Genomic DNA, 114,717 nt, shown 5'->3' with positions numbered 1-114,717 from the left:
CCCGGCCGGCCCCGGCCGGAGCCCACTCCAGCCCGGGCCCGTACGGGTGGGGCGGGCACACCAGCAGGTGGTCCATCGGCGAGCCGGGCATCCAGGGACGGCCCAGGTCGAGCAGGGACCCCACGTCGAGCCGGTGCTCCTCGAAGGAGTGCAGGCGGCTCACCGTCGCCAGGGTCTCGGCGTGTCCCTCCTCCGCCACGGGCGACATGAGGAGGAACTCGGCGCCGCCCGCCTCCTCCGGCAGGGACGCGCCCGCCGTCACGTACACCCAGGCGGGGTCGGTGCCCCTGGGCGCCACCCGGTGGACGGTGAAGCCGGGGAGCCTGTCGCGGACGGGTCCGTACTCCCCGTCAAGGGCCTCCACGGGGTGCCCGCTCCAGAACTCCCGGACATGCTCCTCCAGCGCGCGCAGTCGCGCGTCCCTCCCGGTGGTCACCGCACCCGCCCCCTCGCCGTGTTCCGGACCCTCCGAAGCACGAGCATCCGAAAAGCCCGATCCGTGCACATACCAGGGGCACAGACTACGGTGCCGCGCCCTTGATGCGGCACGGGGCGCGGTTCCGCGGCGAGGACTAGAGGGTGACGGGGCCGTAGGAGTTGAGGGCGTCGACGATCTGGCGCTCCTCGTAGTCCAGGTGGGCTTCGACCTCTCCGGCCAGGCGCTCGACCTCGTCGCGGACGAGGACGGGGTCGCCGCCCTCCACGAGTTCCTGGATACGGTCCAGCGCCCGGCTGATCACCGAGTGCTCCCGGGTCAGGCGCTCCAGGACCGGCGCGAGGTCCGGATGGCTCCGTGCCAGGCCGGGCAGCAGACGCCCGTCCTCGGCGGTGTGGTGGCCGTGCAGGAACTCGCAGAAGGACAGGCACTTCTTGCGCAGCTGCTGCTCCAGGGTCGGCGCGGTGCCGGAGGGACTGTCCCCGGCGGCGGCGAGGTCGCCGCGCAGCGCGGCCAGCTCGCCGCGGAGCATGTCGTGGATCTTGACGAGCTGGTCTCCCAGCGCCTCGATGCGCTGGCCCTGGGGAGCGGGGGCGGTGGTGTCGTCGTTCATGGGCTCGCTCTCGGGGAGGAAAAACGCCAGTTACTGGCAAAATACTTTCATCGGCACTATGCCACCACTGGCATAGGAGGGCAACGGTTTTTCCCGCCCGGCGGAGGCGCCGTTATGCTGGTCCGATGACCGCCGCATCCCCGGAGGAGTCCGCCCTTCCCCTGCGCGAGCGCAAGAAGCTGCGCACCCGGCGCACCCTGGCCGACACGGCGCTGGCGATGTTCCTGGAGCGCGGGTTCGAGGCGACCACGCTGGAGGACCTGGTGAACGCGGTCGAGGTCTCGGTGCGGACCTTCTTCCGCTACTACTCCTCCAAGGAGGAGGTGGCCATGGCCGCGGAGAACGAGCTGTGGGAGGCCTACGCCGACGAGGTCACCCGGCTGCGGATCACCGGGCCCGTGCTGCCGCACCTGCGGGACTGCTACACGGACGCGGTCCGGGGCCTGCCCCGGGAGTGGATCGGCCGCTATCTGGCCACCCGGCACCTGGCGGCCCGCACCCCGGCCCTGCACGTGTACCACGCGGGCACCACCCAGGACCTGCAGACGCGGATCATCGAACTCCTGGAGGAGAAGCTCGGCGTGGACAGCCGCGAGGACGTGCGGCTGCGGCTGATCGCGGAGATGGCCCTGGCCTCGGTGCGCTACGGGACCAAGAACTGGCTGCGCACCGACCCGGGCCGCGCCGGAGGCGCCGAGGCGCTCGCCACCGAGGTCGGTCGGGCCTTCGACGCCCTGCCCGGCGCGGTCACCCTGTCACCGGACACGCTCGGGAACGCCGTCCGGCGCTGACGGCCGACCGCACCGGAGCCGGGTCGGAGCGGACGCGCGACGGCGGAGGCGACCCCGGATGGTGCGGCCGCACGGCCCCGCGGTTATCGTGCCGGTGTTCCCCCGGGCCACGGCGACGGCGCCGGCCCCGGCACGACATCCGACCAGGAGGCACCGCCATGTTCCGCAAAGTGCTCGTGGCCAACCGGGGCGAGATCGCCATCCGCGCTATGCGCGCCGGGTACGAACTGGGCGCCCGCACGGTCGCCGTCTTCCCGTACGAGGACCGCAACTCGCTGCACCGCCTCAAGGCCGACGAGGCCTACCAGATCGGCGAGCCCGGCCACCCGGTGCGCGCCTACCTGTCGGTGGACGAGATCGTCCGCGCCGCCCGCGAGTCCGGCGCCGACGCCGTCTACCCCGGCTACGGCTTCCTGTCGGAGAACCCCGAGCTGGCCCGCGCGTGCGACCGCGCCGGGATCACCTTCGTCGGGCCGCCCGCCGAGGTGCTGGAGCTGACCGGCAACAAGGCCAGCGCCGTGGCCGCCGCCCGCGAGGCGGGCGTACCGGTCCTGGAGTCCAGCGAGCCCTCCGACGACGTGACGGCCCTGCTGGCCGACGCCGAGCGGATCGGCTTCCCCCTCTTCGTCAAGGCGGTCGCGGGCGGCGGCGGCCGGGGCATGCGCCGCGTCGCGGGCCCGGAGCAGCTGCGCGAGTCGGTCGAGGCCGCCATGCGCGAGGCCGCCTCCGCCTTCGGCGACGCCACCGTGTTCCTGGAGCGGGCCGTGGTCGACCCCCGCCACATCGAGGTGCAGATCCTCGCCGACGGCGAGGGCGGCGTCGTCCACCTCTACGAGCGCGACTGCTCGGTGCAGCGGCGCCACCAGAAGGTCATCGAGCTGGCCCCCGCCCCCAACCTGGACCCGGACCTGCGCGAGCGCATCTGCCAGGACGCGGTGCGCTTCGCCCGCCGGATCGGCTACCGCAACGCGGGCACGGTGGAGTTCCTCGTCGGGGCCGACGGCGGCCACGTGTTCATCGAGATGAACCCGCGCATCCAGGTCGAGCACACGGTGACCGAGGAGGTCACCGACGTGGACCTGGTGCAGTCGCAGATGCGCATCGCCTCCGGCGAGACCCTGGAGGACCTCGGCATCTCCCAGGAGGGCGTGTACGTGCGCGGCGCCGCGCTGCAGTGCCGCATCACCACCGAGGACCCCGCCAACGGCTTCCGCCCCGACACCGGGATCATCAGCGCCTACCGCTCCCCCGGCGGCTCGGGCATCCGCCTGGACGGCGGCACGTCGGCGGCGGGCACCGAGATCAGCCCGCACTTCGACTCGCTGCTGGTCAAGCTCACCTGCCGCGGCCGCACCCTGGAGGCGGCGGTGAACCGGGCGCGCCGGGCCGTGGCCGAGTTCCGCATCCGCAGCATCGCCACCAACATCCCCTTCCTCCAGGCGGTCCTGGACGACCCCGACTTCCGCGCGGGCCGGGTCACCACCTCCTTCATCGAGCAGCGCCCCCACCTGGTGAACGCGCGCCCCTCCGCCGACCGGGGCACCCGGCTGCTGACCTACCTGGCCGACGTGACCGTGAACAAGCCGCACGGGGAGCGCCCCCAGCTGGTGGACCCGGCCACGAAGCTGCCTCCGCTGCCCGGGGCCGGGTCCCCGCCCCCGGGGTCGCGCCAGCGCCTGGCCGAGCTGGGCCCGGAGGGGTTCGCGCGGTGGCTGCGCGAGTCGCCCGGGCTCATGGTGACCGACACCACCTTCCGCGACGCCCACCAGTCGCTGCTGGCCACCCGGGTGCGCACCCGCGACCTGGTGGCCGCGGCCCCGGCCGTGGCGCACACCCTGCCCCAGCTGCTGTCCCTGGAGTGCTGGGGCGGCGCCACCTACGACGTGGCGCTGCGCTTCCTGGCCGAGGACCCCTGGGAGCGCCTGGCCGCCCTGCGGGAGGCCGCGCCCAACATCTGCCTCCAGATGCTGCTGCGCGGACGCAACACCGTGGGCTACACCCCCTACCCCACCGAGGTCACCGACGCGTTCGTGGCGGAGGCCGCGGCCACGGGGGTGGACATCTTCCGGATCTTCGACGCGCTCAACGACGTGGAGCAGATGCGCCCGGCGATCGAGGCCGTCCGCGCCACCGGGACCTCGGTGGCCGAGGTGGCGCTGTGCTACACCGGCGACCTGTCCGACCCGGGCGAGAAGCTGTACACCCTCGACTACTACCTGGTGCTGGCGGAGAGGATCGTGGCGGCGGGGGCGCACGTGCTCGCCGTCAAGGACATGGCCGGGCTGCTGCGCGCCCCGGCCGCGGCGCGCCTGGTCTCGGCGCTGCGCCGCGAGTTCGACCTGCCGGTGCACGTGCACACCCACGACACCCCGGGCGGCCAGCTGGCCACCTACCTGGCCGCCGCCAACGCCGGGGCGGACGCGGTGGACGGCGCGGTGGCCTCGATGGCCGGAACCACCTCCCAGCCCTCGCTGTCGGCGATCGTGGCCGCCTTCGACCACTCCGACCGGCCCACCGGGCTGGACCTGGACGCGGTCAACGCGCTGGAGCCGTACTGGGAGGCGGTGCGCCGGGTCTACGCCCCCTTCGAGGCGGGGCTGTCCTCCCCCACCGGCCGGGTGTACCACCACGAGATCCCCGGCGGGCAGCTGTCCAACCTGCGCACACAGGCGGTCGCGCTGGGCCTGGGCGAGCACTTCGAGGAGGTGGAGGCGATGTACGCCGCCGCCGACCGCATGCTCGGCCGCCTGGTGAAGGTCACCCCCTCCTCCAAGGTGGTCGGCGACCTGGCCCTGCACCTGGTCGGCGCGGGGGTGTCCCCGGCCGACTTCGAGGCCGACCCCGGGCGCTTCGACGTCCCCGACTCGGTGGTGGGCTTCCTGCGCGGCGAGCTGGGCGTGCCGCCCGGCGGGTGGCCCGAGCCCTTCCGGACCCGGGCCCTCCAGGGCAGGAGTGAGGCGCGCGGCGTCCAGGAACTGAGCGAGTCGGACCGCGCCGGGCTGGCCGAGGACCGCAGGGCCACCCTGAACCGGCTGCTCTTCCCCGGCCCGGCCCGCGAGTTCGAGGAGCACCGGGCCGCCTACGGTGACACCAGCGTGCTCTCCAGCGCCGACTTCTTCTACGGCCTGCGCTCGGGTGAGGAGTACGCGGTGGACCTGTCCCCGGGCGTGCGGCTGCTCATCCAGCTGGAGGCGGTGGGCGAGGCCGACGAGCGCGGGATCCGCACGGTGATGGCCACGCTCAACAACCAGCTGCGTCCGCTCCAGATCCGCGACCGCGCGCTGGCCGCCACCGTGCGCGCCGCCGAGAAGGCCGACCGGAGCGACCCCGGGCAGGTGGCCGCGCCCTTCGCCGGGGCGGTCACGCTGACCGTCGCCGAGGGCGACGAGGTGGAGGCCGGGGCGACGGTGGCCACCATCGAGGCGATGAAGATGGAGGCCTCGATCACCGCCCCCGTGGCCGGGCGGGTCACCCGGGTGGCCGTGGACCGGGTGCAGAAGGTGGAGGGCGGAGACCTGATCCTCTGCCTCGGCTGAGGCCCCCGCCCGGCCCGCGGGCGCCGTCCGCGGGCCGGGCGCGGCACATACCCTGGAAGGGTGAGGAACACGCTCGACGCCGACGACCCGGCGGCCCTGGCGGCCCGGATGCGCGAGGCCCTCGGAGAGGGGCCGGTGGTGGCGCTGACCGGGGCGGGCCTTTCCACCGACTCGGGGATCCCCGACTACCGCGGCCCCGACTCGCCGCCGCGCACACCGATGACCTACCAGCAGTTCGTCGGTGACGCCGCCTTCCGCCGCCACTACTGGGCGCGCAACCACGTGGGCTGGCGCCACGTGCACCGCACCCGGCCCAACGACGGCCACCGGGCGCTGGCCGCCCTGGAGGCGGGCGGCGCCCTGGCCGGGGTCATCACCCAGAACGTGGACACCCTGCACCACGCGGCGGGCAGCAGGCGGGTGATCGACCTGCACGGTCGCTACGACCGCGTCATCTGCCTGTCCTGCTCCACCGTGGTCTCCCGGCAGAGCCTGGCCGAGCGGCTGGACGCGCTCAACCCCGGCTTCGCCGACACCGTCCCGGACGTGGAGGTCGCCCCGGACGCCGACGCGGTGCTGGCCTCCACCGAGGGGTTCCGGGTGGCCGACTGCGCCGCGTGCGGCGGCATGCTCAAGCCCGACATCGTCTACTTCGGCGAGAACGTGCCCAAGCCGCGGGTGCTGGAGGGCTACGCCCTGGTGGACGGAGCCTCGGCCCTGCTCGTGGCGGGGTCCTCGCTGACCGTCTTCTCCGGGCGGCGCTACGTCAAGCGCGCCGTGGAGCAGGGCAAGCCCGTGGTGGTCCTCAACCGGGGGAGCACCCGGGCGGACGAGGTGGCCGCGCTCACCGTCCACGGGGGCTGCTCCCCGGTGCTGACCGCCCTGGCCGCGGCCTACGCCGCCGGTTGACCCCGGCTGGGCCGCGCTGTCGCAGGGGACCCGCAGGTCGCCGACCATGGGTTACGGTCCGTTCCGCCCGGTCCGTTACTGGTGGTCGGGCGGGGTGGACCAGACCCCGTGCGCGCCGTTCCGGGGCGGATGCGCACGGCGGCGGGCCGCGGCCACGGCGTCGTGGGCTGCTACCACCACCCCTCGGCGGGGGCCCGGCCCCCGGTGGTCCGGGGGCCCGGTCCCCGGCCGTTCGTCACGGGGCCCCGACGTGGTCCAGGAAGTCCAGCAGCGCGGCGTTGACCTCCTCGGGCCGCTCCTGCTGGGTCCAGTGGCCGCAGCCGGGCAGGGTGAGGCTGGCGTGCATCTTCGGCGCGATCAGGGGCAGCGCCTCTATGAGCTCGGGCACCCCGCGCATGGCGCGGACCATGTCCCGGTCCCCGGAGACGTAGAGCGCGGGCACCTCGATTCCCCGGCCCTGGAAGGGCGACATGAGCCCCTGGTTGCGCTCCATGTTGCGGTACCAGTTGAGCGGTCCGGTGTAGGCCCGCTCGCCGTGCAGGGCGTGCTCGCGTGCGAAGAGCGCCACGTCCTCCTCGGTCAGCCAGGCGGGCAGCTCCTCCGGGCCCGGCAGGCTCTCCATCAGCGTGCGGCCCTCGGGGACGTTCCACGGCCGCGGCTCGTCCACGTGCGGGTTGTCCCCCGAGAAGCCGACCAGGACGCGGCGCAGGAACTCGGCCGGGTCGGCGGCCATCTCGGAGTCGGCCACCCCGGGCCGCTGGAAGTAGACCTGGTAGTAGCCCTCGCCGTAGAGGTGGCGGCTGACCGAGGGCGGGGGCATCATGGCGGGCGGGAACGGCGGGACGCTCAGCCCCGCCACGCCGCGGACCAGGTCCGGGCGCATCAGGGCGGTGCTCCAGGCCACGGGCGCGCCCCAGTCGTGCCCGACCACGACCGCGCCGCGCTCCCCCAACGCGCCGATGAGGGCGACCACGTCGCCGACCAGGTGCGGCAGGGTGTAGGCCTCCACCTCCTCGGGTTGGTCGCTGCGCCCGTATCCGCGCTGGTCGGGGGCGACCACCCGGTACCCTGCCTCGGCCAGGGGCCCGAACTGGTGCCGCCAGGAGTACCAGCTCTCGGGGAAGCCGTGCAGAAGCAGCACGAGCGGCCCGCTTCCCTGTTCGGCGATGTGCAGCCGGACTCCGTTGACCTCGACGTCCCTGTGTTCCACGTCCATGGCGTGCTCACTCCTCGGTTTCGTCCGCGGTGCGGGACACGTTATCCGAGCGCCGTTCGGAACGCGGTTCCGCCCCGGGTGACGGGAGTCGGAAAGGCCCTTGAGGTGGAGCGCGCTCCAGTGCCTAGGGTTCGACGCATGAGCACACCGCAGCAGAGCATCGGATCGGGCTTCGGCGCGCGCTCCACCGCGCGCGAGGTCCTGACGGGCATCGACCTGACCGGCCGCCTGGCGGTCGTCACCGGCGGCTACTCGGGGATCGGCCTGGAGACCACCCGCGCCCTGGCCGAAGCGGGCGCACGGGTGGTGGTCCCCGCACGGCGCCCGGAGGCCGCCGCCTCGGCCCTGGAGGGGATCGGCGGGGTGGAGGTCGAGGCCCTGGAACTGTCCGACCAGGAGGACGTGCGCGCCTTCGCCGCCCGCTTCCTGAGGACGGGGCGCGCGATCGACCTCCTCATCAACAACGCCGGGGTGATGGGCTGTCCGCACGCCACGGCCGGCCCCGGCTGGGAGTACCAGTTCGCCACCAACCACCTGGGGCACTTCACCCTGGTCAACCGGCTCTGGCCCGCCCTGGCCGACGGCGGGGCCCGGGTGGTGTCGGTGTCCTCCTCCGGGCACCGGGCCTCGCCCATCCGGTGGGACGACCCCTGGTTCGAGCGGGGCTACGACCGCTGGCTGGCCTACGGGCAGTCCAAGACCGCCAACGCGCTGATGGCCGTGCACCTGGACCGGCTCGGCGCGCCCTTCGGCGTGCGGGCGTTCTCCCTGCACCCGGGGGCGATCCTGACCCCGCTGCAGCGGCACATGACCCGCGCGGAGATGGTCGACCGGGGCTGGGTGGACGAGGACGGCAACCTGGCCGACCCGGGGTTCAAGACGCCCGAGCAGGGCGCGGCCACCCAGGTGTGGGCGGCCACCTCGCCGCGGCTGGAGCGCATGGGCGGGGTGTACTGCGAGGACTGCGACATCGCCGTTCCCGCCGGTGCCGACCCCGACCGGGCGGGGGTGAGCGAGCACGCGGCCGACCCCGCCCAGGCCGAGCGCCTGTGGGCCTTCTCCGCCGAGCTGACCGGGGAGGACGCGCTGGCCTGAGGGAGCCCGCCGCGCCTCCGCCGGAGGCTCACCCCTCGCGGACGGCGGCGCGGCGGTCCAGGGCGGCGAGGACCTCCTCGCCCCAGCGCACGTTCTCCCGCTCGAAGGACAGGCCCCGCACGAGGGTGAGGTAGGGGCCGATCCGCTCGGCCCCGGCCAGGTACTCCTCCTCGGTGCGCCCGGCCAGCAGCCGCTCCCGCAGGCGCTCGAAGCGGGCCGCCTTGGCCCGCGCCCACGCGACCCGCTCGGCCACGGAGTCGCGGACCGCACCGGTGTCCCCCGCGTCGGCGGCCTGGAGCTGGACGAGGAGTTCGTCGCGGACCGCGGGAGGGCGGGGCGGGCGGGCGGTGAAGTCGCGCAGGGCTGCGTACCCGGCCTCCGTCAGGGTGAAGACCCGCTTGTTGGGACGCCTGCGCTGTTCGACGACGGTGGCCGCGACCAGCCCCTCGGCCTCCATGCGCTCCAGCTCCCGGTAGAGCTGCTGGGGGGTGGCCATCCAGAAGTTGGCCACGGAGGCGTCGAAGTTCCTCGCCAGGTCGTACCCGGAGGCCGGGCCGTCCAGCAGGGCGGCCATCACGGCGTTGCGCAGTGCCATACGCGCAGCATAGCCAGCAGTAGACAACACCGCACTTAGACAACTCGTTGCCCTCCTCTGGCCGCCGGGGCCGGGCGCTATTACCCTCCGGTACACCTAATCAACGAGTTGACTGTGGAGAGCGCGATGACCTCCCCCTTCCGCGCGGCCGTCGAGGCGGCGGCCACGACGCCTTCCACGCCCTGCTCGCCGAGGACGTGGTCTTCCACAGCCCCGTCGCCTTCCGGCCCTACCGGGGACGGCCGATCACGGCGGCGATCGTGCGCGGGGTCTCCCGCGTGTTCGAGGACCTCCGCTACGTGCGGGAGCTCTCCGCACCCGACGGCCACGCCCTCGTGTTCGAGGCCAGGGTCGGGGACCTGAGCATCCAGGGCTGCGACTTCCTACACACCGACGAGGAGGGGCGGATCGACGAACTCCTCGTCATGGTGCGCCCCCTGTCGGCCGCCCGGGCCCTGGCCGAGGCCATGGGCACCCGGTTCGAGCGGATCTCCCGCGAGGCCCGGGAGGAGTCCGGGCGGGGCGCCAGGGCCTGAGCTACGGGTAGACATTTTTCCCATAAAGGAATTTGGGTGAGGAATCCTGCCACTTCCCGGTTGTGGAAAACTCTTTTTCCCTGGACCTGAGCTAGAGGGCAAAACTACTGTGGAACCCCGCATCCCCTCATTGGTGAAGGAGAACGGCGATGACCGTGGCTCCCGAGATCCCGGACATCCTCTCCCCCCAATTCCTCAGAGACCCCTACCCCGCCTACCGGGCCATGCGCGAACGAGCCCCCGTGTTCTGGCACGAGGCCACCCGGAGCTACGTCGTCTCCCGGTACGAGGACGTGCGGCGGGCCTTCCGCGACGAGGCGTTCACCACGCGCAACTACGACTGGCAGCTGGAGCCCGTCCACGGGCGCACCATCCTGCAACTGGACGGACGCGAACACGCCGTCCGACGGGCCCTGGTCGCCCCGGCCTTCCGCGGCGCCGAACTGCGGGAGCGCTTCTGGCCGGTGATCGAGCGCAACAGCCGGGAACTGGTCGACGCCTTCCGCCACACGGGCGAGGTGGAGCTGGTCGGGCAGTTCGCCACCCGCTTCCCGATCAACGTCATCGTGGACATGCTGGGCCTGAACCGCTCCCACCACGACCGCTTCCACCGCTGGTACAGCTCGATCATCGCCTTCCTGGGCAACCTGTCCCAGGACCCCCGGGTGACGGAGGAGGGGCTGCGCACCCGCGAGGAGTTCGCCGCCTACATGCTGCCGGTCATCCGCGAGCGCCGCGAGAACCCCGGGGACGACCTGCTGTCCACCCTGTGCACCGCCGAGATCGACGGCACCCGGATGAGCGACGAGGACGTCAAGGCCTTCTGCAGCCTGCTGCTCGCCGCGGGCGGGGAGACCACCGACAAGGCCGTGGCGAGCATGTTCGCCAACCTGGTCACCCATCCCGAGCAGTTGGCCGGGGTGCGCGAGGACCGCGACCTCATCCCGCGCGCGTTCGCCGAGACCCTGCGCTACACCCCGCCCGTGCAGATGATCATGCGCCAGCCCGACCACGACGTGGAGCTGGGCGGCCGGACCATACCCGCCGGGTCCACGGTGACCTGCCTGATCGGTTCGGCCAACCGTGACGGTGACCGCTTCGGCGACCCCGACGTCTTCGACATCCACCGCCCCGAGCTGCGCGGCACCACCTCCTTCACCGCCGCGGCCGAGCACCTGGCCTTCGCGCTGGGGAGGCACTTCTGCGTGGGCGCCCTGCTGGCCGAGGCCGAGGTCCGGGTGGCCGTCAACCACCTGTTGGAAGCCATGCCCGACGTCCGTCTGGCCGAGGGGGCGGTCCTGGAGGAGACCGGCGTCTTCACCCGGGGACTGCGGGAGCTGCCGCTGCGCTTCACCCCGGTCCCCGGCTGAGGGAGACCGCGCCCGGGTCCCCTCACCTGCCCGGGGTGAACCGGACCGGCAGGTCGAACAACCCGCGCATCCACACCGAGGGCCGCCACCGGAGCCGGTCCGGCGGTACGGCCAGCCGCACGTCGGGCAGCCGGTCCAGCAGGCTCTCCACCGCCGTGCGGGCGATGATCCCGGCCGTCTCGGGCGCCGGGAAGGGGCACCCGTGCTCGCCGTGGCCGAAGGACATCTGTGCGCGGTTGCTGCCGTAGATGTCGAACACCCCGGCGTGCAGGCGGGGGTCGGCGTTGGCCGCCGACAGGCCCAGCACCAGCAGGTCGCCCCGGCGGATGTGGCGTCCGCCCAGTTCGCAGGCCTGCACCGCCCACCGGCCGATGAAGTTCTGGGTGGGGGTGTCCTTCCACAGGACCTCGTTGAGGGCCTCTCCGGAGCTGCTGCGTCCCCCCTGCAGGACCACGGAGAACTGGTCGTCCACCAGCATCAGCCGCAGGGTGTTGCCGATCCAGTTGCCGGTGGGGGCCTGCGCGGCGGCGAGGATCACCAGCAGGTCGATCACCACCTCGGCGTCGGTCAGGCCCGCCGGGTGCAGCAGCAGCCGCGAGGGCAGGTCGGCGCGCGGCGCGCGGCGGCGGTCGGCGACCAGGTCCTCCAGCCGCCCGTACACGCGCTGGTGGGCCCCGCCGGCGTCGGCGGTGACGTCGAGCGAGAGCAGGACGTCGGCCACCATGGCCGGGACCTCCCGCTCGGGCAGGCCGTAGAGGCGGGCGATGACCCCGGCGGGGATGCGGTGCGCGTACTGGCCGACGAGGTCGGCCTCCCCCTCGGCGGAGAAGGTGTCGATGAGCCCGTCAGCGACCTGCTGGCACAGGTCCCGGAAGTCGACGCGGTCGATGGCGTCCAGGGCGTCGCCGATCGCCCCGGCCCGGCGCTGGTGCTCGGCCCCCTCGGCGAACATGACCGAGGGCGTCCACATCACGTAGGGCATGAGCGGCCAGTCCTCGCCGATCTCGTCCCACTGGTTCCAGCGGCGGCAGTCACGTGCGAACCACTCGGGCCTGCTCGTGACGTGGTGCAGCTCCCGGTAGCCCAGCACGAACCAGGCGGGGACGTCCCCGTCCAGGAGGATGGGCGCGACCGGGCCGAAGCGCCGGCGCAGGTCCTCGTAGAGCCCGGCGGGGTCGCGGGCGATGTCGGGGCCGTAGAAGCGGACGGCCTCGGCGTGGTCGGACGAGGGGGACGGCGGTCCGCTGCTGGGCGGAGCGGCGTCCTCCGTCAGGCCCGGGGTGTCGTTCACTGCGTGTCCTCAGGAGTGGGTGCGGACGTGGCGGACCCCGGTACGGGGCCCGACACGTGCTGGACGAGGGCGACCAGAACGTCGCGGCTGGACTCGCGGCTGCGGGCGTCGCAGTCCACCAGGGGCACCCGGTCGGAGACGTCGAGCGCGCGGCGCACCTCGGCCAGCCCGGGTCCGGGCCCGAAGCGGTTCACCGCGACCACGAAGGGTGTGCGATGGTGTTCCAGCCGGTCGATGGCGTACCAGGAGTCCTGGACGCGGTCAGTGTCGACGAGGACGACGGCGCCGATGCTGCCCGTGAACAGCTGGTTCCACAGGAACCAGAACCGCCGCTGGCCGGGGGCGCCGAAGAGGTAGAGCACACGCCGCTCGTCGATGGTGATGCGGCCGAAGTCGAAGGCCGCGGTGGTGGTGCGCTTGTCCCGGACGGCGCTGAGGTCGTCGACCCCGACGCTGGCCTGGGTCATGATCTCCTCGGTGCTCAGCGGCCGCATCTCGCTGACCGAACCGACCATGGTGGTCTTGCCGACGCCGAAGCCGCCGACGATGACGATCTTGAGGGCGTTGTCGGCCGTGGCGGCGAGCGGGGCGCGCCGCGGCTCGCCGTCGCGTTCAGAGGCGTTGGAGGGCAAGGAGCACCTGCTTCAGGGTCTCGGGGTCGTGCCCTTCGGCCGGCCGGACCGCGGAGGCGGGGTGGCGGGCCGTCACCCGCCCCGTGTCCAGCAGGTCGAGCAGGAGGATCCGCACGACGCTGACGGGCAGTTCGAGTTCGGCGGAGACCTCCACCACGGCGGTCGGTCGCGTGCACATCAGCAGGATCGCGGCGTGCTCGGACTGCATACCGGGCGCCGGCTCGCACTCGGAGACGATCAGGGTGACCGCGTCGAGGGCGCGGGCGTCGTCGGCACGGCCTCCGGTCACGGTGTACAACCGGTCCGGGGACTCCCGCTGGAGAGGGCCGTGGTTCATCGCGTCGGTTCGGCGCCCGTCCCGGCCCGCTCCGCCCAGCCGCCCGCGCCGGGAAGCCCGATCCGGCGCGGGGCGGCGGTGAGGAAGCCGCCGATTCGCTCCACGAGTTCGTTCATGTTGTGGCCGACCACCCCCACGTCGGCGTCGTGGGTGGTGACCACCGCCAGGTGGGCGCCCTCGCCCGCGCCGATGATGAGCAGGACGCCGCCGCCGAACTCGACCATGGCCTGGCCCGCCCCGCCGCCGTCGCCGAACTCCGCGGAGGCGCTCAGGGACAGGCTCTGGATGCCCGCGGAGATCGCGGCGAGCTGGTCGGCGCGGTCCACGTGCAGTTCGTGGGTGTGGCACATCTTGAGTCCGTCCCTGGACAGCACGAGGACGTGGCGGACGCCCGGTGTCCTGTCGCGCAGGTTCTCCAGCAGCCAGTCGAGGCTAATGTCCATGGTCTCCATCGGGCTCCTCGTTCTTCCCTTCGGCTCGGTGGGCTGTTGGTCGTGTGGGGCGTGGCGGGGTCCGCGCTCACCCTGTCTCGGGCGCGGACCGGTCCGGGGCCACGCGGGCCTCCCGGAAGGCCGCGAACCTGGTGCCGGGGTCGCCGCCGGAGCCGGTCGCCCGCATCGGCCGCGGGTCGAGCTGGTCGGGCTCCTCGCGCAGCGCGGCGGCCAGGGTGTACCCGCGGCGCCGCCGGGGCAGGCCGGACGGTTCCCGCACGGGCAGGGCAGCGGCGGCGCGCGGGCCGTGTTCGGCGCGGCGGGAGGGGGCGAACCCGTGCGGCGCCGGCTGGGAGTCGGTGACCAGGTGCGGCGGGACGAGGACCACGACGCCGATGCCGCCGCGCGCCGAGGGGCGGAAGCTGACGCTGAGCCCGTACTTGGCGGCCAGGCGGCCCACCACCGCCAGGCCCATGCGGGTGCCGCGCAGCGTGGACAGGTCGCGGGGCTCGGTGACCAGGCTCTCGGCAAGCCTGCGCTCGCGCACGCGCATGCCCAGCCCGCTGTCCTCCACCGTGATGGTCAGCCCCGTGTCCTCCTCCTGGACGTAGACGTGCACCTCGGTGCCGTAGGCGGAGAAGTTGGCGGCGTTGTCCATGAGCTCGGCCAGGGCCTGCATGACGCCCTCGGCGGCGTAGCCGACGATGGCGGCGGTGCTGGTGTTGTGCAACCGCACCCGGCGGTAGGCGCTGATCCGGCCCATGGCTCCGCGCAGGATGCTCTCCATGACGATGGGGCGGGTCCAGCGGCGGCCCGAGCGGCCTCCGGCCAGGACGACGAAGCAGTCGGCGAGACGGCCGGTGCGCGAGACGCCGTGGTCGATGTCGAGCAGGTCGCCGAAGATGCCGGGGCTGTCGCCGTAGCAGTCCTGGAGTTCGCGGAGCTTGGCCAGCAGGCTGGTCAGGTGGGCCTGGATACGGGCGCCGGAGGCGGCCGCGGCCGCCATGGCCGAGGCCGAGCGACGGTTGGCGGCCAGCAGTTCCTCCAGGACGTGGTGGCGCAGGCCGTCGAGGGCGCCGTGGACGGCCGGGAGCTCCTCCTGGAGGGTCTCGGCGGCGCTGAGGCGGTCCTGGCGGATGCGGGCGACCATGAGGGGCAGGCCGCGGCGGTCCAGGTCGGCGACCTGTTCCTCCAGCGCGGTGCGCAGGCCGCGCTCGTGGGCGAGGCGGGCCCGGGCGTCCTCGAACCCGTCGGCGACCGCGGAGGCGAGCCGGTGCAGCGCGACGTGGCGGGGTCGGGGGTGCTCCGCGAGCACCTCGTGCGCGGAACGGCCCCGGTCCACACCGGCGGCGAGCGCGGGCAGGAGCTGGTCGACCAGGTGGGCGGCCTCGCGTTCGAGGGTCTCGGCGGTGGCGTCGACACGGGTTCCGTGCTCGCGGGCGGCGCGGGCCGCCGCGGCCCGGTGGGCGGCCACCGCGACGGCCGCGCACAGGCCCGTCCCGGCCGCGCCGAGGGCCAGGGCCACGAGCTGGCGGGCCTCGGCGGGTGCCGTGATCACCACCCACGAACATGCGGGGGCCACCAGCGCGGTCACGGTCAGGAGGGCGACCAGGGCCTGTTGTCCGGGCCGGAGGGGGGACCGTTTCCGTTCGGACACGTGGACTGACATGAGTGGGATCCTCGCGGGGCAATCGTGCGAAGGGAGCGGGGCCGTGCCCGGACCCGTCGCCCGGTCTCCGGGCAGGGGAGGCCCACCCGGATATCCCTCGGAGAATTCGCGGGTGGACGGAATTTACCGTAGACCAGATCCGAAAGGCACGTGGACGTTCTGGCCAGGAACCCCGTCGACCCGGCGGGAAAGCGGAGCGATTCGGCGTTTTCGATTCTGACATCCCATGCATTCCGCACTTTCTGCCATCCCCGCCCGTCAGACGACGACCAGGAGGGCGGCGGCCGGGAACGCGAGGAGCACCAGTGTGCCGATCGCGGACAGGCGCCGGGAGGCCGCGCCCGGGTCCGCCCCCCGCGCGCGCAGCTCCGGCCAGCGCAGGACCACGGCCGCCGCCGAGGCGGCCGTCAGGGCCAGGACCAGGTACCACACCAGCACCGGAACGAGCGCCCACGAGGTCAGCAGCAGGGCGAGCACCAGGAAGAAGAAGGTGTTGGCCGTGCGCGCCAGCGCGTCCCAGCGGTCCAGGAGGCGGTGGCGGCCGCCGTCGCGCCGGGCGCGTACGAGGACGCCGCAGGCGCTGAGCGCGCAGGCCCCGTTGAGGAACACCGCCACGGCGTAGGGCAGCAGGTCGAGCGGGTCCATCAGGGGGCCTCCCCGGTCAGCAGCTCCAGTGCCAGCGGCTCCAGTCCGGTGGTGGTGTTGCCGAAGGCGAGCACCGCCCGACCGGCCTCCCGGTCCAGGGCGACCATGGCGGCGAACCCCCCGCTGCCCCCGTTGTGCCAGGTGACCTCGGCGCCCCCGTGGTCCTCCACCACCCAGGCGAAGCCGATCCGGCCTCCGTGCCCGTCGTCCCAGCGCGGCTCCATCGCGGCCGTCCCGGGCGCGGTGCCCTCCAACAGGGCGCGGACGTAGCGTTCCATGTCGGCGGGGGTGGAGCGGACTCCGCCCGCGGGCGCGTAGGCGTGGGCCAGCCAGGGGTCCGCCCGCCGCCCCCGCTCGGTGTGGCCCACCGTGGCGTCCTCGGGCAGATCGGCCTCGGAGACGGGTAGGAGGCTCTCGTCCATGCCCAGGGGGTCGAGCACGCGCTCGCGCAGCAGAGTGCGGTAGTCGCTCCCGGCCGCCTCGGCCAGGGCCTGGCCCAGGACGGCCGTGCCCATGTTGGAGTAGCGGGACTCGCCGCGGCCGGACAGCCCGGCGGCGGCGACCTGGTCGGTCAGGGTATCGACGTCGTAGCGGTAGGGGTCCCCGCCCAGGGTGACGGCCAGGGCCAAGCGCGCCTGGTCCCGGGGGCGGCTCGGCAGGCGGGGCAGGCCGGAGCGGTGGCTGGCCAGCTCGGCCAGGGTCACGTCCGCGGCCGGGGCGTCCCCCAGCTCGACCAGGGCGCCGAGCCGGGTGTCCTCGGTGACCTCGCCCCGCTCGACGGCGTCGGCGAGCAGCAGCCCGGTCATCGTCTTGGCGACCGAGCCGATCTCGTAGTCGGTGTGGTCGTCGGCGCCGAAATGGGCGAAGCGGGTCCGGTCGCCGTCGATCTCGACGACGCTGACCCGGTCGTGGACGCCCCCGGCCAGCAGGGGGCGCGCCCGGTCGAGGAGGCCGGGGTCCCCGGCCTCCTCGGCGGACAGGTCCGGCACCACCGGCCGGAGGGCGACACCGGCGGCGAGCACCAGGGCGGCCGCCGCGCAGGCGGCGGCGATGACTCGGGTCGGGGGTCTCATGAACGTTCCTTCCTTCCGCCGTGCCCGTCGGCCTCAGACGGTCCCGCCCGCCGCCGTGAGGATGGTGAGCAGGGGGACGACGCGTTCGGGCGGGACGGCGTAGTGGCCGCGCCGGACGGTGGTGACCCATCCGGCGGCGGCGAGCTGGTTGACGTGGTGGTAGATCTGTCCCGTGGTGCCGAAGTCGGAGCGCTCGGCGAGCTCGGCGACGGTACTGGCGCCCTCCCAGACGGCGTGCAGCAGGCGCAGGCGCACGGGGTGGCCCAGGGCGTCCAACCCGGCGGCCAGGCGGGACCAGTCGGCTCCCGCCAGGCGCTCCACCGGCAGGCCCTGCTGCCACTCCAGGGCTCCGCCGCCGTCCTCGCCGCGCACCACTCCCGCGAAGACCACCGCGCCGCGCCCGGTGGCGTGCTCCCGCAGGGCGTTGAGGGCGAAGAACGCGTCCCGGGGCGCCTCCTCCGCTCCCCCCTCCCGCACGGGTTCCCCGGCCGCGCGCTCCTCCAGGGCGGCGACCCGTGCCTCCAGGTCCGCCAGCCGCCGCTCGGTCGTACGTTCCGCCATGCCCCCACCTTACTCACTATTCCGTAATTACGTAATCTCATACCCATGGGGTCGCGGACCGGCCGCCCCCGCACGGAGAGCTTTGCCGGATCCGTAGCCACGGGTGGTGTGGCGCTGACCCCGCCGGTCCGATGATGAGACAAGGTGCGCGGATCGCGTATCCGCCAGGGACAGCCGAACGGCCGTTCCTGCGTCCCGGACCCCCGGGAACGGCCGGGAAGGAGCGGACATGCGGACGCAGGCAGCGAACGGGTGGCAGTTCTTCACCGCGACCCTGTTGATCGTCACCGGAGCCGTCAACATCGTGCAGGGGCTGGTCGCCCTCTTCAGGCCCTCCTTCTACGAGACCACCGCCTCGGGCGTGCTCCTGCTGGACTTCACCTCCTGGGGCGTCCTGCTCGGCCTGTGGGGCGCGGTGCTCGTCGTGGCCGGTCTGGCCGTGCTCTCCCGCAGCGCCTGGGCCAGGGCCTTCGCCCTGGTCCTCGCCTCGCTCAACGCCATCGCCCAGCTGGGCTTCGTCACGGCGATGCCGCTGTGGTCGGCGGTGGCCATCGCCGTGGACGTCCTGGTGATCTACGGTCTGACCGCGGGCTGGCCCTCGCGGGAGGAGGCCGCGGACGAGCGCCGGCACGAGGCCGTCTACGACAGCGGGTACCGGGCCGCGCACGCCGCTGCCCGCCCCGCACCGTCGGACGAACCCGCCAGGGAGGAACAGCGGACCACCGGACAGGGTTCCTGAGCGCTGACCGCCCCGTCACGGCGACGGGGCGGTCGCCTGTGTGGGGTCAGTCCCGGTACAGCTCCTCGCCCTTGGGGTCGCCGGGGGTCCCGGAGGTGTGGACGACGGTGAACAGGTCCCCGGGGCCGCGCCCGCGCCAGCGCTCGGCGGCGGGGCCGCCGGGGGCGCCCCGGAGGATGGCGTAGTCGGTGTGGCCGCGCGCCGGTTCGGCCCCGTCCACGACCATGAGGGCGCCCAGGGGCGTGCCGGGGTCGCCGAGGAGGCCCTCCCAGGCGGCGGCCAGGTCCGGGTTCTCGACCACGGCGAGGCGGGCGCGGCTGTGCCGGGCGATGTGGGCGACCTGTTCGGGGGCGGAGGTGCCGTAGACGGTGGTGGGGACGGCGCCCGTGTGCACGAGGGCCAGGTCGCTGAGCCAGTGCTCGGGGCGGTTGGCCATCATGAGCAGGACGTGGTCGCCGGGTCGCACGCCGGGGGCCGCGTAGCCCTCGGCGAGTTCGGTGATCCGGTCGCGCACCAGCGACCAGGTCAGGGTGCTCCATTCACCGGTGCCGGGCTCGCGCCAGGCCAGGGCGGGGGCCTCGGGCCGGTCGGCGGCGTTGCGTTCGAGCAGGTGGGGCAGGGTCGCGTCGGCGGGCAGCATGTGGGCTCCTGGGTCCGTTGCCGTGTTCGGCGCGCGCCGCGCGGGGCCCGGCGCCCTCCCGGGTCAGCGCTCGCGCGGATGCAGGTTGCTGGTGACGGCCAGGCGGTTGTAGAGGTTCATCACCGAGGCCGCGGCGACGAGCGCGGCCAGGGCCTGGTCGTCGAAGTGCTCGGCGGCCTCGTCGTAGACCCGGTCGGAGACTCCGTGCTCGCCCAGGCGGGTGATCTCGTCGGTGAGGGCCAGGGCCGCCCGCTCGGCGTCGGTGAAGAGGGTCCCGGCCTCGTACCAGGCGGAGACGAGGAAGAGCCGCTGCTGGCTCTCCCCCTCGGCCAGGGCGGCCCGGGTGTGCAGGTCGACGCAGAAGGAGCAGCCGTTGAGCACCGAGGCGCGCAGTTTGACCAGCTCCAGCAGGCGGGGTTCCAGGTGTTCGGCGATGGATTTGTCGATCTCGCCCAGTTTCGCGTAGACCTCGGGAAGCTTCTTCGCCCAGTTCACGCGCTTTTTCGCCACGGGGAAAGCCCTTCTCGTCGCACGCCTGCGCCGCCGCCTGCGGCGGTCCCGATCCACGCTACCAACGCCCTGCCGCGCCGAACATGGGCGGGGAGGAAAACCTCGGTCGGAAAAGGCCGGTTACGGTCGCCTTGTTCGCTTATCGAAGCGCCTTTTCGTGCGCTACGAAGAAGGTGTTGTCGGCTGTGGGCGTGAGAGGTTCCTCAAGCCCACACGAGTGCACGTGAGTGAGCGCCGTGGCGCTGACCTCCGAAGGGCGATGTCCGGTGGAGGGAAGACCCTCGGGGAACCCGTCGGGCCGGCGGCCGGGAAAGTCCACCGAACCGCCTCCTGGACCCGCCCGATGGCCCGTGCCCCGGGGGTCGCGGTTCCCGCGGTGGATCCGGCCCGCGCCTCCACGTGGGGCGCCCGGCACCGGCGGCACCCCATGACCGGCCACAACAGGAAGGCGTCCCGGCGCGACGCGGCCAGCATCGCGCTCGGGCGACGCGCCCCGGGCTCAGCTCTCGTCCTTGATCCGGGCGAAGACGCCGGTCAGGCCGTCCAGGAAGGCCGCCAGCGCCAGTTCGAAGCTCGCGTCGTCGATCTCGGCGGCGTGCTCTGCCAGGCGGTGGGCCTGGGACAGGTTCGGGTAGCGGTCGCGGTAGACCCGCACGTCGTCGTCGAACCCGCGGGCGAAGGAGTTGGTCGCGGCCCCCACCACCAGGTACTTGGTGGAAGCGCCGATCATCGTGGCGTAGCGGGGCGGCCACCCGGCGCCCACCAGCCCGCCGTGCACGGCGTCGGCGCGGCGCAGCGCCTCCTCGCGGCGGCCCGGCCCGGAGGAGACCACGGGCAGCAGGTGGGGGTGTTCGGCCAGGGCGTCGCGGTAGGACCGGGCCCACACGGTGAGCCCCCGGCGCCAGTCGCCGCCCTCGAAGCCCGAGACGTCGATGCGCGAGGTGACCTCGTCGGCCACCTCGGTGAGCAGCTCCTCCTTGGTGCGGTAGTGGCTGTAGAGGGAGGCCGCCTGCACGTCGAGTTCCTGGGCGAGTTTGCGCATGGACAGCCCGTCCAGCCCGTCCCGGTCGATGAGCGCGAGCGCCGCGCTCCGGATGGCCGGTTTGCTCAGGATCGGCGTCTTGGGTCGGGCCACGGAAGGAACCCCTTCTCCACTGCGGCGGACGGACCGGTACCTCCGGCGTCCGGCCTGATCATCGCATGTCGGTGCGCCGTATGGGTCCCCTTGGCGGCTTTCGCGCCCCCGGCCGCCTCCGTACGCGACCGCGCGGGACGGAGCCCGGCGGGGTACCGCGCCGGGGCGTCCCGGCGCCCGTCACCACCGCTGCGGACCGCCCCTTGCACGCACGTCGGTGGAACCCGTACCCTTCCATAACCGAACACTGTTAGGTTACTGGGGAGACAAGGCCGTGATCGATTTCTCACTGAGCGAAGAACAGCGCGCCATCCGCGACTGGGTGCGGACCTTCGTCGAGCGGGAGCTGATGCCGCTGGAGAACGAGGTTCTGCGCCGTGAGCGCGAGGGGCACCCGCCCGGCCTCACCTCCAAGGAGCGCACCCGCCTGCGCGAACTGGCCCGCAAGTCCGACTTCTGGGGTGTGGAGACGCCCGTGGAGTACGGCGGCATGGGCCTGGACCCGGTCACCGCCGCGATCATCGAGATCGAACTGGGCCGGACCTTCCTGACCTTCAAGTTCGGCGGCGAGGCCGACAACATCCTCTACCACGCCAACGAGGAGCAGAAGAAGCGCTACCTGCTGCCCACCATCGCCGGTGAGCGCCGCTCCTGCTTCGCCATCACCGAGCCCGGCGCGGGCTCCGACGCCAAGGCCATCCGCACGCGGGCGGTCCGCGACGGCGACGAGTGGGTCATCAACGGCGAGAAGACCTTCATCACCGGCGGCAACGAGGCCGACTTCACCATGGTCTTCGCGGTCACCGACCCGGAGAAGGGCGCCAACGGGGGCGTGACCTGCTTCCTGGTCGACCGCGAGGCGGGCTGGACCTCCGAACCGATCGACACCATGGGCGAGCGCCGCCCCGCCGCCCTGGTCTTCCAGGACGTGCGCGTGCCCCACGAGAACATCCTCGGCGAGGAGGGCAAGGGCTTCGCGCTGGCGATGCAGTGGATCGGCAAGGGCCGCTACCTGCTGCCCGCCCGCGCGCTCGGCGGCTGCGAGCGGCTGCTGGACATGGCGATCGAGTACTCGCTCACCCGGGAGACCTTCGGCGCGCCCATCGCCGAGCGCCAGGCCATCCAGTGGATGATCGCCGACTCCCAGACGGAGATCGAGGCGCTGCGCCTGCTGGTGCTGCACGCCGCCTGGCAGGTCTCGGTGGGCCGGGACTCGCGGCACGCGCAGTCCATCGCCAAGCTGTTCGGCGGGGTGAAGGCCAACGAGATCGTCGACCGCGTCATGCAGATCCACGGCGGCATGGGCTACACCCGTGAGCTGCCCATCGAGCGCTTCTACCGCGACGTGCGGCTGCTGCGCATCTTCGAGGGCACCGACGAGATCCAGCGCCGCACGATCGCCCGCGACCTGCTCAAGGGCCACGTGAAGGTGGGCGCAACCCTGGGTTAGGGAACGGGAGGAGGGGCCCGTGCCGCACGTGGGAGCGCGGCACGGGCCCCGCGCGCTCCGGGGCGCGTGCGGCGGATACCCGCCCTAGCGCACGCCGACCAGGTCGCAGACGAAGATGAGCGTCTCGTTCGGCTTGATCGCGCCGGGGGCGCCGCGCTCGCCGTAGGCCAGGTGCGGCGGGATGACCAGCTTGCGGCGACCGCCCACGCGCATGCCCAGGATGCCCTGGTCCCAGCCCGGGATGACCTGCTGCGCGCCCAGGCGGAAGCTCAGCGGCTGGCCGCGGTTCCAGCTGGCGTCGAACTCCTCGCCGCTGGAGAAGGCCACGCCGACGTAGTGGACGTCGACGGCGCTGCCGTGCCCGGCCTGCGCGCCCTCGCCGATCTCGATGTCGGTGATCTCCAGGTCGGCGGGGGGCGGTCCCTCGATGAAGTCGATCTCCGGACGCTCAAGCGCCATGGTGGTACCCCTCGTGTCGTCTACGGGAACAGGGGCCCAGGCTATCGGCGCGGCGGAGCGAAACGCGCCCGCCTCACAGGTCCCCGACGGTGGCGGCGACGACGTGGCCCTGCCCCTCGACCTTGATCGGCCCGCTGTCGGCCTGCACGAACACCGACTCCCCGCGCCGCAGGGTCACCCCCTGGCCGACCTCGGCGACCAGTTCCACCTGACCGTGCAGGGCGAGCACGACCGCGGGCCCCTCCCCTGGCAGGTGCGCGGTGATGCGTCCCGGTCCGATCTCGTGCAGCGCGAACTCCGGCGCGGCCGGGCGGAACTCGCGGCGCCCGTCCAGGTGGTCGGGCCGGGCGTAGGGGATGGGCAGCACCGAGAAGTCGACCACGTCCAGGAGTTCGGGCGCGTCCACGTGCTTGCGGGTCAGCCCGGCGCGCAGCACGTTGTCGGAGCTGGCCATCACCTCCACGGCGGTGCCCTGGAGGTAGGCGTGCATGTTGCCCGCGGGCAGGAACAGGGCCTGGCCCGGCCACAGCGTGACCCGGTTGAGCAGCAGGGCCGCGACCGCCCCCGGGTCGTCCGGGTAGCGGGCGGCCAGGTCGGTGACGATGGCCCGGTGGGGGCAGGACGCCCCGGAGGCCGACCACTCGCGCACGAAGTCGCCGATCAGCCGCGGGCGCTCCCCGTCGGGGAGGGTGAGCAGGCGGGTCAGGGCCGCGCGCAGCGCGGCGCCGGTGTCCGGCAGGGCCAGGTCGGCGCGCAGCAGGGCCGCCAGCTCGCAGGTGAGCCCGCGCAGGTCGACGCTGGCGGCGGTGGGCTCCCGGAAACCGCACAGGGCCTCGAAGGGTTCCAGGGCCAACAGGAGTTCGGGTTTGTGGTGGGGGTCGCGGTAGTTGCGGTGGGGGGCGTCGACGGGGATGCCCGCGCGCTCCTCGGCCTCGAACCCGGCCCGGGCCCGGTCGGCGTCCGGGTGCACCTGCAGGGACAGGGGCGCCTCGGCGGCCAGCACCTTGAGCAGGAAGGGCAGCCGCGCGCCGAAGCGCTCGGCGGTGCGCCTGCCCAGCACACGGTGGGGGTTGTCGGATATCAGGGCCGGCAGGGGCCGGGCGCCGTCCTCGCACTGGGCCGTGCTCGGCGCCCCGTGGTGGGCTCCCAGCCACAGTTCGGCCTGGGGCGTGCCGTCGGGCTCGGCGCCCAGCAGCCTCGGGATGGCCGCGCGGGCCCCCCAGGCGTAAGGCCGTACCTGGTTGGTGAGCCTGTGCATCCGCCCCCCGCTTTCCCGTCTGCGTGATCTCACCCCGTGGACGCTCCGGCGAGGTGGCAACAGTCTCGCGAAGAGGTCCGTCGCGGTCGACCCGGCGCGCCCCACTCTTGGCGGTAGTGCACACTTCACCTCGCGGGGTGGGCTGGCACCCGACGAACACGGGGCCCTGCTGCGGCAACGAAGTTACCGGGAAGTAAACCATGATCCGGAAGGCGTGAACAGCACCGCGCGGTCACCTTCGCCGGGGACAGGGGACCACCTCCCTCGGGGAGCGGGAAACCGGATGCCGGACGGACCGCCGACCGACTAACGTGCGTCTGTCTCGTTTCTTCCCCGACCAGTGAGGCGGACACATGAGGCTGCGCCAGGGCGGACCGGCGGACGCGCCCGCGCTGCTGGAGACCTTCGACGCCACCGTGGCGTGGCTGGCCGCGCACGGGCGCTCCGGCCAGTGGGGCGACCGGCCCTGGTCCCGGGACCCGGCCCGGGTCGCCCTGGTCGAGGACCTGGCCGCCGAGGGGCTGTGGGTGGCCGAGTCCGGCGACGGCGCGGCCGGCTTCCTCAATCTGAGCGCCCGGGCTCCCGCCCACGTTCCGCCGGCGGCCGAACCCGAGCTCTACGTCCGCCTGCTGCTGGTCCCGCGCGGGCACGCCGGGCGGAACACGGGCGGCAGGATGCTCGCCTTCGCCCGCAGGCGGGCGCGCGAGCACGGTGCCGGGCTCGTGCGCGTGGACTGCTGGGTGGGCGGTGACGGGGCCCTCGTACGCTACTACGAGGGCCGGGGCTTTACCCCGGTCCAGCGCTTCACCGCGGGCGGCGGGGAGTACCAGCTCTTCGAGCTGCGGGTCTGAGGCCGCCGGATCAGCGCTCGCGGCGCACCCGGTCCGCCGCCTCGGTCAGGCGGTCGATCATCCGCCGGGTCAGATCCGGGTCGGGCTGGGCCAGTCCGGCGACCGCCGACATGTACAGTCCGTCGCCCGCGCGCAGGATGATCTCGGCCAGCACCGGGTCGGTGAGCTCGGCGTGCAGGAGCTCGCCCCAGCGGCTGAAGAGGTACCGGATCCGGTCGGCGGCCTCCTCGGGCATGTCCTCCTGGCCGCGCAGGCCCGCGATGACCGCCCAGTACAGCTCGCGCTCCTCGGGGCTGCCCGGCAGCGAGGTGCGCAGGAAGACGCGGACCACGCCCTCCTCCCCCTCCACGGCCTCGCGGAACTGCTCCTCGGCCAGCGAGGTCAGGCGTTCGATGAGACCGTTGAGCATGGCCGCCTTGGACGGGAAGTGGTACAGCAGACCCCCCTTGGACACCGAGGCGTCGCGCGCCACGGCCTCCAGGGTCACCCCGGAATAACCCTCGCTGACGAGAATGTCCTGAAGGGCGTCGAGGATGCGGTCTCGGGTGTTCGACGTGTTCACGATTGACACTGTACCGTCCGGACGGTTGAAGAGTCCCGGCGTGTCCCCCGGTCGACCGCGCTTCCCGATCCGCACCACCCATCACACGTAACGAGGAAAGATGAGTTCCGCCAAGGCCGGAAACGGCACCACCCTCGCGGGCCCCCGCGAGTGGGCCGCCCTGGCCGTCCTGGTCCTGCCCGTCATCCTGATCTCGGTCGACTCGACCGTGCTGGGCTTCGCCGTACCCGCGCTGAGCGAGCAGCTGCGGCCCACCTCGGGCCAGTTGCTGTGGATCGTCGACGTCTACGGCTTCGTCCTGGCCGGGCTGCTGGTCACCATGGGATCCCTCGGCGACCGCATCGGCCGGCGCCGCCTGCTCATGGTCGGCTCGGCCGCCTTCGGCGCGGCCTCGCTGCTGGCCGCGTTCGCGCCCACGGCCGAGGTCCTGGTCGCGGCCCGCGCCCTGCTGGGCCTGGCGGGGGCCTCGCTGATGCCCTCCACCCTGTCCCTGCTGCGCAACATCTTCCTGGACCCCCGCCAGCGGCTGCTCGCCATCGCCCTGTGGGGCTCGGGCTTCTCGGGCGGCGCCGCGCTGGGGCCCATCCTGGGCGGCTGGCTGCTGGAGCACTTCTTCTGGGGCTCGGTCTTCCTCATCAACCTGCCGGTGATGGCGCTGCTCCTGGTGCTGCTCCCCCTTCTCGTCCGTGAGTCGCGCAACCCCGAACCGGGGCGCCTGGACCCGCTCAGCGTGGTGCTGTCGATGGCGGCGATGCTGCCCGCCGTCTACGGGATCAAGAAGCTGGCCACCGAGGGGCCGAGCCCCGCGCCCCTCGCGGCCCTGGCCGCCGGCCTGGCCCTGGGCTACCTGTTCGTGCGCCGCCAGCGGCGGCTCGACCACCCGCTCATCGACGTGGGCATGTTCGGCCACCGGGTGTTCAGCGTGGCTGTGGCCACCAACCTGCTGATCGTGTTCTCGCTGGTCTCGTCGCTGTTCTTCCTCACCCAGTACCTCCAGCTGGTGCTGGACGTCTCACCCATGCGGGCAGGCCTCGTGCTGGTCCCGGGCCTGGTGCTGTCGGTGCTGGCGGGCCTGGTGGCGGTACGGCTGTCCCGCCGTCTGAGCCTGGCCTCGGTGGTCGGCGGCGCCCTGCTGGTGACCGCGGCGGGCTTCGCGGTGCTGGTGTCCGCGCCCCAGGAGGGCGCGGCCTCCGGCGTCGCGCTGGTCGCGGTGGGCTTCGCGCTGATCGCCGCCGGGGCCGGGTACGCCGAGACGCTGACCAACGGCGCGATCATGGCGGCGGCCCCGCCGCAGCGCGCCGGCGCGGCCTCGGCGATCTCCGAGACCGCCTACGAACTCGGAGCGGCACTGGGCGTGGCGGTCCTGGGCAGCGTCCTGGCCGCCTCCTACCGGGCGAACCTGACCGCCGTGGACGGGGTTCCCGACACCGCCGTGGCCGCCTCCCGCGAGACGCTGGGCGGTGCGGCCAACGCCGCCGCCGAACTCGGCGGCGCGCAGGGCGGCGCGCTCATGGAGGCCGCGCGGGCGGCGTTCACCGACGGCATGCACCTGACCAGCGCGATCGCCGCGGGCATCGTGCTCTACGCCGCGGTACAGGTCTGGGCGCTGCTGCGCGGCCGGGGCAACCCCGCCGTGGAACCCGCCGCTCAGGGAACGCGGACCAGCTCCACCTCGGAGCCGTCCCAGCCGGGGGGCACCACCGCGTAGGCGTCGGCCAGGGCGGCCCCGCGCAGGCTGCCCGGCCGGTCGTGGCCGACCGCCCGGGCGTGTGGGCCCTCCACCCTCACGGGCACCAGTCTGGTGTCGCGCGGATGGGCGGACACCTCCCCCTCCGGCACCGCCGGGGGCAGCCCCGACCCCGGGTCCGCCCGCCCGGTCATGGCCGCGAGCAGCGGCACCAGCAGGGTCACCGCGGCGACCAGGGCGGCGCCCGGATTGCCGGGCAGGCCCACGAACACGGTGCGGTCGGTGCGGGCCAGCAGCTGCGGGTGCCCCGGGCGGCAGGCGACCCCGTCCACCTCCACCGCGGCGCCGAGTTCGGCCAGAACGGGGCGCAGGTGGTCGGCCGGCCCCCGGGAGGAGGAGCCGCACACCGCGACCACGTCGGCGTCGGCCCCGGCCACCGCCTCGAACAGGGGGCGGCGCTCGTCGCCCATGTGCCGCAGCGCCTCCACCCGTCCGCCCGCGCGCTCGACGACGCCCGGCAGCATGGGGCCGATGGCGTCGCGCACGCTGCCGTCTCCGGGCAGGCCCGAGGTGGCCACCTCGTCCCCGGTGACGATCACCAGGACCCGGGGGCGCAGCACCGGCAGGCTCTCGTGGCCCAGGCTCGCGGCCAGGCCCAGCGCCGCGGGGCCCAGCACCGACCCGCGGGGGAGAACGGTCTCGCCCGGGGCGGTCTCCTCCCCCGCCCAGCGCACGTGGCGGCCCGCCTCGGCGGGCCCCTCCACGGTTCCGTCCCGGGTCAGCGCCAGCTCGTAGGGGAGGACGCACTCGGCGCCCTTGGGCACCCGCGCCCCGGTGGCGATCTCCACGGCCTCGCCCGGGCGCAGGCTCACCAGCGCCGGGGCGGCCCCCGCCAGCTGGGTGCCGACCAGGCGCCAGGGCCCCGGGCCCGCCACCGCGAAGCCGTCCATGGCCGAGGCGTCGAAGGCGGGCAGCCCCACCAGGGCCTGCACGTCGGCGCCCAGGACACCGCCCAGGGCCTGCGCCAGGGGCAGGTCGCGCACGGGGGGAACCCTCCGCGCGCCCAGGAGCCGGGCGGCCTCGCGCGCCCGCGGCCACGACTGGTGGCCCTCGCCCCGGCAGGTGTCACCGCTCCGGCTCATAGCGCCTTCCCTTCGTCGCGCCCGCGTCCCATTGTCCACCCGGGTTCCGCGACGCGGACGTCGAGCCCCCGTCCCTCCTCCGTCGATTTGCCGTCTGCGGACTTTCCGCTAGAGTTCTTACCAGCAGCACGGCGGGGCCCACGGGCCGCACGCCAGGCAGCAAGCGGACGTGGCTCAGCTGGTAGAGCATCACCTTGCCAAGGTGAGGGTCGCGGGTTCGAATCCCGTCGTCCGCTCGGAGGAGACGCGAGGCGCCCCCGGCGCCTCTCGTGTAACTCGGTGGAGTGGCCGAGAGGCGAGGCAGCGGCCTGCAAAGCCGTCTACACGGGTTCGAATCCCGTCTCCACCTCCCCACAGCGTCACGCGGGCGGTTAGCTCAGTTGGTTAGAGCGCTACCTTGACACGGTAGAGGTCACAGGTTCGAATCCTGTATCGCCCACCACATCACTTCCAGGCCAGGGCTTCGGCTCTGGCCTGAGGTGTTTTCCGGAGGCCCTCGGATCGGGGGAGACACGGAAGGCCGGCCCCGGAGCGGGTGCTGGAGCGGAACCTCCGACAGAGACGCCCGGCGACCCACCGCGGTGGTCGGCCCCCTTGCGGAGGCGTCGGCGCGGAAGGTGCGTGACTAGGCGGCGTTGGGCCCTCCGCCCCCGGGGAAGGCGCCCGTCCGGTGCTCGGTGCGGCTCTCCCCTGGGACGTGATCCGCTTGCCCTAGCCAGGCGTCAGCTCGGACCACCCCGGAGGCGTAGGAGCGCTCCACGGCGACTCGGCGCGCCCGCTCGTGGAAGTAGCGCGCGCGGGAGCTCTCACCGCGCGCGGACGCGAGGCGACCGAGGCGGAACAGCGTCTCGATGACGTCGACCCACAGGCCCAGCTCCTCGGCGGCCCGAAGATCCTCCTCCAGCAGGCCGGTGACGTCGAGGTGGTCAAGGCCGGTCTCAGCGGCCCTGGCCAGTGACGCGTGCGCCCGCAGCCGCCCCCACCGATCCCCGAGGCCGGTGAAGACCACCGCGCTGCGCCGGGCGTCGGCACGCGAGGCGAACACGTCACCGTCATCAAGGCGGTGCCCGGCACGTTCCGCCAGGGCGGCGGCCTCCACCCAGAGGTCGCCGACTTCCCGGGCGCCAGCCAGTGCCTCCTCAACGAGGGCGCGCCCGCCCTTCTGATCGCCGTTGTGGTAGAGGTTCGTCCCCGCGAACCAGAGCAGCCGGGATGACTCCTCCTCCGCGGTGGCGTCCTTGCGGTGCCAGCGGCCTTCGAAGGCCGCCAACCAGCCCTCGGCGGCGCACCGCGCGGACGTCGACCCACCGGGGAGCCGCAGCGCGGTTTCGAACGAGCGCTGTGCCTCAGCCACCCGGTTGCGCAGCCGCCAGTACCACGCCAGCGCGTTGACCAGGCGCAGCGCCGTGTCGGCCTCCTCCACGCGCACCGCCAACTCCAGCGCGTGGCGCAGGTTGACCGTCTCGGCGTCCAACCGTTCCAGGGCCTCGCGCTGCCGGGCGCCCCGCAGAAGCGGATCCGCGCGCTCGGCCTCCCGGACGTGGAAGGCCACGAACCTACGGCGCACGTCCTCCAGTTCACCGGCGTCCGCCAACCGTTCGACGCAGTACGCCGCGACTGACTCCAACAACCGGTACCGCGTCCCTTCACGCACCACGAGCGACCGGTCGACCAGGCGGGAGAGCACGTCAAGGACCTCGTGCCCTCCGGCGCAGACGGCCCGTGCCCCATCGATCGCGCACCCGTCCCTGTACACCGCCAATCGGCGCAGGATCCTGCGCTCTTCGTCGACCAGGAGGTTCCAGCTCCAGTCGATCATCGCCCGCAGCGTCTGTTGTCGGGCGGGCCGGCCACGGGCTGGACCGGTCGGCAGCGCGAAACGGTCCTCCAGACCGGCGGCGAGCTGCTCGGGGGTGAGCGCACGCAACCGGGCCGCGACGAGTTCGATGGCGAGGGGGATGCCGTCCAGGCGGCGGCAGACGGCGGCGACGGCAGGGGCGTTCTCCGCGGTCAGCGTGAATCCCGGGGACGCGGCCCGGGCCCGCTCGACGAAGAGTCGTACCGCGCCGGAGGAGGCGATCATCTCCTCCGGATCGCGGACACGCTCAGGGAGAGTGAGCGGCGCCAGCGGAAAGACGGTCTCCCCGGGGACGTTGAGCGCCTCCTGGGTGGTCACCACGACGCGTACCCCGTCGGCGGCCAGCAGAGCCACGGCCAGGTCGGCGACCTGCGCCACCACGTGCTCGCAGTTGTCCAGGACGACGAGCGTCCGCCGATCCTCCATGGCCCCGCGGAGCCACTCCACCAGGTCGAACGTGGAGTCCGCGGCCCCCTCGCACAGGCCCAGTGTCTCGATGACGCGCTCGGCGAGGTCGGCGGTCGTCGCCCCGCAGCCCATTCCGGCCAGTTCCACGATCCACGCGCCGTCGGGGAAGTCCTTGACCAGCGACCGGGTGACGGCGATCGCCAGGCGGGTCTTGCCCACACCGCCGGGACCGGTCAGGGTCACCAGGCGGTCTCCGTGGGGGGCGCAGAGCACCTCGCGCACGTACGCGCTCTCGGGCCCACGGCCGATGAGCGCCGTCGGCGGGCTGGGCAGGTTGCTCCGCGGACGGTCGGCGACTCGCGGAAGCACGGTTGACTCCGGTTCCTGGCGCAGGATCGAGGTGTACAACCCACTGACCGCCGGATCGGGGTCGACCCCCATCTGGTCCCGGAGCCGGGTGCTCAGATCGTGGAAGGTCCGCAGGGCCTCCCCCTGCCGTCCGGCCCGAAAGAGCGCCAGCATGTACAGGCCGTGCAGCCGCTCCCGCAGGGGGTGCTCCTCGGCCAACTCCCGTAGCCCGGCGACCGCCCGGGCCCCGTCGCCGATCTCGATGCGGGTCTCGGCCAGGCGCTCTGCCGCCTCGACCCTCAACTCCTCCAGGCGCAAAGCCTGGATGCGAGCGAACGCCGCGTCGGCGAAGTCCGCGAAGGCCGGCCCGCGCCACAGGCCCAGCGCTTCGGAAAGCAACCGCTCCCGGGCGCCGGGGGCGTCGGTCCGGTCTGCCTCCTCGACGTCCCGCTGGAATCTGTCCGCGTCGAGTTCACCATCCTCGACGCGGAGCCGGTAACCGGCCGGGGAGCGCAGGACACGGTCGGCCCCCAGGGCTTTCCGGAGCTGGGAGACCTTGGTCTGCAGGGTGTTCAGGGGTCGACCGGGCGGGCGTCCCTCCCACAGGTCCTCGATGAGCTGGTCGGCGGAGACGGACCGGCCGTGGTGCGCCAGCAGATTGGCCAGAACCGCCCGGACCTTCGTTTCGGTGATCGCGACCTGGCCGCCGCTGGAGTCCCACACGGCCAGCGGGCCGAGCACCCCAAAACGCATGCGCCCAGCATACAAGTCAGCCCCCCAGAGCCCCGTGCGCGCTACGTGCGCACGCCGTGCGCGTCGTTTCCGATGCTGGGTCCGTTCCGACGACGAAAGGAGCCGTGACATGACGCGCCCGAGCATTGGCAGGGCCGGCCCGGCCGAGTGGGCGGGCCTGGCCGTCCTCGCCCTGCCGACCGTTCTCCTGGGGCTGGACCTGACCGTTCTGCACCTGGCCTTGCCCTCGCTAGCTGTGGATCTGCGCCCCAGCGGTACCCAGGAACTGTGGATCGTGGACGCCTACGGCTTCCTGATCGCCGGATTCCTCATCACCATGGGAACGCTCGGGGACCGGATCGGCCGCCGCCGCCTCCTGATGATCGGTGGCGTCGCCTTCGTCGCCGCGTCGCTCGCGGCAGCCTACGCGCCCACGCCCGAGGTGCTCATCGCCGCCCGTGCCGCGCTGGGAGCGGCCGGTGCCACCCTCATGCCCTCCACGCTGGCTCTGATCAGCAACATGTTCCGCGACGCCCGCCAGCGCGCCTTGGCGATCGGCCTGTGGGCCACGTTCTTCGCCGGCGGCATGGCTGCCGGGCCGCTGGTCGGTGGCGTGCTCCTCCAGTACTTCTGGTGGGGTGCGGCCTTCTTGCTGGCCGTCCCGGTGATCGGCCTGATGCTCGTACTGGCCCCGGTCCTGCTGCCCGAGTACCGCGCTCCACGGAGCGGCCGGTTCGACCTGCTCAGCGTGTTCCTCTCACTACTGGCCGTCCTGCCGGTCGTCTACGCGGTCAAGGAGTTCGCCAAGCAGGAGCCCAGCGGGGGCGTACTCACCGCCGTCGTGGTCGGCGCGGTCTTCTCCGTCCTCTTCGTCCGCCGGCAGCTCAGCCTCAAGAGCCCGTTGCTCGACGTGACCCTCTTCGGGAACCGCGCCTTCAGCGTCGCCCTGGGAATGATGCTCGTCGGTCTGGTGGGCGTCGGCGGAACCATGTTCCTGACCACGCAGTACCTACAGCTGGTCGAGGGGCTCTCCCCCCTGGCCGCGGGCCTGTGGTACGGCCCGCCCGCGCTGATGATGATGCTCTCGGCGATCGTGGCGCCGCTCCTGGCCCGGTGGGTGCGCCCGGGATACGTGGTGGCGGGGGTGCTGGCGCTGTCCTCCGTGGGCTACGCGCTGATGGGTCTGGTGGGGCCGTCCGGCGGACTGTTCCCGGTGGTCGGGGCCTTCTCCCTGGTGTACCTGGGCCTTGGCGCGATCGCGGCGCTGGGCACTGACCTGGTGGTCGGCGCCGCGCCGCCTGAGAAGGCCGGTTCGGCCTCGGCCATGTCGGAGACGGTCCAGGAACTCGGCCTGGCAGCCGGCATCGCTTTGGTGGGAAGCCTGTCCGCCGCTGTCTACAGCAGCAGGATGAACGCGGAGGCCCTCGCGGGCCTCCCGGCGGATACGGCCCAGACCGTGGGGAACAGCCTGTCCGGAGCCGCCTCGGTCGCGGGGGAGATTCCCGAACCAGTGTTCGAGCGGGCCCAGGAGGCGTTCATCGCGGGCCTGAACACGGCGGGTTGGACGGGCGCCGTGGCCGTCCTCGCCCTGGCCGCGGCGACCGCGGTGATGCTCCGGCACATCGGTGCCGAGGACGTCGGCAGCCCTGACGGCGGTACCGGGGAGGACCAGTCCGGCCTCGGCTGCACCGCCGAGGGCGCGGGCCGCCCCGCCAACGACTCCGCACCATGAGGACCGGGGCCCTCCTCCCGGGCGGGGGGAGAGCGGTGGGAGCCGCCGCACTCCCCCGCCACCGCGCCCGAGAGGCCGAAGGCGGGCCGCTTCGCCCGGGGTGCCGCGTGACCGCAGGCCCCGGACCCGTCGCCCGCAACGGACGGACCCGGCCCGGCGGCGGAAGGCGCGGTCCTCCCCCCCGGAGCGCTCCGCCGACGGGTCACCGCGCGTCCCGGCGGACCACCATCTTCCTCCCCTTGATGGTGCTGCCGCGCAGGGCGGTGATCACCTCGTCGGCCGCGGACTCGGGTACCTCCACCAGCGAGAAGCGGTCGGCGATCTCGATCGCCCCGATATCGCGTCCGCTGAGGCCCGATTCGCCGGCGATCGCGCCGACCAGGTCCTGGGGCCGGATGCGGGCGCTGCGTCCGGCGCCGACGAAGAGACGCGTCATCCCGCCCGACGGGGTGCGGCCGCGCCCTCCCCCCCGCCGGGCGGCGTCGCCGCGGCCCCGCTGCTCCCGCCCCGGCCTGACGGCGACCTCCGGGATCTCCTCCTCGTCGGCCGCGGGCCCGCAGGCCTCATGCGCCAGTTTCACCGCGGCGAGCGCCACGTCCATGACGTCGAACTCGTCGGCGAGCTCCTCGACCACGACGCGGAAGCGCTCCAGTTCGTCCTCCAGGAGGCTTTCACGCAGTGCCGCGCGCGTCAGCTCCAGACGCCGGGCCCGCATGTCGGCGATGGTCGGCACCTTCTCGACCGGGATCCGGCTCCCGGTCGCCCGGCTGATGGTCTTGAGCATCCGGTGCTCGCGCGGTTCCAGCAGGGTGATGGCCACACCCTCACGGCCGGCCCGTCCGATCCGGCCGATCCGGTGCACGTAGGTGTCCGAGGCGGAGGGCACGTTGTAGTTGACCACGTGGGTGAGCTGCTCGACGTCGAGTCCGCGGGCGGCGACGTCGGTCGCGATGAGCAGGTCGGCCGTCCCGCTCCGCAGGCGTCCCATCACGCGGTCGCGCTGCTCCTGGCTCATACCGCCGTGCAGTGCCTCGGCGCGGTAGCCCCGGCCGTTCAGCGTCTCCGTGAGTACGTCGACCTCGTCGCGCGTCCGGCAGAAGACGATCGCGGCCGTCGGCGCCTCCGCGTCCAGTACACGCCCGAGCGCCGCCGGCTTGTGCGCCCGCGGGACCATGTAGGCGCTCTGCCGCACCAACGGTGTCTCACCCGGCGTGGCCGTCTCCCGCTTGACCTGGGTCCGGATCGGGTCACGCAGGTGGCGCCGGGCGATTCCGTTGATGCGCTGCGGCATCGTCGCGGAGAAGAGGACCGTCTGGCGCTCCGGCGGCGTCTCCTGGAGGATGGCCTCGATGTCCTCGGCGAAGCCCATGTCGAGCATCTCGTCCGCCTCGTCGAGGACGACCGTCTCCAACCCGTCCAGGGAGAGCGTGGCGCGGCTCAGGTGGTCGAGCGCACGCCCGGGTGTGGCGACCACCACGTCGGCTCCGCGTTCGAGGGCCCTGATCTGCCGTCCGATCGGCTGTCCGCCGTAGACCGGGAGGACACGCGCTCCCAGGACCCGGCCGTAGCGGTGGATCGCCTCCGAGACCTGGATGGCCAGCTCGCGTGTCGGTACGAGCACCAGCGCCGACGGTTCCGGCCCCCTCCCCTCCCGGGGCAGCCGCTGTAGCAGGGGAAGCGCGAACGCGGCGGTCTTGCCCGTGCCCGTCGCTGCCTGTCCGAGCAGGTCGTGCCCTTCCAGGAGGGGTGGGATGGCCTCCCGCTGGATCGGCGTGGGCTCCTCGTAGCCGAGGCCGGCGAGCGCGTCCAGGATCTCCGGCCTCAGCGGCAGATCGGAGAAACCCGTCGTGTCGTCGGTCGTGTTCTGGGTCATGGCAGAGCTCCTCGCGTCGGACGGTTCCCGGGGTCCACACTGGCAGGTCATCCCACCCGCGGGGACACCACCACTCCTGACTACCCGGCTCCTCACCCCCGCCCGCCGCCGCGGACGGGCGGCGCGCGTCGCGGTACCGCCCCTCGATCCGGGGCCGCCGGGGGAATACCTCGCGGCGGACGTTGTTGTAGCAGGGGATCGTGGTTTTCTGTGTATGTGTTTGACCTTAGTGTTTGACGCTCGCGGGAGTCGACGCGGGCGGCTGTCCAGCCAGGAATGGTGGGGCGCGCCGCAACTCGAGTGCGATCGCGGGCCCGTACCTCGGGTCCATCCCACCAACCTGCCAGGAGGCAGTCATGACTCAGGGAACCGTGAAGTGGTTCAACGGCGACAAGGGCTTCGGCTTCATCAGCCAGGATGAGGGCGGCCCCGACGTCTTCGTGCACTACAGCAACATCGAGGGCAGCGGTTTCCGCAACCTCGAGGAGAACCAGCGTGTGGAGTTCTCGGTCACGCAGGGCCCGAAGGGCCCGCAGGCCGAGGAGGTCCGCCCGCTGTAGCACCCCCGGAGTGCCGGGACGGAGCTGAGAGGCCCGTCCCCAACACCCGAGCCGCCCCCGCCGTCGAAGGCGGAGGGCGGCTTTTCGCGTGCCACGCGCGGCGGGGGCGGGTTCCCCGGACCCGGGTGGACACGGGCCGGCAGCCGCCCGTCTTCTCCTCAGTTCCCCGAACCCCGCCCCACGGGGGCGCTCCAGGTATGACACCTGTCATTCCCGGCGGGTGAGGATCGCGGAGGAAACCCGTGTTACCCGGCACTCCTGGGCGACCACGCTCCTCGTTAGCGTGAAGGTATGAACGCCCACGAAGACAGTCCCCCGCCGACACCGACCCCGCAGCCGGCCCACGGACCGTTCTCCGCGGATCCGCGTTCGGGCGCGGTGGGGACACCGCCCACGGGCGCAGCGCCCTCCCCGCGCCGCCGCGGCCCCAGGCCGGTCCCGCCGGGTGTGCCCTACCACCGCGTCCTCACCGACGAGAAGCGCCGGGTCTGGCGCGGCGTCGCCGCCCTGGCCCTCCTGGTGGGCGGGCTGCTCCTCTTCAGCACCGTCCTCACCCTTCTCGCGGTCCTCGCCGACACCCTGCTCGGCCGGACCGACCCGCTGTCGGACGGGTTCGAGCTCACACCCCTGGTCCACGCGGCGAACCTGTTCTCGCTCGCCCTGCTCATCCCGTGGAGCATGCTCGTCCAACGGTGGCTCTACGGGATCCGGGGCGCCTCACTGCACTCGGTCCGCTCGCTCCTGCGCCCCGAGGTGGTCGGTCGGACGCTCATGGTCATCGTCCCCGTCTGGGCGGTCTACCTGACCGTCTTCTCCGCCCTGTCCCCCCTCCCGGAGGCCCCCTGGCGGACCGCCGACCTGCTGTGGATGTTCGCCATCACCACCGTGCTGGCGCCCCTGCAGTCGGCCGGCGAGGAGTACGGGCTGCGCGGGCTCGCCTTCCGGGTCGCCGCGAGCTGGGGGCGCGGGCCGCGCACGGCCCTGGTCATCGGGGTCCTCGTCTCGAGCCTGCTGTTCACCGCGCTCCACCTCGCGCTCGACCCGTGGCTCAACCTCTACTACCTCACGTTCGGTGTCACCCTGGCCCTCATCACCTGGCGCACCGGCGGCCTGGAGACCGCGATCGTGATCCACGCGGCGAACAACACACTCGCGTTCCTCATCGCCCTCATCCTGCGCTCCGACCAGGTCACCTGGTTCGACCGGTCCACGGGCGTCGGATCAGCGCTCATGCTCGTCCCCTGCGCGCTCCTCGTCGCGGTCACGGCCGTGGTGTGGTGGCGCACGCGGGAGTCGGGGCCGGCCCTGACCCCCGCGGACCCGCGGTCCGCCCGGCCCCGGCAGCCGTAGCTGCCCGCGGCGGCGTCCTCCGGAGGGACGGGGGAGGTACAGCCCCGGGTGTCGTGCCCTGAGAGGCGGGGAACGCGGACGGCGCAGGCGATCGCGGCCGGGGAGCGGGTGTGGCGGTACGGCTCCGGCGGCGTCCCGGTCGGCGCGAGGGCGGCGTGCACGGTTCCCGGCCGGCCCGGGCCGACGGTCATCAGCGCATGCCCCGGCGGGCCTCCTCCGCGGCCGTCAGGTTGCGTTCGAGTTCGCCCAGCGCCTCCAGCACCTCTCCCCGCCGGCCCCCGTCCATCTCCGCGACCGTCATCCGCTCCAGCTCCGCCCAGATGCGCTCGACGGACTCCCGCAGCCCCATGCTCGCCGGGGTCGCCTCGACGATCGTCACCCGTCCGTCCGTGGGGCTGGGTGAACGGCGCACGAACCCGGCGCGCTCCAGGCGCCGCACGGAACGGGTGACGGTCGGCGCGTCGGCGTCGAGAACGGCGGCCAGGTCGGCCTGCCTCTGCGGCCCCTCGTCCCAGAGCCGCATCATCAGCAGCTCCTGCCCCGGGTACAGGCCCACCTCGCGCAGCAGCTGTCCGGCGAGGAGCTTGTGGAGACGCGCCACCCGGAAGACCACGTGGCTCACGGGCCCCACTCCGGCCACCCGGCCCGTTCCGGCCGAGCCGGAGTCGTTCGTCGTACTCACCGCTTCAGTCTAGGACCACCATCACACTTGCCCGGGCAACTTTTTCATCGTCGGAGCTTGCGACGACTGCGACGACAGGACATAGTGAGCTTAGTTGTCCGAGCAATCTTTCAAGGAGACACCCGTGCGAGCAGCCTTCACGCCCGGCCGGATCGGTCGGCAGGAGCTCAGGAACCGGATCGTCATGGCCCCGATGACCCGCAGCCGGGCCCACGGGCCGGACCTGGCTCCCGGCGAGATGACGGCGACCTACTACGCGCAGCGCGCCAGCGCCGGGCTGATCATCACCGAGGGCATCCAGCCCAGCGCCGTCGGGCAGGGCTACCCCGACACTCCGGGCCTGCACAGCGACGCCCAGGTCGCCGGATGGCGCCGGGTCACGGACGCGGTGCACGCCGAGGGCGGGGTGATCTACGCCCAGCTGATGCACACCGGCCGTATCGGCCACCCGAGCAACTACCGCACCCCCCAGCAGCCCGTCGGCCCGTCCGCGGTCCGGGCCAGGGGCCAGATCTTCACACACGAGGGCCCGCGGGACTTCGTCGTGCCGAGGGAGCTCAGCGCGCCGGAGATCGAGCAGACGGTCCGCGACTTCGCCGACGCGGCCCGCAACGCCGTCGCCGCGGGTTTCGACGGGGTCGAGCTCCACGGAGCGAACGGCTACCTCATCCACCAGTTCCTCTCCGGCAACGCCAACCGGCGGACGGACGGCTGGGGGGGTTCCCCCCGCAACAGGGCCCGCCTCGCCCTGGAGGTCACCGCGGCCGTCACCGAGGCGATCGGCGGTGACCGCACCGCCATGCGCCTCTCGCCGGCGAACCCGCTCAACGACATCGAGGAGGAGGACCTCACCGAGACCTACCACCACCTGGTCGAGGAGCTGAACGGCTTCGGACTCTCCTACCTGCACCTCCTGGAGACCGGGGCGCCCGAGCTCACACCGGAACTGCGCCGGGCGTGGAAGGGCGTGATGGTGCTCAACCCCGCCACCCCCGGCTCCCGGACCGGCCCCGAGCACCTCTCCCTGGTCGACGAGGGGGCCACGGACCTGCTCTCGTTCGGCCGGCTCTTCATCTCCAACCCCGACCTGCCCGAACGGCTGGCCACCGGCGCCGACCTGGTCGAACCCGACATGTCCCGGGCCTACGGCGGCGACGGGCGCGGGTACACCGACTACCCCGCGCTGGCCGGCGGCGCGGCCCCTTCCCGGACCGCGTCCGCGTAACCGGCGCGCGGACGGTGGCGGGGTCCGAGGCCTTCGTCGACGGCGTCGCCGACCCGGTTTCCGCGCGTGCCCGGCCACGCGCGCGGCTCCCCGCGCACCCCCACCACGGGCCCGCGCGCCCTGGGCACGGGGGGAGGGCCCGGGGCCGGGAGGCCGTCAGGCGCCGCCCAGGGCGATGCCCGGCAGGCGGGTGGCCACCCACTGGTCGTCGGAGTCCCGGCGCACCTCCAGGGGGCCGTGGTCCTCGCCCGGGTAGACCAGGGTGACCGTGGCGATGGGGGTGTCGCCCTCCAGATCGGACCCCATGGTGGCCTCGCCGACCTCGATGCCCTCCCCGCCCTGGAGGGAGTCGGCGTAGCCGGGGAAGGCGGTGGCACAGTCCTCCTCCCCCCGGGCCTCGGCGAGGACCTGCCGCGCGGCCTCGTCCATCAGCGCGCAGCCCGCCTCGCCGTCCGCGGCCTGGAGGGAGGCCACGAAACCCTCGGCCGCGCGCACCGCCTCGGCCTCCGGGGCCCCCTCCACCGCCGTGTCGGCTCCGGTCGCCTCCTCGGACGGCTCCCCCTCCCCGGAGCAGGCGGTGGCGGCCAGCAGCAGGGCCAGGGGCAGGCTGAACAGCGGGGAGTATCGCATGGAAGGTACCTCTCGGGGGGCGGAAGGGCGTCCTACCCGCACATTGTTACCGCACCGACCCGCCCGGTGACCAGCGGTGCGCGCGCGTCCCCGCCACGAGGCGGTCCGACCGGCCGGATCCGCCCGCACGGTAGGGCTTGTCCGCGCGTCCGGGCTCTGGTGGTATGGGAGCCCGGTCCGGCCCCGTTCGGACCTCCTGGCGCACAGAGCACGCGCGGGCGTGCCACGGGCGGCTCCGCCGCGCGTCCGCGCCGGAGGTGACATGACGTATCCACTGCGCGAGAGCCCCGGAACGGACCCGTTCGGGCGCATCCCCCCGGAACTGGGCGCACGGCTGCGCGCGCTGGTGCCGCCGCTGGTGGAGGAGGCCCTGGTCGACATCCGGCGCCGGGCCGAGGCCCGCTCCCGTCCGCTGGAACCCGCCGAGGCCGAGGAGCTGCGCCGGGTGGTCGGCGCGGGGGTGCACGCGTTCCTGGACCGGGTCGAGGGCGGCGGCCGCTCCCCCGACCACGTGGACGCGCTGGCCGCCGGGTTCCGGGAGTTCGGCGCGGACGAGGCCAGGAACGGCCGCACCCTGGAGTGCCTGCACACGGGGATGCGCACCGCGGCGGCCGCGGCCTGGCGGCGGCTGGCCGGGGCCGACACGCTCACCCGGGACCACATGGCGGTGCTGGGCGAGGCGATCTTCGCCTTCCAGGAGGAGGTCTCGACCGCCGCCGCCGAGGGGCACGCGCGGGTGCGGGGCGCGGGGGTGGAAGCTCTGCGCCGCCGCCGGACGAGGCTGCTGGAGGTGCTGCTGGCCGAGGCGGGCACGGAACAGGAGGCGCGGGCGGTGCCCTCCCTGGCACGGGCGGCCCGCTGGCGGGTGCCCGAGCGGGTGGCCGTGGCACTGCTGTACCGGGGGCCGTCGGCCGGGCGGGGAGCGGGGGCCGCGGGCGGAAGGCCCCTCGCGCTGCCGCCGGACGTGCTGGTGGGGCTGGACCGCGCGGAGCCGTGCGCCCTGGTGCCCGACCCCGAGGGGCCGGGACGGCTGCGGGCGCTGGAGCGCTCGCTGCGCGGTTCGGGCGCGGTGCTGGGGCCGAGCGTGGCCCTGGACCGGGCGCCGGTGTCCCTGGCCCGGGCCCGCGCCCTGGCGGAGCTGGTGCGCTCGGGTGCTGTGCCGGGCGGGGGCGTGGTCCGGTGGGAGGACCATCTGGCCGCGTTGCTGCTGTCGCGCGACAGGGAGCTGGTCACGGAGATGGCGCGGTCCCGTCTGGCCCCGATGGCGCACCTGCGCGCCCCGCAGTGGGAGCGGATGGCCGACACGCTGCTGGCCTGGCTGGAGTCGGGGCTCAACGCCAACGAGGCGGCGGAGCGGCTCCGCGTCCACCCGCAGACCGTGCGCTACCGGATGCGCCAGTTGGAGGAGCTGTTCGGCGCGCGGCTGCGCGACCCCGGTGAACGGTTCGAACTGGAACTGGTCCTGCGCGCGCGGCGCGTGGTGGGCCCTCTGGAGGAGGGCGGAGCGGAACGGGCACCGCGTCTTTGAAACCGGGCGCTCCCCGTCCGCCGGGCCCGCCCGGCGCGGGGCGGGCCCGGCGGACGGGCCGGAGCGATCACCGGGTCGAGGCGGTCACCCCTCGGGGGCCAGGGCCCGGACCACGGCGGCCGGGTCCCGGTCCGGCGGCCCGATCGGGGCGATCACCGGGGTGGTCACGCCGTTGGCCGTGTAGGCGCGGATGCGTTCGCGGCACTGCTCGGCGGGTCCGTGCACGATGAGGTCGTCCACCACCGCGTCCGGGATCGCGGCCAGGGCTCCCCTGCGGTCGCCCTCCTCCCACGCCTTCCACATCGGGGCCAGCTCCTCGCGGCCCAGCCATTCGTGGAAGGCCCGGTAGACGGGGACGTTGAGGTAGGCGCAGATGGCCCGGCGGCCGATGCCGCGGGCGGTCTCGGGGTCGGTGTCGGGGATGGCGAAGACGCGCGCGACGATCTCCTTGTCCTCACCGTACCGGCGCACGTACGGGGCCACCGTGCGCACGTCCCCGGCCGAGAGCCAGTTGATGACGGCGCCGTCGCCCTCGCGCCCGGCGAGCTTGAGCATGCCCGGGCGCAGTGCCGCGACCAGCAGCGGCGGCACCCGGTCGGGGACGGCTCCGAGCGTGAAGCCCCGCACGCTGAAGGTGTCGTAGTCAGCCTTGACCTTCTCCCCGGCCAGGGCGGCCCGCAGGAAGCGCAGGGTGTCGCGCACCTTCTTGAAGGGCTCCTCGAAGGGGATGGAGTTCCACCGCTCCACGATCACGTTGGAGGAGGTGCCGATGCCCAGGGCGAAGCGGCCCGGGGCGGCGGCGGCCATGGTGGCGGCGCTCATCGCCAGGGTCGCCGGACCGCGCGTGTAGGCGGGCACGATGGCGGTGCCCAGGCGCAGCCGGGGCGCCCACACGCTCGCCAGGGCGAGCGGGGTGAAGGCGTCGGTGGCGCTGGCCTCGGCCGACCAGGCGTCGGTGTACCCCAGGTCGGGCATCGCTTCGATGATCGCCCTCTGTTCGGGGAGCGGGACGCCCTCCAGCGGGATGGTGATGCCCCAGCGAGTGGTCATGGCGACTCCCTGTCGGTGTCGGGACCGAATCCGGTTCTTGTTTCGTGGTGGCAGCACCGTACCGCCCGGTCGGTCTGTTGTCCCAGAGCGGCTCCCCCTTGCTCCGCCCCTCCCGCTCTTTCGACGACACGGCGCCCACGCCACGACACGCCCGCACGCGGGGGCGTATGTTCGTAGGGCCCGCAGCCGGAGCAGCCGCTCCCCGCGGCACCCGGCTCCGACCGGGCGGCACGAGCGCACACAGACGAACGAAGGAGGCCCCTCCGTGGCCACGCCACCCTCCCCCTACGAGTTCCTGCCCCAGGTCGCGTCCTTCGCCGTGACGAGCGACGACGTGTCCGACGGGAAGCCCCTGCCACGGGCCCAGGTCAGCGGGATCATGGGCGCCGGAGGTGAGGACGTCTCGCCGCACCTGTCCTGGAGCGGTTTCCCCGAGGGGACGCGCAGCTTCGCCGTCACCTGCTTCGACCCGGACGCGCCCACCGCCAGCGGCTTCTGGCACTGGGCGGTGGCCAACATCCCCGCCGAGGTCACCGAGCTGGCGTCGGGCGCCGGGAGCGGTTCCGGGCTGCCGGAGCCGGCCGTGACCCTGCGCAACGACGCGGGCTCCCACGGCTACGTCGGCGCCGCGCCGCCCTCCGGGCACGGCCCGCACCGCTACTTCTTCGTGGTGCACGCGGTGGACGTGCCGAGCCTGGACCTGGACGCGTCGGCGTCCCCGGCCTTCCTCGGGTTCAACCTGTTCTCACACGCCATCGGCCGCGCGATGGTCACCCCCGTCTACGAGCAGCCGTAGCCGGACCCCGCCCCCGGCGCCCGACCTCTCCCGGGGCCGGCATCCCCTCGGGGGGCGGGGAGCCGCCTCCCGGGGGGCGGGAGGTACACGCGCGAACCGCCCTCCCGGTTCACCCGGCAACCGAATTCGGCCATTTCCGGGCCAACCGGCAGTACCGCGGTCTAGGCTCGGTAGGCATCCGGTCCGAGGACCAGGCCTGGGAGGGTTCGAACGGTGCCACAGCAGCCTGCGGGGAAACCAACCGTCGTGGTGACGACAGCCGGATCGGCGCCCACTCCGGGCACCATCCTCAACCTGCGTGAACAGGGGTTCCGCGTGGTGGCCACCGACGTGGACCCCACCGCCCCCGGCCTGTACCTGGCCGACCGCGGGCACCTGGTGCCGCCGGGGGACAGCGAGGCCTTCCTGCCCCGTATGCGGGCCCTGTGCGCCGAGGAGGGCGCCGCCGCCGTCATCCCCCTGGTGGACGAGGAACTGGTCCGCGTGGGCGAACTCGCCAAGGACGGGGTGGCGGTCCTGCTGCCCCGGCTGGACTTCGTCTCCACGTGCCTGGACAAGTACGTGCTCATGCGGGAGCTGGAGGACGCCGGGATCGGTGTCCCGCGCACCTGGCTGGCCTCGGAGTGGCCCAGCGACGCGGCGGACTCCGCCAGCGGGGGCCTCATCGTCAAACCGCGCAGCGGGCGGGGCAGTCGCGGTGTGGTGGTGATCGACTCGGTCCGCGACATGGCCCGCGTGGTGTCCGAGGGCGGCTACGCCGCCGACGAGCTGATCGTGCAGGAGCGGGTTCCCGGCCCCGAGTACACGGTCTCGGTCGTGGTGTGGCGCGACGGCGAGGTGCAGGCCGTGGTGCCCAAGGAGGTCATCCTCAAGCAGGGGGTCACCAAGTACGCGGTGACCCGGCGCCACCCGGAGGTGGACCGCGTGTGCCGGGCGGTGCAGACCGCCCTGCGCGCGGACGGGCCGTTCAACGTGCAGCTGTGCCTGGACGACCGGGGCCGGCCGCGGGTGTTCGAGATCAATCCGCGCTTCTCCTCCACCGCCTCGCTGACCGCCGCGGCCGGGGTCGACGAGATCACCGGCCTCCTGCGGCAGGCCGTCGCCGAGGGCCCCCGTCTGACCGACGACTGGCGCGAGGGCGTGGCGATGGTGCGCCGCTGGACCGACGACTTCCTCGACGAGGAGGAGTTCGCCGCGCACGGCATCTCCCCCGCGCCCGCGGGCGACCCGGAGCCGCCCCGGCGGCTGGCCTCGGGCGGCGAGGCCACCGTGGCGCCGGTGCGTGCCCGGTGAGCGGCCCGTCCGCCGGTACGCACCGTCTGTCCCAGGCCGTGGCCGCGGCCGTCGTCGAGGTCGGCGCCCTGCTCCGCCGGTGGCGCTCGGACCCCTCGGCCCTGAGCGGAGAGTGGGAGGGCAGCCAGTTCAAGGCACGGGCCGACGCCATGGCCCACCGGGCGCTGTCGGAGCGCCTGACCGCGATCGACGGGCGGATCCCCGTGGTCAGCGAGGAGGACCCGGCGTCCCTGAGCCGGGACAGGCCGCCCCGGTACTGGTTGATCGACCCCATCGACGGCACCGCCAGCTACGCGCACGGGTTTCCCGGATACGTCACCCAGGCGGCGCTGGTGGCCGGTGGCCGGCCGGAGGTCGCCGCGGTGTTCGCCCCCGAGCCCCAGACCCTGTACACGGCCGTACGCGGCCGGGGCGCCCGCCGCGACGGGGCCCCGCTGCCGCCCCTCGGGGACGCTCCCCCCGGCCGGGGCGTACTCACCGACAACACCCCCGAACCGCGGGGGATCGCCCTCCGGGTGCGGAACCGGTTCGGCTACCGCGAGTACCTGGAGAGCGGAAGCATCTCCCTGAAGCTGTGCCTGGTGGCCGACGGCTCGGCACACCTGTTCGTCAAGGACGTTCCGGTGCGCGACTGGGACGTGGCCGCGCCCGCCCTGGTCCTGGAGGAGGCGGGCGGGCTGGTCACCCGGCTGGACGGAACGCCGTTCGGCTACCACGGCCCCTACGAGCACACCGGGCTGGTCGGCGCCGCCGACCCGGACACCTGCCGGGCGGTCGCCCGCTGGCTGTCCGGCTGACCTCCGGAGGGCTCGCACGGTGGGCCGGGAAGGGCCCGTACGGCACACCCGGGAGGGGTCCGCGGGCCGCGCCGGGAGGGACCGCGCGACCCGGCGGGCCGACTTTCCCGCGTGTCCCTTTTGCACTCCGGGCACGGCGCGTATCGTGTGGTCACGACTCGCGCCTTTGGGGGTGGGAAGTGGGGGACGAACGTCTGCCGCCGCACCGGATGCGTGCCTCGGACGCAGAACGCGACCTGACCGTGGACCGCCTCACCACCGCGTTCGTCGAGGGCCGCCTGGACCACGGGGAGTACGACCGCCGGGTGGACCTGGCCCTGGGCGCCGTGTTCTGGGGCGAACTGCGCGCGCTGACCAGGGATCTGCCCTACCCCCCGCTCCCCCTGCGCGGAACCGGCGCGGAACCGGGGGATCCGCGCGCCGGGGTGCCCCGGCCCGGCCCCGAGCGCGTTCCCCGCTCCCCCTCCGCAGGACCGGGCTCCCCCTCCGAAGGACCGAGCTCCCGCCCGGACGGGCCCCGTGAGGTGTCCGTGCTCTCCGTGCCCTGGCGGGAGTGGGGTGAGGAGTGGCGCTGGTGGCTGGGCGTGGCGGTGATCCTCACCGGGGTGTGGGGTGTGGTCAGCCTGATGGACGGCGAACTCGTGCCCTACTGGCCGCTGGTACCCCTGGGGATCTGGGCCGCGGTCCTGCTCGCCTCGGCCATCTGGCCCAGCGATGGGGAACCGCCGTGACGGAACGGGGCCCACCGCCGGGGTCCGGGGCGGTGCCCTGTCGGGCTAGCCCGTCGCGGGTGCGCCACGAACCGGCCGCAGGGCCGCGCGCATCAGCCCACCGCGTGGAGCCAGCGCACCGGGGCCCCGTCACCCGCGTAGCGGAAGGGCTCCAGTTCCTCGTCCCAGGCACGCCCGGTGAGGCGGTCGATCTCGGCGGCCAGATCGGTGCCGTTGGCCGCGGCCTGCTCCACGGCCAGGCGCAGACGGCCCTCGGGCACCAGGACCTCGCCGGCGGCGCTGGTGAGCGCGGTGAACATGCCGAGGGACGGCGTGTAGCTGTAGCGCATACCGTCGCAGCCGGGCGACCCCTCCTCGGTCACCTCGAAGCGCAGGCGCTGCCACGCGTTCAGCGCCGAGGCCACCGCGCCCGCGGTGCCCGGCTTCCCCTGCCAGTTGAGCTCGGCGCGGTGGTTGCCAGGTGCCGCCGGTTGGGCGACCCAGTCGAGTTTCACGGGTACTCCAACAACGCCCGCGACCGCCCACTCGACGTGTGGGCACAGCGCCGCGGGCGCGGAGTGGACGTACAAGACGCCACGTGCGGACACCGAACCTCCTGATACGAACGAGTGCGCTTCCCCGACGCCCTCGTACCACGAGAAGGTTGCATACCCGCCTGAATGCTTTCGCCCCATTGTGCCCCAAGGGCACCCTGAGAACCAGCGCTCACACTGCTCTTTTCCAGCGTTCCCGCTGCGGCCAGAGGCCCCGGAGACTAGCGTGGACCCCGGCGAGCGGGAGTCCGATCATAGTGGGGGCGGGTGTGCCAGACCAGTCACACGAGGGCATCCATGGCGCTGGAACACCTCCTCAAACCGTACTTTCGACCTTTTCTGAGGAGGAAGCGCCCCCACCCTCGCCGGTTTCGGCCACATCCGGCCGCGACACGGGCAGCTCCGATTCTCCCGACGGCTCCGGGGAGGCATCCGCCGGTCCGCAGGAGGCGCCCCACGCCCCCGGGGAGGGACCCGACAAGCCGCAGGAGGCACCCGAGGACCCGTCGGAGGCGCCCGGGAACCCGCCGGAGGTGTCCGGACGGAACGGGCCGGCCCCGCTCCCTCCGGCCCCGGACGACTCCCCCGGCGACGCCGAACTCGTACGGCGGGCCTGCCTGGGAGAGCGCCGCGCCTGGGAGGCGATCGTGGACCGCCACCTGCCCGTGGTGAACGCCATCGCCCGCTCCTACCGCCTGTCCGCCCCGGACCGGGAGGACGCCGTGCAGACGGTGTGGCTGACCCTCAACCAGCACCTGCCCCGCCTGCGCTCCCCCGCGAGCCTCCGCGGCTGGCTGCGCCGGGTCACCCGCGACGTCTGCGCGCGCCAGCGCCGCCAGAGCGAGCGTCTGCGCCCCGTCGACCCCGGCCGCCTGGAGTCCTCGGGCCAGGTGCCCGGCCCCGAGTCGGAGTACCTGCACAAGGAGCGGCACGAGGAGCTGCACCGGGCGATCGGGCGGCTCGTCGACCCGGGCGAGCGCAGGGCGGCACTGCGCTACCTGGACGAGGAGGCCGGCACCGGCGAGGACCGGACGGACCCGGGGGAAGCCGCGAACTCGCGGCGCCGCATGATCCGCAGACTCCGCCGCATCCTGGAGGAACCCACGTGACGGACCGGAGCGACCGCCTTCCCCCCTGGGCACTGGACGGACGGTCCGCCGCCCTGGCCGCCTTCGACCGGGGCGACGACGGCGCCGCGGTGGCCGAGCTGGCCGCCGAGACGGCTCCGGGGGCCGAGGCGCACCGCTGTGCGGACGGGGAGGCGCACGGAACGGTGGTGAGCAGCCTGCGTTTCGAGCACGAGGGCGTGACCGTGTACCTCCAGGTCCAGGCCAGGGGACGGCTGCGCGCGGTGTCGGGCCTGGCCTGCGGGGAGTACGACCACGCGGTCCTGAACGTGCGCCGCCCGGGATCGGTCCGGAGCCTGCGGGTGGGTGAGGACGGGACGTTCTCCCTGTCCGACCTGCCCCCGGGACCCATCAGCCTCTCCCTGAGCGGGGTCGCTCCCACGACCGTGGTCACCGGCTGGTTCACCATCTGACCGCCTCCCCACCCGGCGCACCCCTCCGGCGGACACGTCACTGCCGTGACAGAACAGGACACTCCGAACCCGGATTGACGGCAGGCACGAACACACTCCTGGTCGTGCCGTTCAGCCGACTTGCCCCGGTTCGCCCCATCGATTGCCCGCGAATCGGCTCCGACCACTCCCCTCAGCCCCCGAAGCGCTGCTATTCCTGGGACCGGCACTCCCCCTCCGCGAAAGGCGCCCGCCCGTGTCCCTGCGCGCGCAGCCGGACTCCCCCGTCCCGGTCCGCCACCGCCCCCACCAGATCGGCCGCACCGCACCGGACCCGGGCAGATCCCTGCTCGCCCAGGTCACCCGGGGTGTGCTGCTGGCACAGGACGGCAGGTTCGAGCAGACCGTCACCCTGCTCACCGACGCCCGTCGGCGCCTGCGCGGCCATCCGCTGGCCGAGTCGGCTCCGGTGGTGCCGGGCCTCCTGCTCAACCTGGGGCTGGCGCGGACGCTGTGCGGACACTTCGAGCAGGCCGAGGAACACCTGTGGGAGGCGCGTTTCCTGGCCAGGGAGCGCGGTCTGCCGCTCATGGACCTGGTGGTCCAGCAGAACCTGGGCTGTCTGAGCCTGTACCGGGGGGACACCTCCGCGGCCATCGCCACCTTCCACGGACTGGCCGGGCGTCTGCCCCCGGACCGCCTGGGAGCCCTGCACACGGACCTGGCCGAGGCGCTGCTGGCCGAGGGGCTGCTGGAGGAGGCGGCACAGGCCTTGGCGGACGGCCCCTGGACAGAGGGCCTCCCCTCGTCGGTAAGCGCCCTGCTGGTCGAGGCCAAACTGTGGCTGCTGCGGGGCGGCCGGCGCCGTACCGTGGAACTCACCCGCCGCGTCCGCTCCATCGTCGGCGCGCACTCCCCCTGGTACCGGCTGGCCGCCCACCTGGAGGGCGTCGCCCTGTACGCGGAGCGCGACCGCGCACACCTCCCCGTCGCCCGGGCGCGCGAGGCCCTGGCCGTCCGCAGGCCGATCGCCACACCGCACACGCGCTGGCGGGCCGCAGCGCACCGGGCGCTGGACGCGCTCGACGCGCTGCGGGGCACCGTGCCCCCGCCGCCGGGCCCCTGGCTCGCGGAGGCGTGCGAGGACCCGCACGTGGTCCGGGCCGGGCTGGAGAGCGCCCTGCGCGCCGGGGACCCGGCGAAGGCCCTGGACTGGGCCGAGCTGTCCCGGTCCTGGGCGGTACCCCACGTGCCCGGCCCCCGGGTGCGCACGCCGTCGACGGTCCGCCTCGCGGAGCGCTACCGACGGGCCCTCAGTCCGAACGCCGTGGGCCAGGGCGCCCTTGCGCAGGAACCGACGGGTACCGCTCTCGCGCAGCGGCTGGAGTCCGCCCGCTGGCAGGCCCACCACGAGAGCCGGTCGGCGCGGCGGACCGGAACGCCCTCGGCCCCCGGCCCCGTGGCGGACGCGCTGCTGGAGCGCCTCGGCGGCCGGGCCTTCCTCCGGTACACGCACGCCGGGGGGCGGGCGGTGGCGCTCGTGGCCGTGGCCGGGCGGGTGCACTCCCGCGCGCTGGGACCGCTGCCCCGTGTGGCGCGGACCCTGGCGCGGTTCGTCCATTCCCTGCGGCTACCCGGGTGCGCGCCCGACGCCCACGCCCGCGAGGCGGCGCGGGAGGCCAGCCGCACCCTGGTCGGCCCCCTGACGCCCCTGGTCGGAGACCGGTCGCTGGTGGTGGCGGGCGACTCCTACCTGGGCGACCCGCCCTGGGGCATGCTCCCCGACCTGCGGGGGCGTCCGCTGCACCTGGTGCCCACGGCGCGGTTCTGGCTGGAGCGGGCCTCGCGTCCCGCGCCCGCCCTCCCCGGACGGGTGCTGCTGGTGGCGGCGCACCAACCGCCCGGAGCCCTGCGGGAGGTGACCGCCCTGGCCGGGCTGTACCCCCGGGCACGCGTGCTCACCGGGCGCCGGGCGGGGCATCGGGAAGTCCTGGCCGCCCTGGGGGAGGCCGACCTGGTCCATCTGGCCGGGCACGGGCACGTTCCCGACCGCTCACCCGCCCTCTCCTCGGTCGCGCTGCACGACGGCCCCGTGCTCGCCTGCGACCTGGCCGCGCCGCCCCGGGTACCGGAGACGGTGGTCCTGTCCACCTGCTGGAGCGGTCAGGGCTTCGCGGGAGGGACCGGGGATCCGCTCGGGTTCGTCGGTTCGCTCCTCGCGGCGGGAGGCCGCGCGGTGGTGGCCAGCCCCGTTCCCGTGCCCGACGACGGGACGGGAACGGCGATGCACCGCTTCCACCGCGCGCTCGCGGAGGGGGCGGCCCTGCCCGAGGCGGTGGCCGTTCACCTCGGGGGGCTCGGCTTCTGCTGCTTCGGCGGCTGAGGCGCTTCCGGCCGCCCGGCGCTACCAGCCGCGTTCGCGCCACTCCCCCAGGTGCGGGCGCTCGGCGCCCAGGGTGGTGTCGCGCCCGTGGCCGGGGTAGACCCAGGTGTCGTCGGCCATCGCCCCGAACACGCGCTCCTCCACGTCCGCCAACAGCATGCGGAAGTCCTCGTCGGACCAGGTACGGCCGACACCGCCCGGAAAGAGGCTGTCACCGGTGAACAGGTGGGTGTGGCCCTCGGGGTCGTCGTAGCGCAGGGCGATCGACCCGGGGGTGTGCCCGCGCAGGTGGATGACGGTGAGGAAGCTGTCTCCCACGGGGACGAGGGAGCCGTGCACGACCGGCTCGTCCACGGACACGGGGAGTTCGCCGCTGTCGTCGGGGTGGGCGACGGTGCGGGCGCCGGTCTGGCCGACGACCTCGGCCAGCGCCTGCCAGTGGTCCTGGTGGCGGTGGGTGGTGATCACCCGGGTCAGGCTGTTCTCGCCGATGAGGTCGAGGATGCGGTCGGGCTCGGCGGCCGCGTCGATGAGGACGGCCTCGCCGGTGGTACCGCAACGCAGCAGGTAGGCGTTGTTGTCCATCGGCCCGACGGCCAGCTTGGCGATCGTCAGGTGCGGTAGTCGTCGCAGGTCGGCGGGGCCGCCGACCCTGGTATCTCCGGAGTAGCTCACCCCACCATTGTGGCCCGTGGCCGGGAGCGGGCGCACCCGGATCACAGGGACCGCGCAGGCCTCCCGGGCCGGACGTCCGGTGACCCGGTCGTCCGGCCTCCTCCGGCACGGTCAGCCGCGCACCCGGCCGGACACGGCGCGGGCCGGCAGCGGCACCGCGGGGCACCGCCCAGGCGGACCCGGCGGGGCAGGGCTCAGCGGGCCCAGCGCGGCGGGCGCTTCTCGAAGAAGGCCGCGCGCCCCTCGGCCGCGTCCTCGCTGGCGAAGAACTCCGCGGACAGCTCGCCCATACGGGCGAAGGCCTCCGTACGGCGGTCGGGAGCGGCCAGGGCTCCGGAACCGAGTTCGCCGAGGAGCTCCTTGGTGCGCGACAGCGCGCGGGGGGCCGAGCCGCGCAGGCCCTGCAGGACCGCCTCCACGGCGTGGTCCATGTCGCGGTCGGGCACGGCCTGCGTGAGGAGACCGGCCTTGGCCGCGGCCGAGGCGTCGAACAGCTCGCCGGTGAGGAAGTAGCGGCTGAGCTGGCGCGAGTGCATCCGGGCCGACACCGGCACGGAGATGATGGCGGGGACCACGCCGATGCGCACCTCGGTGAAGGCGAACGTGGCGCTCTTGGGCGCCAGCGCGATGTCGGCGGCCGCCACCAGGCCGATGCCGCCGGCGCGGGCGGCCCCGTTGAGGACGGCGATCACCGGCTTGGGGGCGCCCATGATCTGCTCGAAGATCTCGGGGAGTTCGGGGGCGGGTTCCACGGGGGCGCCCTGGAGCGCGGCGCCCACCTCCTTGAGGTCGGCTCCGGCGCAGAACACCGGCCCGCTGCCGGTGAGCACGATGCCGCGCGCCCCGTCGTCGGCCACCGCTTCGGCGAGGGCCTTGGACAGTTCCGAGCGCAGCCGCGCGGACAGCGCGTTGCGGTTGTGTGGGGAGTCCAGGGTCACCGTGGCGATCGCGCGGTCGACGGTCAGGCGTACCAGGGGGGTGTCGGGCGTCGGGGACGGGTGCTGCGTCATCGCAGGCTGACCTTTCTCCGGATGCGTCCTCGCGTGCGCGGGGAGGGTGTGGAAACGCGCGCACGCTGGTCGCGGCGCGCGTACGCTTCGGGCTTGTGGCCGCTCGCGTCTGGCTTGTTGCGCTCTACGCGAGTCTCACCCTAGACGCACCGGTTGTTAAGGCACCACGTTTGTTCACACCCTGTTGGTTAAGTCCCGGTGACGGGCGCCGGCGCCCGTGTTACGCGGCCCGGCGGAACGCACCGGGCCCGCGCCACCGGCCCGCTCGCCCCCGAGCCGCCGGGGCCCGCTCAGGGGCGGGTGGTCGCCTCCGACAGGGCGTCGGCGAAGTGCATCATCGCCGCGACGGCCCCGGCGCCGTCCGCCGCCTCGCTCACCCGCAGGGTCAGCGGCTCCGCGGTGATCGCACCGGTGTACCCGTGGTCGAGCTCGCACGTCTCGTCCGCGCAGGAGGCCGGTTCGAGGTCGATGTGGGCGATGGCGCCCCAGTTCACGGAGAGGTTGACGCTCAGCACCAGCTCGCTGGGCATGCTGCCCGGCGTGTACTGGGCGGGGTTGGGAACCACCCGGGTCAGGGCCACCGACTGGATGTTGGCCAGCTGGATGCTGTCGGTCGTGGTGGAGGCGTGCGAGGTGCCGCCGGGCTCGGTGGGGGGATGCTCGTCGGTGTGGCACACCACGAGCCGGGTCGCGGTCAGCAGCATCACGGTGATGTGCCGACGCATCTCCATGGCCGGGTCGAAGGTCGCCTCGTGGTGCACGATGAACGCCTCGGCGCTCTCAGCACCCAGAGCCGCGGCGACGGCGTCGATCACCAGCGCAGGGTAGTACCCGCTGCGTTCGATCTCCGATCGCCAGTCCGTGGACACGGCACGTGTTTTCCTCATACCCCTATCCTGCCCCCTTCCCGTGACGGTTCGCGACCGGGAGGTGAAACGGGACGTCCATCCCATGGTCAGAACGTCACCCCGCGCAGCCTCCGCGGACCGGCGTCGGGCCGCACGTCGGGGGCCTCGCGCAGCCACATGCGGGCACCCAGCACGTGGGCGCCGGTGGCGTTGACCAGGACCGGGTCGAGGTCGATGTAGCCGATCTCGGGGAAGGCCTCCACCAGGCGCGACACCCGGATGAGGAGTTCCTCCAGCGCCTCGACGTTGGGCTGCTCGGCCAGCGAGGTGGCGCCCGCGGGCAGACCGAACAGCAGCGGGGCGGCGCGCACGGCGTGGATGAGGTCGGCGGCGTCCACGTCGGTGAGCGGCGCCAGGCGGAAGGACCGGTCGTCGAGCAGCTCGGCGGTCACGTCCGCCAGCCCGAAGGAGACCACCGAGCCGAAGGACTGGTTGTCACCGGCCCGGATGACCGTGGGCACTCCGGGGGCGACCATGCGCTGCACGACCAGCGTGGCCTCCTCCCCGAAGCGGTCGTGCAGGGAGGCGTAGGCGCTGCGCACGTCCTCGGGCGTGCGCAGGTCGGCGCGCACGAACGTTCCGCCCGCGCGCAGGCGCAGGTCGGGCGAGTCGGCCTTGACCACCGCCGGGTAGCCCAGTTCGCCGGCGGCCACCACGGCCTCCTCCTCGGAGGTGACCGGGATGTCGGGGTAGGCGGTGATGCCGTAGCAGGACAGCAGTTCGCGGGCGTCCTCCCCGGAGATCGCGGTCTCCTCGTCGTAGCGCCGCTCCCCGCCGAACCAGGCGATCTCCTCCGGCGTGGGCGCGGCGCTCTTGAGCGCCCGGGTGATGGTGGCGCGGGCGCGGGCCCGGTCGATGTCGGGGAGTTCGGGGTGGCGTCCGGGCTTGCGGTCGCGCCACTGGGCGTAGCGGGTGGCGTAGGCCAGGGCGCGCACCGCGTCCTCGGGCGAGGGGTAGGAGGGCACCGACCCGCGCAGCGTCTGGCCGCGCTCGCCCACGTGACGCAGTTCCTCGGGGACGCCCTGCCGGGCCAGATAGGTGGTGACGATGGGCTTGGCCGACCCCAGGGAGCGGGCCCGCAGCACCCGGGCGACGTCGTCGGAGATGGGGTGCAGCGCGGGGACGAACACGACCACGACCGAGTGCACGTCCTCGTCGGCCAGCGCGGCCTCCAGGGCGCGGTCGAAGTCCTCGGCGGTGGCCTGCGGCCCCAGGTTGACGGGGTCGTGCGGCTTGAGCCCCTGGCGCACGGCCGCGTCCTTGACCAGCAGCTCCAGGGAGTCGGAGTTGCCGATGACGCCCACGCGCGGTCCCTGGGGCAGCGGCTGGTAGGCGAAGACCTGCGCTGCGTCGAACATCTGCGTGATGTCGTCCACCCGCACCACCCCGGCCTGCTGGAACAGGGAGGTGACCGCGTAGTCGGGCAGGGAGAGCCCTCCCGCGGCGTGGCCGGTGGGGGTGGTGTGCGCCGATCCGCCGCTGCGCACCGCCACGACGGGCTTCTGCTTGGCCAGGCGGCGGGCCAGGCGGGTGAACTTGCGCGGGTTGCCCAGCGACTCCAGGTACTGCAGGACGACCTCGGTGGCCGGGTCCTCCTGCCAGTACTGCATGAGGTCGTTGCCGGACACGTCCGCGCGGTTGCCCGCCGAGACGAAGGTGGACAGGCCCATCCCGCGTTCGGCGACGCGCTGGAGGATGGCCCGGCCCAGGGCGCCGGACTGGGAGAAGAAGCCGATCGTGCCGGTGGGCGGCAGGTCCGGGGACAGGGTGGCGTTGAGCGAGACGGCGGGGTCGGTGTTGGCGATGCCCAGGCAGTTGGGGCCGACCACGCGCATCCCGGCTGCGCGCGCGGTGCGCACCAGCTCGTCCTGGCGGGCGCGGCCCTCGGGGCCGGTCTCGCCGAACCCGGAGCTGACCACGATGAGGCCGTGCACGCCCTTCTCCGCGCACTGCTCCACCACGTCGACCACCATGTCGGCGCGCACCGCCACGACGGCGAGGTCGACCTGGTCGGGGATGTCCAGGACCGAGGGGTAGGCGCGCACGCCCACGACCGCCTTGGCCTCGGGGTGGACCGGGTAGACGGGACCCTGGAACTCCCCGCCCAGGAGGTTGCGCAGGGCGGTCTGTCCGATGGTGTGCGCCGTACGGCTGGCGCCGATGACCGCGACCGAGTTCGGGAAGAGCAGGCGGGCGATGGAACGCGACTCCGCGCGCTGCTCGCGGGCCCGCATGACCTCGGTGGAGTCGTCGGTGGGCTGCAGGTCCAGGGTGAGGCGGATGACGCCCTCGTCGAAGGTCTGCTGCGCGGTGTACCCGGCCTCGCGGAAGACGTTGATCATCCGGCGGTTCTCGGGCAGCACGTCGGCGATGAAGCGGCGCACGCCCCGTTCGCGGGCGGCCGCGCCGATGTGCTCCAGCAGCACCGAGGCCAGGCCGCGGCCCTGGTGGGCGTCCTCCACCACGAAGGCGACCTCGGCCTCCTCCGGCGCCACCTTGTCGTAGCGCACCACCGCGACGAGGGAGTCGGAGATGGTGGCGACCAGCGCCACGCGGTCCTCGTAGTCGACGTTGGTAAAGCGTTTGACGTCGCGGTCGGAGAGCTTCGGATAGGGCGCGAAGAACCGGTAGTAGATCGTCTCCGGGGAGAGCCGGGCGTGGAACTCGCGGAGGAGGTCGGCGTCTTCGGGGGTGATGGGGCGCAGGTGCGCGGTGCCTCCGTCGGTCAGGACGACGTCGGCTTCCCAGTGGTTCGGGTAGGACTGCACGACTGCGAGACTAGACGACAAACGACCGAATCAGGAGAAATTCCGCGCGGGCGCGGCGAAATCCCCACCTCGGACGGCGCACGGCGTGTCACCTCCGTCGCCCCGGCCCGGAGCTGGCCGGTCACGGGGGACCGGGCGCGCCGGAGGGTTCGGTCCCGCCGCGGACCGCGGTCCCGGTTGGCACCGTGTCAGGTCGCGTGTTGGGTTCCGTGTGGCCTGGGCGCCGTCACTTCGTTACACGCCGCTGACGGTTCACCTGTTAACGTCATGCGAGCACGGAATCTCATAACCCTCGGCGGTGGCTGGCGAAATGACACGAGTGGTCGTGATCGGTGACCTGATGACCGACGCCGTCGCGCGCGCGTTCCACCCGTTGGCCCGCGGCAGCGACACTCCGGCGTCCGTGATCATGTACGGCGGTGGTTCCGGTGCGAACATCGCCTCGTGGCTGGCCGTGGAGGGCACCGACACCACGTTCGTGGGCCGTCGCGGCTCCGACATCACCGGGCGCACCCGCGAGATGGAGCTCATGGGCTACGGCCTGGACTCGCGCATGGTGATGGACCCCGAGCGCCCCACCGGCACCTGCGTGGTGATGATCACGCACAAGGGCGACCGGACGATGCTGAGCGATCCCGGGGCCAACGCCCGGCTCCAGCCAGAGGACCTGCCCCGCGACGTGTTCGGCCCGGACGGGCACCTGCACGTGTCCGGGTACACGCTCATCAACCCCGACTCCCGGCGCGCCGGGCGGGTCGCGCTGCGCATGGCCCGCGAGAGCGGTATGTCGATCTCCGTGGACGGCGGCTCGCACGCGCCGCTGGAGCGGGCGGGCGCGGAGAACTTCCTGGACTGGACGCAGGGCGCGCGGCTGCTGTTCGCCAACATGGACCAGGCCCGGGTGCTGACCGGCCGGGACGAACCCGAGGCCGCGGCCAAGGTGCTCACCGCCTGGTACCCGAACGTGGTGCTCAAGCTGGGCGAGCAGGGCGGCCTGTGGGCCTCCAAGACCCGCGAGGAGTGTGTGACCGCCCCCGCCGAGCCGGTGGAGCCCTCCCCGGGTTCGGTGGGCGCGGGCGACGCGTTCATCGCCGGTTTCCTGCCCGCGTGGCTGCTGGGACGCCACCCCAAGGAGGCCCTGGGGCGGGCGCACCGCCTGGCGGCGCGGGCCCTGCACCAGCCCGGCGCCCGGCCGGACCTGGGTGACGGCCAGCCCGTCCGCCGGGGCGCCCCGAGAGGCCAGCGTATCCGCTAGCCGCCCGGAGGGCTCCGCTCAGCCCCCGGTGGTGGCCAGCGTCAACGGCAGCACCTCCGAAGCCCCCGCCCGGCGCAGCAGCGCCGCACCCACGGCGAGGGTCCAGCCGGTGTCGGCATAGTCGTCGACCAGCAGCACCGGCCCGGGCGTGCGCTCCCGCAGGGCGGCCAGGCGCGCGCTCAGCTCCTCCCCCACCGTCAACGCGGTGTACACCTGCTCCAGGCGCAGGGCGCTGTTGTGCCGACGGGCACCGGTCCCGCGCTCAGTGCGGTACTCCAGCGCCCCCAGGGGTTCGAGCCGTCCGAGGCGGGCCAGCCGGGCGGCCAGGTCGGTGATCATGCGGGGTCGGGTGAGCGAGGGCATCGCCACCACCCCGACGGGGCGCCGCTCCCAGTCCCAGGCCGCCAGCACCCGCACCACCCCCTGGAGCAGGCGGTCGTCCACCGGCGCGTCGGGGGCGTCGGAGGCCAGGACCCGGCGCAGCTCGTTGCCCCAGCCGATGTCGGTGAGGCGGCCCAGGGCGCGCCCCTCCCCGGCCCGCAGGTCCTCCCGGATCCTGCCGGACAGGTCCACGCCCAGGGCGGCCATGCCGGTCGGCCACTGGCGGCGGGGGGCGATCGGCGTGCCGGGACGGTCCAGGTGCTCGGCGGCGGCCTCGCGCCGGGCGGGGTCGACGTCGGTGGGCCAGTACTCCCCCGTGCACACGTCGCAGCGCCCGCAGGGAGCCGCCTCGGGGTCGTCGAGCTGGCGGCGCAGGAACTCCATCCGGCAGCTGTCGAGGTCGAGGTAGTCGAGCATGGCGCGCTGCTCGCTCTCGCGCGCCCGGCTGACGGCCGCGTAGCGCTCGGCGTCGTAGGTCCAGGGCCGGCCGGTGGCCTCCCAGCCGCCGCGGACCCGGCGGACGGCGCCGTCCACGTCCAGCACCTTGAGCATCTGCTCCAGGCGGGTGCGGCGCAGGTCCACCCGGGTCTCCAGGTGCGCGACCGTGAGCGGGCGGTCCGCGGAGGCGAGCACCTCCAGGGTCTGGCGCACGGTCTGCTCGGGCGGGAAGGACAGCCCGGCGAAGTACTCCCAGATCTGGGTGTCCTCGCGCCCCGGCAGCAGCACCGCCTCGGCCCTGCGCACACCGCGTCCGGCGCGGCCGACCTGCTGGTAGTAGGAGATCGGGGACTGCGGCGCGCCCAGGTGGACCACGAAGCCCAGGTCGGGCTTGTCGAAGCCCATGCCCAGGGCGCTGGTGGCGACCAGGGCCTTGACCCGGTTGGCGAGCAGGTCGTCCTCGGCCTCGCGGCGCTCGTCGGGGTCGGTCTGCCCGGTGTAGGCCCGTACCTCCATGCCCTGCTCGGCCAGAAAGCGCGCGGTCTCCTGGGCGGCGCTGACCGTGAGCGTGTAGACGATGCCCGACCCCTGGATCTTGGGCAGGTGCTCGGCCAGCCAGCTGAGCCGGGCGGTGGAGTCGGGGAGCCGGGCCACGGCCAGGCGCAGGCTCTCGCGCTCCAGGGAGCCGCGCAGCACCAGGGTCTCCTCACGCTCGGCGCCCGCCCTGAGCTGTTCGGCGACGTCGCGGGTGACCCGCTCGTTGGCGGTGGCGGTGGTGGCCAGCACCGGGACGCCCACGGGCAGGTCGTGCAGCAGGGAGCGGATGCGCCGGTAGTCGGGCCGGAAGTCGTGGCCCCAGTCGGAGACGCAGTGGGCCTCGTCGATGACCACCAGCCCCGCCCCGGAGGCCAGCTCGGGCAGGACCCGGTCGCGGAACTCGGGGTTGTTGAGGCGCTCGGGGCTCACCAGGAGCACGTCGACCCGGCCCGCCGCCACGTCGGCGTAGGCGGCCTCCCAGTCGGTGGTGTTGGAGCTGTTGATGGTGCGCGCGTGGATGCCCGCGCGCTCTGCGGCGGCGATCTGGTTGCGCATCAGCGCCAGCAGCGGGGAGACGATGACGGTGGGGCCCGCGCCCTCCGTGCGCAGCAGGGCCGTGGCCACGAAGTACACCGCCGACTTGCCCCAGCCGGTGCGCTGGACGACCAGGGCTCTGCGGTGCCCGGCGACCAGGGCGTGGATGGCGGTCCACTGGTCCTCGCGCAACCGGGCGGAGTCGCCCGCCAGGGCGCGCAGGTGAGCCTCGGCCCGCTCACGCAGCGCGCCGTCGGCCCCGGAGGGGGTTCCCGAGGGGTCGGCGGAGGTGTCGGAGGTGGTGTGGTCAGGGATGGGTGTGGCCATACGTCCCTTGGTACCAGAGCGGGGAGACCGCGGAGCGGTTGTCCACAGGCCCGGTCCGGGTCCTCCGGCCGGTACCGACCGAGGGCCCGAAAGGTGCACAGGGCAACCGGGGTAACAGAACGGAAACTTTCCAGTTTCCGGGATTGCGCTCATGCGTAACCGAAAGAACACTCAACGCCAGGGCTCATCTCTGGGAGCGCTCCCGTACACCCGGGGCGATCCCCCTCCGGAACGAGCGAAAGGCGCACCATGCAGCATCCGCAGCATCCACGGAGACGGCCGGGCGCCCGGCACACCCGCACCCCGGCCGCCCGGAAACGCGCGACGGCGATCCCGGGCGTCCTCGCCGCGGCCGCCGCGCTCGCGGTCGCGGCGGCCACCCTGACCGCCGACCGCGACGGCGTCGACGCCACGACCGTCGCCGCGCAGACGGTTCCCGTGGGCTCCGGCGGCTACACCGACACCCTTCCCCCGGGTGCCTCCGGACCCTCCGACCTCAACGGCAACCCGGTCTCCCCCAAGGTCACCGACGACTACGAGGGCCCCGCCCCCACCAACGAGTGGTGGTCCTCACTGATCTTCCAGCGCTACCCCGACAACCCCTACGGCGAGAACCTGTACGCCCACCCCGCCAGCTTCCGTCCCCACGCGGGCGGCCTGGAGATGGGCTACCCCGAGGACCACCAGGTCGTCGCCGACGGGCTGAAGTACGAGTACCCCCACCGGGCCGACCTGTCCCTGGGCGCGGCCGGGCTCGACTCCCCCGACACCCGCGTGGCCGACAGCGGCGACTGGACGGTCACCGCCCACTGGGAGGGCGGCGGCGCCTCCCTGCGCGTCACCCTCGGGCAGGGCCTGCCCTTCGCCTACGCCGAGACCGGCGGCGACGCCGAGGTGACCTTCTCCGCCCCGCCCGAGGTCTGGCACCAGGACGGGTCGGTCGTCGGCGCCAGCGTCGACGAGCGCCACTACGCCCTCTTCGCCCCCTCCGACACCCCCTGGAACCGGTCGGGGAACACCTTCACCGCCGCCACCGGGAACGGCGGCCACTACTCCGTCGCGGTGCTGCCCTCCCCCGAGGACCTGGACACCTTCGCCCCCTACGCGCACTCCTTCGTCACCGGCTCCGTCGTCGAGTACGACTACGACGAGGCCGCCGCCACCCTGACCAGCACCTACCGCCTGGAGACCGAGGCGCGCGAGGCGGGGGCCGAGGGTGCGCTGACGGCGCTCTACCCCCACCAGTGGGACAACGCCACCACCGACCTCACCGACCTGTCGTACGCCTCCCCGCGCGGACGGATGCGGGTGGTCGAGGGCGACAGCTTCACCACCGAGCTGACCACGCAGGGCATCCTGCCGAGCCTGCCCACGGTGGAGGAGGCCGACCACGACCGCATGCGCCAGCTCATCGACGAGGTGCTGGCGGAGGAGGAGCTCTTCCCCGAACCCGGCGACACCTACTGGGACGGCAAGGCCATGGGCCGCCTGGCCCAGCTCGTGCCCATCGCCGACTCCATCGGCCACACCGAGGCCCGCGACCGGCTGCTGGACCTGGTCAGGGGGCGTATGGAGGAGTGGCTGAGCGCGGGCGGCGACCGCCAGTTCCACCACAACGCCGAGTGGGGCACCATGCTCGGCTTCCCCGACAGCTTCGGCGCCGCCCAGGAGCTCAACGACCACGACTTCCACTACGGCTACTTCGTCTCCGCCGCCGCCGTGATCGCGCGCTACGACAGCGCCTGGGCCCGGGAGGACGCCTGGGGCGGCATGGTCCGCCTGCTCATCCGGGACGTGGCCGCCACCGACCCCGACGACCCCATGTTCCCGCGCCTGCGCTCCTTCTCCCCGTACGCGGGGCACGGCTGGGCCTCCGGGCACGCCGGGTTCGCCGCGGGCAACAACCAGGAGTCCTCCTCCGAGGGGATGCACTTCGCCGCCGCCACCGCGCTGTTCGGCTCGCTGACCGGCGACGAGGAACTGCGCGACCTGGGCGTGTACCTGCACACCACGCAGGCCTCGGCCATCGCCCGCTACTGGCAGGACCACGAGGGCACCGCCCCCTCCGACGCCAGCGCCTTCCCCGAGGACTTCGACCACGACGTCGTCGGCATGGTGTGGGGCGACGGGGGCGACTACCGCATCTGGTGGGACGGCGGCGACGAGGAGCACTACGGCATCAACTACCTGCCCATCACCGCCGGGTCGCTGTACCTGGGCCACGACCCCGAGCACGCCGGGACCATGTACCAGTCCCTGGTGGAACGCCTGGGCCGCGAACCCGAGATCTGGCGCGACATCCACTGGGAGCACCGCGCCCTGTCCGACGGCGACGACGCCCTGCGCATGTTCGAGGAGCAGTGGCGCGACTACGAGCCGGAGGCCGGCGAGTCCAAGCCGCACACCTACCAGTGGGTCTCCACACTCGCCGAGGTCGGCACCGTCGACACCTCCGTCACCGCCGACACGGCGCACTACGCGGTCTTCTCCGACGGCGGGACCCGCACCCACACCGCGTTCAACCCGGGCACGGAGCCGGTCACCGTCTCCTTCTCCGACGGCGTCGAACTGCGCGTGGAGCCGCGCTCCCTGGCCTCCACCGCCGGCGAGGGCGGCGGGGGCGACCCCGGCGGCGGTGACGGCGGCGGCCCGGGCAACGGCGACGTCGGCGACGGCCGTCTGTACCTGACCCCCTCCGCGCTCTCGGACACCGCGCCCGGCGGCGACGAGGAGATCTCCGTGGCATCGGCCGGAGGCGTCAACCGGGACGGCCAGCCTCCCCAGGACCCGGTGGTCCTGCGCGCCGACGGTCTGACCGGCTCCTTCACCGGCGGCGGCACCGCCTTCTCCCTGCCGGTGGACTCCGGTCGCGGGGTCGCCAACGCGGTCCAGGTCCGCGTCGTCTACGACCTGGACGGCGACGGCACCGACGACCGCACGGAGACCTACCGCTACTTCGCCACCGACGACCTGGACGGCTGGGAGGAGTACACGCACGGCCAGGGGCTGGCGGGCCAGGAGGGCTCCCTGGGCGACCTGGACGGCGGGTCCGTGCGCGTCGAACTGTGGAGCGCCCTGGGCGACCAGGCCTCACGGGTCCTGACCGGGCCCGACGGCGGCGCCTCGCTCACGATCCCCTTCACCGGCTGACGGAGCCCGCGGACGCGCTCGCGGCACGCCCGCGAGCGCGTCCGCGCACCGGGGGTGGTCCTTCCGCCCGCAAGCGATCTCCGGGCGAAAACCACCCACGGAAGCGGACAAAACCCCTCCGTCACGCGGCTCACATCCGCCCAACCACACGCCCGTGTACGTTTCAGTCTCTGGCACAGGCCAGAATTACGGACATGGCCCGTACTACTTCCCGTCCCCCCGAGGATCTCGCCGAGAAGATCATCGACATCGACGTCTCCGAGGAGATGCGCGGCAGCTTCCTGGAGTACGCCTACTCGGTCATCTACCAACGCGCCCTCCCGGACGCGCGCGACGGTATGAAACCCGTGCAGCGGCGCATCCTGTACCAGATGAACGAGATGGGGCTGCGACACGACCGCGGCCACGTCAAGTGCGCCCGTGTGGTCGGGGAAGTGATGGGACGCCTCCACCCCCACGGCGACAGCGCCATCTACGACGCGCTCGTGCGGCTGAGCCAGTCCTTCGCCATGCGCGTGCCCCTGGTCGACGGCCACGGCAACTTCGGCTCCCTGGGCGGCGACGACGCGCCCGCCGCCATGCGCTACACCGAGGCCCGCCTGGACCGCGCCGCCGAACTGCTGGTCGCCTCCATCGACGAGAACGTCGTCGACTTTAAACCCAACTACGACGGCCAGGAGACCGAACCGGAGGTCCTGCCCGCCGCCTTCCCGAACCTCCTGGTCAACGGCGCCTCGGGCATCGCGGTGGGCATGGCCACCAACATGGCCCCGCACAACCTGGGCGAGGTCATCGCGGCCGCCCGCCACCTGGTCGCCCACCCCGAGGCCACCCTGGAGGAGCTCACCGAGTTCGTTCCCGGGCCCGACCTGCCCACCGGCGGCACCATCGTGGGCCTGGACGGCATCCGCGACGCCTACCGGACCGGCCGGGGCACGTTCAAGACGCGCGCCACCGTCTCCATCGAGAAGGTCTCCGCGCGGCGCACCGGCCTGGTGGTCACCGAGCTGCCCTACAGCGTGGGCCCGGAGAAGGTCATCAGCCGCATCAAGGAGCTGGTGCAGTCCAAGAAGCTCCAGGGCATCTCGGACCTGAAGGACCTCACCGACCGCAACCAGGGCCTGCGCCTGGTCATCGAGCTCAAGAACGGCTTCAACCCCGAGGCCGTCCTGGAGGAGCTGTACCGCCTGACGCCGATGGAGGAGTCCTTCGGCATCAACAACGTCGCCCTCGTCGACGGCCAGCCCCAGACCCTGGGCCTGCGCGAGCTCCTCGAGGTCTACGTCAACCACCGCCTCGACGTGGTGCGCCGACGCAGCGAGTTCCGCCGGGCCAAGCGCCAGGAGCGCCTGCACCTGGTGGACGGCCTGCTCGTGGCGCTGCTGGACATCGACCGCGTCATCGCCCTGATCCGCGAGGCCGACGACACCGCCGCCGCGCGCGAGGCCCTCATGGGCGCCTACGACCTGTCCGACGTCCAGGCCAGGTACATCCTGGAGACCCCGCTGCGCCGCCTGACCCGCTTCGACCGGCTGGAGCTGGAGACCGAGCGGGACAAGCTCAACCAGGAGGTCGAGGCGCTCACCGCGGTCCTGGAGTCGGACAAGAAGCTGCGCCGCCTGGTCTCCAAGGAACTGGGCGAGGTCTCCAAGCAGTTCGCCACCCCCCGCCGCACCCAGCTGCGCGAGAGCGACGGCGCCGCCCGCAGCGCGGTGATCCCGCTGGAGATGGCCGACCAGCCCTGCCACGTGCTCATGGGCGTGGACGGCGCGATCGGCCGCAGCAGGGGCGCCACCGTGCCGCGGGTGTACGAGGGCCTGCGCACCCGGCACGACGCGGTCCACGTGTCCGTGCCCACCACCTCGCGCTCGGACGTCGGCCTGGTCACCGACCTGGGGCGGATGATCCGCGTGCCGGTGGTGGAGCTGCCGGAGCTGCCCGACGAGGCCGGGGACTCCCCGCCGCTGGCCTCGGGCCTGGACGTGGGCGAGTTCGTCCAGCTCGACGGGGACGAACGGGTGGTCTCGGTGGTGTCGATGGACGCCTCGGGCCCCGGCTTCGTCGTGGGGACGCGCGGCGGCGTGGTCAAGCGGGTCTCCCCGGACTATCCGCCCAACAAGGACGACTTCGAGGTCATCACCCTGAGGGACGACGACCGCGTCGTGGGCGTCACCCAGCTGTCCACGGGTGAGGAGGACCTCGCCTTCGTCACCTCCGAGGCCCAGTTGCTGCGCTTCTCCGCGACCACCGTCCGCCCCCAGGGCCGGCCGGCGGGGGGCGTGACCGGCATCCGCCTGTCGGAGGAGGCGCGGGTGCTGTGGTTCGGCGCGGTGCCCAGCCCCCGGGACTCGGTGGTGGTCACCGTCTCCGGGTCCTCCGGCGCCCTGGACGGCACCCAGGCGGGTTCGGCCAAGGTCACGCCGTTCGAGGCCTACCCGGCCAAGGGCCGCGCCACCGGCGGCGTGCGCTGCCACCGCTACCTCAAGGGCGAGGACACGCTGCTGTTCGGCTGGATCGGCCGCTCCCCCGCCCGCGCCGCGCGCGCCGACGGCAAGCCGGTCCGTCTGCCGGACCTCAACGACCGCCGGGACGGGTCGGGTGAGACCCTCCCGCGCGCGATCGTTACCGTAGGTAGTGGTCAGACCGACTCGGGGATCACCCCTCCCCAGGTCTGAGACCTTCGAACCCGCGCCGCGCCCACCGGATCCCCGGTGCGCGCGGCGCCGGCGAGCACGGACAAGGAGCGACTCCACGTGAGTGACACCAGCGGCGCCACCTCCACAGGTGCCTTCGACGCGTTCTTCAAGGCCAACGAGGCCTACGCCGAGTCCTTCCGACTGGGTGGCCTCAAGGGTGAGGCCGCCCGCGGCCTGGCCCTGGTGACCTGCATGGACTCCCGTATCGACCCCCTGGCCGTCCTGGGCCTGGAGCCGGGCGACGCCAAGATCATGCGCAACGCGGGCGCGCGCGTGGACGACACCGTCCTGATGAACCTGGTGGCGGCGGCCTACCTGCTCAAGGTGGACCGGGTGCTGGTCATGCCGCACACGCGCTGCAAGATGGCCTCGGTGGACAGCGACACGGTGGTCCACGACCTCATCGAGGAGCAGCACGGGGTCGACACCCGCAGTCTGGACTTCCACACCGCCAGCGACCAGATGGGGGCGCTGCGGCGGGGCCTGGAGCGCATCCGCCGCCACCCGCTGCTGCCCGAGGGCCTGGCGGTGGCGGGCGCCCTCTACGACGTGGACACCGGCCGGGTGAAGCCCGTCGACCTGTGACCGCGGGCCTCTGACACGTGTGCGACGCGCACGGCCGGGGATCCCTTCAGGAGGAGCGGGGACGGCACGTGGTCACACGAGGCCGTCTCCGCCCCACCAGGGAATGCGGTCGGCACCCCGGCCGTTGTGATCCGGGACGGCCCCCGCGGCCGTCGGAAGGAGCACCGTGGAAGAGAACACCTACGACACCTTCAACCGCGCACGCATGTTCATGGAGCTGGGCGACCCCATCTACGCCGCCCGGACCCTGGAACCCATCGTCGAGCACGAACCCGACAGCCGCTCCCTGCTGGAACTGCTGGGCCGGGCCTACTTCCACTCCGCCCAGCTCAACAAGGCCGAGCGGACCTTCCGCAGGATCATCGAGCTGGACCCGGTGGACAACTGGGCGCACATCGCGCTGGCCCGCACGCTGGAGCGCCAGAGCCGCCACGAGGAGGCGGCCACCTACCGGCGCATGCACGCGGTGATGTCCGGCGGTTCGCTGGACTGACGCCGCCTGTGAGGCCGGGCCCCGCGGGACCCGGCTTCCCGCCCGGCGGACCGTAAGCTACCTGGCATGGAACCCTCACCCACCGAGCCGGGCGACGACAACCCGTGGGTGGACCGCTGCGACGACAGGGTCCGCTCCTGGAGCGACGAGGCGGTGCGCCGGGTCGTGGCCGACGCCAACCGCTCCGCCGACACCCACCTGCACGTGTTCCCCCTGCCACCGGAGTGGGGGATCGACCTCTACCTCAAGGACGAGTCGGTCCACCCCACCGGCAGCCTCAAGCACCGGCTGGCGCGCTCCCTGTTCCTGTACGGCCTGGCCAACGGGTGGATCCGGGAGGACACCACGATCGTGGAGGCCAGCTCGGGGTCCACGGCGGTGTCGGAGGCCTACTTCGCACAGCTGGTGGGGCTGGACTTCATCACCGTGATCCCCCGTAGGACGAGCCCGGAGAAGATCGCCCTCATCGAGCGCTACGGGGGGCGGTGCCACTTCGTGGACAGCCCTCCCGCCATGTACGCCGAGGCCGAGCGCCTGGCCGCCGAGACCGGCGGCCACTACATGGACCAGTTCACCTACGCCGAGCGGGCCACGGACTGGCGGGGCAACAACAACATCGCCGAGTCGATCTTCGAGCAGCTCAGCCTGGAGCGCCACCCCTGTCCCGCGTGGATCGTGGTGGGTGCGGGCACCGGCGGCACCTCCGCCACCATCGGCCGCTACCTGCGCTACCGGCGCATGGGCACCCGTCTGGCGGTGGTGGATCCGGAGAACTCGGCGTTCTTCCCCGGCTGGGTGACCGGCGCGGCCGACTACGCCACGGGCACACCCTCCCGGATCGAGGGGATCGGGCGCCCCCGCATGGAGCCGAGCTTCGTTCCCTCGGTGATCGACCTGATGATGCCGGTGCCCGACGCCGCGAGCATCGCCGCGATGCGGCACCTGCACGACGTCACCGGGCTGGCGGCGGGGGGATCCACGGGCACCAACCTGTGGGGGGTCTGGCACCTGATCGCCAGGATGCGCCGCGAGGGCCGCCGGGGCAGCGTGGTGACCCTGATCTGCGACGGCGGCGAGCGCTACCAGCACAGCTACTACAACGACGCCTGGGTCGCGGAGAGGGGCCTGGACCCCGCCCCCTACCGCGCGGCCATCGACCGCTTCCTCGGCGAGGGGGTCTGGGCTCCGCCCCAGACCCCCTGAGGGGCCGCTCAGGCGTCGATGCGGGCCACGTCCAGCTCCTGGGCGCCCTCCTGGATGAAGCGGCGGCGGGGGGCCACCTCGTTGCCCATCAGCAGGTTGAACACCGCGGCGGCCTCCTCGGCCTGCTCGACGCGGATCCGGCGCAGGGTGCGGTAGCGCGGGTCCATGGTGGTCTCGGCCAGCTGGTCGGCGTCCATCTCGCCCAGGCCCTTGTACCGCTGCACCGGCTCCTTCCAGGAGATCTTGCGCTTCTCCAGGTCCAGCAGGGTGCGGCTGAGCTCGGCGTCGGAGTAGGTGTAGATGTAGCGGTCCTCGGGCTTGCTGCCGCGCTTGCGCCGGGTGTTGGTCAGCTCGATGCGGTGCAGCGGCGGAACGGCCGCGTAGACCCGTCCGGCCTCCAGCATGGGGCGCATGTACCGGTAGATGAGGGTGAGCAGCAGGCAGCGGATGTGCGCGCCGTCCACGTCGGCGTCGGCCATGAGGATGATCCGGCCGTAGCGGGCGGCGTCGATGTCGAAGGTGCGCCCGGAACCGGCGCCGACCACCTGCAGGATGGCCGCGCACTCGGCGTTCTTGAGCATGTCGGCCACGGAGGACTTCTGCACGTTGAGGATCTTGCCCCGGATCGGCAGCAGCGCCTGGAACTCCGAGTCGCGGGCCAGCTTGGCGGTGCCCAGCGCGGAGTCGCCCTCGACGATGAACAGCTCGCTGTGCTCCAGCCCCTCGCTGCGGCAGTCCACCAGCTTGGCGGGCAGCGCGGAGTTCTCCAGGGCGTTCTTGCGCCGCTGGGTCTCGCGCTGCTGGCGGGCGGCCAGGCGGGCCTTGGCGGCGCCGACGACCTTCTCCAGGACCGCGCGGGCCTTGGCCTTCTCCACCTTCCTGGTGGAGGTCAGGAATTCGCGCAGCTCCTTACCGACCACCTGGGAGACGATCCGGGCCGCCGCCGAGGTGCCCAGGATCTCCTTGGTCTGGCCCTCGAACTGCGGCTCGGGCAGCCGGACCGTGACGACCGCGGTGAGCCCCTCCTGGGTGTCGTCCTTGGTGACGGGGTCGTCGCTGTTCCTGAGCAGCTTGGTGGTGCGCAGCTGCTCGTTGATCACCCGCACCAGGGCCCGTTCGAAGCCGTTGATGTGGGTTCCGCCCTTGGGCGTGGCGATGACGTTGACGAAGCTGCGCACGGTGGTGTCGTAGCCGGTGCCCCAGCGCAGGGCCACGTCCACGTCCAGGCGCCGCTCGACGTCGGCGGGCACCATGTGCCCGGCCTCGTCCAGGACGGGGACGGTCTCGGTGAAGTTGCCGCTGCCCTGGATGCGCAGCACGTCGCTGACCGGGTCGTCGGGGGCCAGGAAGGTGCAGAACTCGCTGATGCCGCCGTCGAAGCGGAACTCCTCCTCGTAGGCGGGCTCCCCCTCCGTGCGCTCGTCGCGCACGGCGATGGTCAGCCCCGGCACCAGGAAGGCGGTCTGGCGGGCCCGGTCCAGCAGGGACTCACGGGCGATCTCGGCGCCCTTGAGGAAGATCTGCATGTCCGGCCAGAACCGGATGCGGGTACCGGTGATCTTGCGGGCCACCTTGCGGATCTGGTCCAGGCCGGAGACCGGGGTGAACTCGGCGTCGGGTCCCTCTCCGGAGAAGCGGCCCGGCATGCCCCGGCGGAAGCTCATGGCGTGGGTGTGGCCCTGGCGGTCGACCTCCACGTCCACGCGGGCCGAGAGGGCGTTGACCACGGAGGCGCCCACGCCGTGCAGGCCGCCGGAGGCGGTGTAGGAGCCCGAGCCGAACTTGCCGCCCGCGTGCAGCTTGGTCATGACCAGCTCCACACCGGACAGGCCGGACTTGGGCTCGACGTCCACGGGGATGCCGCGGCCGTCGTCGCTCACCGCCACCGACCCGTCGGCGTGGAGGGTGACGTCGATCCGCGTGCAGAAGCCGCCCAGGGCCTCGTCCACGGAGTTGTCGATGATCTCCCACATGCAGTGGGTGAGGCCGCGGCTGTCGGTGGACCCGATGTACATGCCCGGCCGTTTGCGCACCGCCTCAAGACCTTCGAGGACCGACAGGTGTCGGGCGGAGTAATCCTCGGGGTCGTGGACGGCTGCGGTCAAGGCGGTCACTCGGACATCTCCTGCGTCTTGAGGGCCATCGGGGCGCTGATGCGGTGCGTGCCCTTTGTACCGCGCCGCACTGACGTTAGGGGGGCGGCGTGCCGGTCGCTTGCTACCACCGGGGACTCAGCGGGAGGACGGGGGCCTGCCCCGCGCGAGACTACCACCTCTGGTGGATGCGACCTGGATACTCCCCTTTTCCGGGGATGCGAGCCTTCTCAACGGGTACAACAAGGAGCACATACGACGTCGAGCCAGAAACTCCCCATCCCGGCATCAACCAGGCAGATTCCGCTGTCGGCGTACACGGACCCGGGTTGGGAACGTCTTGGTCGGGTTAGATGTTGTCAGAGGTGACTAACGCCGAGTATTGAGGATGGCGAAGTGACTGGAACCCTTGCCCCCACCCAGCCGCTGACGGCTGCTGACCGCTGCGACCGCTGTGGTGCACAGGCGTACGTCCGGGTGCTGCTGAACTCAGGCGGTGAACTCCTGTTCTGCGCACACCACATGCGCAAGCACGACGACTCTCTCCGCAAGATCGCCTCGGACATCCAGGACGAGACCGACAAGCTCACCGAGAGCAAGACGGACGAGCGTTAGCCACACGAACGGACACGGAGGCGGCGGTCCACGCGACCGCCGCCTCCGTGCTGTCCGGGGCCGTCCGTGCGGGCTCCGGCCGGAGCCCGGCCCGTTCAGGCAAGGACCCGGCTGTGGTACCGCGAGACCTGGGTGAACCCGAAGCGCTCGTAGAGCCGCAGCGCCGGGGCGTTGTCGGCCACCACGCACAGGTAGGCCCGCCTGGCCCCCCTCCCGTGCGCCCAGTCGAGCAGGTCGGCCAGCAGCGCGCCCGCCGTGCCCCGGCCACGCGCGTGCGGTTCGGTGAACATGGCGCACACCGCCACCGACTCCCCGTCCAGCACCGCGGCGCCCCGGCTCAGGCCCCGCGCGGCCGTGCCGTAGCCGGTGTCCACCCGGGAGAGGATGCGCGTGACGTCCCGGGACTCCCAGACGGGCCCCGGGACGGCGGCGACCTCGGAGGTGCCCGGCGCCCCGGGAGGCGCGTCGAGGCCGCGGGCCAGGACCAGTGTGGGCTCCACCACCGCGTACCCGTGCTCGGCCAGGCGCCGGTCGGTCTCCTCCTGCCCGGGCCACACCTGTACGCACGGGCGCAGTCCGCGCCCGGTGTAGACCGAGGTGACCTCGGCCACGTCCGCGCCGGGCTCCAGCAGCAGCGCGCAGTTGGCGCGCTTGGTGATCCCCTCGGCGAACCCGAACCGCCAGCCGCCGCGCTCCTCGACCTCGAACGGCGGCCAGTCCCGCGTCACCCGCCGCGCCCACTCGTGCATGCCCGCTCCCCTCGCCTCCGAAGCGGCCGATGCTACCCGGCGGACTCACGGGAGCCGCCGCCGCCCCGGTCGCCGTACCATGGGCGGGCACCACCACCGCCTCCACCTGGGAAGTCCCACCATGCTCATCCTGCTGCCGCCGTCCGAGGGAAAGGCCACCTCCGGGGAGGGGCCGCGCCTGGACACGGGCGCGCTGACCCTGCCCGACCTGGCCGGGGCCCGCGGACGGGTGATGGCGGCGCTGACCGACCTGTGCGCGGGCCCCGCGGACACCGCGATGGACACCCTGGGCATCGGCCCCGGCCAGGCCGACGCGCTCAAGCGCAACCTGGACCTGGCCACCGCCCCCGCCCCGCGCGCCGCGGACCTGTACACGGGCGTGCTCTACGACCGGCTGGGCCTGGCCGACCTGCCCGGGGCCGACGGGCGCGTCCTGATCTTCTCCGGCCTGTGGGGCGTGGTCGGCCCCGAGGACCGGATCCCGCCCTACCGCCTGTCCATGGGGGTCAGGCTGCCGCCCCTGGGCGGTCTGGGCGCCTACTGGAAGCGCGCCCTGGCCGCGCCCCTGGGCGAACTGACCGGGGGGCGCCTGGTCGTCGACTGCCGCTCGGCGGTCTACGCCGCCGCCTTCGCCCCGGCCAACGGCGTCACCGTCAGGGTGCTGCGCGAACGCCTCGTGGACGGGTCGGTCAAGCGCTCGGTGGTCAGCCACATGGCCAAGGCCACGCGGGGCGAGATCGCCCGGTCCCTGCTGCTGGAGGGTGTGGACGCCGCCACGCCCGAGGAGCTCGCGTCCGCCCTGCGCGACCTGGGGCACACCGTCGAGCTGCCCGACCCGCGCACCCTGAACGTCGTCGTCCGCGACTGAGCGGGCCCGCACCGCCGGGCGGGCACGCACGCGGAGGGGGAGCGGCCTGTGGCCGCTCCCCCTCCGTATAACGACTCGGTATCGCGTCTTTATCCCGCACCTACAGCGGGTGCGGCACGATGGTCACCGTCGGATGGATGACACACCGTCCCGGAGCACCACGGGGGATGCTCCGGTACACGCGGACGTCGCCACAGCCGCGCGCACCACGGGGAACCCGTTCCCGGCGCGCCGCTCCGCCACCAGTGCGGGGCGGTGCGCCGGGAACAGGTCCGGTCCTCATCAGTCCCCGGCCGGCGTTCGGGCCACCGGCCGGTCGACCACCCGGCAGGACTAGTCCAGGTAGTCGCGGAGCACCTGCGAACGCGAGGGGTGACGGAGCTTGGACATCGTCTTGCTCTCGATCTGCCGGATGCGCTCGCGGGTGACCCCGTAGACCTTGCCGATCTCGTCTAAAGTCTTCGGCTGGCCGTCGGTGAGTCCGAAGCGCATGGACACCACGCCCGCCTCGCGCTCGGACAGCGTGTCCAGCACCGAGTGCAGCTGCTCCTGCAACAGCGTGAAGCTGACCGCCTCGCCCGGCTGGATGGCCTCGGAGTCCTCGATGAGGTCACCGAACTCGCTGTCGCCGTCCTCGCCCAGCGGAGTGTGCAGGGAGATCGGCTCGCGACCGTACTTCTGCACCTCGACGACCTTCTCGGGGGTCATGTCGAGTTCCTTGGCCAGCTCCTCCGGGGTGGGCTCGCGGCCCAGGTCCTGGAGCATCTGGCGCTGCACGCGGGCCAGCTTGTTGATGACCTCGACCATGTGCACCGGGATGCGGATGGTGCGCGCCTGGTCGGCCATGGCGCGGGTGATCGCCTGGCGGATCCACCACGTGGCGTAGGTCGAGAACTTGAAGCCCTTGGTGTAGTCGAACTTCTCCACCGCGCGGATCAGACCGAGGTTGCCCTCCTGGATGAGGTCCAGGAACAGCATGCCGCGGCCGGTGTAGCGCTTGGCCAGCGATACCACCAGGCGGAGGTTGGCCTCCAGCAGGTGCTTCTTGGCCCGTCCGCCGTCCTCGGCGATCCACTCCAGCTCGTCGCGCAGCTCGAAGGAGAGCGTGTCGGCCTCCTCGGCCAGCTTCTCCTCGGCGAACAGGCCGGCCTCGATGCGCTTGGCGAGCTCGACCTCCTGCTCGGCGTTGAGCAGCGGGACCTTGCCGATCTGCTTGAGGTAGTCCTTGACCGGGTCGGCGGTCGCACCGGCCGCGACGACCTGCGCCGCGGGGGCGTCGTCGTCATCGTCGTAGAGGACGAAGGACTCGTCCTCGTTGGCGGGCTTGGTGGGAGCGCCCACGGCCTCCGGCTTGGCGGGCTTGGTGTCCTTGTCCGACGGGTCCGGGGTGTCCTCGACCAGCTCCAGCTCGGCGCCGGTGTGCTCGAGGTCGTCCAGGACCTCCTCGTCCTCGGGGAAGTCGCCCTCGGGGGCGAGTTCGAGGTCCTTCTTGACCGTCGCCTTCTTGCCGGGGGCGGCCTTGGCGGCCGGGCCCTTGGCGGCGGTGGCGGTCTTCTTGGCCGCGGTCTTCTTCGGGGCGGCCTTCTTGGCGGCGGCGGTCTTCTTGGCCGCGGCCTTGCGGGGCGCCTTCCTGCCAGCGCCCTCGTCCTCGGCGGAGTCGACCACCGCGGTCACCGTCTCCGGCTGCTCCTGGGCCGCCGCGGCGCGCGCGGGCCTGGCCGCCCTGGTGGACGACGTGGTGGACCTGGTCGAGGTGGACCGCGTGGTCGCCGTCTTGCGCCGCGGCGTCTTGCGCCGGGAGGAGGCCGACTCGGGGACGAGCACGGTCACGCCTTCCTTCGCGAGGCTGCGGAGCACGGACTGCGCCTGCGACATCGGGATTTCGGCCTCTTCGAAGGCACGGCGCACGTCCTCGGGCTCAAGGAAGCCCTGGGACCGCCCACGCTCGATCAGCTGCTGAATGACGGGCTCTTGCAGTGACTCGGACTGCTTCGAGCGAGTCGAACTGGCAGATGACACAAACACCTCTCGAACGGACGTGTGGCGAGATTGTCGAACCCGGTGGTCCGCCTGGCCGGGACCGGGCACGGCGCCCTCTCCCACCTGCGGCCTGGATCGTCCCCCACTGGGGCGGGGAAGCCGTTGGTCTTTTCAGCGTATGCGCTTGTCGGAGGATTCGCCCCTTCAAGCGTATGCGCCCCGGGAGGTCATCCCCGCAGAGGATCACCCCCGCGTCGCGGGGTGGAACGGCTTCTTCACTGTAGGCAAGGCAATGGACTTGTTCGTACGGTCTGATTTCGGTCTACCGCCGGTCCACCGCTCCGCCACGAACCGGTGTCACCGCTCCGGTGCCGCGTCGATCACCGGAAGTTGAACGGCGAGCAGCGTGACGTCATCGTCCTGCTCATACCCATCGAGCATGCTCTCAACAAGGTACTCCAGCATTTGCTGTGGATCGCCCATCACCTCCGCGGGAGCCGACGCCACACGGACGAGCTCGACGAGCCCCGAGTCGACGGACCGTTTGCGGTTCTCAACCAGTCCATCGGAGTAGAGCACGACGGTGTTACCGGGTTGGACGAAGAATTTGTGGTGGCCCCGCTCGGCGCTGACGCCGAGCGGCGTGTCGGGGTCGGTCTCCAGCAGGGACGGCCCCGCGCTGCCCGCCACGACCAGCGGCGGCAGGTGTCCCGCGTTGCTGAGGTCGAGCTGGCCGGTGACCGGGTCCAACACGAAGTACACGAGGGTGGTCACCTGGTCCATTCCCTCCGTGGCCGTGAACATCCGGTCCAGCCCGGCCAGGACGTCGGCGGGCTCGGGCATGGAGAAGGCCAGCGCGCGCAGGGCGTTGCGGATGCGGCTCATCCCGGCGGCGGCCGGGATGCCCTTGCCCATGACGTCGCCCAGGACCCCGGCGACGCGGCCGTCGGGCAGCGGGAAGGCGTCGTACCAGTCGCCGCCGACCTGCACGTTGCGCGAACCGGACCGGTAGTAGGCGGCCAGGCGCACCCCGCGCACCTGCGGCAGCGCCTCGGGCAGCAGGCTGCGCTGCAGTTCCTCGGCGGTGTTGTGCTCCTGCTCGTAGAGCGTGGCCCGGCCGATGGCCAGCGCGCACTGCCCGGCCAGGGCCTCCAGGAACACGCGCTCCTCGTCGGTCACCCGTCGCGGCGCCGAGAAGGCGAAGCGCAGCGCGCCGATGGGGCGTCCGGCGACCAGCATGGGCAGCGCGACCCAGGCGCGCTCCGGTGTGGCCTCCAGCAGCTCACGGACCTCGGGGGCGTCGTCGAGCAGCTCCGCCAGCTCGGCCGGGTTGGCGGCCAGGCGGGGCAGGCGGTCGGCGATCGCCCGGGCCGCGATGTCGGGGTGGTCCGGCGGGAAGCACGCGCGCGGCAGCTGGTGGGCGTGTTCGGCGGCGATGGTGCGCAGCCGCAGGCGGGCGCGGTCCAGCAGGACCACGCTCGTGTGGTCGGCGCCCACGCCCGAGCGCCCGATCTCGGACATGGCGTTGACGACCTCGGCGGCGGTCAGCGCCTCGGCCAGGTCGGAGGTGGCCTTCTGCAGGCGGGCGGTGCGCATGGCCGCCTCGCTGAGCTGCTGGTTCAGGCGCTGGCGCAGTTCCTCGGCCTCGCGCTCGTTGGTGATGTCGACCAGGGTGCCGACCCACTCGGCGGTACGGGGGCCGTCCATGATCGGGTGGGCGCGGGCCCGGTAGTGGCCGTAGCCGCCCGAGCAGGTGCGCATCCGGAAGATGGCGTCGAAGGGGGTGACGTCCAGGACCGCGTCGTCCCAGGCGTTGCCGACGCGGACGCGGTCGTCGGGGTGCAGGGCCTCCAGCCAGCCCCGGCCCAGGTAGTGCTCCCGGTCCTGACCGGTGACGGCCCGCCACTGGGGGCAGTCCTCGTGGATGTCGCCGCCGGGTCCGGCGGTCCACACGATCTGGTTGGCCGCCTGGAGCAGGGCGCGCAGGCGCTGCTCGTCGCGGCGGGCCGCGGTTCCGTCGTGCACGACCTCGCGTCCGGCTCCCCGGCCGACGTCGTGGACGGCGATGAGGGCGACGTAGGAGTCGCCGGTGCCGGGCTCGGCGACGGGGAACCATGTCAGGTCCCACAGCTGCCCGGCGGAGGTGCGGTGGCCCTCGCGCACGGCGCGGCCGTCCTGGCGCACGCTGGCCAGGCAGGCGCGGTGGACGGCCGCGGCGGCCGTCTCCCCGTCCTCCTCCAGCAGGTCACCGGGGGCTCTGCCGAGGCACTCGGCGGGGGTGCGGCCCAGGACCGCGGCCAGCCGCTGGTTGATCGTGCTGACCACGTCGTCGGGGTCCAGCAGCGCGAATCCGATCGGGGAGTCCGAGAGAAGGGATTTCACCGCGTCGGGGAGTTCGGCCCCGTTGACCCGGGGCGGCGGAATGGATGTCTCGGCGCTCACCTGCTCGACACCTCCGGAACCGTCGATTCCCCATCCGTGTTTCGTTGGGGGTGCTGCCTGGATCGCGCGGCCCCTGTCGACCACGCGCACCGTCCGCGGCGTGAATACCGGAGAGTCAACGGTGCCTAGGGTGATCGGGGGGCTCCGCGGCTCTCGGGAGTCACGCTCGAGAACTCCTCTCGGCCGCTGTCACCGCTCAAGCATAGGACACACGGGTCCGGGCGCAACGGGCGTCGCGGGCGGGCGGGGGCCGCGACGGCGGAGAGCCCCCTGGGGGCGGAAGGTAAACAGTAGGCCACCAGGTGGCCGGACGCGACGCCTCCGCGGTTTTCCGGCGCGTTTCCGGCTCATTCACGGCTCTACTCCTTCATGACGGGTTTGCGCTGCGCACTTCGGAACAGGAACGTTATATGCCCGAAACGCCCTTTTCGCCTTGTTGACCTGCGGTGATGGTGGTGTTCGAGTAAACGATGCTTCCCGGAGGTTTTATCAACAGCGTGCCGGGACAGGGGTTGACACTCCGTCCAAAACAAGTGGAATGGGTGGAGGTCACCGTCCAGGCCATCTTCAGCTTCAGCTAGGGGTGTGAGCGAGAATGCTCCAGACCTTCCCGGTCCAGGATCTCAGGCGGATCTCGGCACGACTGCACGACGAGTTCAGCGCCTTGTCCCATCGCTGTGTCGAACGCTGCGTCAGCGACACCTGGAACTGCGTCGAGCACCTGGGCATCACGGTCACACCGCATCTCGTCGAGCGGGTCGCCCGTGAGCACCTGGAGGCGATGGTGAACTCCGTGCCGCCCTCGCAGTCGGTCCGCAAGGCACCGCGCAGGTCGGGTCCCACGCTGTTCACCGGCCACCGCGCCGTGGCCGAGCAGCGCTGAACCGGCCGGCACCGCCCGGGGCGCCGGTCCGGTGGCGGCGCCCCGGGCGCCGGCGGTCGGCACGGCGCCCTACCCGGACCCTTCCGACGCCGTTTCCACGCCCCGGGCTGGCATACGCTCGGAATCGTGTCCACCCCGATGCCTCCAGGTCCCCTGCCGCGCGCCGTCTTCGACGAGATGCTGCGCGCGGCCCGAGCACTGCTCGCCATGCGCCACCCCCTCGACGCCGAACTCGCCTTCAGCGAGATGCTCGGCGCCTGGTGGGGTGAGCGGATCCCGGGCCTGGACGTCCAGCGCCTGCTCGGCGAGGGCCTGATCGCGCACGCCACGGCCTCCGGCAAGCCCGCCGGGCTCGCGGTGCTCGCGGCGGTCGCCGCCCTGGGCGCCACGCCCGAGCAGCGCGCACTGGCCGAACAGGGGGTGCTCGCGCTCCGCGAGCGGGGTCTGCAGGTGCCCGGGTGGGCCGACCAGCTCGGCGCGGTCACCCCGGTGGCCGCCTACGTCAGCGGCGACCAGTTCGGCGACACCGACGACGTGGTGTGCGTCTTCAGCCGCGACCGCGACCGCGTCGGCGATCCGGGCTCGCTGCCGCCCGAGCACGCGCTGATCCTGGTCGTGGACCACAACGGCGGCGGCGTGCTGCGCGACGCCTGGGTGACCACCAAGGTCGAGCAGCTGCTGGAGCAGTGCCGCCAGCGGGCGGAGGCCGACGACTTCGCCCGCTTCTCCCGCGTGGAGCCGGCCGAGGCCCGCGCGCTGCTGTCCCGGGCGCTGGAGCGCACCGAGCAGGTGGTCACCGGAGCCTCCGCCGATCCGGCCGCGGGTCCGACGGTGCGGCCGGTGGGGCTCAAGGCCGCGGACCTGACCGGTGGCTCGCTGGCCGCCCACTTCGCCCTGGCCCGCGCCCGGGTGCGGAGGCTGCCGGTCCCTCCGGACGGGGTGGAGCCCTCCCCCGTCCCGGTCTGGCGCCTGGACCGGCGCGCGGTGCTGGCCGCCCGCTTCCTGGCCTCGGACGAGGCGGCCGAACTCTCCGACTCCTACGCCGCCAGCCGCTGCACCGACCACATCATCGCGCACGGCTGCGACGTGGACAGCGGCCGGCCGATGCGCGTCAGCCCGCGCAAGGTGGAGTCCTTCCTGCTGCACTGGCTGCCCGGCCGGGTGGTGCTGCTGCCCGAGGAGCAGGAGGCCATGCCGCACGTGCTGGCGGCCTGGGTGCGCTGGGCCGGCGCGCGGAGCAGCCTGCCGGAGGTGGCCGTGGGGGCGACGCTGGACGCGGTGTGGGAGTCCACCGCCGAGTTCCACCGCGTCTACCGCGACCCGGCGCGCCCGCTGGGACTGCGCCAGGAGGCGGTGCGCCGGCTCCTGCCGGACGGCGACTTCGCCGCGCTGGCACGGCGGATGTTCGCCTTCCCGCTGCTGGCGAGCGAACTGGTGACGTGGGCGCCCGAGGAGTTCGACCCGGGCACGTCCCGGGGCAGACGGGCGCTGCTGAGACTGGACCACTACGGCGAGTACGAGGCCGCCATCCCGTACAACGGGCGGCACTCCAGCGGCCAGGACCGCTGGTACCGGCCGGTGACCGGGAACGACCCCCGGCGCGAGAGGGAGCTGGACCGCCACGAGCGCCTGGCCAGGCGCCTGTGGCACGGACGGCCCGCGAACCTGTGGGCGGCGGCGCGCCGGATGCTGGACCGGGGAATGGACCGGCCCACGGTCCTGGCCGCGCTGGGGGAGGTGCTCGACTCCGCCCAGGGTGAGAGCGACCTGCGCCGCCGCCTGGACGCCCTGTAGGGCGGCCCCGCTCAGACCAGGAGGCGCTCGCGCAGCCGCTCCACGGTGGCCTCGGACAGCTTCAGCCCGTCGGCGACGTAGTTGTCGAAGGACCCGTAGACCTCGTCGATGTGGGCGTAGGACGTGTCCAGGTACTCGGCGCGCACACGCGTCATCGGCGCGAGCTGCTCCCAGTCCAGCCCGCTGTTGCGGGCCAGGGCCCGCATCCACTTGTCGGTGTTGGCCTGGCGCTCGTTGCTGGCCAGGTAGTCGGCGACGACGGTCGCCCTGTCGGCGCCCAGCAGCTGGAGGATGAGCGCGGCGCCCCAACCGGTGCGGTCCTTGCCCGCGCTGCAGTGGAAGACCAGGGCGGTCGGCCCCTTGGCCGCGCGCTCGACCAGGTCGCGGTAGCCGGTGAGCGCCTCGGCGTCGGTGACCAGCTCTCGGTAGACCTGGTGCATGAAGCGCTCGGCCGCCCCGTCGGCGAACATGCTCCGGGCCTTCTCCGGGTCGGCGAGGGACAGCGAGAAGTTGGCCCCCGCCGCCTCGGGGTCCTGCACGGCCACGGCCGCGTACTCGGCGCCCTCGGGCGTGATGTCGGGCAGGGACTGGCGCTCGTGCGGGGTGCGCAGGTCGACGAGCTGGCGGATGCCCAGGCCCTCGTAGACCGGGAGTTCGTCGGCGTCGATGGAGTGCAGGGCGTCGGAACGGTACACGAGGCCGCGGCGAACGGTGTGGCCCGTGGCCGTGCGGAGGCCGCCGAGGTCGCGGAAGTTGGGGGCGCTGGAGAGGAGAAAACCGTCGTTCGTCACGACCGTGACGATACCCATCCCATCCAGGCCCCGACAGACGGCGTCCGTCCTTCCGGGAAACAGGGGTCGGGCATACGCCCCGTTCAGGCGCCCCCGCGCATGGCGGTGATCCGCTCCCCCGCCTCCTTGACGTCCTTGGCGGTGTCCACGCCGCGCCAGAACCCGTCGATGCGGTAGGCGGTCAGACGCCCTTCCTTGGCCAGGTCCGGGAAGGTGGAGGACTCGTGGTCGCCCTTGGTCGGCAGTAGCGGGGTGACGCCGGGCTCGAACAGGTACACGCCCGCGTTGATCCACACCGGCAGCAGGGGGCTCTGGGTGAAGCCCTCGATCCGGTCCTGCTCGTCGACGTCCACGATGCCCCAGGTCGTGCGGAACTGGGCCAGTGCCAGGGTGGCCAGACCGCCCCGCTCGCGGTGGCGGGCGGTCATCTCGTCCAGCGGGAACCAGGTGAGCACGTCGCCGTTGAGCGCGAAGTAGGGGGCCTCCTGGTCACGCAGGCCGGTGGAGGCGAAGCGCAGGGCGCCGCCGCGGCCGAGCGGCTCGTCCTCCACCAGCAGGGTGATCTCCGGTCCGCCCCGGCGCGCCTCCAGGTGTTCGCGCAGCACCTCGGCCTTGTAGCCGCAGGAGACGACGACCTGTTCGACGCCGTGGTCGGTGAGCCACTCCAGCTGGTAGTCGATGATGGGGCGTCCCGCCACCTCCACCATCGCCTTGGGGCGGGTGTCGGTGTAGGGGCGCAGCCGCGTGGCCTGTCCGCCGGCGAGGATCAGCGCCTGGGTGACGGGGGACGCGGAGGAGGAAGTGGGTGAAGCGGTCATGGGTCGGACACTAGCAGCAGGCCGCGGGCCCCCTTCCGGGCGGAGCGGAGGTCCGGGGCGGGCACGGCTCAGGTCTGCTGGGTGGCCTCGGAGTAGGCCTTGCGTACGTCCGCGCTGGTCACCACGGTGAGCTCGGCGGCGGTCGCGGCCTCGCCCACCTCCCGGGACACCCGCAGGTCGCGGTGGGAGCACGCCTTCTCGAACAGGGAGCGGGCGAAGCGGCCGTTGCCCAGCTCGTCGATCCACCCGGCCTCGCACACGTGCGTGAAGATGCTGTGCAGGTCCTCGCGCGCGGTCGCGTCGAAGGCGTCCCCCGTGCGGGCGGCCACCGCGTCGGCGATCCGGGTGAGCTCGTCGGGGGTGTAGGAGGGGAAGCGCACCCGCACGTTGAACCGCGAGGACAGCCCCGCGTTGGAGGCCAGGAAGCGCTCCATCTCCGCCGGGTACCCGGCGAGCACCACCACGAGCCGGGACCGGTCGTCCTCGGCCCGCTTGAGCAGGGTCTGGATGGCCTCCGCGCCGAACGCGTCGCCGCCGCTGTAGCCCGGGTTGACCAGCGAGTAGGCCTCGTCGACGAACAGGACCCCGCCCAGGGCCCGGTCCACGAGCCGGTTGGTCTTGACCGCGGTGGCGCCCAGGTGCTCGCCCACCAGGTCGGCGCGCTGGGCCTCGACCACGTCGGCGCGGCCCAGCAGCCCCAGGGCGGCGAAGACCCGGCCGAGCACGCGCGCGACGGTGGTCTTGCCGGTGCCGGGCGGTCCGGTGAACACGAAGTGCCGCAGGGGCGCCTGGTTGCGCAGCCCCTGCTCCTCGCGCAGCTTGGCCACCCGCAGCTGGGCCACGATGGAGCGCACCTGTTCCTTGACCGGTTCCAGGCCGATCATGGCGTCGAGTTCGGCCAGGGCCTCCTCGATCCCCGGCGCCTCGCCGAATCCGGGCAGGCGCGAGGTCAGCTCGCGGTAGGCGGCCTCGACGTCGGCGGCCCGGACGGTGATGAGGTCCTCGGCCTCGGGCCGGGGCGCGGGCTCGCCTCCGTCCGCCCCGGCGGTGACCACGCGCACGTCCCGCGCCTGGGCGGCCTTGTCCACCACCGAGCGGGCGAAGCGGCCGTTGCCCAGCTCGTCGACCACCTCGCGCTGGACCACCTGGTCGAATCTTCGCCGCAGCGTCCGGGCGGCGTCCTCCTCCAGGATGTCGCCGCGCTGGCGGACGAGGGACTCGGCGATGCGGAACAGCTCGTCGGCCGAGTAGCTGGGGAAGTGGATGCGGGTGGCGAAGCGCGAGGCCAGGCCGGGGTTGGAGGCGAGGAAGGAGTCCATCTCCTTCTCGTAGCCCGCCAGGACGATGACGAGCCGGTCGCGGTCGTCCTCGGCCCGCTTGAGCAGGGTCTGCACGGCCTCGTTGCCGAACCGGTCGGCCTGGCCGTCTCCCTCGTTGACCAGGGAGTAGGCCTCGTCGACGAACAGCACGCCGCCGAGCGCGCGGTCGATGAGCTCGTTGGTCTTGATCGCGGTGGCGCCCAGGTACTCCCCCACCAGGTCCGCGCGCTGGGCCTCCACGACGCGGGCGGTGGGCAGCAGGCCGAAGGAGTGGAAGATCGTGGCCAGGGTGCGGGCGACGCTGGTCTTTCCCGTACCGGGCGGACCGGAGAAGACCAGGTGGCGCAGAGGGCGTTCGACCGGGAAGCCCGCGTCGGCGCGCAGGCGGGCGGCCTCGATGGAGGCGGCGATCCCGCGCACCTGCTGCTTGACCGGGTCCAGCCCGATCATGTCCTCCAGTTCGGCCAGGGCCTGGTCGATGGGGACGGGTTCGTCGTCGGGCACCTGCTCCGAGGAGGGGCGGGCGGCGCGCGGCCCGGCCTCGGCCCGCCCGCGCAGGGGCTGGGCGCGCCCCGCCACCGCGCCGGGGGCGTCGGGCCCCGTGCGGCGGGAGACGGGCATGGCCTGGGCGGCCTCGCGCCGGTTGGCCTCGCCGTCCCGGGTGATCTGGCGGGAGGCGGACAGCCGCCACACCAGGCAGGCCCCCGCGGCGGCGTAGAGCAGTGCGATGCCCCAGGAGGCCTCGAAGGACGCCAGGACCAGTCCGACCAGGGCGAGGGAGAAACCCGAGACGAGCCCCGCGGTGAGCGCGAGCGCGGCGGTGTGCCAGACCGGGAACTCGCGGGCCCGGGTGGCTGCCAGTACCACGAGCACCGGCAGGGGCAGGACCAGCAGTGTGACGGGTTCGCCGGTGAGCGGGATCTGGAACAGCGGGACGGCCACGGCCAGCCACACCACGCACACCACCACGGTGACGAAGGCGTCGACCGAGCGCATGAGGGCGGCCGCGGCCACCAGCAGGACCAGGGTCCCGGAGATCGCGGCCAGGAGCGGGACGCCCGCGACCAGGGCGGTGACGGCTACCACGGTGACCAGGACCAGGGCCGCGGCGAGCCGTCGGCCGAGGGGCATCCGGTGGTAGAGGACGCGCAGGCGGTCCAGTCCCGAGGCGCGTTGCGGCTCCGCCGCGGCGGAGCTCATCTCGCGCGTCATCCATGCCCCTTCCTGCGTGGGGGTCCGTGGGCGGTCGGCTTTCCTGGCCGTCGGGGGTGCGGGGGAGCCGGGGGGACCGGCGTCCACAGCCACAGCCTTGCCCCAAGTGGGGCCGATGTCCAGTGCGGGGCGGCGTGTCGCGCTCCGGCGGGCGGGCGGGGGCGTGGCCCGGGGTCAGAGGAGGGGGAGCTGCCCGTCGGGACCGGGACGGGCCTTGCGCAGGTGCCGCCACCTCGGCAGGGCGTCGAGGTAGGCCCAGCTCATGCGGTGGTGCGGGGTGGGGCCGGACTCGGCGAGGGCGGCGCGGTGGACGGGGGAGGGGTATCCGGCCGCGCGCTCGAACCCGTAGCCGGGGTGGTCGGCGGCCAGCTCGGCCATGCGGGCGTCGCGGTGGACCTTGGCCAGGACCGCCGCCGCGGCGACGCTGACGCACGTCAGGTCGCCCTTGACCTGGGTGCGCACCCGCCAGGGGCTGCCGATGAAGTCGTGCCTGCCGTCGAGGATGACGGCGTCGGGGCGTACGGTGAGCGCCTCCAGGGCGCGACGGGAGGCGCGGCGCAGGGCCTCGGTCATGCCGACCTCGTCGATCTCCTCGGGCGGGGACCAGCCGAAGGCGTGGTCGGCGACCCAGGGGCGCAGCAGCTCGGCCAGCGCGCGGCGGCGCGGCGGGGTCAGTCGCTTGGAGTCGGTGAGCCCGGCGGGCGGCTCGCCCTCCCCGGAGACGGCGGCGCAGACCAGCAGGGGGCCGGCCCAGGCGCCGCGCCCGACCTCGTCCACACCGGCGACCACCCGTGCCCCCGAGGCACGGAGTTCGTCCTCCAGCTCGTAGGTGGGCGGTGTGACTGCTGTGGAAGTGGTCGGCACACCCCCACCCTACGGCGGTCAGCGCTCCGGACGCACCGCCCCGGGTTCGCGGGGGCACGGGGTCCGCCGCCAGTACACGACCCGCCGAACGCCACCGTGGGCAACGCTTCCTTACTTTGGGTAGTTTTCGCTTGTCAGAACCATTTCCGGGTCGTCCGGGAGGAACGGACATGCAGCGCGCCAAGCCCCGCCCCGGGCCAGTTCTCCGGATCTCCCGCGGACGCCTCTACGACATCGTCGCCACCTGCGTCCGGGGCGGCACCGGCTGGGCCTTCGCCGAGTACGGACTCACCCTGCGCGGCCGGGAGGCGTCGGTGGGTGAGCACCTCCTCGCGTCGGGGCTGGGGGCTCTGGCCCCGTTCGCGTTCGCGGTCCCGGCCCTGCTCGTGTCGCTCTCACTCGCCTTCGCGGTGGGCCTGCTCACATGGCTGACCGGGCCCCTGCTGGGCGCCGCGGCCGTGCTCGGCGCCCTCGCCGCCGGATCCCCCGCGCAGGCGCCCTTCTCCTCCTGGACGACGACGCTGCTAGTCACGGCGGTGTGTCTGCTGATGGCGGTGAGCGGTGGCCGGTGGTCCTGGGACCACCTCGTGCTGTCCCCGGGGGCCGCGGTGCGCCACCGCCGACCACGCCGGACACGCCCGGGCCGGAACCGGAGGAACACGGCCGATTCCCCGCGGCGCCCCGAACACGCCCCGCCGCTGCTCTATCCTGTGGGGCAGGCCGCGCTACGACGGCCGTATCGTCTGTGACGCGGTCCTGTCAGCGCTGGGGAGCCTCCCTGACCCGGGCCGCCGTCCACACCACACGGATCCGGTGGGGGGAACACCATGTCCGCCGCAGCTCCTGGCCCGGAACCTGACGCGTCCGTGGCCAAACTGATCGAGATCGCGGAGAAGCCGTCCTTCGGCCAGCGGCTCATCAGCTGGGCCTCGCGCCCGCCCGGGCGGCTCTACATCCCCGCCTGCGGCGTGGTCGGGCTGATCCTGCTCTTCGAGGACAGCGTGCCCGCCGGTCACCTGCCCACCTTCGTCCTGGGCCTGGGGGGCGGTCTGCTGCTGGCCGGGATGGGCGCCCTGCGCCTGGGGATCGCGCTGGCCGTGGCCCGGCCCATGATCCGCCGCTACTGGCTGCGCTGGATCTCCGCACCGCTGATCGCCGCCGCGGCGCTCGGGCTGGCCGTGGCCGACGTCCCGCTCCAGGGCCGGGTCCAGGCCTCCGCCGACGACCTGCTCTCCCTGCGCCAGGAGGCCGACCCCCTCACCACCGTCCCGCTCAACGGCGAGCGTGCGGGGCTGTACTCGGTGCGCAGCATCTCGGTGTCGGGCGAGGTCACCCACTACGCGATCCAGGGCTCGGGGCTGTTCGCCCCCGGGGGCCTGGCCCACAGCACCGAGGAGATCCCCGAGGGCGTGTTCGTCCCCGGCCAGGGTTCACGGATCTACGAGCACGTGTCCGGCGACTGGTACGTCTGGGTGGACCACTAAGCGCCGCCCCACCGGAGCGGGCACCGGCCGCCCCCACGCGGCCGGTGCCCGCTCCGTCGCCGCCCCGGGCGGCCCGCCCGGGGACCGCCTCTCGCCCGTAGGGAGCACCGACATGCCGCGTCCGACCACCGTCGTCACCGGCGGGAGCCGCGGGATCGGCGCCGCCACCTGCCTGCGCCTGGCCGCCGACGGACACGACCTGGCGCTCTCCTACGTCCACGACGGCCGGGCCGCCGAACGCACCGCGCGGGCCGTGCGGGAGGCCGGAGCGCGCTGTGTCACGGTACGGGCGGACGTGTCCGACGCGGGGGAGGTCGACCTGCTCTTCGACACCGTGCGGGCGGAACTGGGACCGGTCACCGGCCTGGTCAACAACGCCGGGGTCACCGGCCCCCTCGGCAGGCTGGCCGACACCCCCGCCGAGGTGCTGCGCCGGGTGGTCGACGTCAACCTGCTCGGCTGCCTGCTGTGCTGCCGCCGCGCCGCGCGCGACATGACCGCCGGAGGGGCCGTCGTCAACATCTCCTCGGGCGCGGCCACACTCGGCAGCCCCGGCGAGTACGTGCACTACGCCGCGGCCAAGGCCGCCGTCGACACGCTGACCCTTGACCTGGCCAAGGAACTGGGCCCGCAGGGGGTCCGGGTCAACGCGGTCGCGCCCGGACTGGTGGACACCGGCATCCACGCCGCCATGGGCGACCCCGGCCGTCCGGCGCGGATGGCCCCCGCGATCCCGCTCGGCCGCCCCGGCGAGGCCACCGAGATCGCCGCCGCGGTCGCCTGGCTGCTCTCCGCCGAGGCCTCCTACACCACCGGTGCCGTCCTGCGCGTGGCCGGAGGCCGTTGACCCCCTCCTTGCCGGAACCCGTCCCGCTTCCAACGCTCCTCTCACACTCGTCCGGTACGGATGGACGCACCCCCCCGGGGAGCGGCCGGCCGGCTCCTCCCCGCCGACAGCGCCGCCCACCCTGAGGAGAGGCTTCCATGCGCGAGTTCGTGCTCACCCTTCACCTTCGGCTCCACGACTCGATCACCGCGCTGCGCAGGGCACACGCGATCGGGGACGACGACCTGGCCAGCGCCCAGGCGGGAGAGGTCGAGGACCTGGTGGAGATCGCGGCCCGGCACGGGATCGACATCGAGGCCGGATACGCCCGCCTCTCCCCCGCCCGCTGAGCCCCTCCCCCGCACCCCGCCGCACGACAGGAACCCCGCGACCGGGTGGTCGCGGGGCCCCTGTCACGCTCCGGTCCGGGACGGACGGCTACCGGCGGCGCCCGCCGTAGCCCTCACCGCGCTCGAACTGCTGGCGCATCGCCTCCTCCTGCTGGTTCCGGTACTCCTCGGCCATCTGCTGCTGGCGCTCGGCCGCCGCGGCGACGGCGCCCTGGGCGGAGTCCAGGGCCTCCTTCGCGCTCTCCGCCCGAGCGCCCCGCGACGTCCGCGCGCCGTCCATCACCTGCGGCAGCAGCTGGGCGGTCAGCAGCGTGGACAGCGCCGAACCGTCACCGGAGCCGCCCTCGGTCTGCACCACCACCGGACGCGGGGCGCGCTCGGCCAGCACAGCGCCCACGTCCAGGCGGCGGCGGGCCAGCTCGTACTCCAGCACCGCGCGGTTGTCCCGGTAGGCGGTGGCCAGGCGCTGCTGCGCCTTGGCCTCGTTCTCGGCGGCCACCAGGTCGGCGCGGCCGCGCGTCTCGATCTCGTAGCGCACCCGCTGCGCCTCGGTCTCCTGCTCCTGGAGCATCTGCGCCACGTCCTTGCGCGCCTTGTTCAGTGAGGCGTTGACCTCGACGATCTTGGCGTCGCGCGTCTTCTTGGACCGCTCGATGTCCATGAGCAGGGTGTCGATGCGGCGCTTGCGCGTCAGCTCCCACTCCTGCTCGTAGGCCACCAGCTCCTTGGCGACCCGCTCCCGGGTGGCCAGGTGCTGCTGGTACTGGTTGGGCAGCTGCACGTCGGGGATGTTGCAGCCGGTGATGCGCACGCCGTACTTCTCCAGCTGGCTGTTGAGCAGGCGGCGCATGTCCTCGACGTTGGATCCGCGCAGGTCGTAGGCGGACTCGGTGTTGACCTGCCGGCTGCGCTGGCGGATGGCGTCCTGCACCGCGCTGGAGAGCACCAGGTCGAAGTTGCTCGCGCCGATGACGGTCACGAACCGGATGGGGTCGGTGATCTGGAACTTGAGGAAGAACTCGATCGACTTCAGCGGCACGTTCTCCCGCGTGGGGCAGGCCAGCACCGGGGCCGTGTAGGGGATCTCGGTGCGGGTGTCCACCACGAAGTCCACCCGCGACCACGGGTGCCACAGGTAGTGGCGGCCCGGGCCGATCGGCCGCACGATCGCGCCGTACTTGGTGAGGATGCCGTGGGTGCCCTCCTCGATCTCGATGATCGAGCCGCGCCACCACCACAGCCCGGCGACGACGATGCTGAGCAGGCCGACCAGCAGGGTCGGGATGGCCAGCACGGTGTAGGCGATCTGTGTCCCCGTTCCGCCCAGCAGGCCGTTGAGGGCCATCATCAGCGCCGAGAGCAGGGCGAACAGTCCGAACCAGACCAGGACCATCCACCGCAGGCCGCGGTTGTCGCGCGGGATGACGACCGGCACGATCGCGCCCTGGTCGCCGCCGCGCAGGAGACTGGCCAGGTCGCCCCAGGAGGCGAGGGACTCCTTGATGCTGGAGCCGCTGCGGACGTTGACGGACTGGCTCATCTACTGGCCTCCTTCGTTCTGGCCGGTACCCCGCTGACCGCCCGGCCCCGGGGACGGCGGGGCGGGGGTGTCGGAGAGGCGCTCGTCGATGGCCTCGTCCGAGACGGACTGGCGGATCTCCTCCACCCGGTCCTCGCCCGGCACCTCGTCGGCCGCCGGACGGGCGCCGGGGGCCTGGGTGTCCTCCAGCAGCACGCGGATCTCCTGTTCCCGCTCGGAGATACGGCCCTGGATCGCGCCCAGACGGGTCCGGATGGCGTCCATGTCCTCCTGCGAGAACAGGGCGGTGTCGGCCTGGCCGATGATCTCCTGGGCGATGCGCAGGTAGTCGACGCTGGCGGAGTCGCCCGAACCGATGCGCAGCACCTGGGGCAGGCTGTCGGCGACGGCCTCCAGCTTGTCCAGGAGGTTCTGGCGGAAGCGGTAGTTGAGGATCTCGGGGGCCTCGGCGGCGCTGACCGCGCGGATGTCCAGGGCCTGGGCCTGCAGGAGCGCGGCGTTGGCGTTGGCCTCGGACTCGGCCTCGACGAAGCGCTGGCGGGCCAGGGCGCGGGCCCGGTTGGTCTCGCGCTCCAGGGCGGTGTCCATCTGCGCCTGGTACTGGGCGATGTCGGCCTGGATCGCGGACAGGGTCTCGTTGAGGGTGGCCAGCTCCTTGTTCAGGTCGCCCTCGTTCTGCTCTTTGCGCAGCTGCAGCTCGTACTCGAAGGTGTAGGCGTCCTTGGCCACGCGCACCATCTCCGGCGCGGCCAGGTCCATCCGGTACTCCTGGCTGGAGGGCTCGGCGTGGGTGATGTTGGCGCTGGTCAGCTCCACGATCCCGCTGAACTGCCGGTTGAGCTGCTCCAGCAGGCTCTGGGTGTTGTCACCGACCATGTCGTAGATCGCCGAGGCCTCCTGCTCGTAGATGAGGCTGCGGGTCGTCTCGCTGATCGCGTTGTTGAGCTTCTCCTGGAAGCCGTTCACACCGCCCAGCGTGTAGACGAAGTCGGTGGCGTTGACGATCCGGAACTGCACGAACAGGTCGATGGAGGCCTGCACGCCGCTCTTGGTGGGGGCCGAGCGGATCGGCGCGTTGAACGGGTACTCACGGGTGGTGTTGACGATGTAGGAGACGCGCTTCCAGGGGTTGAAGAGCGTGACCCGGCCCGGCCGGTAGATGTTCTCCATCTTGCCGAAGCGGGTGACGATGGCCTCGCAGCCCTCCGGCACCATCACCATCCCCTGGCGCCACCACATGAACGCGGCCACCGCCAGGGTGATGATCCAGTAGTGGATCCCGAAGAAGGGGTTGATCAGGGGGTTGCCGCCCGCGAGCGCCTGCGCGCTCAGGACCGGGACACCGCCCAGGACGCCGATGACCACCAGCGCGATGGCCGGGAGCATCGTCACGAAGGTGCGGCCCCGGGGGATCACCATGGGGCAGATGACGTGGACCGGCCCCTGGGAGCCGCGCTCGTAGTAACTGCGGTTGATCGCCTCCCCCGCGTTGTTGAGGGAGGTGCTCTTCTGCTCGATCCGGGTTCCGACCGAGGCGCCCTGTTCACGGGCGGCGATGAAGTCCCGGGGGTCGAGACCGCCTCCCTCGGTGGCCTGCTGGAGTGCGTCGGACACCGCCTGGCGCGGATCGCCCCCCTGGGCGACGGCACTGGCCGCGCCGCGCACGGTCTGCGCGAACGACATGGGTGGAAGCTCCTTGTCGGGAGATCGGGGAACTATCGGCTTCGACGCGACGTATCGCGGTCCGGTTCCAGCTGGGCACCGGTGACGTGCCCGGACGAACCCAGGGCGTGCATGGAGGACACTCCTCCTACTGCACGACGGACAGCATCCACCACGCACGCCCCAGCGGACAACACCAACCCTGGCACGGGCAACAGCCGAAACCCAGGGGAGGTGTCCCGGGCGTGACGGGGCGGCGGGATAACGTCGGTGGCGCGCGTACCGCACGGCCGTGACGACAGGGAGAAGACCATGACCGCAGTACCCAGCGCCGTCCTCACCACCGCCGGACTCCTCGGCGGCTACACGGTGGCCCGCACGACCGGGAACCGGCCGGCGGGCGGGGCCGTGCTGGCCGCCTTCGGCGCCGCGGCCTTCGAGACCTGGCGGCGCCGCGCGGGGGTGGGCACGGCGGTCGCGCTGACCGGTGTGTACGCGGGCGCGTTCGGACTCGCCCACCCGCTGGCGAGGAGGGTGGGCGCCTGGCCCGCCGTGCTGGGGGTCGCCGCGGCGACCGCCGCGGCCGCGACCCTGGCCGGGGACCGCGACCGCGGCTGACCGTCAGGGGCCGTGGATGTAGGCCTCCAACTGGGCGCGGTCCTGTTCGAGGACCCGCAGGCGGCTCTTGACCACGTCGCCGATGCTGACGATGCCCGCGAGCCCGCCCTCGGAGAGCACGGGGACGTGGCGGAAGCGGTGCCGGGTCATCACCTCGCCCACCTCCTCCACCGTGTCGCCGGGGGCGCAGGTGCGGACGTCGGCGGTCATGATGTCGGAGACGGGGGCGGTGAGCAGGCCGGGACCGTGCCGGTCCAGACCGCGCACGACGTCGCGTTCGGAGACGATGCCGACGAGGGCGCCGTCCTCGGTGACGGCGACGGCACCGACGTTGTGCCGGGAGAGTTCGGTGAGCAGGAGGGCGACGGTCGTGTCCGGTCGGACGGTGACCACCTCCGAGCCCTTGGTCCGGAGGATCGCGGCGATGAGCATGGGGGACCACCTCTGACTGGTGTGGCGCGCCGGTGACGAGGGGTTACCCGCTCGCCCCCGCGCCAACCACAGGTGTGGACCACCGGGGCCGCCCCGCGGGACCCGGCGACCGGGCCCCGCGGGGCGCCCGCCTCAGCTGCAGCCGCTGGTGGAGCCGCAGCCCTCGCAGGCGTAGCAGCTGCCCGACGGACGCATCTTGGTCCCGCAGGTCACGCACAGCGGCGCGTCCGCGACGAAGCCCTTGCCCTCCATGAGCTCGGCGGTGGAGTGCGCCGGGGTGGGCCGCTCCGCCGCCTCGGGAGCCCTGGCCGGGGCCTCGTCGGCCTCCGCGTCCCGCATGGCCGCCGACTGGGCGTAGGACTCCACCTGCGCCGCGACCTGGGCCGGGTCCTCACCCGCCAGCTGCGCCTCGCGCTCGGCCGCGGAGAGCACCCCCAGCGCCGCGCGCTCCTCGTAGGGCAGGTGGTCCAGGGCCAGGCGGCGGAAGATGTAGTCCACCACCGACTGGGCCATGCGGATGTCCGGGTCGTCGGTCATGCCCGCCGGATCGAAGCGCATGTTCGTGAACTTCTCGACGTAGGTCTCCAGCGGCACCCCGTACTGCAGGGCGATGGAGATCGCGATGGAGAAGGCGTCCATCACCCCGGCCAGGGTCGACCCCTGCTTGCCGAGCTTCATGAACACCTCGCCCAGACCGTCGTCGGGGTAGGAGCCCGCGGTGATGTAGCCCTCGGCCCCGCCCACGGAGAAGGACGTGGTCTCGCTCGGGCGCTTCTTGGGCAGGCGGCGCCGGACCGGCCGGGCCACCTCGACCACCCGCTCCTCGGGCTCGGCCTCCTTCTCCCGCGTCCCCCCGCTGGACAGCGGCTGGCCCACCTTGCAGTTGTCGCGGTAGACGGCGAGCGCCTTCAGGCCCATCTTCCAGCCCTGGAAGTAGATGTGCTCGAAGTCCTCGACCGTGGCCTCCTCCGGCACGTTCACCGTCTTGGAGATCGCGCCGGACAGGAAGGGCTGCACCGAGGCCATCATGCGCACGTGGCCCATGGGCTGGATGTAGCGCCGGCCCATCGCGCAGTCGAACACCTCGTAGTGCTCGGGCCGCAGCCCGGGGGCGTCCACCACGTGCCCGTTCTCGGACACGTGCTCCACGATCGCCTCGATCTGCTCGTCCTGGTAGCCCAGGTTGGCGAGCGCGCGCGGGATGGCCTGGTTGACGATCTGCATCGAGCCGCCGCCGACCAGCTTCTTGAACTTGACCAGCGAGAAGTCCGGCTCGATGCCGGTGGTGTCGCAGTCCATCATGAAGCCGATGGTCCCGGTGGGCGCGAGAAGGCTGGCCTGGGCGTTGCGCCAGCCGTTGCGCTCGCCGACCTTGAGGCATTCGGCCCACTCACGGGTGGCCGCGGCGTGGATGGGCTCCTCCAGCGAGCCCACGGTGCGCAGGTCGTCGTTGGCGGCGGCGTGCTTGCGCATGACCCGCTTGTGCGACTTCTCGTTGCGCCGGTAGCCGTCGTAGGGGCCCACCACCCCGGCGAGCTCGGCGCTGCGCCGGTAGGCGGCGCCGGTCATCAGCGAGGTGATGGCGGCGGCCACGGCGCGCCCGCCCTCGGAGTCGTAGGCGTGGCCGGTGGCCATCAGCAGGGCGCCCAGGTTGGCGTAGCCGATGCCCAGCTGGCGGTAGGCGCGGGTGGTCTCGCCGATCTTCTCGGTCGGGAAGTCGGCGAAGGTGATGGAGATGTCCATCGCCGTGATGACCAGCTCGGTGAGCCTGGTGAAGGCCACCACGTCGAAGGTGTCGTCCTCGCGCAGGAACTTCAGCAGGTTGATCGAGGCCAGGTTGCAGGACGAGTCGTCCAGGTGCAGGTACTCGCTGCACGGATTGCTCGCGCTGATGCGTCCGCTCTCGGGCGTGGTGTGCCAGTCCTGGATCGTGCCGTCGTACTGCACGCCCGGGTCGGCGCACTCCCAGGCGGCCCTGGCCATGCGGTGGAACAGGTCCTTGGCGTCGACGGTGGCCAGGACTTCGCCGGTGGTGCGGGAGGTCAGGCCGAAGTCGGAGCCGGTCTCCACGGCGCGCATGAACGCGTCCGAGACCCGCACCGAGTTGTTGGCGTTCTGGTACTGGACGCTGAACATGTCGTCGCCGCCCAGGTCCACGTCGAACCCGGCGTCGCGCAGGGCGCGGATCTTGTGCTCCTCGCGCGCCTTGGTCTCGACGAACTCCTGGATGTCGGGGTGGTCGACGTCGAGTACGACCATCTTGGCCGCCCGCCGGGTGGCGCCGCCGGACTTGATCGTCCCGGCCGAGGCGTCGGCGCCGCGCATGAAGGAGACGGGGCCGGAGGCGGTGCCGCCGGAGGAGAGGAGCTCCTTGCTGGAGCGGATGCGCGACAGGTTCACACCCGCGCCGGACCCGCCCTTGAAGATGATCCCCTCCTCCTTGTACCAGTCCAGGATCGACTCCATGGTGTCGTCCACGGACAGGATGAAACACGCTGAGACCTGCTGCGAGGACGCGGTGCCGACGTTGAACCACACCGGGGAGTTGAAGCTGAACAGCTGGTGGGCGAGGGCGTACTTGAGCTCGTGGTCGAAGACCTCGGCGTCCTCGTCGGTGGCGAAGTAGCCGTGCTCGCGGCCGGTCGCGGTGTAGACGCCGACGACGCGGTCGATGAGCTGCTTGAGGCTCCACTCGCGCTCGGGGGTGCCCAGAGCGCCGCGGAAGTACTTGCTGGCCACGATCTGGGTGGCGTTCATCGACCAGGAGGCGGGGAACTCCACTCCGCGCTGCTCGAAGTTGACCGTGCCGTCGCGCCAGTTTGTCATCACGACGTCGCGCCGCTCCCACTCCAGGGAGTCGTAGGGGTGCGTGCCGGGGGTGGTGAAGATGCGCTTCATCTTCAGCCCCTTGCGGCTCCCCTTGCCCTTGCGTCCCGTCGAACCGCTGGCGGTTTCCGTCATCGCGCGCTCTCCCCTACCTCGTGGGCACGGCCGGTCGGCCGTGCGCGGCGTCCTTGTCGTGGAGTGGCGCGGGCCGGGGCCTCCTGCCGCCGGCCCGCCCGGGCGGCGCCTCGCCCGCGGTCTCCTCCCGGCCGCGGGGGCTACCCGGTGGTGCTGGCCTGGTCGTTCGTCGCGGTGGCCTCGGCATCGCGGTCCCGCCGCAGGCTGGCGATCTCGGCCTCGAAGTCGGCGAGGCTCTCGAAACCGCGGTAGACGCTGGCGAAGTGCAGGTAGGCGACCTCGTCGAGTTCGCGCATGGGGCCCAGGATGGCCAGGCCGATCTCGTGGGCCGGGACCTCGGCCACGCCGCGGCTGCGGATCTCCTCCTCGACCTGCTGGCCGAGCTTGGCGAGCGCGTCCTCCGAGACGGGGCGGCCCTGGCAGGCCCGGCGCACCCCGGCGATGATCTTGGTCCTGCTGAAGGGCTCGGTGACCCCGGAGCGCTTGGCGACCATGAGCAGGACGGTCTCCTGGGTGGTGAACCTGCGCTCGCACACAGGGCAGGACCGGCGGCGCCGGATGGCCGCGCCGTCGTCGGTGGACCTGCTGTCGATCACCCTGGTGTCCGGATGACGGCAGAACGGACAGTGCACCCTGGTTCACCTGCTTCTCTCGCCGAACGACAACCCGCAAGCCCCACTAAACCACAACTTCTGGGCAACTTCCTTTGTTCCAGCACCAGATGTTGTGGTCGAACCTAGAGGTCCACAGAGCGCGGCGCAACCCCGCCGGCGGGCGTGTTCCGACACGGCGAACACCCGTGCGGCCGGGCGGCCGACGGCGGCGGGAGGTCGGAGGTTCGGCGCCCCTGGAGGTGCGGCACCGGCGTCCAGGATAGCGCCGACGGCGGCCCGGACCGCGGACCCCGCGCCTCCGCCCCGGGCGCGGCCGGGATTTCGGCGGGGCCCGCACGGGAGAAGGAGGCTTCCGCATCATGCCAATCCGCACTCCGCGGACACGTGTTCGCGCATTCCGGTGACAACTCCGCGTGATCGCGTGTACACACGTAAGTGCAGGTCGGGAATTGGCCGCGAAAAGGCACCGGACCATTTTCCCGACCTCGAACGCTTGTTTGATATCACCGTGTGCAACGACTAAAGTTGACGTTGATTTCACACCGGTTTCGCCATCACGTGGACCCCAGGTCGGCGCGGTCGCGCGCCGGTGGTGGCCAGTCACACAAGCAGGCCCTGACCGAACCGAATGCCGAGGAGGCCCGGCCGTGCCGGAGGAGAATCCCGGAACCGCAGACACCGCCACCGTTCTCACCCCGGTGGAGAACGAGGGCGGGTCCACGCCCGAAGCCCCCAAACTCACCGCGCGCCAGCAGAGCGTGCTGAACTGCATCCAGCGGTACGTCCGCGAGCGGGGCTTCCCCCCGTCCATAAGGGAAATCGGGGAAGCGGTCGGCCTGTCCAGCCCCTCGAGCGTGGCGCACCAGCTCAAGGTGCTCCAGCGCAAGGGCTACCTGCACCGCGACCAGAACCGGCCGCGGGCCGTGGAACTGCGCACCCCCGGCCGGGCCAAGGGCCAGACCCTGGCTCCCGAGGACGTGGACCCCTCGCGTGCCGCGGCCGTGCCCCTGGTGGGCCGGATCGCCGCCGGCGGTCCGATCCTGGCCGAGGAGTCGGTGGAGGACGTCCTGGCCCTGCCGCGCCAGCTGGTGGGTGAGGGGCGCCTGTTCATGCTCACCGTCGTCGGCGACTCCATGACCGACGCCGCGATCACCGACGGCGACCTGGTGGTGGTCCGCCAGCAGCCCGACGCCGAGAACGGCGACATCGTGGCCGCGCTCCTGGACGAGGAGGCGACGGTCAAGGTGCTGCGCCGGGAGAAGGACGGCCACGTGTGGCTGATGCCACGCAACGAGGCCTACGAGCCCATCAACGGCGACGCGGCCACCATCCTCGGCAAGGTCGTCGCGGTCATGCGCCGCGTGTGACCCCGGCACGTGCCCCGGTCCGCCACCCCTCGGACGGGCCGGGGCGCCCGCCCGCGCGCCCTCGGGTCCACGCCCCGTGTGAGCCCCGGGCGCTAGGCTGAGAGCGTGTTCACACCTGCCTCCTCCCCCTCCCCGACCGCCCCGTGGCGCACAGCGCTGGTCGGCGGGCTCGCCCTCCTACTGGCCACCACCGCCTGCGCGCCCGGCTCCGAGCAGGAGCGGGCCGCCGAGGCCCCGGGGACGGGCGGCACCGAACGGGCGCTGTCCTTCGAGGGCGGCGGGCACGAGGTGTCCGCCAGTTTCCGGGCTCCGGAGGAGGTCTCCGGAACCGTGCCGGGCGCCCTCATCGTCTCCGGCAGCGGTCCCACCGACCGTGACGGCAACAGCCCCTTCCGGCCCGAGGCCAACACCAACTGGAACCTGTCCCGGGTGCTCGCCGACGCCGGGGTGGCCTCCCTGCGCTACGACAAGTACGGCAGCGGCGAGGCCGCTCCCCCCGGCGGCGAGGAGGCGGAGGTGGACCCGCGCGTCTTCGACGAGCAGGTCGCCGCGGCCTACGAGGAGCTGGTCGCCCAGCCCGAGGTGGACCCCGACCGGGTGGTGGTCGTGGGGCACAGCGAGGGCGCCCTGTACGCCCTGCGCGCGCACGAGATCATCGGCGACGGGCACCCCTCCCCGGCGCTGGTGCTGGCCGCCCCGCCCGGCACCCGCTACCTGGACCTGATCGACCGCCAGCTCACCGAGCAGGTGCGCACGGCCGAGGCCCTGGGTCAGCTCCAGGAGGGGACCGCGGTCGAGCTCCTCTCCGACGCCCGTACGGCCCGGGCCGCGGTGCGGGCCGGACGCCCGCTCGCGGAGGCCGGGGTCGACTCCGAGTACCTCTACGGCGTCTACTCCCCGGTGACCGAGGACTTCCTGGCCTACATGGACTCCTTCGACCCCGTCGACCTGGCCGCGTCCCTGCCCCAGGGCACGCCCGTGCTCGTGCTGTGGGGCGAGGAGGACGCACAGGTCTCCGAGGCGGACGTGGACCGGCTGATGACCGGGCTGCGCGACGCCGAGCGGGTGGACCTCACCGACACGGACCACATCCTGCGCCGTTACGAGGACAGCCCCGGGGCCACGGTCCTGGACGCCGAGCGGCCCTTCGCCGAGGAGGTCGCCCCGGCGCTGGAGGAGTTCCTGGCCGGGGCCTGGTAGCGCGGCCGGGCTACTCCGGCGGCGCCTCCACCGACTCCGGCAGCGCCTCGACCACGGACACGGCGAACTCCTCGGAGCCCGCGGTGATCCGCTCCTCGTCTCCCGGCCGGGTGCCGTCGTATCCGGCGGCCACGGTGTAGCAGGCCTCCAGGTACAGGTTGGAGACCCGCGATCCGACGCAGGAGACCGTATACGGCTCGCCCTGGACCCAGGTCACGGCCTCCTCGCCCACCCCGTCCAGGGCGCGGGTGTCGTGCTGGGCGGTGGTGGAGCGCAGGTTCTCGGCGGCCGCCGTGACGCCGCCCGGGTTGGGTGCGGCCACCATGACGAGGGTGGCGGTGGCCGGCACGGCCCCGCCCGGGCCGCCCGGGGTCGCCCAGCGGCACTGCCAGCCCGAACCGGCGGGGTCCCGGGGACCGCCGATCGGCTCCTCGACCTCCAGTTCGTGGTCGGGTACCAGCGCGGTCAGAGTCCCGGTCTCGGCGACGGCGCACTCGGGGGCCGCCTCGTAGTCGCCCGTCTCGGGGTCGTCGCGGTTCATGACGTACCAGATCGCCCCCGCGGCGAGCACGACCAGCGCCAGGGCCGAGGCGACCACGGCCGCGGTGGCGCACCCCCGGCTCTGCGGCGGGACGGAGGGCACCACCTCGGGGGGCCGGGGGGCTGGCGGCCCCTGCGGGTACGGCCCCGGGTACCAGGGCGGTTGCTGCCGTTCCGGCGGGGGCGGTGCGAACCCCTCCCGGGGGCCCTCCTGAGGCCGCGGGGGCCGCGACCACCGGTCCCCGGCCCCGGGCTGGCCGGGGTGCGGCTGCCGCTCCTCCTCCGGTCTGCCGCCCGGTTCCTCGGAGCGCTGGTCGCTCACAGGGTGCCTCCGAACTGTTCGGCGAACTCGACGGTCACGTCCCGGGCGGTCTCGAAGCCGACCGGTTCGGCGCCGGAGGTCCCGGCGTAGGACACCCGCACGAGCAGGTTGTCGCTGGTGAAGGCCAGTTCCGCGGTACCGTCCGCCTGGCCGCGCCAGACCCGTCCCTCGCCCGAGGGCAGCTCCAGCACCTCGCCGCGCACGGGGACCAGGGCGGCGTAGGCCTCCTGGGTGCGCCGTGCTCCGCTGACCGGTTCCTCGCCGGTGCTGTCGGTGAAGCGGGCGGACAGGTCCACCCGCAGAACGCCCCGCGCCCCCTGGTCCGCGTCGGCCGAGGACCAGGAGCACACGGAGCTGTCGCCGCCCGACAGGGGCCCGTGGTCGGCGGTCTCGGGGACGGCTCCGGGCAGCAGGGAGGTGACGAGCTCGGCGGGGATCCGCTCGCAGCCGGGGGCAGCGGTGTGGACGTCGCCGGTCTCGGGCACGTCAGGGTCCTGCCCGGCCAGCCACAGTCCGCCGCCGATCGCGGCCGCGGACAGCAGCGCCGCGCCCGCGCCGATTCCGGCCACCCGTACCAGGGCACCCACCCGGCCACCGCCTCCCTGTCGGCCGCCGTGCCAACCGCGCGCGGACGGAGGCCGCTCGGGTGCGGCCGCCGTCCTTCGCGTCGGGTCAGCCGACGACGATGTTCACCAGCTTCGGCGCGCGCACGACCACCTTGCGGATCTGCTTGTCGCCGATGAAGCCCCGTGCCTTCTCCGACGCCAGGGCCAGCCGCTCCAGCTCGGCCGGGTCGATGTCGGGCGGGACGGAGAGCTTGTCGCGGACCTTGCTCTGCACCTGCACCACGCAGGTCACGGACTCCCGCACCAACAGGGCGGGGTCGGCCTCGGGCCAGTGGCCGACGGCGACGCTTCCGGTGCGGCCCAGCCTCTCCCAGCCCTCCTCGGCCACGTAGGGCGCGAACAGGGACAGGGCCACGGCGACGAACTCGGCGGCCTCGCGCACCGCCGGGTCGGCGGCGCCGGGGCCGGAGTCGATGGCCTTGCGCGCGGCCGAGACCAGTTCCATGACGCGGGCGATGGCCACGTTGAACCGCCGGGACTCGACCAGGTGGGTGATCTGGTCGATGGCGCGGTGGGTGGCCCGGCGCAGTTCGGTGTCGCCGGCGGCGGGGTCGGTGCCCGGCTCGCTGGCCGCGCCCGCCTCGGTCATCACCCGGTAGGCGCGGTTGAGGAACTTCTGCGCGGCCACGACGGAGACGTCGGCCCAGTCCACGTCCTCCTCGGGAGGGGAGGCGAACAGCATCGTCAGCCGGACCGCGTCCACGCCGTAGGCGTCGATCTCCTTGCCCAGGTCCACGCCGTTGCCCAGGGACTTGGACATCGCCCGGCCCTGGTTGATGACCTGGCCCTGGTTGGTCAGGCGGCGGAAGGGCTCGGTGAAGGAGACCATGCCCATGTCGTACAGGACCTTGGTGAAGAACCGGGCGTACATCAGGTGCAGGGTGGCGTGCTCCTTGCCCCCGATGTAGTGGTCGACCGGGCCCCACTTCTCGACCGCCTCGGTGTCGAAGGGGGCGGTGTCCAGGTGCGGGGAGCAGTAGCGCAGGAAGTACCAGGACGAGTCCACGAAGGTGTCCATGGTGTCGGTGTCGCGCTGGGCGGGGCCGCCGCAGGAGGGGCAGTCCACGTTGACCCAGTCCGTGGCGGCGGCCAGCGGGGAGACGCCCTTGGGGGCCAGCTCGGCGCCCTTGAGTTCGGGCAGGGTGACCGGCAGCTGGTCGTCGGGGACGGGCACCTCGCCGCAGGAGGGGCAGTGGATGATCGGGATGGGCGTGCCCCAGTAGCGCTGGCGGGACAGCAGCCAGTCGCGCAGGCGGTAGTTGACCGTGCCCCGCCCGGTGCCGCGCTCGGCCAGCACCTCGATGATGCGCTCGATGGCCTCGGTCTTGGACAGGCCGTCCAGCGGGCCGGAGTCGCGCAGGGTGCCCTCGCCCGCGGTGGCCACGCCGGTCTCGGCGGGGTCGGGCTCGCCGGTCTCCACCACGACCCGCACCGGCAGGTCGAAGGCCAGGGCGAAGTCGAGGTCGCGCTGGTCGTGCGCGGGCACGGCCATGATGGCGCCGTGGCCGTAGTCGGCCAAGACGTAGTCGGCCGCCCACACGGGCATGCGCTCGCCGTTGACCGGGTTGATGGCGTAGCGGCCCAGGAACACGCCGGTCTTGGGGCGCTCGGTGGCCTGGCGCTCGATGTCGGAGAGCTTGGCGACGTCGGAGCGGTAGGCCTCGAAGGCCTCGCGCTGCTCGGGCGCGCACAGTTCGTCGGCCAGGTCGGCGTCGGCGGCCACGACGAAGAAGGTGGCGCCGTAGAGGGTGTCGGGCCGGGTGGTGAAGACGGTGACGGGCTCGTCGCGGCCCTCGATGGCGAAGTGGACGTCGGCGCCGGTGGAGCGGCCGATCCAGTTGCGCTGCATGGCCAGGATCTCGTCCGGCCAGCGGCCGTTGTCCAGCTGGTCCATGTCGTCCAGCAGGCGCTGGGCGTAGTCGGTGATCTTGAAGTACCACTGGTTCAGGCTGCGCCGGACGACGTCGGATCCGCAGCGCTCACACCTGCCCTGGACGACCTGCTCGTTGGCCAGCACGGTCTGGTCCTGGGGGCACCAGTTGACCTGGCCGTCCTTGCGGTAGGCCAGTCCGCGCTCGAAGAAGCGCGTGAACAGCCACTGGTTCCACCGGTAGTACTCGGGGTCGCTGGTGTGCAGGCGGCGCGACCAGTCCACGCTGATGCCGTAGCGCCGGAACGAGGCCGCCTGGGTCTCGATGTTGGCGTAGGTCCACTCGGCGGGGTGGGAGTTGTTCTTGATCGCCGCGTTCTCGGCGGGCAGGCCGAAGGAGTCCCACCCGACGGGGTGCAGGACGTTGTCGCCGCGCTGGAGGCGGTAGCGGCTGATGACGTCGCCGATGGCGTAGGCCTCGGCGTGGCCCATGTGCAGGTCGCCGGAGGGGTAGGCGAACATGTCGACGATGTAGGAGCGCGGGCGGGTGTCCGCGGGGTCCTCGTTGGCCTGGAAGGGGAGCTCCGCGGCCCAGCGCGCCTGCCACTTGTCCTGGAGGGCGCGGGCGTCGTAGGTGTCGCCCGTCGTCTGGTCGCCGTCTACCGCTGTCATCGCCGCATGTTCCTTAGCCGGTTCGGGGTGTACACGACTCAGGTTAGCGGTTGGCGGCTCCGGTCGCGGACGCGTTTCCCGCCGCCCCGCGCGGTACCGGCGGCCGCGGACGGCGCGGTCCGCGCGGGTGCGCGCGACTGGGGTGACGCTGTGTGAGGGCGAGATCGCGCGGATTGGCGACCCTTGGCCCCTCCACACCGACCGGCCGGTTTGTTACTCTGCCGTCAAAGTGGCGCAGAACACGCGACCCGGATCACACCGGGTGCCGTTCCAGCCCTGTCCGCCTGGATTTACTGTCCGCCCTGGATTTCTCTGCCTGCGGGAGGCCCCATGCTCAACCTGTCCGTGCTTCTGGAGGACGGCGCCCGGTCGGTTCCGGAGAAGGAGTGCCTCGTCTTCGGCGACCTGCGCCTGAGCTACGCGATCACGAACATGCTCGCCAACCAGGTCGCCAACCTCCTCGTCGCGCGGGGGGTCAGGCCCGGGGACAGGATCGCGCTGGCCAGCCCGAACCTGCCCTACTTCCCGTTCGTGTACTTCGGCGCGCTCAAGGCGGGCGCGGTGGTCGTCCCGCTGAACGTGCTGCTGACCCCGCGCGAGATCGCCTACCACCTGGAGGACTCCGGGGCCAAGGCGCTGTTCGCCTTCACCGGCTCCCCGGAACTGCCCCTGGGCGAGCGGGCCTTCGAGGCCTTCGGCCAGGTGGAGGGCTGCGAGTTCTACGTGGACCTGCCCGCCGCCCCGGGCGCCACCGAGTCCGCCCTCGAGGGCGCCGAGACCTTCTGGAAGGCCCTGGAGGGCCAGCCCGGCGAGTTCGAGACGGTACAGGCCAACTCCGACGACACCGCGGTCATCATCTACACCAGCGGCACCACCGGTAAGCCCAAGGGCGCCGAGCTGAGCCACCAGAACCTGATGATGAACGCCGTCGTGTCCTCCAACATGGTCGAGTCCCACCCCGACGGCCGCGACGTGACCCTGGTGGTCCTGCCGCTGTTCCACATCTTCGGCCAGACGGTCATGCTCAACGCGGCCCTGTACCGGCACGCGACGATGGTGCTCATGCCGCGCTTCGACGGGGCCGAGGCGCTGCGGCTCATGGAGAAGGAGGGCGTCACCGCCTTCGCGGGCGTGCCGACCATGTACTGGGGCCTGCTGGGCGCCGTGCAGGCCGCCGAGCCGGGCACCTACGACCTGGAGAAGATCGCGGCCAACATGGTGGACGCGGTCTCCGGCGGCGCGGCCCTGCCCGGCCAGCTGGCCGAGGACTTCACCAAGACCTTCGGCGTGGGGATCAAGGAGGGCTACGGCCTGTCCGAGACCTCCCCGGTGGTGTCGTTCAACAACCCCAGGGTCAAGGCCAAGACCGGTTCGATCGGCCTGCCGGTGTGGGGCGTGGAGATGAAGCTCATCGACGCCGACTGGAACGACCAGAGCGAGGAGGGCGAGATCGCGGTGCGCGGGCACTGCGTGATGAAGGGGTACCACAACCGCCCCGAGGTCAACGCCGAGGTGATCCGCGACGGTTGGTTCCGCACCGGTGACATCGCCCGCCGCGACGAGGAGGGCTTCTACTTCATCGTCGACCGGTCCAAGGACATGATCATCCGCGGCGGCTACAACGTGTACCCGCGCGAGGTCGAGGAGGTCCTCATGACCCACGGGGCGGTCAGCCTGGCCGCGGTCGTGGGCGTGCCGCACGAGACCCACGGCGAGGAGATCAAGGCGTTCGTGATCCTCAAGGAGGGCGCCGAGCTCACCTCCGAGGAGCTCATCGACTGGTCCAAGGAGCGCCTGGCGGGCTACAAGTACCCGCGCGAGGTGGAGTTCCGCACCGAGCTGCCGATGACCTCCACCGGCAAGATCCTCAAGCGCGAGCTGCGCGGCTGACCCGCGCCGCCGAACGCCCGGCCGGGGTGCCCCCGGCCGGGCGTCGCGCGTGCGTCGGCGGGTCCCTCAGCCCTTGACGGCGCCCTGGACGAGCCCGGAGACGAGAAAGCGCTGCACGAGGACGAAGAAGACCATCACCGGGATGGTGATGAGCGTGGAGGCGGCCATCACGTGCCCCCAGTCGTTGGCGTACTGGCCGAAGAACTGGCGCAGGCCGACCGCGACCGTGTACTTCTCGCTCTGGGTCATGAAGGTCAGCGCGAGCACGAACTCGTTCCAGGCCACGATGAAGGAGAAGATGGCCGTGGCCACCAGGCCCGGGGCGACCAGCGGGAACAGTACCCGCCAGAACATCTGGCCCCACGAGGCACCGTCGATGTAGGCGGCCTCCTCCACCTCCACCGGCACCGCGGCCACGAATCCGCGCATCATCCACACCGCCAACGGCAGGGACAGCGCCACGTAGACGGCGCCCAGTCCGAGCAGGGTGTTGAGCAGGCGCAGGTCGCGCACCTGGAGGAAGAGCGGGATGACCAGCGCCTCCAGCGGCACCATCTGCACGATGAGGACCATCACCAGCACGGCGGTGCGCAACCGGAAGCGGAACCGGGCCACCGCCACGGCGGCCAGTAGCGACAGCACGCAGGCGCCCGCCACGGTGATGCAGGCGACCGTGAGCGAGTTGCGCATGTAGGTGCCGAAGTTGGCCTCGGTGAGCACGTAGACGAAGTTGTCCAGGGACACCCCGGTGGGCAGCAGCGTTCCGGTGCCCGCGGTGGCCCGGTCCGAGAACGCGCTGACGAGCATGAAGTAGACGGGGAAGAGGGTGAACAGCAGGAGGACCGCCACCCCGGTCGCCCTGGCCAGGGACCGTCCCGCGCGCAGGGCCTCCCCCCTGCGGCGGGCGGCCCGGACCCGTTCCCGCCACTCGGCGTCGGCTGCGGATGCGTCGGTGCGCGTGACCACGGATGCTCCTTCTCAACGGTGTCGGCGGGACCGAATCCGGTTCCGCCTCGCCCCGGGCGGACCGTTAGACTCCTCCACTGTCCGGGGCCGGACCCTCGTCGCGCCCCGGCCGTGGAGGAGGACGTATGACCGTGTCGACAGGGTCGCCGGGAGCGGTGGCGTAGCACCGTGCACGATTCCGGGCCCTCCCCCACCGAGGTCGTCATCAGCTGGATCCCCCACGACGCGCGCTTCCGGGACCGCGCCGTGCGGCACGCCCTGGCCGACGCCAGCGGGCAGCGGCTGTTCGCCTACGTCGACAACCTGGTCAACCGGGACAACGACGACGGCCGCGCCCTCGACGAGTACGACCTGCGCACCATGGCCGCGGTGCGCGAGGACCTGCGGCAGCAGGCGCTGGCCTCGGTGGACTGGCGCCGGGTGCGCGACAAGCTGGTCGCCGGGGTGCACGGGCGCGCCGGTTGAGCTTCCCGCGCTCACCGCAGACCGTCCTCGCGGAACAGCGCGCGCAGGTAGAACACGGTGATCACCAGCAGCAGGAGCGTGAGCAGGACCGCGATGGCCGCGCCCAGCCCGTAGTCGTTGTGGCCGAAGGAGCGCACGTAGGACCACACGCCCAGGTTGAGCATCCGCGACCCGCCCACGTCGCCGCCGGGCATGAGGTAGATCTGCGCGAACACCTTGAAGTCCCAGATGGTGGAGAGCACGGTGACCACGGCGAACACCGGTCGCAGCACGGGGAAGGTGACGTGCCAGAAGCGTTTCCAGGCGCCCGCGCCGTCGATGCGCGCGGCCTCGTGCAGTTCCCGGGGGACGGTGAGCAGCCCGGCCAGGACGGTCACGGCCACGAACGGGAAGCCGCCGTGCACCACGTTGAGGGTGACGATGGCGTAGAACGCCAGCCGGTCGGCGAACCAGTTGTACCCGGAGGGGTCGAGCAGGCCCAGGGAGGTCAGCGCCTGGGCGACCACGCCGTTGTCGACGTCGAAGATCCAGATCCACACGTAGGTGCCGCTGACCGCCGGCATGGCCCAGGCGACCATGACGCAGGAGACCACGAACACGCGGGCGGCCGGGCGCAGCGCGGCCAGCAGCAGCGCGGCGAGCGTACCCACGACGATGGTGGTGAGCACCGCGACCGCGGCGAAGAGCACCGTGTTGAGCAGGGCGACCCGCCACAGGTAGGGGTCGGTGAGCAGGGTGGCGTAGTTGGCCAGGCCCACGAAGTCGGACTCACCCGAGACCAGGTCGCGCAGGCGGTACTCGCGGAAGGACAGCCACACGATCCGGCCGAGCGGGAACAGGAGCAGCAGGCCGATGACCCCCAGCGCGGGGGTGAGCAGGACCCAGGGCAGGAGCGCCCTGCGTCCGCGCATGCCCAGGAGCGGTGCCCGCCGCCGTGCCCCGGGCCGCCGCGGGGACGGCCCGGCCGGGTCGCGGACGCCCGGCTCCGGCCCGCTGCTGGTGTCCAGCCCGACCGGTGTTCCCACGTGTCTACCCCCCGTTGAGGATGCGTTCGATCTCGCCGGCGGCCCTGGTGGTGGCCTCCTCCACCGTCGCCTCGCGGTTGAGGATGGACTGCTGCATCCCGACCAGGACCTTCTCCGCCTCCACCTGGGTCCAGGCGGGGGTGGCGGGCACCCCGCGGCTGGCCTCCTTGAGCTGGACGGCGAAGGGCTCCAGGATGGGGTCGGCCTCGGCGGAGAACACGTCGACCCGGTCGGCCTCGCCGGGGAAGAACCCGGTCTCCTCGGCCCAGCGCATGGCGAACTCCTCGCCGGTCAGGTGCTGGACGTACCGCCAGGCCGCCTCCTCGTTCCCGGTGCCCTCGAAGACCGACAGCAGCGAGCCGCCCGCGAAGGAGGGCATGTACCCGCCGTCGGGGCCGGGCAGGGTGAAGGCGTCGATCCGGCCCTCCAGGTCGGGGTTGGCCTCCCAGATGGCCTTGGGGTTGGCGCTGCCCAGGATGGCCATGGCGGCCTTCTCCTCGGCGACGGCCTCCATGACGTCGATCTCGTTCCAGTTGACGGCGCCGGTGGTGGAGGTTCCGTCCTCCAGTGCCAGGCCGGTGAAGAAGCCGATCCCCTCGCGGGCCTGCTCGCTGTCGACCCCGGAGGTCCAGACGCCGTCGGAGCCCTGCTCGGCGATCTCCCCGCCGCCGCCCCAGATCCAGGGCATGACCGAGTACTGGGCGTCGCCGGGTACGGGGAGGGCGATCATGTCCTCCTCGGCCTCCGACAGCGCCAGCGCGGTCTCGCGCAGCTCGTCCCAGTCGCCGGGGACCTCCAGCCCGTGCTCCTCGAACAGGTCGCTGCGGTAGACGACCGAGCGGATGGAGGCGTACCAGGGCACGCCGTAGACGCCGTCCTCCAGCTGGCCCATCTCCATCAGGCCGGGGATGTAGCGGTCGGTGTCGACGCCGTGGCCGGACAGGTCGCGCAGGACCCCGGCGTCGGCGAACCCGGGGGTGAAGGTGTTGCCGAGTTCGGCGACGTCGGGCATGGTGCCGCCGGCGATGGCGGTGGAGAGTTTGTTCTGGGCGTCCTGCCAGGGCACGAACTCGACCTCGACCTCGATGCCGGTCTCGTCGGTGAACGCGGTGTTGGCGGCCTCGAAGAAGCCCGTTTCGTCGGGGTTGGTGCCCTGCATGATCCAGACCAGGAGGCGGTCGCCGCCCGAGGCGTCGCCTCCGGTGCCCCCTGCCGTCCCACACGCCGCGGCGGCCAGGACCAGCGCCGCCGCGGCGGGGAGCGGAACGTACTCGTGTGTTCGTCTGCGGCCCATCGGCACGCCTCCCGTTCCTTTCGGGGCCCCCCGGGTTGGTAGGAAACCTACGTAAAGAACCGCCTTGAGTGAAGTTAACCACTGTCTTTCGTGTCTGACCTGTTAGGGGGCGGCCGACGGGAGGGAGTGTCGCGGAGTCCGGGGCCTCGCGGGCCGGGGTCAGTCGGCCAGTCCGGTGACCTGGCGCAGGATGGAGACGAGCTCGGCGCGCTTGTAGACCGCCAGGCCGATGGCGGCGGAGAAGGCGGCGAGCATGTGCACGTAGACCATGGGGTCGCCCATGGTGAAGCGCTCGGCGGCCTCCTCCTCGCCGACCGAGTGCGCCTCCCAGGCGGTGGAGACGGCGAACTCCAGCTCGGGCGGGAGCATCTCGGCGACCGTGCGGGCGACGGCCTCGCGCGAGTCGGCGGGCTTCCAGACCACGCCGGTCCGCTGGACACGGCGGCTGAGGAAGGCCGCGATGACCTTGAGCTCGGAGGTGACGGCCGCCGCGTCGTCGGCGGCGCGCGGGACGGCCTCGTCGAGTTCGCGCTGGTCGCGGTCGGCGTAGGCGGCGATCAGGTCGATCGCGGTCCGCTTGACGTGCTCGGGGACGTCGGAGGCGGGGGTGGGCCCGTCGGTGCTGTGGTCGGAGGACTCGGACACGGCGTGGTCCCTTCCGGTGGGTGTGCGACTGGGTCCATGATGCCGCCAAGCCGCCCCGGAACGTCCGTGGACAGGCCGGGGTCCCGTACCCGGAAGGCGCCGCCGCCGGCGCCTTCCGGGGCCCGGGTCAGAACCAGGGGCGCAGCGGCACGTGCGCGTCGGTGCCGTCCAGTTTGACGCCGAGGATCTGGTGCAGCTGGACCACGTTGGTCTCGAAGCCGAGCACGCAGCCGGCCATGTAGAGCCGCCAGAGCCGGGCGGTGCCCTCGCCGACCTCGGCTACGGCCTCGTCCCAGTGGCGCTCCAGGTTGGCGCCCCAGTGGCGGAGGGTGAGCGCGTAGTGCTCGCGCAGGTTCTCCTGGTGGCGGATCTCGAACCCGGCGTCGTTCATCGCGGTCTGGATCTGGCCGGGGCCCTCCAGCTCGCCGTCGGGGAAGACGTACCGGTTGATGACGCCCTTGGTGTTCATGGGCGGCAGGTCGTTGCGCGGACGGGTGATGCAGTGGTTGAGCAGCCGGCCGCCCGGGACGAGTTTGTCGTGGAGGGAGGCGAAGTAGGCGGGCAGGTTCTTCGCGCCGACGTGCTCGGTCAGGCCGATGGAGCTGATCCGGTCGAAGCTGCCGTCGGGTACGTCCCGGTAGTCCATGTGGCGGACCTCGGCCAGCTCCGACAGGCCCTCCTGAGCGATCTTCTTGGCGGCCCACTCGGCCTGTTCCTTGGACAGGGTGACGCCGAGCGCGCGGACCCCGTGCTCACGGGCGGCGTGCATGACCATGCCGCCCCAGCCGCAGCCCACGTCGAGCAAACGCATGCCCGGTTCCAGGCCGAGCTTGCGCGAGACCAGTTCGTACTTGCGGAACTGGGCGCTCTCCAGGGCTCCGTCGAAGCGCCCCACCCGCTCCGGGGAGGCGTCCTCGTCGTCGAAGACCGCGCAGGTGTAGGTCATCGACGGGCCCAGGACCATCTCGTAGAAGGCGTTGGAGACGTCGTAGTGGTGGTGGATGACCTCGGCGTCGCGCTGCTTGGAGTGGCGCCAGCCCAGACCGGCGAGGCGGCCGCGTGTCATCTCCTGCGGCGGCGGGGCCACCCGGTTGACGAACTTGACCCAGCCCACGGAGCGCACGATCTCGACGATGTCGCGCGCCGAGACGTTGACCCCCTCGGCGAAGACGAAGTCCGCCATGCGCCGGAGGGCGGTGTACATGTCCCCCTCCAGCTCCAGGTGGCCGGAGACGTAGGCGCGGGTCAGGCCGACGGCGTTGGGGGACTGCGCGAGGTAGTTGACGGCGACCGGGGTGCGCACGTGCAGCCCGATGTCGCTGTCGGGGTCTCCCGAACTGCTGCCGTCGTAGGCGGTGAACCGGATGGGCGCGTCGGGTCCCACGACGCGTTCGAAGATCTCGGCAAGCCGCATTGCTCTGTCCTTCCTGTCGCGGATGCGGCCCATGGCCGTCGGGTCGCGTCCCGGTGGTGTCCTCTAACGGTTGTGCACGCACTTGGCGTACAGGTCGAGTAGCCGCCCCTGGGGGTCGTAGGCCTGCTTGAGGCCGGAGTAGGCCGGACCGTTGTAGAGCCGCCAGAACTCCTCCTCGGTGTAGAAGGAGTCCGAGTACAGGGACTTGTGGCCGCCCAGTTCGGCGACCTTCTCCTCGACCAGGCGGTTGTGGTGGGCGCGGCGCTGCCCCGGCTTCATGTCGACCAGGCCCCAGAAACCGAAGTTCACGTAGAGGCGGTCGGCCTCCAGCGGGTAGAGCGGCCACACGGGCTCGCCGGGGTCCGCCCCGGCCCGCCGGGGCTCGCTCAGGCGCAGGGGGCACATCCACACCGGGGTCATGCCGATCTCGGCGTGGTAGAAGTCCAGGAACTCGGCCCCGCGCTCGACGCCCACCTCGATGTCCTGGATCAGCGGTTCCTGGGGGCGTCTGCCCCGGTAGTGGTTGAGCAGCCGGAAGAAGTCGGTGCGGCGGTCCCAGGCGACGAGTCTGCGGTAGACGTCGGAGCGCTTGAGGGAGCGAGGCCACAGGGCGCGGACCAGCGGGTGCTGGACGCCGAAGGCCCGCGAGCACCAGAACCAGTCGGTGTCCCAGCGCCACAGGTAGTCCTGGACGGTGAGGTAGTCGCCGGGTCCGGTGCCCGCGTGGCGCCGAATGGACCGGTAGTAGATGTCCTGGCCCGTGTAGTCGCCGGTCCAGGGCGCCTGGTCGGTGAAGCGGGCCAGGGTCAGGTACAGCTCGTCGGGGGCGAACGCGACGCCGTCCACGAAGTCGACCGGCTGGCCGTCGTGCTCGCGGTCGGCGCAGATCCGGGCGAGGGCGTCCATGGTCTCGGCGGCGTCGGAGAAGCGCAGGTGGCGCAGGTGCACGTAGGGGGAGACCGGTTCCAGCTCGATGCGCAGGCGCAGGCTGTAGCCCAGGGTCCCGTAGGAGTTGGGGAAGCCGTAGAAGAGGTCGCGGTACTCGTTGTCGCGGGTGGCCGTGACGACGTCGCCGCCGCCGGTGAGGATCTCCATCTCCTGGACCGCCTCGTGGGGCAGGCCGTTGCGGAAGGAGGAGGACTCGATGCCCATGCCGGTGACGGCGCCGCCCAGGGTGATGGTGCGCAGCTGGGGGACGACGGTCGGCATGAGGCCGTGCGGGAGGGTGGCCGCCACGAGGTCCTCGTAGGTGGTCATGCCGCCGACGTCGGCGAGGCGTTCGACCGGGTCGATGGAGATCACCCCGGTGAACGCGGACACGTCCAGGGGTGGCGCACCGCTGGCCTCGCGGAAGCGGAAGAGGTTGGAGGTGGGCTTGGCCAGGCGCACCGGGGCGTCCGGGGGGAGCGCGCGGTAGTCGCGGCGCAGCTTCTGGACCGCGGCGACGTGCTCGGCCAGACCGGTCCGCGTTCGGGCGGGGGTGCCGCCGCCCGTTGTCTGATGCTGAGGAGCCATCCCAGTTTCCCGTCCCTCCACGACGCACGGCGTGAGCCGGTGCCTGGCCGCGCGAAGCCGCGCGGACGGCCCGATCCACTCAGTTCTACCTATCGGTAACGACATTTCGCCAACCTATTTGTGACGTGTCGTCCGCCTCATTCCTCGTTCTGGGCCGTGACCGCAAGGCGACCCGCCAGGCCGGCGCGGAACTGGTCGTAGGATCTGGTTCCGTGCGTATCGCTCTCGTTGACTCCGGTATCGGCATGCTCTCGACCGCGGCGGCCCTGCGTTCCGCGCGGCCGGACGCGGACCTGTTCCTGTCCATGGACCCGGACCACATGCCGTGGGGCCCGCGCACCCCCGACGAGGTGATCGCCCGCGCGCTGGCCGGGGCCCGGGCCGCCCGCGAGGCGGCCGGTGACGGCGGTCTGGACGCGGTGGTGGTGCCGTGCAACACGGCCTCGGTGCACGGTCTGGCCCGGCTGCGCGCCGAGTTCGAGCCGGAGGTCCCGGTGGTCGGAACGGTGCCCGCCATCAAGCCCGCGGCGGCCGGGGGCGGGCCGATCGCGGTGTGGTCCACCGTCGCGACCACGCGCAGCGCCTACCAGCGCCAACTGGTCGAGACCTTCGCGCGCGGCGTGGAGGTGGCCCAGGTGGCCTGCGTGGGGCTGGCCGAGGCCGTGGAGTCGGCCGATCCGCGGCTGGTCGAGGACGCGGTGGCCTACGCCGCAGGACTGACCCCCGCCGGTGTGCGCGCCGTCGTTCTGGGCTGCACGCACTACGACCTGGTGGGCGAGTCCGTCCTGGCCGCCCTCGACGGCCGGGCGACCCTGTTCACCGCGGCCGGCGCCGTGGCGGCCCAGACCCTGCGCCGGATCGGCGAGGCCCCCGCCGGTGAGGGCCACGGCCGGGTCCGGGTGCTGGCCAGCGGCAGACCCGCCCCGCTGCCCGCCGCCGCGCTGGCCTACCCCGCCGGGCGCTCGCTCGCCGACGGGGTGGGCGCGGCCACCCCGTAGCCCCCGTACCGGGGAGCAGGGGCGCCCTCCACGGGGTCGGGGCGAGCAGTGCCGGGGCCACGGCCACCGGGCTGACGTGAGCAGTGCCCGCGTACCGCCTTTAGGGGCGCCAGGGGGATCCGGGGGTGTGTCCGCGCCGCGACGGCGGCGCGGTCCGGCGGATCCGCCCCGAGGCCCTAGGTGTACTGACCTGAGAGGTTGGTGACGCGGGTGGCGGGAGGGCCGTCGAGCGCTCCGGCGGCGAGCGTGCTCACCAGGGTGCGCACCCCGGCGGTGTCGTTGTCGTGCAGGAGGGTCTCCAGCAGCGACAGCGCGGCGCGCTGGTCCCCCGGGCGTTCGCGCACGTGCCTCCACTGGGGCTCGGTCGCCGCGTCCGAGAGCATCAGGGTGCGGCCGACCTGGCCGAGCGCCGTCAGCAGGGACGTGTCGTGCGGGATCCGCTCCAGGGCCGCGTTGACCTGTTCGGCCTGCCGTTCGGGGTTGACCTCCTCCGCGGGCTGGGACCGCAGGAAGGCGAGCACCTCCTCGGGCGGGGCCAGCGGCTGGACGGGCGGCATGGCCGCGATCATGGCGCGCACCTCCGCCAGGTCGCCCGTGATCTCGGCGGTTCGCCCCAGCTGACCGATCAGCCGCTCGGCGCGCTGGGCCGAGCAGCTCGCCACCCAGCGGGCGCCGCGCCCCGCGGCCAGGCGCGCCGAGGCCAGGGCGAGTTCCGCGCCGCGGCGCGGGGCGCCCACCCGTTCGAAGTAGCGCGACCAGGTGGTCACCCGCACCCCCAGCCGCCAGTCGTTGCGCACCACGCCCTGGCACACCAGGTTCTCCACCGCCTCGACCCAGGCGGGGCGCAGGTTCGGCTGGGCCTCGGCCTCCTCCACGGTGGGCAGCGGGTCGATGGCCTCCCGGGGCGGGCAGTGGCCCAGGCGGGCCAGCCAGGACAGCAGCCGGGCCCGCTCGAAGCGGATGCGGCGGCGCAGGGCGGTGCGGCGCGGGTTGGCCTCGTCCAGGTCCAGCTCCGCCTCCACGCGGTCCAGCGCCTCCAGGGCCTCCGTGTGCCTGTCCTGGTACCTGAGCGCTCTGACCAGGGTGAACACCCCTTCGGCGCCGAGCAGGGCCGGGCCGGTGGCCGTGTGCTCATAGCGCCGCAGTTCGGCCTCGGCCCGCTCTGGCAGGTCCTCGTCGATGAGGAGGTTGATCCGGGCCAGGGTGAGGGCGGGCCAGGCCGGAGTGCGTTCCCACCCGGCCAGGCTGCGGGTGGCGAGCAGTTCGCGGCGCAGGCCGGTGGTGCCCCGGGCGTCGATGTTGGCGTGGCAGCGCACGAGGGTCTCCCGCAGGGAGACGGGCAGGGGCCCGTGCTCGTGCGGGTCGGGCTCGTCCTCGGCCGCCGCGCTGACCTGGTCCAGTGCCCTCCCGCCCTCGGCCAGGCTTCCCACCCGGACGGCCAGGGGCCAGTGCGCGAGGAAGAACAGGGTCGGCGGCCCGAAGAGGCCCGGAACCCCGGGCTGGTCCGAACCGGCCTCGGCGACCAGACGGCGCGCGGTCCGCAGGGCCGACCGGGCCACGGCCTCGACCCGCACCGCGTCGCCGGCCTCGCAGAGCACCGGCAGATCCGCGACCGCCTCGGCCAGTTCCCGCTGCCCCGCCTCCCGAAGCCGGCGCGCGGCCTCGGCCACCCATGTCCACATCGGCATGATCTCTCCCCCATGTCAGTGCCGGGTGAGAACAGAACGTAGCAGCGCCGTGACACAGCTGTCCGGAAAACGCGGAAACCGGTGCAGCCCGGGGTTTACGCGTCCGATGGGGCGGGATTCGGCCCGATAGACTCGGCGGCACCGCGGTGCCGCCGAGGGCCGCCCGAACCTACCAAGGGGACATGAGCGCCGATGGGATGGCGAGACCGTTTCGGACTCCGTAAGGCCAATCGCAAAGGTAAGGCCCGTTTCGACCGGGCATCCGAGGATTCGGACATCAAGGCGCTGATCGACTTCGCCAAGAGCCGGGTGGGGGTGGAGTTCTTCGTGGAGCCGGAGACCTTCGCGACCAGGACCACGGCGGTGGCGGTCGCCACGGACGGCGAGTGGATCCGGCGCCGGTGCGGCTCCCCCGAGGTGATCCGCAAGGTCGCCAGCGACCTGGCGGTCCCCGCCTACGACGTGCAGATCGTCGGGTACCCGCAGCGGATGCGCGACTGGAGCGCCCGCAACAAGCGCGGCCTGTCGATGGACGAGTGACCGTCTGGTGCGTGTGAGTAAGACTCGCCACACCGACACGCCGTCGACGACGTACCCGAAACCCCTTACCGGGCCATTTTGGGCATTGATGACGAGTCCTTGCCGCGACTTCCTTTCGGAACGGGTTCCCTAACGGCCTCCATCCGTCGCATACTCGCCTGGGAGGGGGGACTCTGATGAAGCAGGATCTCACGGCCCTGTGCTGCGACTGCGGCACGATTCGCGAGGTGAGCGACTACCAGAGTGTGGGCGAGGCGCAGTCCGCCTACGGACTGGCCCGCTGCGTCGTCTGGCGCAAGTGCCGCACCTGCGGTTACCGCACCTACCACGCCTACCTGCGCGCGGACGAGGACCGCGACGAGTTGGAGGACGCCCTGCGCCTGGACGGCGCGCTGGCCGCCGAGGCCCTCGACGAGGAGGTCGAACAGCTGCGGCTGTGCGGCGTCGAGGTCGGACACGCCCCCGTTCCCGCCATCTGGGACGGGCAGTCCGTGGGCATGGTGACCCAGCGCCTGACCGACCGCGCCTACGCGATCGTGCTGGACCCCGAGGCCTCCGTGGTCTCCCGGCTCAAGCTCATCGACATGATGTGGAACGAGCTGCTCGTCGGCGAGCACGACGACCGCTGGTTCATCCAGGAGGCCGAGGACGAGGACTCCCCCGCGTACGCGGTCCGGCTGTTCGGCTACCGCACGCGGGGGTGACTATCCGGCGGCGGGCTCGGGCGCGGCCCTGCCGGAGAGCCGGCGCAGCGCCGACCTGGCCACCTGCGGGTCGGTGGTGCCCCAGTAGGGCGGCAGGGAGGCCCGCAGGAAGCCGCCGTAGCGCGCGGTGGCCAGACGCGGGTCCAGGACCGCGATGACCCCCCGATCGTCAGTGGAGCGCAGCAGGCGCCCGGTCCCCTGGGCCAGCAGCAGCGCGGCGTGCGTGGCGGCCACCGACAGGAAGCCGTTGCCGCCGTGCGCGGCCACCGACCGCTGGCGGGCCGAGGCCAGCGGGTCGTCCGGCCGGGGGAAGGGAATCCGGTCCACGATCACCAGGGACAGCGAGGGCCCCGGCACGTCCACGCCCTGCCACAGCGACAGGGTGCCGAACAGGCAGGCTCGTTCGTCCTCGGCGAACTCCCGGACCAGGTGGCCGGTGGAGTCCTCCCCCTGGCACAGGATCGGGTGGTCCAGGCGCTCGCGCAGTTCCTCGGTGGCCTTCTGGGCGGCGCGCATGGAGGAGAACAGGCCCAGGGCGCGGCCGTCCGCGGCCTCGATGAGCTCGGCGATCTCGTCCAGGTAGGGCTCCGCGAGCCCGTCGCGGCCGGGCGGGGGCAGATGGGCGGCCACGTAGAGGATCCCCCTGCGGGAGTGCTCGAAGGGTGAGCCGACGTCCAGCGCGCGCCAGCGGGGCTCCCCCGCCGCACGGTGCGGGCCGTCCTCGGCCTCGTCCCGCTCCGGGTCGTTCGCGCGCTCGGCGGCCTCCTGGGTGACCTCGCGGCCCAGCCCCCACTGGTGGGCCAGGGCGGAGAAGGACCCGCCCAGGACCAGGGTGGCGGAGGTCAGGACCACCGTGCGGTCGCCGAAGAGCTTCTCCCGCAGCAGTCCGCCGATCCCCAGCGGG

Annotated in this window: 97 protein-coding genes, 3 tRNA genes and 1 pseudogene (2 of these 101 running past the window's edge); 47 read left to right on the top strand and 54 right to left on the bottom strand. The window is 72.9% G+C overall.

The features are described from left to right. Together FYW95_RS13110 and FYW95_RS13105 are read right to left on the bottom strand one after the other, a co-directional pair. Positions 1–436: the 5' portion of a suppressor of fused domain protein gene (locus tag FYW95_RS13110; protein WP_159942673.1), read on the bottom strand. 137 nt of this gene lie to the left of the window's left edge; 436 of the gene's 573 nt are visible here — the first part of the coding sequence; the start codon lies at positions 434–436; its stop codon lies beyond the left edge, outside the window. Positions 437–572: 136 nt separating this feature from the next. After that, on the bottom strand, positions 573–1,049 hold the full coding sequence (locus FYW95_RS13105; protein ID WP_159942674.1) for a hemerythrin domain-containing protein: 477 nt from the start codon (positions 1,047–1,049) through the stop codon (positions 573–575). Positions 1,050–1,174: 125 nt separating this feature from the next. On the opposite strand from FYW95_RS13105, the gene FYW95_RS13100 reads away from it, so the two are divergent. From FYW95_RS13100 to FYW95_RS13090, 3 genes are all read left to right on the top strand, one after another. Further along, on the top strand, positions 1,175–1,840 hold the full coding sequence (locus FYW95_RS13100) for a TetR/AcrR family transcriptional regulator (protein WP_159942675.1): 666 nt from the start codon (positions 1,175–1,177) through the stop codon (positions 1,838–1,840). A gap of 158 nt (positions 1,841–1,998) precedes the next feature. Then, complete coding sequence (locus FYW95_RS13095; RefSeq protein ID WP_159942676.1) at positions 1,999–5,376, top strand: pyruvate carboxylase; 3,378 nt, start codon at positions 1,999–2,001, stop codon at positions 5,374–5,376. Positions 5,377–5,436: 60 nt separating this feature from the next. Next, positions 5,437–6,285 (top strand): NAD-dependent protein deacetylase, encoded by an 849-nt coding sequence (locus tag FYW95_RS13090; protein ID WP_159942677.1) that lies wholly within the window; start codon positions 5,437–5,439, stop codon positions 6,283–6,285. Positions 6,286–6,520: 235 nt separating this feature from the next. Here FYW95_RS13090 and FYW95_RS13085 read toward each other — a convergent pair whose 3' ends face one another. Continuing rightward, a complete protein-coding gene (locus FYW95_RS13085; RefSeq protein WP_159942678.1) occupies positions 6,521–7,501 on the bottom strand; it encodes an alpha/beta fold hydrolase in 981 nt (326 codons plus the stop codon). 138 nt (positions 7,502–7,639) lie between these two features. Here FYW95_RS13085 and FYW95_RS13080 point away from each other — a divergent pair, with 138 nt between their 5' ends. Beyond that, positions 7,640–8,596, top strand: coding sequence for an SDR family NAD(P)-dependent oxidoreductase (locus FYW95_RS13080; RefSeq protein ID WP_159942679.1), 957 nt, complete (start codon positions 7,640–7,642; stop codon positions 8,594–8,596). A gap of 28 nt (positions 8,597–8,624) precedes the next feature. Here FYW95_RS13080 and FYW95_RS13075 read toward each other — a convergent pair whose 3' ends face one another. Continuing rightward, positions 8,625–9,191 carry a PadR family transcriptional regulator gene (locus FYW95_RS13075; RefSeq protein WP_159942680.1) on the bottom strand — a complete coding sequence of 189 codons (567 nt, stop codon included), beginning with the start codon at positions 9,189–9,191 and terminating at the stop codon, positions 8,625–8,627. A gap of 126 nt (positions 9,192–9,317) precedes the next feature. Here FYW95_RS13075 and FYW95_RS13070 point away from each other — a divergent pair. Next, positions 9,318–9,727, top strand: a pseudogene (locus tag FYW95_RS13070) (nuclear transport factor 2 family protein). A 149-nt stretch (positions 9,728–9,876) separates the two neighbouring features. Then, positions 9,877–11,097, top strand: a complete 1,221-nt coding sequence (locus FYW95_RS13065) for a cytochrome P450 (protein WP_159942682.1) — start codon at positions 9,877–9,879, stop codon at positions 11,095–11,097. Between the two features lie 22 nt (positions 11,098–11,119). Here FYW95_RS13065 and FYW95_RS13060 read toward each other — a convergent pair whose 3' ends face one another. The 8 genes from FYW95_RS13060 to FYW95_RS13025 form a co-directional block, all read right to left on the bottom strand. Next, positions 11,120–12,388, bottom strand: a complete 1,269-nt coding sequence (locus FYW95_RS13060) for a cytochrome P450 (RefSeq protein ID WP_159942683.1) — start codon at positions 12,386–12,388, stop codon at positions 11,120–11,122. Continuing rightward, entirely contained in the window at positions 12,385–13,020 is a 636-nt protein-coding gene (locus FYW95_RS13055; RefSeq protein WP_159942684.1) for a GTP-binding protein, read from the bottom strand. The genes FYW95_RS13060 and FYW95_RS13055 overlap by 4 nt, the downstream gene beginning before the upstream one ends. Then, on the bottom strand, positions 13,001–13,357 hold the full coding sequence (locus tag FYW95_RS13050) for a DUF742 domain-containing protein (protein WP_159942685.1): 357 nt from the start codon (positions 13,355–13,357) through the stop codon (positions 13,001–13,003). The genes FYW95_RS13055 and FYW95_RS13050 overlap by 20 nt, the downstream gene beginning before the upstream one ends. Next, positions 13,354–13,809, bottom strand: a complete 456-nt coding sequence (locus tag FYW95_RS13045; protein ID WP_159942686.1) for a roadblock/LC7 domain-containing protein — start codon at positions 13,807–13,809, stop codon at positions 13,354–13,356. The genes FYW95_RS13050 and FYW95_RS13045 overlap by 4 nt, the downstream gene beginning before the upstream one ends. A gap of 67 nt (positions 13,810–13,876) precedes the next feature. After that, positions 13,877–15,457, bottom strand: a complete 1,581-nt coding sequence (locus FYW95_RS13040; protein ID WP_159942687.1) for a sensor histidine kinase — start codon at positions 15,455–15,457, stop codon at positions 13,877–13,879. Positions 15,458–15,715: 258 nt separating this feature from the next. Next, on the bottom strand, positions 15,716–16,102 hold the full coding sequence (locus FYW95_RS13035) for a hypothetical protein (protein ID WP_159942688.1): 387 nt from the start codon (positions 16,100–16,102) through the stop codon (positions 15,716–15,718). After that, positions 16,102–17,175, bottom strand: a complete 1,074-nt coding sequence (locus FYW95_RS13030; RefSeq protein ID WP_159942689.1) for a serine hydrolase domain-containing protein — start codon at positions 17,173–17,175, stop codon at positions 16,102–16,104. Before FYW95_RS13030 ends, FYW95_RS13035 begins: the two co-directional genes overlap by 1 nt. Positions 17,176–17,208: 33 nt before the next feature. After that, complete coding sequence (locus FYW95_RS13025; RefSeq protein WP_159942690.1) at positions 17,209–17,736, bottom strand: ArsR/SmtB family transcription factor; 528 nt, start codon at positions 17,734–17,736, stop codon at positions 17,209–17,211. 229 nt (positions 17,737–17,965) lie between these two features. Between FYW95_RS13025 and FYW95_RS13020 the strand changes: the two genes are divergently transcribed. Further along, positions 17,966–18,475 carry a DUF7144 family membrane protein gene (locus tag FYW95_RS13020; protein ID WP_159942691.1) on the top strand — a complete coding sequence of 170 codons (510 nt, stop codon included), beginning with the start codon at positions 17,966–17,968 and terminating at the stop codon, positions 18,473–18,475. Between the two features lie 46 nt (positions 18,476–18,521). On the opposite strand, the gene FYW95_RS13015 is transcribed toward FYW95_RS13020, so the two are convergent. The 3 genes from FYW95_RS13015 to FYW95_RS13005 form a co-directional block, all read right to left on the bottom strand. Beyond that, positions 18,522–19,115: an AMP-binding protein gene (locus FYW95_RS13015; RefSeq protein WP_159942692.1), complete on the bottom strand. Its 594-nt coding sequence runs from the start codon at positions 19,113–19,115 to the stop codon at positions 18,522–18,524. A gap of 63 nt (positions 19,116–19,178) precedes the next feature. Continuing rightward, entirely contained in the window at positions 19,179–19,625 is a 447-nt protein-coding gene (locus FYW95_RS13010; RefSeq protein ID WP_159942693.1) for a carboxymuconolactone decarboxylase family protein, read from the bottom strand. A gap of 499 nt (positions 19,626–20,124) precedes the next feature. Next, complete coding sequence (locus tag FYW95_RS13005) at positions 20,125–20,760, bottom strand: TetR/AcrR family transcriptional regulator (RefSeq protein ID WP_159942694.1); 636 nt, start codon at positions 20,758–20,760, stop codon at positions 20,125–20,127. Between the two features lie 274 nt (positions 20,761–21,034). Between FYW95_RS13005 and FYW95_RS13000 the strand changes: the two genes are divergently transcribed. Next, a complete protein-coding gene (locus FYW95_RS13000; protein WP_159942695.1) occupies positions 21,035–22,210 on the top strand; it encodes an acyl-CoA dehydrogenase family protein in 1,176 nt (391 codons plus the stop codon). 84 nt (positions 22,211–22,294) lie between these two features. Here FYW95_RS13000 and FYW95_RS12995 read toward each other — a convergent pair whose 3' ends face one another. After that, positions 22,295–22,669: an FKBP-type peptidyl-prolyl cis-trans isomerase gene (locus tag FYW95_RS12995; protein ID WP_159942696.1), complete on the bottom strand. Its 375-nt coding sequence runs from the start codon at positions 22,667–22,669 to the stop codon at positions 22,295–22,297. Positions 22,670–22,742: 73 nt separating this feature from the next. Further along, on the bottom strand, positions 22,743–23,927 hold the full coding sequence (manA, locus tag FYW95_RS12990) for a mannose-6-phosphate isomerase, class I (RefSeq protein WP_159942697.1): 1,185 nt from the start codon (positions 23,925–23,927) through the stop codon (positions 22,743–22,745). A 353-nt stretch (positions 23,928–24,280) separates the two neighbouring features. Here manA and FYW95_RS12985 point away from each other — a divergent pair, with 353 nt between their 5' ends. Then, a complete protein-coding gene (locus FYW95_RS12985) occupies positions 24,281–24,778 on the top strand; it encodes a GNAT family N-acetyltransferase (protein ID WP_159942698.1) in 498 nt (165 codons plus the stop codon). A gap of 10 nt (positions 24,779–24,788) precedes the next feature. Here the strand turns inward: FYW95_RS12985 and FYW95_RS12980 are convergent, their stop codons facing one another. Continuing rightward, entirely contained in the window at positions 24,789–25,340 is a 552-nt protein-coding gene (locus FYW95_RS12980; protein ID WP_159942699.1) for a TetR/AcrR family transcriptional regulator, read from the bottom strand. Positions 25,341–25,440: 100 nt separating this feature from the next. Between FYW95_RS12980 and FYW95_RS12975 the strand changes: the two genes are divergently transcribed. Beyond that, positions 25,441–27,048 (top strand): MFS transporter, encoded by a 1,608-nt coding sequence (locus FYW95_RS12975; RefSeq protein WP_159942700.1) that lies wholly within the window; start codon positions 25,441–25,443, stop codon positions 27,046–27,048. Here FYW95_RS12975 and FYW95_RS12970 read toward each other — a convergent pair. Further along, positions 26,988–28,169: a molybdopterin molybdotransferase MoeA gene (locus FYW95_RS12970; protein ID WP_159942701.1), complete on the bottom strand. Its 1,182-nt coding sequence runs from the start codon at positions 28,167–28,169 to the stop codon at positions 26,988–26,990. The genes FYW95_RS12975 and FYW95_RS12970 overlap by 61 nt on opposite strands. Positions 28,170–28,332: 163 nt before the next feature. Between FYW95_RS12970 and FYW95_RS12965 the strand changes: the two genes are divergently transcribed. From FYW95_RS12965 to FYW95_RS12955, 3 genes are all read left to right on the top strand, one after another. After that, a tRNA-Gly gene (locus tag FYW95_RS12965) sits at positions 28,333–28,405 on the top strand. Between the two features lie 42 nt (positions 28,406–28,447). Beyond that, positions 28,448–28,518: transfer RNA gene (locus tag FYW95_RS12960), tRNA-Cys, on the top strand. 16 nt (positions 28,519–28,534) lie between these two features. Next, a tRNA-Val gene (locus FYW95_RS12955) sits at positions 28,535–28,611 on the top strand. A gap of 183 nt (positions 28,612–28,794) precedes the next feature. On the opposite strand, the gene FYW95_RS12950 is transcribed toward FYW95_RS12955, so the two are convergent. Next, positions 28,795–31,536 (bottom strand): AfsR/SARP family transcriptional regulator, encoded by a 2,742-nt coding sequence (locus FYW95_RS12950; protein WP_160050370.1) that lies wholly within the window; start codon positions 31,534–31,536, stop codon positions 28,795–28,797. A 109-nt stretch (positions 31,537–31,645) separates the two neighbouring features. Here FYW95_RS12950 and FYW95_RS12945 point away from each other — a divergent pair, with 109 nt between their 5' ends. Further along, positions 31,646–33,247, top strand: coding sequence for an MFS transporter (locus FYW95_RS12945; protein ID WP_159942703.1), 1,602 nt, complete (start codon positions 31,646–31,648; stop codon positions 33,245–33,247). A 202-nt stretch (positions 33,248–33,449) separates the two neighbouring features. Here FYW95_RS12945 and FYW95_RS12940 read toward each other — a convergent pair whose 3' ends face one another. Continuing rightward, a complete protein-coding gene (locus tag FYW95_RS12940; protein ID WP_159942704.1) occupies positions 33,450–35,120 on the bottom strand; it encodes a DEAD/DEAH box helicase in 1,671 nt (556 codons plus the stop codon). 356 nt (positions 35,121–35,476) lie between these two features. On the opposite strand from FYW95_RS12940, the gene FYW95_RS12935 reads away from it, so the two are divergent. Beyond that, complete coding sequence (locus tag FYW95_RS12935; protein WP_159942705.1) at positions 35,477–35,680, top strand: cold-shock protein; 204 nt, start codon at positions 35,477–35,479, stop codon at positions 35,678–35,680. 291 nt (positions 35,681–35,971) lie between these two features. After that, on the top strand, positions 35,972–37,030 hold the full coding sequence (locus FYW95_RS12930) for a CPBP family intramembrane glutamic endopeptidase (RefSeq protein ID WP_159942706.1): 1,059 nt from the start codon (positions 35,972–35,974) through the stop codon (positions 37,028–37,030). 190 nt (positions 37,031–37,220) lie between these two features. On the opposite strand, the gene FYW95_RS12925 is transcribed toward FYW95_RS12930, so the two are convergent. Next, positions 37,221–37,712, bottom strand: a complete 492-nt coding sequence (locus FYW95_RS12925; RefSeq protein WP_159942707.1) for a MarR family winged helix-turn-helix transcriptional regulator — start codon at positions 37,710–37,712, stop codon at positions 37,221–37,223. Between the two features lie 124 nt (positions 37,713–37,836). Here FYW95_RS12925 and FYW95_RS12920 point away from each other — a divergent pair, with 124 nt between their 5' ends. Beyond that, positions 37,837–38,937, top strand: coding sequence for an alkene reductase (locus FYW95_RS12920; protein ID WP_159942708.1), 1,101 nt, complete (start codon positions 37,837–37,839; stop codon positions 38,935–38,937). A 156-nt stretch (positions 38,938–39,093) separates the two neighbouring features. On the opposite strand, the gene FYW95_RS12915 is transcribed toward FYW95_RS12920, so the two are convergent. Continuing rightward, the gene (locus FYW95_RS12915; RefSeq protein WP_159942709.1) at positions 39,094–39,567 is read right to left on the bottom strand and encodes a hypothetical protein; all 474 of its coding nucleotides are present in this window, start codon (positions 39,565–39,567) and stop codon (positions 39,094–39,096) included. A gap of 262 nt (positions 39,568–39,829) precedes the next feature. Between FYW95_RS12915 and FYW95_RS12910 the strand changes: the two genes are divergently transcribed. Further along, positions 39,830–41,095: a PucR family transcriptional regulator gene (locus tag FYW95_RS12910; protein WP_159942710.1), complete on the top strand. Its 1,266-nt coding sequence runs from the start codon at positions 39,830–39,832 to the stop codon at positions 41,093–41,095. A gap of 84 nt (positions 41,096–41,179) precedes the next feature. Here FYW95_RS12910 and FYW95_RS12905 read toward each other — a convergent pair whose 3' ends face one another. Then, positions 41,180–42,145 carry an LLM class F420-dependent oxidoreductase gene (locus tag FYW95_RS12905; protein WP_159942711.1) on the bottom strand — a complete coding sequence of 322 codons (966 nt, stop codon included), beginning with the start codon at positions 42,143–42,145 and terminating at the stop codon, positions 41,180–41,182. A gap of 265 nt (positions 42,146–42,410) precedes the next feature. Between FYW95_RS12905 and FYW95_RS12900 the strand changes: the two genes are divergently transcribed. From FYW95_RS12900 to FYW95_RS12885, 4 genes are all read left to right on the top strand, one after another. Beyond that, positions 42,411–42,941, top strand: a complete 531-nt coding sequence (locus FYW95_RS12900; RefSeq protein ID WP_159942712.1) for a YbhB/YbcL family Raf kinase inhibitor-like protein — start codon at positions 42,411–42,413, stop codon at positions 42,939–42,941. Between the two features lie 246 nt (positions 42,942–43,187). Further along, positions 43,188–44,234 carry an ATP-grasp domain-containing protein gene (locus FYW95_RS12895; RefSeq protein WP_159942713.1) on the top strand — a complete coding sequence of 349 codons (1,047 nt, stop codon included), beginning with the start codon at positions 43,188–43,190 and terminating at the stop codon, positions 44,232–44,234. After that, entirely contained in the window at positions 44,231–45,031 is an 801-nt protein-coding gene (locus FYW95_RS12890; protein ID WP_159942714.1) for a 3'(2'),5'-bisphosphate nucleotidase CysQ family protein, read from the top strand. The genes FYW95_RS12895 and FYW95_RS12890 overlap by 4 nt, the downstream gene beginning before the upstream one ends. A gap of 179 nt (positions 45,032–45,210) precedes the next feature. Continuing rightward, positions 45,211–45,762, top strand: coding sequence for a DUF1707 SHOCT-like domain-containing protein (locus FYW95_RS12885; protein WP_160050369.1), 552 nt, complete (start codon positions 45,211–45,213; stop codon positions 45,760–45,762). 92 nt (positions 45,763–45,854) lie between these two features. Here the strand turns inward: FYW95_RS12885 and FYW95_RS12880 are convergent, their stop codons facing one another. Next, complete coding sequence (locus FYW95_RS12880; RefSeq protein ID WP_159942716.1) at positions 45,855–46,349, bottom strand: DUF3145 domain-containing protein; 495 nt, start codon at positions 46,347–46,349, stop codon at positions 45,855–45,857. A gap of 479 nt (positions 46,350–46,828) precedes the next feature. Here FYW95_RS12880 and FYW95_RS12875 point away from each other — a divergent pair, with 479 nt between their 5' ends. The 3 genes from FYW95_RS12875 (at position 46,829) to FYW95_RS12865 (ending at position 50,197) form a co-directional block, all read left to right on the top strand. After that, the gene (locus tag FYW95_RS12875; RefSeq protein WP_236567798.1) at positions 46,829–47,404 is read left to right on the top strand and encodes an RNA polymerase sigma factor; all 576 of its coding nucleotides are present in this window, start codon (positions 46,829–46,831) and stop codon (positions 47,402–47,404) included. Continuing rightward, entirely contained in the window at positions 47,401–47,835 is a 435-nt protein-coding gene (locus FYW95_RS12870; RefSeq protein WP_159942717.1) for a hypothetical protein, read from the top strand. Before FYW95_RS12875 ends, FYW95_RS12870 begins: the two co-directional genes overlap by 4 nt. A gap of 235 nt (positions 47,836–48,070) precedes the next feature. Next, complete coding sequence (locus FYW95_RS12865; protein WP_159942718.1) at positions 48,071–50,197, top strand: CHAT domain-containing protein; 2,127 nt, start codon at positions 48,071–48,073, stop codon at positions 50,195–50,197. A 21-nt stretch (positions 50,198–50,218) separates the two neighbouring features. Here FYW95_RS12865 and FYW95_RS12860 read toward each other — a convergent pair whose 3' ends face one another. From FYW95_RS12860 to FYW95_RS12845, 4 genes are all read right to left on the bottom strand, one after another. After that, positions 50,219–50,872: an MBL fold metallo-hydrolase gene (locus FYW95_RS12860; protein ID WP_159942719.1), complete on the bottom strand. Its 654-nt coding sequence runs from the start codon at positions 50,870–50,872 to the stop codon at positions 50,219–50,221. Between the two features lie 194 nt (positions 50,873–51,066). Continuing rightward, positions 51,067–51,882 (bottom strand): enoyl-CoA hydratase-related protein, encoded by an 816-nt coding sequence (locus tag FYW95_RS12855; protein ID WP_159942720.1) that lies wholly within the window; start codon positions 51,880–51,882, stop codon positions 51,067–51,069. 290 nt (positions 51,883–52,172) lie between these two features. After that, on the bottom strand, positions 52,173–52,751 hold the full coding sequence (locus FYW95_RS12850) for a DUF5998 family protein (protein ID WP_201294843.1): 579 nt from the start codon (positions 52,749–52,751) through the stop codon (positions 52,173–52,175). A gap of 86 nt (positions 52,752–52,837) precedes the next feature. Then, positions 52,838–55,558: a bifunctional acetate--CoA ligase family protein/GNAT family N-acetyltransferase gene (locus FYW95_RS12845; RefSeq protein ID WP_159942722.1), complete on the bottom strand. Its 2,721-nt coding sequence runs from the start codon at positions 55,556–55,558 to the stop codon at positions 52,838–52,840. A 319-nt stretch (positions 55,559–55,877) separates the two neighbouring features. Here FYW95_RS12845 and FYW95_RS12840 point away from each other — a divergent pair, with 319 nt between their 5' ends. Further along, positions 55,878–56,813, top strand: a complete 936-nt coding sequence (locus FYW95_RS12840; protein WP_159942806.1) for a carbohydrate kinase family protein — start codon at positions 55,878–55,880, stop codon at positions 56,811–56,813. Between the two features lie 18 nt (positions 56,814–56,831). Here FYW95_RS12840 and FYW95_RS12835 read toward each other — a convergent pair whose 3' ends face one another. Beyond that, complete coding sequence (locus FYW95_RS12835) at positions 56,832–59,030, bottom strand: RecQ family ATP-dependent DNA helicase (RefSeq protein WP_236567799.1); 2,199 nt, start codon at positions 59,028–59,030, stop codon at positions 56,832–56,834. A gap of 249 nt (positions 59,031–59,279) precedes the next feature. Here FYW95_RS12835 and FYW95_RS12830 point away from each other — a divergent pair, with 249 nt between their 5' ends. The 5 genes from FYW95_RS12830 to FYW95_RS12810 all read left to right on the top strand — a co-directional run bounded on the left by FYW95_RS12830 (position 59,280) and on the right by FYW95_RS12810 (position 67,157). After that, entirely contained in the window at positions 59,280–62,180 is a 2,901-nt protein-coding gene (locus FYW95_RS12830; RefSeq protein WP_159942723.1) for a glycosyl hydrolase, read from the top strand. Positions 62,181–62,374: 194 nt separating this feature from the next. Beyond that, the gene (locus tag FYW95_RS12825) at positions 62,375–64,855 is read left to right on the top strand and encodes a DNA gyrase/topoisomerase IV subunit A (protein ID WP_159942724.1); all 2,481 of its coding nucleotides are present in this window, start codon (positions 62,375–62,377) and stop codon (positions 64,853–64,855) included. Positions 64,856–64,933: 78 nt separating this feature from the next. Next, the gene (locus FYW95_RS12820; protein ID WP_159942725.1) at positions 64,934–65,461 is read left to right on the top strand and encodes a beta-class carbonic anhydrase; all 528 of its coding nucleotides are present in this window, start codon (positions 64,934–64,936) and stop codon (positions 65,459–65,461) included. A gap of 166 nt (positions 65,462–65,627) precedes the next feature. Beyond that, positions 65,628–65,954 (top strand): tetratricopeptide repeat protein, encoded by a 327-nt coding sequence (locus FYW95_RS12815; RefSeq protein ID WP_159942726.1) that lies wholly within the window; start codon positions 65,628–65,630, stop codon positions 65,952–65,954. A 66-nt stretch (positions 65,955–66,020) separates the two neighbouring features. After that, positions 66,021–67,157 (top strand): L-cysteine desulfhydrase Cds1, encoded by a 1,137-nt coding sequence (locus tag FYW95_RS12810; RefSeq protein WP_159942727.1) that lies wholly within the window; start codon positions 66,021–66,023, stop codon positions 67,155–67,157. Positions 67,158–67,165: 8 nt separating this feature from the next. Here the strand turns inward: FYW95_RS12810 and FYW95_RS12805 are convergent, their stop codons facing one another. Then, complete coding sequence (locus FYW95_RS12805) at positions 67,166–69,271, bottom strand: DNA gyrase/topoisomerase IV subunit B (RefSeq protein WP_159942728.1); 2,106 nt, start codon at positions 69,269–69,271, stop codon at positions 67,166–67,168. A gap of 375 nt (positions 69,272–69,646) precedes the next feature. Between FYW95_RS12805 and FYW95_RS12800 the strand changes: the two genes are divergently transcribed. Next, entirely contained in the window at positions 69,647–69,865 is a 219-nt protein-coding gene (locus FYW95_RS12800) for a DUF7455 domain-containing protein (RefSeq protein ID WP_013154321.1), read from the top strand. Between the two features lie 95 nt (positions 69,866–69,960). Here FYW95_RS12800 and FYW95_RS12795 read toward each other — a convergent pair whose 3' ends face one another. After that, entirely contained in the window at positions 69,961–70,614 is a 654-nt protein-coding gene (locus FYW95_RS12795) for a GNAT family N-acetyltransferase (protein WP_159942729.1), read from the bottom strand. Positions 70,615–70,735: 121 nt separating this feature from the next. On the opposite strand from FYW95_RS12795, the gene yaaA reads away from it, so the two are divergent. After that, entirely contained in the window at positions 70,736–71,482 is a 747-nt protein-coding gene (gene yaaA, locus FYW95_RS12790; RefSeq protein ID WP_159942730.1) for a peroxide stress protein YaaA, read from the top strand. 333 nt (positions 71,483–71,815) lie between these two features. On the opposite strand, the gene FYW95_RS12785 is transcribed toward yaaA, so the two are convergent. Then, entirely contained in the window at positions 71,816–73,390 is a 1,575-nt protein-coding gene (locus FYW95_RS12785) for an RNA polymerase sigma factor (RefSeq protein WP_370462386.1), read from the bottom strand. Between the two features lie 429 nt (positions 73,391–73,819). Next, positions 73,820–75,904, bottom strand: a complete 2,085-nt coding sequence (locus FYW95_RS12780) for a SpoIIE family protein phosphatase (RefSeq protein WP_159942732.1) — start codon at positions 75,902–75,904, stop codon at positions 73,820–73,822. Between the two features lie 595 nt (positions 75,905–76,499). On the opposite strand from FYW95_RS12780, the gene FYW95_RS12775 reads away from it, so the two are divergent. Continuing rightward, positions 76,500–76,787: a hypothetical protein gene (locus tag FYW95_RS12775; RefSeq protein ID WP_159942733.1), complete on the top strand. Its 288-nt coding sequence runs from the start codon at positions 76,500–76,502 to the stop codon at positions 76,785–76,787. A 177-nt stretch (positions 76,788–76,964) separates the two neighbouring features. Continuing rightward, entirely contained in the window at positions 76,965–78,581 is a 1,617-nt protein-coding gene (locus FYW95_RS12770; protein WP_160050372.1) for a hypothetical protein, read from the top strand. A gap of 11 nt (positions 78,582–78,592) precedes the next feature. Here FYW95_RS12770 and FYW95_RS12765 read toward each other — a convergent pair whose 3' ends face one another. The 4 genes from FYW95_RS12765 to FYW95_RS12750 form a co-directional block, all read right to left on the bottom strand. After that, the gene (locus FYW95_RS12765; protein WP_160050368.1) at positions 78,593–79,390 is read right to left on the bottom strand and encodes a tyrosine-protein phosphatase; all 798 of its coding nucleotides are present in this window, start codon (positions 79,388–79,390) and stop codon (positions 78,593–78,595) included. 65 nt (positions 79,391–79,455) lie between these two features. After that, positions 79,456–80,190 carry a nucleotidyltransferase family protein gene (locus tag FYW95_RS12760; RefSeq protein WP_159942735.1) on the bottom strand — a complete coding sequence of 245 codons (735 nt, stop codon included), beginning with the start codon at positions 80,188–80,190 and terminating at the stop codon, positions 79,456–79,458. 68 nt (positions 80,191–80,258) lie between these two features. Further along, positions 80,259–82,721, bottom strand: coding sequence for an AAA family ATPase (locus FYW95_RS12755; protein WP_159942736.1), 2,463 nt, complete (start codon positions 82,719–82,721; stop codon positions 80,259–80,261). 174 nt (positions 82,722–82,895) lie between these two features. Continuing rightward, a complete protein-coding gene (locus tag FYW95_RS12750) occupies positions 82,896–83,585 on the bottom strand; it encodes a ribonuclease HII (RefSeq protein ID WP_159942737.1) in 690 nt (229 codons plus the stop codon). 170 nt (positions 83,586–83,755) lie between these two features. Between FYW95_RS12750 and FYW95_RS12745 the strand changes: the two genes are divergently transcribed. From FYW95_RS12745 to FYW95_RS12730, 4 genes are all read left to right on the top strand, one after another. Next, positions 83,756–84,334, top strand: a complete 579-nt coding sequence (locus FYW95_RS12745) for a DoxX family protein (protein ID WP_159942738.1) — start codon at positions 83,756–83,758, stop codon at positions 84,332–84,334. Positions 84,335–84,412: 78 nt separating this feature from the next. Next, positions 84,413–85,069, top strand: coding sequence for a hypothetical protein (locus tag FYW95_RS12740; RefSeq protein WP_160050367.1), 657 nt, complete (start codon positions 84,413–84,415; stop codon positions 85,067–85,069). Positions 85,070–85,181: 112 nt separating this feature from the next. After that, positions 85,182–85,916 (top strand): SDR family oxidoreductase, encoded by a 735-nt coding sequence (locus tag FYW95_RS12735; RefSeq protein ID WP_160050366.1) that lies wholly within the window; start codon positions 85,182–85,184, stop codon positions 85,914–85,916. A 137-nt stretch (positions 85,917–86,053) separates the two neighbouring features. After that, on the top strand, positions 86,054–86,245 hold the full coding sequence (locus tag FYW95_RS12730; protein ID WP_159942741.1) for a hypothetical protein: 192 nt from the start codon (positions 86,054–86,056) through the stop codon (positions 86,243–86,245). An 88-nt stretch (positions 86,246–86,333) separates the two neighbouring features. Here the strand turns inward: FYW95_RS12730 and FYW95_RS12725 are convergent, their stop codons facing one another. Then, positions 86,334–87,785 (bottom strand): SPFH domain-containing protein, encoded by a 1,452-nt coding sequence (locus FYW95_RS12725; protein WP_159942742.1) that lies wholly within the window; start codon positions 87,783–87,785, stop codon positions 86,334–86,336. Next, the gene (locus tag FYW95_RS12720) at positions 87,786–89,468 is read right to left on the bottom strand and encodes an SPFH domain-containing protein (RefSeq protein ID WP_236567800.1); all 1,683 of its coding nucleotides are present in this window, start codon (positions 89,466–89,468) and stop codon (positions 87,786–87,788) included. Positions 89,469–89,759: 291 nt separating this feature from the next. Here FYW95_RS12720 and FYW95_RS12715 point away from each other — a divergent pair, with 291 nt between their 5' ends. After that, positions 89,760–90,065: a hypothetical protein gene (locus tag FYW95_RS12715; RefSeq protein ID WP_159942743.1), complete on the top strand. Its 306-nt coding sequence runs from the start codon at positions 89,760–89,762 to the stop codon at positions 90,063–90,065. Positions 90,066–90,068: 3 nt separating this feature from the next. Here the strand turns inward: FYW95_RS12715 and FYW95_RS12710 are convergent, their stop codons facing one another. The 3 genes from FYW95_RS12710 to nrdR form a co-directional block, all read right to left on the bottom strand. Further along, positions 90,069–90,497, bottom strand: coding sequence for a CBS domain-containing protein (locus FYW95_RS12710; protein WP_159942744.1), 429 nt, complete (start codon positions 90,495–90,497; stop codon positions 90,069–90,071). Positions 90,498–90,629: 132 nt separating this feature from the next. Further along, the gene (locus FYW95_RS12705) at positions 90,630–93,458 is read right to left on the bottom strand and encodes a vitamin B12-dependent ribonucleotide reductase (protein WP_159942745.1); all 2,829 of its coding nucleotides are present in this window, start codon (positions 93,456–93,458) and stop codon (positions 90,630–90,632) included. Between the two features lie 140 nt (positions 93,459–93,598). Then, on the bottom strand, positions 93,599–94,090 hold the full coding sequence (gene nrdR, locus FYW95_RS12700) for a transcriptional regulator NrdR (RefSeq protein WP_159942746.1): 492 nt from the start codon (positions 94,088–94,090) through the stop codon (positions 93,599–93,601). 629 nt (positions 94,091–94,719) lie between these two features. On the opposite strand from nrdR, the gene lexA reads away from it, so the two are divergent. Both lexA and FYW95_RS12690 read left to right on the top strand, forming a co-directional pair. Next, the gene (gene lexA, locus FYW95_RS12695) at positions 94,720–95,439 is read left to right on the top strand and encodes a transcriptional repressor LexA (RefSeq protein ID WP_159942747.1); all 720 of its coding nucleotides are present in this window, start codon (positions 94,720–94,722) and stop codon (positions 95,437–95,439) included. A 105-nt stretch (positions 95,440–95,544) separates the two neighbouring features. After that, on the top strand, positions 95,545–96,639 hold the full coding sequence (locus FYW95_RS12690; RefSeq protein WP_160050365.1) for an alpha/beta hydrolase family protein: 1,095 nt from the start codon (positions 95,545–95,547) through the stop codon (positions 96,637–96,639). 10 nt (positions 96,640–96,649) lie between these two features. Here FYW95_RS12690 and FYW95_RS12685 read toward each other — a convergent pair whose 3' ends face one another. The 3 genes from FYW95_RS12685 to leuS form a co-directional block, all read right to left on the bottom strand. Beyond that, positions 96,650–97,501, bottom strand: coding sequence for a hypothetical protein (locus FYW95_RS12685; RefSeq protein WP_236572183.1), 852 nt, complete (start codon positions 97,499–97,501; stop codon positions 96,650–96,652). After that, positions 97,498–98,088, bottom strand: coding sequence for a hypothetical protein (locus tag FYW95_RS12680; protein ID WP_159942749.1), 591 nt, complete (start codon positions 98,086–98,088; stop codon positions 97,498–97,500). Before FYW95_RS12680 ends, FYW95_RS12685 begins: the two co-directional genes overlap by 4 nt. A gap of 85 nt (positions 98,089–98,173) precedes the next feature. Then, positions 98,174–100,669 (bottom strand): leucine--tRNA ligase, encoded by a 2,496-nt coding sequence (gene leuS / locus FYW95_RS12675; RefSeq protein WP_159942750.1) that lies wholly within the window; start codon positions 100,667–100,669, stop codon positions 98,174–98,176. Between the two features lie 330 nt (positions 100,670–100,999). Between leuS and FYW95_RS12670 the strand changes: the two genes are divergently transcribed. Further along, positions 101,000–102,559, top strand: coding sequence for a long-chain-fatty-acid--CoA ligase (locus FYW95_RS12670; protein ID WP_159942751.1), 1,560 nt, complete (start codon positions 101,000–101,002; stop codon positions 102,557–102,559). A 66-nt stretch (positions 102,560–102,625) separates the two neighbouring features. Here FYW95_RS12670 and FYW95_RS12665 read toward each other — a convergent pair whose 3' ends face one another. Continuing rightward, positions 102,626–103,525: a carbohydrate ABC transporter permease gene (locus tag FYW95_RS12665; protein ID WP_159942752.1), complete on the bottom strand. Its 900-nt coding sequence runs from the start codon at positions 103,523–103,525 to the stop codon at positions 102,626–102,628. Between the two features lie 168 nt (positions 103,526–103,693). Between FYW95_RS12665 and FYW95_RS12660 the strand changes: the two genes are divergently transcribed. Then, positions 103,694–103,990 (top strand): hypothetical protein, encoded by a 297-nt coding sequence (locus tag FYW95_RS12660; protein ID WP_159942753.1) that lies wholly within the window; start codon positions 103,694–103,696, stop codon positions 103,988–103,990. An 11-nt stretch (positions 103,991–104,001) separates the two neighbouring features. Here FYW95_RS12660 and FYW95_RS12655 read toward each other — a convergent pair whose 3' ends face one another. From FYW95_RS12655 to FYW95_RS12635, 5 genes are all read right to left on the bottom strand, one after another. Next, positions 104,002–104,901, bottom strand: coding sequence for a carbohydrate ABC transporter permease (locus FYW95_RS12655; protein ID WP_159942810.1), 900 nt, complete (start codon positions 104,899–104,901; stop codon positions 104,002–104,004). 118 nt (positions 104,902–105,019) lie between these two features. After that, positions 105,020–106,309 carry a sugar ABC transporter substrate-binding protein gene (locus tag FYW95_RS12650; protein WP_159942754.1) on the bottom strand — a complete coding sequence of 430 codons (1,290 nt, stop codon included), beginning with the start codon at positions 106,307–106,309 and terminating at the stop codon, positions 105,020–105,022. Between the two features lie 159 nt (positions 106,310–106,468). Further along, positions 106,469–106,954, bottom strand: a complete 486-nt coding sequence (locus FYW95_RS12645) for a hypothetical protein (protein ID WP_159942755.1) — start codon at positions 106,952–106,954, stop codon at positions 106,469–106,471. 127 nt (positions 106,955–107,081) lie between these two features. Then, positions 107,082–108,368, bottom strand: coding sequence for an SAM-dependent methyltransferase (locus FYW95_RS12640; RefSeq protein ID WP_159942756.1), 1,287 nt, complete (start codon positions 108,366–108,368; stop codon positions 107,082–107,084). Between the two features lie 63 nt (positions 108,369–108,431). Beyond that, positions 108,432–109,883 (bottom strand): FAD-binding oxidoreductase, encoded by a 1,452-nt coding sequence (locus tag FYW95_RS12635; RefSeq protein ID WP_159942757.1) that lies wholly within the window; start codon positions 109,881–109,883, stop codon positions 108,432–108,434. Positions 109,884–110,095: 212 nt separating this feature from the next. Between FYW95_RS12635 and FYW95_RS12630 the strand changes: the two genes are divergently transcribed. Beyond that, entirely contained in the window at positions 110,096–110,881 is a 786-nt protein-coding gene (locus FYW95_RS12630; RefSeq protein ID WP_201294838.1) for a glutamate racemase, read from the top strand. A 176-nt stretch (positions 110,882–111,057) separates the two neighbouring features. On the opposite strand, the gene FYW95_RS12625 is transcribed toward FYW95_RS12630, so the two are convergent. Beyond that, positions 111,058–112,569 (bottom strand): hypothetical protein, encoded by a 1,512-nt coding sequence (locus FYW95_RS12625; protein ID WP_159942758.1) that lies wholly within the window; start codon positions 112,567–112,569, stop codon positions 111,058–111,060. Between the two features lie 192 nt (positions 112,570–112,761). Between FYW95_RS12625 and FYW95_RS12620 the strand changes: the two genes are divergently transcribed. Continuing rightward, complete coding sequence (locus FYW95_RS12620; RefSeq protein WP_159942759.1) at positions 112,762–113,109, top strand: hypothetical protein; 348 nt, start codon at positions 112,762–112,764, stop codon at positions 113,107–113,109. 176 nt (positions 113,110–113,285) lie between these two features. Then, positions 113,286–113,813 carry a DUF6315 family protein gene (locus FYW95_RS12615; RefSeq protein WP_159942760.1) on the top strand — a complete coding sequence of 176 codons (528 nt, stop codon included), beginning with the start codon at positions 113,286–113,288 and terminating at the stop codon, positions 113,811–113,813. On the opposite strand, the gene FYW95_RS12610 is transcribed toward FYW95_RS12615, so the two are convergent. Further along, positions 113,814–114,717, bottom strand: partial view of an ATP-dependent DNA helicase gene (locus FYW95_RS12610; protein WP_159942761.1) — the final stretch only. 1,154 nt of this gene lie beyond the right edge of the window; 904 of the gene's 2,058 nt are visible here — the last part of the coding sequence; the start codon falls outside the window, past its right edge; the stop codon is at positions 113,814–113,816. It lies immediately after the preceding gene.

The sequence above is a fragment of the Nocardiopsis sp. FR4 genome, assembly GCF_009830945.1.
GTDB lineage: Bacteria > Actinomycetota > Actinomycetes > Streptosporangiales > Streptosporangiaceae > Nocardiopsis.
Note: the sequence above shows the minus strand (reverse complement) of the source record. Positions and strands in the feature narration are given on the sequence as shown.

Coding starts and splice junctions, on each gene's coding strand:
- FYW95_RS13105 (WP_159942674.1), bottom strand. CDS start 1,049: ATGAACGACGACACCACCGCCCCCGCTCCCCAGGGCCAGCGCATCGAG.
- FYW95_RS13100 (WP_159942675.1), top strand. CDS start 1,175: ATGACCGCCGCATCCCCGGAGGAGTCCGCCCTTCCCCTGCGCGAGCGC.
- FYW95_RS13095 (WP_159942676.1), top strand. CDS start 1,999: ATGTTCCGCAAAGTGCTCGTGGCCAACCGGGGCGAGATCGCCATCCGC.
- FYW95_RS13085 (WP_159942678.1), bottom strand. CDS start 7,501: ATGGACGTGGAACACAGGGACGTCGAGGTCAACGGAGTCCGGCTGCAC.
- FYW95_RS13080 (WP_159942679.1), top strand. CDS start 7,640: ATGAGCACACCGCAGCAGAGCATCGGATCGGGCTTCGGCGCGCGCTCC.
- FYW95_RS13075 (WP_159942680.1), bottom strand. CDS start 9,191: ATGGCACTGCGCAACGCCGTGATGGCCGCCCTGCTGGACGGCCCGGCC.
- FYW95_RS13065 (WP_159942682.1), top strand. CDS start 9,877: ATGACCGTGGCTCCCGAGATCCCGGACATCCTCTCCCCCCAATTCCTC.
- FYW95_RS13050 (WP_159942685.1), bottom strand. CDS start 13,357: ATGAACCACGGCCCTCTCCAGCGGGAGTCCCCGGACCGGTTGTACACC.
- FYW95_RS13045 (WP_159942686.1), bottom strand. CDS start 13,809: ATGGAGACCATGGACATTAGCCTCGACTGGCTGCTGGAGAACCTGCGC.
- FYW95_RS13040 (WP_159942687.1), bottom strand. CDS start 15,457: ATGTCAGTCCACGTGTCCGAACGGAAACGGTCCCCCCTCCGGCCCGGA.
- FYW95_RS13035 (WP_159942688.1), bottom strand. CDS start 16,102: ATGGACCCGCTCGACCTGCTGCCCTACGCCGTGGCGGTGTTCCTCAAC.
- FYW95_RS13030 (WP_159942689.1), bottom strand. CDS start 17,175: ATGAGACCCCCGACCCGAGTCATCGCCGCCGCCTGCGCGGCGGCCGCC.
- FYW95_RS13025 (WP_159942690.1), bottom strand. CDS start 17,736: ATGGCGGAACGTACGACCGAGCGGCGGCTGGCGGACCTGGAGGCACGG.
- FYW95_RS13020 (WP_159942691.1), top strand. CDS start 17,966: ATGCGGACGCAGGCAGCGAACGGGTGGCAGTTCTTCACCGCGACCCTG.
- FYW95_RS13015 (WP_159942692.1), bottom strand. CDS start 19,115: ATGCTGCCCGCCGACGCGACCCTGCCCCACCTGCTCGAACGCAACGCC.
- FYW95_RS12995 (WP_159942696.1), bottom strand. CDS start 22,669: ATGGCGCTTGAGCGTCCGGAGATCGACTTCATCGAGGGACCGCCCCCC.
- manA (WP_159942697.1), bottom strand. CDS start 23,927: ATGCACAGGCTCACCAACCAGGTACGGCCTTACGCCTGGGGGGCCCGC.
- FYW95_RS12985 (WP_159942698.1), top strand. CDS start 24,281: ATGAGGCTGCGCCAGGGCGGACCGGCGGACGCGCCCGCGCTGCTGGAG.
- FYW95_RS12975 (WP_159942700.1), top strand. CDS start 25,441: ATGAGTTCCGCCAAGGCCGGAAACGGCACCACCCTCGCGGGCCCCCGC.
- FYW95_RS12970 (WP_159942701.1), bottom strand. CDS start 28,169: ATGAGCCGGAGCGGTGACACCTGCCGGGGCGAGGGCCACCAGTCGTGG.
- FYW95_RS12950 (WP_160050370.1), bottom strand. CDS start 31,536: ATGCGTTTTGGGGTGCTCGGCCCGCTGGCCGTGTGGGACTCCAGCGGC.
- FYW95_RS12945 (WP_159942703.1), top strand. CDS start 31,646: ATGACGCGCCCGAGCATTGGCAGGGCCGGCCCGGCCGAGTGGGCGGGC.
- FYW95_RS12940 (WP_159942704.1), bottom strand. CDS start 35,120: ATGACCCAGAACACGACCGACGACACGACGGGTTTCTCCGATCTGCCG.
- FYW95_RS12935 (WP_159942705.1), top strand. CDS start 35,477: ATGACTCAGGGAACCGTGAAGTGGTTCAACGGCGACAAGGGCTTCGGC.
- FYW95_RS12930 (WP_159942706.1), top strand. CDS start 35,972: ATGAACGCCCACGAAGACAGTCCCCCGCCGACACCGACCCCGCAGCCG.
- FYW95_RS12915 (WP_159942709.1), bottom strand. CDS start 39,567: ATGCGATACTCCCCGCTGTTCAGCCTGCCCCTGGCCCTGCTGCTGGCC.
- FYW95_RS12910 (WP_159942710.1), top strand. CDS start 39,830: ATGACGTATCCACTGCGCGAGAGCCCCGGAACGGACCCGTTCGGGCGC.
- FYW95_RS12905 (WP_159942711.1), bottom strand. CDS start 42,145: ATGACCACTCGCTGGGGCATCACCATCCCGCTGGAGGGCGTCCCGCTC.
- FYW95_RS12855 (WP_159942720.1), bottom strand. CDS start 51,882: ATGACGCAGCACCCGTCCCCGACGCCCGACACCCCCCTGGTACGCCTG.
- FYW95_RS12835 (WP_236567799.1), bottom strand. CDS start 59,030: ATGGCCACACCCATCCCTGACCACACCACCTCCGACACCTCCGCCGAC.
- FYW95_RS12830 (WP_159942723.1), top strand. CDS start 59,280: ATGCAGCATCCGCAGCATCCACGGAGACGGCCGGGCGCCCGGCACACC.
- FYW95_RS12825 (WP_159942724.1), top strand. CDS start 62,375: ATGGCCCGTACTACTTCCCGTCCCCCCGAGGATCTCGCCGAGAAGATC.
- FYW95_RS12810 (WP_159942727.1), top strand. CDS start 66,021: ATGGAACCCTCACCCACCGAGCCGGGCGACGACAACCCGTGGGTGGAC.
- FYW95_RS12795 (WP_159942729.1), bottom strand. CDS start 70,614: ATGCACGAGTGGGCGCGGCGGGTGACGCGGGACTGGCCGCCGTTCGAG.
- yaaA (WP_159942730.1), top strand. CDS start 70,736: ATGCTCATCCTGCTGCCGCCGTCCGAGGGAAAGGCCACCTCCGGGGAG.
- FYW95_RS12775 (WP_159942733.1), top strand. CDS start 76,500: ATGCTCCAGACCTTCCCGGTCCAGGATCTCAGGCGGATCTCGGCACGA.
- FYW95_RS12770 (WP_160050372.1), top strand. CDS start 76,965: ATGCTGCGCGCGGCCCGAGCACTGCTCGCCATGCGCCACCCCCTCGAC.
- FYW95_RS12765 (WP_160050368.1), bottom strand. CDS start 79,390: ATGGGTATCGTCACGGTCGTGACGAACGACGGTTTTCTCCTCTCCAGC.
- FYW95_RS12760 (WP_159942735.1), bottom strand. CDS start 80,190: ATGACCGCTTCACCCACTTCCTCCTCCGCGTCCCCCGTCACCCAGGCG.
- FYW95_RS12755 (WP_159942736.1), bottom strand. CDS start 82,721: ATGACGCGCGAGATGAGCTCCGCCGCGGCGGAGCCGCAACGCGCCTCG.
- FYW95_RS12745 (WP_159942738.1), top strand. CDS start 83,756: ATGCAGCGCGCCAAGCCCCGCCCCGGGCCAGTTCTCCGGATCTCCCGC.
- FYW95_RS12740 (WP_160050367.1), top strand. CDS start 84,413: ATGTCCGCCGCAGCTCCTGGCCCGGAACCTGACGCGTCCGTGGCCAAA.
- FYW95_RS12735 (WP_160050366.1), top strand. CDS start 85,182: ATGCCGCGTCCGACCACCGTCGTCACCGGCGGGAGCCGCGGGATCGGC.
- FYW95_RS12730 (WP_159942741.1), top strand. CDS start 86,054: ATGCGCGAGTTCGTGCTCACCCTTCACCTTCGGCTCCACGACTCGATC.
- FYW95_RS12725 (WP_159942742.1), bottom strand. CDS start 87,785: ATGAGCCAGTCCGTCAACGTCCGCAGCGGCTCCAGCATCAAGGAGTCC.
- FYW95_RS12720 (WP_236567800.1), bottom strand. CDS start 89,468: ATGTCGTTCGCGCAGACCGTGCGCGGCGCGGCCAGTGCCGTCGCCCAG.
- FYW95_RS12715 (WP_159942743.1), top strand. CDS start 89,760: ATGACCGCAGTACCCAGCGCCGTCCTCACCACCGCCGGACTCCTCGGC.
- FYW95_RS12710 (WP_159942744.1), bottom strand. CDS start 90,497: ATGCTCATCGCCGCGATCCTCCGGACCAAGGGCTCGGAGGTGGTCACC.
- FYW95_RS12705 (WP_159942745.1), bottom strand. CDS start 93,458: ATGACGGAAACCGCCAGCGGTTCGACGGGACGCAAGGGCAAGGGGAGC.
- leuS (WP_159942750.1), bottom strand. CDS start 100,669: ATGACAGCGGTAGACGGCGACCAGACGACGGGCGACACCTACGACGCC.
- FYW95_RS12670 (WP_159942751.1), top strand. CDS start 101,000: ATGCTCAACCTGTCCGTGCTTCTGGAGGACGGCGCCCGGTCGGTTCCG.
- FYW95_RS12655 (WP_159942810.1), bottom strand. CDS start 104,901: ATGCGCGGACGCAGGGCGCTCCTGCCCTGGGTCCTGCTCACCCCCGCG.
- FYW95_RS12650 (WP_159942754.1), bottom strand. CDS start 106,309: ATGGGCCGCAGACGAACACACGAGTACGTTCCGCTCCCCGCCGCGGCG.
- FYW95_RS12640 (WP_159942756.1), bottom strand. CDS start 108,368: ATGCGGCTTGCCGAGATCTTCGAACGCGTCGTGGGACCCGACGCGCCC.
- FYW95_RS12635 (WP_159942757.1), bottom strand. CDS start 109,883: ATGGCTCCTCAGCATCAGACAACGGGCGGCGGCACCCCCGCCCGAACG.
- FYW95_RS12625 (WP_159942758.1), bottom strand. CDS start 112,569: ATGCCGATGTGGACATGGGTGGCCGAGGCCGCGCGCCGGCTTCGGGAG.
- FYW95_RS12620 (WP_159942759.1), top strand. CDS start 112,762: ATGGGATGGCGAGACCGTTTCGGACTCCGTAAGGCCAATCGCAAAGGT.
- FYW95_RS12615 (WP_159942760.1), top strand. CDS start 113,286: ATGAAGCAGGATCTCACGGCCCTGTGCTGCGACTGCGGCACGATTCGC.